This is a genomic window from Solibacillus sp. CAU 1738 (assembly GCF_039888725.1).
In the GTDB taxonomy this organism is placed as follows: Bacteria; Bacillota; Bacilli; order Bacillales_A; family Planococcaceae; genus Metasolibacillus.
This window is the reverse complement of the sequence record NZ_JBDQQN010000004.1, coordinates 1-115,343: the sequence shown is the minus strand read 5'-3', so window position 1 is coordinate 115,343 and position 115,343 is coordinate 1. Positions and strand designations below refer to the sequence as shown.

The following is a 115,343-nucleotide window of genomic DNA, read 5'->3' as shown; positions in this document are numbered from 1 at the left end:
GATTTACTTGGCGTTAAGTAATGAGTGATGGAGGAAATCTATATGATGTTAAAAGATGATGTAGCAATTATTACTGGTGCTGCAAGTGGGATCGGACAGGCAGTAGCAATTCAATTGTCAAAGCAAGGCGCACATGTTGTACTTGTTGATTTAAACTCATGTGAAAAAACGATTGAAAAATTGTCTCACACAAGTTTTTTAGAATGTTTAGGAGATATTCGAGACGAAGATTTTGTGAAAGCAACTGTCAATCGGACAATTGAAAAGTTTGGTGAGGTTCATATATTAGTAAACAATGCAGGGACGTGCAGCCGGAAAAATATCGAGACGATGACAGCTGAAGAGTGGTCGCGTGATTTGGACACGAACTTAAAAGCGGCGTTTTTATTTACGCAAGCCTGTGTATACCCACATATGAAAGATGCCAATTATGGACGCATTATTAATATTAGCTCGGTGTCAGGGCTAAATGGAGGCGTCACTTCTGGAGAAGATGGTACAGGTCGATCAGGTCCAGCATACGCTGCCTCAAAAGGTGGGGTCATTGCTTTAACAAAATGGGTAGCAAAAGAGCTAGGGCCATTTAGCATTACGTGTAATTCAGTTGCTCCTGGTGCAACTTTAACCGGCATTACGTCTGGTGTTCCGTACAGTTTAGATCAACAGGTTATTAAGCGCATCGGTGTTCCAGATGATATTGCGGGAGCTGTCCTATATTTCGCCTCGAGAGAAGCAAGTTATACGACTGCTCAAGTATTGAAAGTAGACGGAGGGATTAGCATTGGATAATCCAAGGTGGCAAGCTGTATACGACCGTTCTACAGAGAGAATTATTGGTAGATTAAAAAAAGGTACTGATTTATTTACGGGTATTAAAGAAATTTGCCGACAATTTGGTGTGACAGCGGGCCAGTTTCAATGCATGGGTTCATTAACATATGCTACTTTTCATCAAGTTGCAAAAGGCGAAGTGGAAGGAACGATTGTTTATTCACCAAAAGTACGTACTAGCACGGAAGTTGAGCTCATATCAGGTCTTGGGTTTATTGGTGTTGACGCAGTAACGAATGACCTAGAAATTCATTTTCATGGCTCATTCGTAGACTGTTTTAAAAAAATAGATGGCGGCCATTTTGTTGAAGGTGAAAATGTCACGGCTATTACGATTGAGTTCATGATTCATGTTATGAAAAATACTGTCGTGAAAAGAAGGATAGATGAAGAATTTAATGTACCATTCTTTCAATTTGAAGAACGGGAGGGAGCTAATTGAGTACAATTGGACAATTAGCAACAAAATCAGCTCGTGCATATCCAAATAAATTAGCGGTTAAATTTCATGAGCGCTCAATCACTTATACGCAATTACTAGAAAGAGCACACGCATTAACGGCTTTTTTCCAAAGTAGAAATTTAGTAAAGGGTGACCGCATTGGCGTGTTAATGTCGAATCGTCTAGAGCATATCGAACTGGATGTAGCAGTCTCTCTTTATGGCTTAATAAAAGTACCATTAAATTATCGTCTACATCCAAGAGAGCTTGAATACCAAATTGAAGATTCAGATATGCGCTTCCTTATAGGTGAACAATTATTAATTTCCTTACTACAAGCCGATTTACCGGTTTTATATAGTGGAGAGGCATATGAGGAAGTTCTCGAGCAATTTACAGGAAAAGCTCACATTAATGAAGTAGATGAAAACGACACGATGGCCATTATGTATACGTCAGGTACTACAGGCAATCCAAAAGGGGTCATGCTGTCACATCGAAATATGGTTAGTGGGGCATTATCGTTAGCTATTGCCTGCGAGGTTGATTTTAATGACATTATAGGTCATGTAGCTCCTTTAACACATGGTGCAAATTTTTTAAGTCATGTTGCATGGCTCTATGGTTTAACGCAAGTTGTATACGATAAGTTTGAACCAGAACAATTTATCAATTTGCTTGAAAAAGATCGTATTTCTATTATTTTCTTAGTACCGACAATGGTGAACTTAATGATTCAGCATGAACATTTTGATCCTGAAAAATTAGCAACGATTAAATCGATTAATATGGCAGGCTCACCTATTGCTGCTGCAAAATTGCAGGAAGCGTTACATAAGGTCGGGACGAAATTTGTTGAAACATATGGTCAAGTCGAAGGGCCAATGTGTATTTCCATCATGCCGCGACAAGACCTTGCAACTCGATTAGATTCTTGCGGGCGAATTGGTCCATTTGTCGATGTCAAAATTGTAGATGATGCAGGAAATGAATGTCCAGTAGGGGAAATCGGAGAAATTACGGCAAAAGGTCCGCTCGTCATGCAAGGCTATTGGAATAATGAACAAGCGACAAAGGAAACTATTCGTAACGGTTGGCTCCATACGGGCGATTTAGGCCGGCTAGATGAAAACGGTTATTTATTTATTGTAGACCGTAAAAAAGAAGTCATCATTTCCGGTGGTGTTAATATTTATCCACGTGAGATTGAAGAAGTATTAAATAAACATGACTATGTAAAAGAAACTTGTGTCATCGGCATCCCAGATGAGAAATGGGGCGAGTCCGTCATTGCTTATGTCGTACCAAATGGGCGCGGAGAAGTCATGCAAGAAGCTTTACTGCAGTTATGTCAAAATCATTTAGCTAGTTTTAAAAAGCCGAAAGAAATTTATATCGTCGAACAATTACCGAAAAGTTCGTACGGCAAAATTTTGAAGCGTGAATTAGTAAAACTGCATGCGGAGGTAACAAAATGAGTGTTTATATTCATAGTGTTGGCATGACGAAATTCGGTAATAGTGAAAATAATTCCTTAAAAGATTTAATGCTAGCAGCTTGTCGAGAAGCACTTGATCAAGCAAATGGATTAAAAATTGATGCCGTTTATGTCGGGAATTTTATGGGTGGAAGCTTAGCGAATCAAGAAATTTTAGGTGCAATAGTCGCAAATGATCTTGGACTCGGATATATTCCGACAGCAAAACTAGAAGGTGCTTGTGCATCAGGCGGGATTGCGTTTCGCCAAGGCGTATTAGGGATACTTAGTGGGGAATATGAAAATGTTTTAGTCGTAGGCGCAGAAAAAATGAAGCATGCATCAACTGCCGAAGTGACACAAGTCATTAATTCTGCAATGGATCAAACGACGAATGAAAAATATGCAGGACTTACTTTCCCAGGCTTTTTCGGTGTGACTGCCAACCGCTATTTTTATGAGACAGGTGCAAGCAAAGCTCATCTAGCAATGATTGCCCTAAAAAATCGTGAAAACGCACTGAATAACCCCCTTGCACAATTTCAAAAACCAACGACAATCGAAGAAATATTAAATGCGCGGATTATTACAGACCCACTCGGATTATTTGACTGTTCACCGATTACAGATGGTGCAGCGGCTGTTGTTTTATCTAGTAAACCATCTGATATAAAAATATTAGCTTCTGCCCAAGCATCTGGACCAACGATGATGCAGGATGCGACTGATCTGCTATCGCTATCAGCTATTCGTCTATCAGGAAGGCAAGCCTATGAAAAAGCAGGTATTGGCCCGCAAGATATTGATGTTGTTGAAATTCATGATTGTTTTTCTATGACAGAAATGATCGCTATTGAAGAGCTAGGTTTTTTCCCGAAGCTGGAAGGCTGGCTAGCGATTGAGCAAGGTAAGACACGTGTGAATGGGGAAAAGCCTGTGAACACAAGTGGTGGATTATTGTCACGGGGTCATCCGATTGGGGCGACAGGTATTGCTCAAATCTATCAATTAGTACACCAATTACGTGGAAATGCGCCAAACCAGTTAGAAAAACTGCCACGTTTAGCACTTGCACAAAATCTAGGTGGTACAGGAGCATATTCCGTTGTCCATATATTAGAAAGGGTGTAATGAATGAAAGTTTATGAATGCTGTGGCGTCGAATCTGTAACGAAAAAAGTGTATTGTAGCAACTGTAGCAAAGAGATAACGAATGAAAGAGAAGTGCCTGACGAAGGAACGGTTTATAGTTTTACCGTTATTCATATTGCACCACCGGAATATGCTCATTTAGCTCCGTATACAGTCGCTTTAGTCCAGCTAAACAACTCCAGTGCAAAGTTAACTGTCCGCATGGATGAAGCTGTTCAAATTGGGGATGCAGTAAAGCTCGACGAAATCGTTGACGGTACGTATATTTATAAAAAAGTTTCATAATAGGAGATGGCTCTATAAGTATGTTGCTTATGGGGTCTTTTTATTAAAACTGAGAGAGGCGATTACTTGGGCAATGCAAAAGTATATTCCATATTAATTTTAGTCATGTTTGTTTGGGGAATGAATGTTACGTGGTTAAAAGTAATCGTGTCAAATGGAGAACCGCTAACGATGCAAACAATGCGTGTATTTTTAGCAGGCATTACAGTGTTCATCATTTTAAAGCTCATGAAGCAAAAATTATATGTACAAGGAATGCCGTGGAAATACATATTAATCGGCTGTTTTTTCGGTGTCATTTGTCATCATGGATTTCTAGCGTACGGGATTGAAAGAACAACCGCTATGAAAACGGCAATTATTAGCGGATTAAGTCCGTTAATTACAGCATTTATTGCAGTCGTTTTTAAAGATACGATTATGACAAAAACTAAAGCTATTGGGTTTGCACTTGGCGGAGTAGGTGTCCTTATAGCAGTAGTTGATGATTTCACAGCGCTTTTCAAACTCCAATTAGGCGACTTTTTTGTGTTCATGTCGTTCTTTTTACAGGCTTTTAGCTTTATTGCGATTCGCCGCGCAACGAGAGTGATCCAACCAATGTTAATGACTGGGTGGATGCTAGTATTAGGATCATCTGTTTTATTAGTATTTACAACGATTATATATCCGACAAGTTTTGGAAGCTTTTTAACATTAAGCCCATTTGTCTGGACTATTTTCTTATTGTCCGCAATTTTAGCGACAGCAATCGGTCATACATTGTATAACTTATGTATTAAGCATATTGGTGCAGCTGAATCCGCAATCTTTACTAACTTTAATACGATGTTTGCCTTATTTGGCGCAGCATTATTTTTAAATGAAATTATTACGTGGCAACAATTAATCGGATGCTTCTTTATTATTGCAGGCGTTGTTATTGGAACGGGCAATGTAGATAGAGGTGTTTTTAAACGGATGATATCGTGGCGATTTAAAGGCAAAAAGAATGAACCTACCAATTTAAATGCGCAAGAGGATATTGTAATAAAAGAGTTATCAAAGGAAGCAGGATCTCCATAAAGAATGAATTGCGTATAGAGAGGCTTGTGGGAATTCCACGCAATATATAGTATTCCCACTTTTCGTTTGTAATAAGGAATTAAATTGCCCGCTTCGTGCATTGCGAGGTGGATCAGTTATACATCACTTAGTAATAGTTTGATCTCTGCTTCTAAAGAGGTGCCGCTATCTCTTTTCGTTATTCCAACGGTATATATTATTAATTGATTTTCCCTTATAAAATCTATAAAGAAATTGCTTCCCTAAACAGGTTTTAGCTGTTTGAGGAAGTAGTTTCTTTTTTTATTTTCAAGAAAATGTATATTTTTTGTAATTGAGGGGTAACACTGGCAAAAAACAACAGATTATTACAAAGGAGGAGTATTATGTTGAAAATTAGGGCGTTTTTTGTTATTGCCTTTATTGTTTTTTCAACGAATTCGGTATCCTATGCAACTACAATTTTTCCTGTCTCCATAAATGATGTATATTCTACTGTTAACGATATGGATGGAAAAATGGACATACATGCGTGGGATGCTTTAGATTCGACAGTCGTTTTAAATGAACAAATTGAAGAAAAGTTTTACACCGTGAGTGAGGGGGATAATTTGTTTCGCATTGCACTAGAGCACAATGTTTCACTTGAATCACTGATGAGCATGAATAATTTGACGAGCCATTTGATCTACCCCGGAGATGAATTAAAGGTAGATGGTGAAGAATCAATAGGAACTACTATTCAAGAAATTGAGTCAGATAAGCAGCAGAAAATAGTCGCATCTACTATTTATAGTCCACCTGCTATAGTTGAATCGACCGAGGAAATTGAGCCAGCCCCATCTGATGAAGAATCTATAGAAATGGTCGTGACAGCAACAGCATATACAGCTTATTGTACAGGATGTTCCGGAACGACCGCTTACGGCATTGATTTGCGAGCCAATCCAAACCAGAAAGTGATCGCAGTTGATCCAAGGGTTATTCCACTCGGCACAAGAGTTTGGGTAGAAGGATATGGAGAAGCGATTGCTGGTGATACAGGTGGAGCTATTAAAGGAAATAAAATCGATGTATTTATTCCATCTCATGATAATGCGATGGCATGGGGAGTAAAAACAGTAAAGATAAAAGTATTAAATTAAAATGAAGCATGTGCATCCATAAATTGCACATACACTTTTTGTTAATATTTATGGAAAGCATTTTGTTCTATAATCGATCATCACCCTGTCGGAAAAAACAGGGTGATTTTTTTGTTATGGAAAACTCTTACGCAAGTGGTCAGAAAGCGAACGCAACGGGAGTCTATCCGCACGCAAGGGACCGAAAAGCGCACAGTCAACGGGAAAGCGAACGCAACGGGAGTCTATCCGCACGCAAGGGATCCGAAAGCGCACGCAATGGCGAGCAAACCGCACGCAAGGGACCGAAAAGCGCACAGTCAACGAGAAAGCGAACGCAACCCAAGTCTATCCGCACGCCCGCAAGTAAACCCACAATCCGAGTTAGTAAATACTCTCTACGGCAGAGAACTACAGCAATTATTTAACCTGTCTCGCAATCTAAGCTATACTAGTAGTTATGATTAATTTATTGGAGCTGAAAAAGATGTTAAACAAGGTGACGGAATTACTAATATTGAAACGGTCTAATCGTACATTATTAAATGTAAAACAGAACATAATGGAATTTGAGGGAACGCTATGTTAAAACAGCAAGTTTCTTCATATTTATATACTTATGCGTGGCAAAATGACGAAGAAGAGCTTTGTAAATTAGAGATGAGGGCATTGTTTAGTTTTGATGTGGCATCGAATATACTACAATCCCCGCGTAAAATTGAGCCTAGTAGAAGTCCGTTTATACGGAGTCGCCTAGATGTGCTGTATGAAGCAAATGAAATTTCCGAAATTGCTCACTTTGCCAGAAGCCTAGATTTAGATGGAGCGACATTTAAAGTGTTTTGCTTAAATAAATTTGCTATAGGGGATATTGAAAAAATTCAACAACATGCACGCCAGCAAGTAGAGCGGGAAATTGGATTAAATATTCAGGCAGAACCAGATTTATATAATCCTGAAATTGCATTTGGCATTGTGTGGCACAAAGAACGCTGGTATTTTGGGTATTATGTAGAGGGCGAGGCAGTTTGGCTAAAGCATCAGCAAAAGCCAGAAATGTATTCGACAGCTCTAAGTACACGAGTAGCACGAGCAATAGCCAATATTGCAATTCCGGATCCAGCGAGTGTAAAGGCAATCGATCCATGTTGCGGAATTGGTACTGTGTTAGTAGAGGCGCTGTCTATGAATATGAATATTGTCGGCCGAGATATTAACCCGCTAGTAGTAAAAGGGGCACGTACAAATATAGCTCACTTTGGCTTGCACGGGGATGTTCAAAAAGGTGATATTACACAAAATACGGACAGCTATGATGTAGCGATTATTGATATGCCCTACAATCTATTTACACATATTTCTACGGATTCGCAGTTTGCTATTATTAAAGCTGCACGTAGAATTGCCACAAAGGTCGTGCTAGTAACGATTGAAACAATGGATGATTTTGTGAATGAAGTGGGCTTTACTATAATTGATCGCTGTGTCGTAAAGAAGGGAACTTTTGAAAGGCAAGTTTTAGTATGTGAGTAGAGCATATGTGAGGTTGCAGAAAGGATTTTTGTTATTGTGTTTACGTGTGAAGTATAGTTTATTTATCTAATTTAGTAAGTTATCTATCTCGAGGCTTTTCAGACGTATAAAATTGGTTTTGATCGAACGATTCGCATGAGATTTACTAAGAAAAGCCTCTTCAAGCTCACTTTCTACAACAAGAAACTCGTAGCGTTTGTGCGCTTAGCGTGATTGCCTAGTACACGAAACGACTAGGATTTATTAAAATAGTATTCTATTAGAAAAACCCTCGATTTTTGTACATCGAGGGTTTTTACAATTCGGGAAATTATTACAGAATACTAAGTGTTACTCTATGACAATATGCTTTTTACAATACGAATAATTCGCTGTACTTCCTTATCTTTTAAAGATGGATAAATTGGCAAGGAAACCGTGTTTTGTGTCCAAGAATAGGCATTTGGATAGTGCTCTTTTGGTCCGAGTAGTTCAATTTCTTGAAGTGGTACGACAGCAGAAATATTATTCTGACTTAATGCAGTGAGTATTTCAAATTGTTTTGTTGTTTGCAAAATAGCTCGAAAACGAACAGGCGACATGTCAGAAGTAGCATCTAGTAGTGGGAAATTTGCTTCTTTGTATTGTTGAAAAATATCGGATCTTCTATTTTGGAATTTTGGGAATTGCTTTAGTTGAGCGCGACCAATAGCAGCTTGTAAGTCAGTCATTTGAAAATTAAAGCGCAATAGATCGTCAAATCTTCGGTCATATAAACGATAGTCCTTTAACTTTTCGATAATTGTAGGATTTTTAGAAACAATCATGCCGCCTTGTCCGCCAGATGTGATTAGCTTCGTCGCATAAAATGAATAGATCCCAATGTCTCCTTGTAATCCAACTGGAACTTGATTGACTGTAGCCCCTAATGATTGTGCGCAGTCTTCAATAATACTAATTTTCCGGTTAAGTGTTGAAAAATCCTGTGGTAGTCCATACATATGTGGAATAATCGCAATATGTGCTGTGCTGTCAATTGCATGAATATTCATGTTCGGTGAATGAATGTGACTATCCGTTAACAATAAATTGCCCCCAGCTAAAGCAGTTGCATTTCGTAAAGCAGTGCATGAATAGACCGGTGAAGCGATATTTTTGTCTTGTGCATCGAGTGCAATGAGAGCTAAATACAATGCTGCAGTTCCACTTGAGACGGCTATAGCTGAACCTTGAGGCAAGCCTAAAAAATCACAAAAGTCATTTTCAAAATGCTCAACTTCTTTACCTTGTGCAAGCCAACTAGACTGAAGTACTTGAATAGCCGCCTTTTTTTCTTCACGTCCTAGAGTGGGGCGATTATGCGGTATATAATTGAAGCCGAGCAAATTATTAATTATCTTGCTATAAATGCAAAATCACCTCCTCTATTTTAGACGTTATAAAACATGGGAGCGTAAAATATAGTACTTCTCTGCATAGGGTAATCCGATTTCGAGGCCTCGCATTTCCGCCCATTTTAAAACGCTTTCTGGAGATATAAGATGGTTAGGTGGGCGCCGCTGAGATTTATGCTGTAAAAATGCTTCCACTTTCTTATGAACTGTATTTGATAAATCTAAATATAGTTCGCCAGTGTTCCAAAACTTTTGATAATACCAGGAAATGAGTGGATATTCATACATTGCAATGAGTTTTATACTTTGAGTTGGCCGTGGTCTAAGTGCGGCAAAACAAGCTTCAAATAGTACGACATGATCTTGGTGATAGCTAGGAAGTGGAATAAACACCATTGTAGGCGAATAATTATTTACAATATTATCGAGTTTCGAAATAATCTCGTTTTTAGGAATAGTATCGAGAAGAGAGTCTTTATCATTGTACATAACTTCAAAATCGTTACAGCCGAGAACTGCTAAAGCATTTTTTAGCTCTTCGATTCGCGTAGCAGCGAGGACTTTTTCAGAACTATGTGGGTGAGTTATATCTCCGACTGCTATAACGACTACTTTAACTTCATTTTTATGTCTACATGCTTTTTCAATTAATCCTCCACACCCAAGTACCTCATCATCTGCATGAGGTGCAATAATTAAAATTCTTTCGACTCCAGATGTAATCATGAACTCACCTCCCTTATTCATTTTTTTAGACTCTGTTAATTTCTACTGTTAATATTGGCGAAAATGGCTTCACTTTTCGCCGGCAAGTCCAAGCCTCGGAGGGGTGTTGAGTGACTTGTTTCCCCGCAAGAGTCTACGCCATTTTCGCTTTATAAAAACTTAATAGCGATTTAGACTCTGTGTTTTCGAATAATATCCATCGTTTCTGGCCCGCAATTAAAAAGCATATCAATAATGGAAAGGTTTGGTTGAAACTGTCCCCAACGTTGCGGATATTCAGGGTGCTGAAAATTTTGATAGACTAGTTGAATATTATTTTTTTGAAAAATAGTTTCATCATTATAAGCACGAGCACCGCTTCCAGATACATAAATATCGCCTTCTAAGTGAATCGTAATATTGGCATTTCGATCATTGCTCCTGCCGAAATCTAAGTGGAATTCTGATTCTATAAATAGTTCAGTTGTGATATGAAGTTGCGTCATTATATGTTTAATAAGTGCAATATTTAATTCTGCAATAGTATCCCATTTGATAGTATATAGCTGTTCAAACCCTTCTCTGTAGGCATTCCAGTATATATTTTTCTTGTAATTCGCTTCTATCGCTTTCCAATGATTTACTTGCCAATTAGAATTATTAGCAATCTGTAATTCGTTAATAGGTATTTCTTTATTTTTTAATGGGACAGTAAGCATCAGGCTACCTTGTGGTGATTTAATTTTTGAGCGATTAATATAACCGCTTTTCGAATGAACTGCTTTATCTAATATGACAAATTTATCGACTTGATCAAGTTTGTCGAAAAAACCAATCCAAGGTAAATAATTCGGCTGATGAATTGCTATTTTCATAAGGATCTACCTTTCATATTTTATGCACGTTATTTCCTGAACGATTTAACTTATTCCAACCTACATGGACTCCTTTTAGAGCCATAAGAACTGCTTTCCATGTTACGTACGCTAATAAGTAACGATATACTTGTCTTTGGATAAATATCCATAGTAGTGGTTTCATGTTTTCTTTCCCTAGTTTGAAGGCTACAAAGGAATTTAAAAAGTCCGTTACATAAAATAATAGGGCAAATAAATAGATAGACTTTGTTCCTTCTATTAATGATGCGATAAAAATAACATCGATAAGTGGCGAAGTTAAAAATAATAGATAAGAAAATAGCATACTAGGAATGGCAAAATATTTAAGTGTTTTATTTGATGAGTGAGCAATATTCCATCTATGCTTCCAGGCTACTTGTAAAATACCGTAAGACCAGCGAACTCGCTGTTTTATGAATGACTTAAATGTTTCAGGACTTTCTTCGTAAGAAATGGCACGGTCCTCATACATTACTTTATAGTCAGCATTTAAAATTCTTATAGTAAGTTCAGCGTCCTCTGCTAATATATCGTAATGGTAATAGCCTATATTTTGCACAACCCTTTTGCGCCAAGCACTATTGGAGCCTGGAACAACCGTTATACATTGAAGTACATCAAAAGCTCTTTTTTCCAAATTGTTAGAAGTTACAAATTCAATATGCTGCCACAGTGTTAGTTGGTTAATAATATTACCGACTTTGCAGTTGCCGGAAACAGCACCTACGTCTGGATCGGAAAAATGGCTAACTAAATGAGTAATCGTTGAACGGTGAAATACGGTATCTGCATCAATCGTAACAATAATTTCTCCGATCGCATTTTTTATCCCTATATTTAATGAGTTGGATTTACCACTATTTTTCTTTGAAATTAATTTAACAAGCTTATTGTTACCATAGTTTTTTTGCACAATATCTGTTGTTGCATCTGTTGAGCCGTCATCAATTACTAATATTTCTGTTATTGGATAATCGCTTTGTAAGATGGCCTCAATTGTTTTGTTAATTACAATAGCCTCGTTGTAAATAGGAACAAGAACTGTTACTGTCGGTTTATATTCAGGATAGTTATTATTAAGATTATGCGTAATTTGGGGCCGCCTGTAATGTTTAATCGCAAAATAGAAAATAATAAGCATGCGCACAAATCCTATGATAATTGTGAAAGTCAAATAGACTACAAAAATTTTTTTCAAGGCTTCAAGGATCTTTATTAGGAAAATATTTATTAATGGAAACTCAATTATTTTGTATAGATTTAGTCCGTATAATATTATGTCTGTCAAGATAAGTAGCAAAACGATTAAAAGAGAGAGTTTTATTAGGAGCCAACGTTTACCCGTTTTATCTTTAAATATCAACTAAATCACACCTCCCGTATTCTATATTTATATGTGTATCAGTATAGGAGGGGATATGCGTTTGACTATAGGATTTAAGTTATTTGTCTGAATAAGAAAATGTATATTATTTAAGATGATTTAGGATTTGTTATTCCAAACGCCTCTTTTAGGCTATACTTACAAAAGAAATTATTTAAAGGAGCGCTTAACATGCTAAAACAACTAATGCAGCCATATATAGAAGAACAGGGGGAGGAATTATCACTTTTTGCTGTAGAACAAGCCTATGCAGAAAAGCATAATCTACTTCCTGAAGGAGTAATTGTGCAACAAAAGAAGTTCAAATTCGAAGTGTTAGAGCGCTGTGATAAGGAAACAGAAGAACTTATAGCAGAAGTAGAAGATTCATTTTTAGCAACACCGATTCGTTATTTTAAAGAGCATCCAAAAGAATTTATCTATGCTGCGACAGAGGAGTTTGACCGTATTCGCACAGATGCTTTTGCGCTTGAGTTTGACGAAGCGTTTGAAAACTATACAGCATTGTTTGCAGTAGCGCTACAAAAGAAATATAAAACCGACATTCAAGCACATTTATTATCTAGTTTAGATTTAGAGCAAGCGAAATGCAGCGTAGCGTTTAACGGGCAAGAGGGTGTCTGGGAAATGAATATAGCAATTGAAGCAATGGATGATTTCAGCGAAGATTTAACGCTTGAACAAGTATTTGAGAAGCTATATACGTTTGTCTTCCGCTTACTTGAAAAAATCGAAGCATTGTAAATTAATAACTGTGCCCTGGGGTTGTTGGTGATATATTCAGTTTAAATGAAAAAAACATTGATTTTTTACTATCCGACAAAAAATAGATTAGCAATAGAAGGATTTTCCTTCCATTTGCCGAAAAAGAAATATTAGTGTTGTAAGCGGGTTGTCATGTGACAATCCGTTTTTCGAATGGGAGGCATACTTGAATGGAGAAGGCATTTGTTATTGGTGATATTCATGGGAATTTCGATTTGCTAACACAGTTACTGGAGAAATGGCGTCCACAAGAGGAGCATCTCATTTTTTTAGGTGATTATATCGATCGAGGACCACAAAGCTTACAAGTGTTAGAAAAAGTAAAGTCGCTTGTAGAAAATGGGGCGACTGCGTTAATAGGTAATCATGAACAACTCTTCTTACACTGGTTAAATTTTCCGAAAACCGATTCTTATATGTTTGTCAATGTCGGAGGGGCGAGCACGATTCAAAGCTTTCAAAAGCCGGAATGGGTACAGAAGTCCATTGAAGAAATTGCGGCTTTAATTCAAGTGGAATACGCATCATTGCTAGAATGGATTAAAACTTTACCGCGCTTTATGCAATGGGGAGAATATTTTTTTGTTCATGCTGGTATTGATCCACATGTAGAACAAGCGACAGAAACAAATCCAGAAGATTTTTTATGGATTCGTGATGAATTTCTTCATTTCCCACATAAAGCAAAAGAAACGGTCGTGTTCGGACATACACAAACACAAAAATTAAATGTGGATGGCAGTGGAGATGTTTGGATATCTCCTTGTCATAAAAAAATAGGAATTGACGGTGGAGTTATACTTGAAGGTGGCCAGTTGAATGGTATTGTGTTAACAAAAGGTAGTAATGAGATGCTTATTCACATTGCAAGTGAAAATGGTGTTTCTACAAGGATACGCAAAATAAAGTAGCTTAGGTTAATATTCCCTGAGTTATTTTTTTGTTCTTAGAATCTCATAACATGAACAGTTTTCATTAAATCGACCACTTCCCACATGGTATAGTATGTATAATTGAACTGCCTACAGAAAGGGATGTAAATAATGCAACATAATTTTACTTTGCATACAAAATGGGATGGAGGGCGCAATGCAGTTGGTGACTTGCGAGCAGACCGATTATCGACAAAAATATCTATTCCACCTGAAATGGACGGACCGGGAATTGGCACTAATCCAGACGAGATGCTACTTGGTGCAGCAGCAACATGCTACATTATTTCGCTAGCGGCGATGCTTGAGCGCACGAACATTGATGCTTCACTTGCACTACAATCAGAAGGAATAGTTGATGTGACAAATGGCGTCTTTACTTATGAACAAATAATCCATAACTTAACGATAGTACTAGAAAATGATACGGATAAAAATAGGGTATTGGCAGAAAAACTTGCGATAAAAGCGGAATCGACATGTATGATTAGCAAGGCGTTAAAGGGGAATGTGGATATTCAATTACAATTAACAATAATTTAGGGGGAATTCGATGAGCTGGATGCATTTTGTAATACAAATCATTGTGTTTTCCATCTTAATCTTTTTTGTAAGTGGGCGATTAATCGGTTCAAATGTAATTTTACTAAGGCGGATTTTGTCAGTCATAATGAGCATATCCCTCACAACGTTTGTCTTTTGGTATACGTATTTACGCGATACAGACTATTTGAATGGCGATGTTGTCGAAAGCGTTATGAACGTAGCAACATTACTTTGGGTAGGCAGTATGTTACTTATTTCTATGCTGTTTTACTTACTGTTTGAATTATTTGATCCGATTGAGCTTGATGAAAATGGTGAGCGAGTAACAGGGAAAAAATCATTGTTCAAGCGAATTATTAATCAATGGCGGAGACAAAAACGCCTGCGCCATGTTTTGCAAGTCGCTGTTTCAAATGGCATTACACGTACGATGAAATATTCACGCAATCGTGATAATGACCGCGAGTTAGCGATTGCACTGCGAGATACTCTCGAGCAATGCGGAGGTATTTTTATTAAATTTGGGCAAGTACTTTCGACACGCAAAGAATTATTTTCACCAATATTTATTGAGGAGCTAGAAAAGCTTCAGCGCAATGTTCGACCATTAACGAATGAGCAAGTAAATGAAGTGCTCAAGAAAAATTTACAGCAACCAGTTGATGAAATATTTTCTTATTTTAGCGAAAAGCCACTGGCAGCTGCGTCTATAGGGCAAGTACATAAAGCAGTGCTGCGAGGTACTAATGAGCAAGTAGCTGTAAAAGTGTTGCGCCCTGATGTAAAAGAAATAATGCGCGATGATCTAAGTATTTTAGTAGAATTTGCGAATTGGGTATCTAATAAATCTGTTTGGGCTGAAAATCTAGGTTTTCGTGATTTAGCAATTGGTTTTGCTTCAGGATTAATTGAAGAAATTGATTTCAATATTGAAGCACGTAATACGATGCAAGTAACGAATGTGTTACGCGGTACTAATAGTAAAGTGAAAATTCCACGAGTATATACAAAGTATAGTAATGCTAATATTCTTGTAACAGAGTTTATTAATGGTAGTTCCGTTACAATTGCAGACGATATATTTGAACAGTTTAATATAGATCGCCATGCATTTGCACAAACGCTGTTGTCATCATTTTTAGAGCAGGCGCTCGTTTCGGGAATATTCCATGCAGATCCACATCCAGGCAATGTATATATCGATAGCCGTACAGGTGCGATGACATTGCTCGATTTTGGAGCAGTTGGTCGATTAGCAACGAAGCAGCAGGAAGGCTTGAAGTTATTTATAATAGGGATTTCCTTAAATGATGCAAGCGTCGTATATGAAGGTATTACTAAGCTTGTAGATAACGCAGCTGAAGTAGAAAGTGATGAAATTGAACAGGCCATTAGCCAAGCGCTTTTGAAAATTTCTTATGTGGAGCGTGTTCAAACAGACGAGCTTGTCTACTCTATTTTCTCTATTGTACGTGAGTTTGGACTACACTTCTATCCGTCTGTTAGCATGGCGCTTCGGGCTATCGTGACACTAGACGGCACACTAAGTATAATCTATCCACAATTTGATATTTTCCAAGAAGCAAGGCAATTTTCAAGTAGCTATGTGAAATCGAGTATGAAGCGACCTCTGAAAGATCCGGGAGCTGTAATGGAACGTTTAGAGGAACAGTTAGCACTCATTTTACCAACGCTCAGCAAAATGCCTCGCCGTATGAATCAATTATTAAAAAAAGTAGAGAGTGGTAAAATTATTTTGCATCATGATATTTTTTCTGATACGCAAAATACAGTGTTTATTACGCAGTTATTTTCAAGATTTATCCTTCTCTTTGTCGGCATTACATTTGGTGTAATTTCGGTTGCATTACTAGCTATTTCACAGATTATGGACAATGTGTATGCTATTTACTTAAATACGGTTGCTTATTTAGGATTGTTTTTATGTGCGATATTGCTCGTGCGCTTATCGATTCAAGCAATACGGGATATGAAGAGGAAATAAAGAAAGGGTGTCCAGAAAGTAAAAACTTTCTGGACACCCTTTTCGCTCCTTCCTTGATAATTATCAAGGAAAGAAATATTGCTCCTGCGGTGGTCGCATCAAAATGCCACCATCCTCGTCGTAAAGGGGACGTCTCAAAATTACTTTTCAGACGCCCCCTTTCATAAATTTCATAACTTTTTATGCACTTAAATAACGTGTGTTTGCATCCTAAAAAAGTCCAATAATTTTATCAAGTATGCCTGTAATATCAAGAAATACGATGATAATAACTAGCGGAATTATATACTTCATAATGAAGAACCAAATATTAAAGGCGGTAGCTCCTAGACGAGAATGCTGTAATAGTTCCTCTCGCAAAGTGCTCTTCTTAATCTTCAGTGGTACGAAAATTGAGATTAAGAAAACACCAAGTGGCATTAAAATATTACTAACTAAATAATCGGCCGAGTCAAAAATATTCTTCGAGAAGATCAAAATATCCGAAAACACACTATACGATAATGCAGAAGGAACACCTACTGCGAAAATTAACACACCAACCATATAGGCATATTTTGTACGCTGTTCTTCTTTTCCTTTTACAAGAGAAGCTACAATAATCTCTAACATCGAAAAAGCAGAAGTTAATGTAGCAAATAAGAATAACGCTAAAAATCCTAATAAGAAAGCTTCACCAAAAATAATTTGATCAAATACAGCAGGCAATACAACAAACAGTAAACCAGGACCTTCATCTGGTTCTAAACCTAATGAAAAGACAGCTGGGAAAATGGCTAATCCTGCTAGTAAAGCAATGAATAAATTCATGGAAACAATCGAAATTGCTGGCTGAATTAAGCTCTCTTTTTTCGAAAGATATGAACTATACGTTACCATTACTGATACACCGATACTTAAAGAGAAGAAAGCTTGTCCCATCGCAAACAAAATACTTTGTGATGTGAGGCTTGAGAAATCAGGTGCTAGGAAGAATTTCACACCTTCCATTGCGTTATCGAGTGTCAGTGAGCGAATAATTAGAACAAAGAATAGGATAAATAATGCAGGCATCAATATTTTACTTGCTTTTTCAATGCCATTTTGAATTCCTTTTGCTACAACTAGAACTGTAAAAGCTAAAAATACAAATTGCGCGCCAATAACCAAGGTCGGATTTCCAATTGTTGCTTCAAAGACCGAGCTATAATCTGCGCCTTCGCTAATGATCCCGCCAAACAAGCCTTTGGAAAAATAAATGACGATCCATCCACCAATTACGCTATAGAAGGATAATAATAGGAAGCAGGTAAATACCCCTAATTTTCCGATCCAATGCCAGTTTGTATTTGGTGCTAAACTACGGTAAGCACTAACTGCTTCCTTTTGAGTACTTCTCCCAATGATAAACTCTGCTAGTAACAGCGGGAAACCAATAAATAATGAGAATAAAATAAATAGCAGGAAGAATGCCCCGCCACCACTGACACCAGTTACATAGGGAAGCTTCCAAATTGCGCCTACGCCTATAGCTGATCCAGCAGCAGATAATATAAAACCAATCTTCGATGACCATTGCTGTGATGTTTGAATGCTAATCAATCCAATCTATTTTTATTACGTCCTAAATTCTGTAAAACAAAGCAAAAGACAAAAAGCCACGTCTCTATCTGTAACGATAGGGACGTGGCTGTTCACGCGGTACCACCCTAATTGGAAACAAACCATGTCTCCCACTTGGTAAAATAACGGTTTAAACCGTTTTTATACAACATGTTCGAATATGCAGTATAAAAAAAGCTCGAAGAATGAAATTCACACAGATCTTTGTATCAGTTTCCACCAACCACTGATTCTCTGCCAACAGGGAGATCTGGCTTAATATGTTCTTGTCATTGCTCATTCGATATTTAGAATAATAATCGAAATTATAGTATGATAACATCTAAAGGTCAAGTCACGTTTCTGAAATTAATATTTTTTACCTTTGTTATCACAATAGCTTCCTACATCCCAATCAAATTTTAACTATTTTTTATAGTAGCAGGCTTTAGTATGTTTTAGTTAAAAAATATACCCTTCATTGTAAAAGTAGAGAACGGCAATTACTGCCAGCACGATCAATACAGCAACAGTTACTTTGATCGCAGAAATGGGAGATTGTCCACCGACTTTACCCGTTTGCCCGTTAACCATAAACTGATATGTTTTTTTCTTGAAGCGGAATGAAGAAAGCCATAACGGTAACATTAAATATTTATACGTAATATTACTATGAACAGTAGAGAAATTAATATTGTTCACGACATCTGCACCGTGACGACGACGTACTTGTAATTCGATACAACTATGAATATAGTTATGAATCTCTCTTTGTGCTTGCTTCCAACCATCTTCTAAACCAATACTATAGCGCTCCGCAATGTAGCCTGTTAAATAATCTTGATTAAATGCGCGCGGATTATTTGTAGAAAACGGTTCTATTGAGCGCAAAATATTATCATCGTAACGGGTCGTTGCTCGTACTAAATGGTCGTCGATAAATTCCTGATAAAACCCACTTGTCCTATACCAATCGGTCACAGTTCTTTCGTTGCCATCTTTATCACGAACAATACGGTGTTTACCATAGCGAGCTGTGTATTGAGAAGCGGTTTTTGTATCAAATGTCCAATATGGTAAGTAAATGCCGGAAAAAGAATCTGCCTTTGCAGAGCGTTTTGCTTCATTCGGTGCAAACCACTTGCCTTTTATCCATTTTTGGAAATTAGCGTCGGCCTCTGTTTTTGTTACTTCAAAAGGGCATACCCCATTTGGAGCAAGTGAATCTTCAGAAGCGCTTTCCATTACGTGATTCGAACCACAGTACGGGCAAACATTTGCCACTTCAAGTGCATCATATATTGATTCAGCTGCACATGCGTTACAAATTACCGTCTTTTTTTCTGAACCCCATTGAAAGCTATTACGTTTTAGTGCATCCTCGAAATTTAATTCATGTGCTACTGCATCGGTATGTAGCTCTGGCTGTGGAATTTGTTCCTCATAGCTACAATAAGGGCACGTTAGCATACCATTTGCAGGATTAAACTTTATCGAAGCCCCGCAAGAAGGACATTTAGCATCGTATTCATCTACTTGTTGTAATACCTTTTCTTCGATATTCATATTGTAAACTCCTTATGCATGGTCGTTTTCATCAAACACATCACCGCATTCAGGACAGAATTTTGGTACTATGCCTTCAGGTTGCCATCCGCATTTATCACATTTAAAACTTGTTTTTTTAGGTGATCCACATTCCATACAAAACTTGCCTTCATTTTGTGTACCACAGCTACAAGTCCAGCCACTTTTTTGCTCAGGATTACCACAATCCGTGCAGAATTTCCCGCTATTTGCTGTGCCGCAAGAGCAAGTCCATCTAGTATGTTGCTCGGGTGAGGCTTGAGGTGCTTGCTGCTGCCCCATTTTGAATAAATCTTGCGCGTTTACGCCACCAGCTTGAGCTGCCATATTCATACCGGCAAAGCCAACGAAAGCACCCGCGTCATTTTGAGCTGCCATTTTCATTGCATCACTTTGAGCGCCGATCATTGTTGCAGCGGCCATATTCGGATTGCGAAGTACGGCAGTTCTTTGTAGTTGTTTAATCATATCTTCGTCTTCCTCAGAAGCTTTTACGGTATTGACACCGAATGATACTATTTGAATGCCACGTGTTTTCGCCCATTTTTCGGATAGCACTTCATTTAACGCTTGCGCAAGCTCTAACGTATGACCTGGCAATGCGCTATACCGAATACCTAACGATGAGATTTTTGCAAAAGCGGGTTGCAAAGCAGTTAATAATTCCGAACGCAGCTGACTCTCGATTTGGTCGCGCTGGAATTCTGCTTGCACATTCCCTGCTACATTTGTGTAGAACAAAATTGGATCGATAATTTTATATGAATACTCCCCGTGACAGCGAATTGAAATATCGATATCTAGCCCGATGTTAGTATCAATGACACGGAACGGGATTGGCATTGGAGTGCCGTATTTATTGCCTGGAATTTCTTTCTTATTGAAATAGTAAATGCGTTGATCTTTTGGAGCTGCCCCACCAAAAGCCACACGTTTTCCGAATGATTCAAAAGATGCTTTAATATTTTCGTTTAAGTCGCCGTAAAAAATACTCGGTTCAGTTGATGTGTCATACACAAACTCGCCGGCCTCTGCACAAAATTCAACAATTTGTCCTTGATCGACAATAATCATCGCTTGCCCTTCATTGATTGCAATAATGGAGCCGTTGCTAATGATGTTATCACTGCCTTTAAAATTAAAGCTTCGTTTCGCCTTTCTCTGTTCCCCTTTTGTCATTAATACATTGGCTGACATTGACTCGCAGTAAAAATATTCACGCCATTGATCTGCTAAAACTCCTTGTGCTGCACCGATTCCTACTTGTAATAGTCCCATAAAATTACCTCCATAAAAAAATCTATTTATCTTTATTATACTTTTTTTAAGCAGTAAAAGTTTCACTATTATGCATTTCTAAGTATAGCCAGTCATATAGAAAACTATAGATTTGAAAATTCATTAAGTTAGGCGTAATGGATTAATATTATAATGCATTCGTAATAGTAAGCATTGACGAACATCTAGTAAACTTGCATACGACATGTTTAGTTACTACTGGCACTATGTACGGTGCATGTAGAGGACGTGACTAAAAATGAAAATAGTTCAGATGATTTCGTATATGGATAATAGATGTGGAGCTGTCCAAGTAAGGGTGAGTGTACATGTTAACGTATAGTGTTGTGACGACTGTTGATGAATTAAATGCTTACAGACGAAGCTGGACAAAAATTTTACAAGACGAACAAAATAATAATCCATTTATTGAGTTTGAATGGATTTATTATTGGTGGCAGCATATAGCAGAAAATGAACAAATACGGATTTATGTTATACAACAAGATGGTAAGCCAATTGCCTTTATTCCACTTGAAAAGAAGAAAATGCTTGGCGTAAATATATTTTCTTATGCGACTTTTCCAGAAGCTAATTATATGGATGTCATTGCAAGAAAAATAGATAAAAAAAATGCCATATTTTATTTGCTTCAGACATTAGAAAAACGCTATCCACATGCTGTATTTCGCTTCAATGGTTTACTCGAAAGTAGCGATACAACTGCACATATTGAAGCGTATTTTATTGAACATTGCACTACGTATCGCCTGTTTCGTACAGTATCCCCAGTTATTCAATTACAAAAGTTAGAGGCAGAAAATTTACTATATAAAAGGCGCAATATGCACGGTGTAAATCGTCGGACAAAGCGATTAACAAAACTAGGGCAATGGCAGTTTGTTGAAGTAGAAAGCTCAGATTTTTATAATATGGTGTCAATTTTTAAAAAGCGTTGGAAGAAAAAACACAGTAAGAATCGTTTTGCTGAATTTAATGTGCAGCAATTATTTCACAGTATCGCGAACAATGAAGCGGCTGTCGATGTTCGAGTACATGCCCTTTTGTTTGAAGGGAAGTGGATTGCTTTTGCATTAGGTGTTAGTTGCCGAGATCGCTATATTGGTTACACGCTCGGTCATGATCCGGCATTTGATATGTTTGGCCCAGGGAGAATTACTGATCAGTTGCTTATTCAAGCCATTAGTAAGGAAGGCTTTTCTTTATTTGATTTAAGTATTGGCTATGAAAGTTATAAATATGATTGGCACACTGTTAATGATTTCGTTCTAAGCTATATTAGCAGTACGAAATCACTAAAGGCAGGAACGGTTGCTTTAGCAATTAGTACACGAAGCTTTTTAGTGAGTTTATTGAACAAGCAACGCTGGTTTGTGCGGTTGAAAAGAAAAGTGTTAGATACATTAAGCTATTCATTACGCTCTGTAAATATAAAAGAGTTATTTTCATTTTGGAAGCAATTATTTACTGTAGAGTGGGTTAACATATATGAAAAACAGTTAGTTCAAGATGATATAACAAGGAAACAAACGTATATCGAACAGAAGCTGAAAGAAGTTCCATGGGATAAAATGAACGTTTCGCTTATGTATAAAGGCTATCGTTTTTTTAAGGAAGAAAGCTTGAATAAAAACACGGTATTTATATATCACGATAAAGTGCTGCGCTATGATGAAATTGCTTTACTAGAGCCAATACCTTCAAAAACGGCGTTTCTTTCGCAATTCGAGGAAACGGAGCTAGCTACAATTTGTCACTATTTTTATGAACAACAATATAAGAAAATCCTCGCTATTAATCCACTCTTGAAAAAGAGGCGTGCAAAAAAGTTGCTAAATGAAAAGTTCTTTTGCATAGAACAAATCTTTTATATGAAGTTTCTTAAATGGGAGTTTCGAAGAGTGAGAGGGGTGGACCAATGCAAATTAGACGAGCAAACACGTTCTTTACAATCGAGCAGCAATTTTTCCAAAAAGCTATAAAACCAACGAGACATAAAGCAACATTGACACGTTATACGCATGCGTTAAAACCAAGCCGCAAGCTAAGTAGACAGCAAACCGTTCATATAAAGCTCAGTGAAGATCTACATGAATCATTGCCCAGTCGCACAAAGAAAATGCTACGGCGTGCTGAAAAAGAGGGCTATGTCGTGACACAGACGACGATGCCAACCATCGATCAATTAAACGGTTTCTATGATTTTTATGGAGCATTTGCCAAAATGAAAAACACTATTGGCATTTCTATATTTAATAAAAAAACATTACAATTACTTCTACAGCAGCAGGCCGTTCTTTTTAGTTCAGTTGCAAATACAGAAGGCGAGATTTTATGTTATAGAATTGATATTATCAATGGACAAAGTGCACTTTCGTATTATGTCGCTACTTGGCCATATACATTGCGTGAGGATATAAAGCAACAAGTAAGGTATGCCAATCGCTATTTATGGTGGCAAAATTTATTGTACTTAAGAGAGAATAATTATGTGTTATATGATACGGGCGGTTTAACAAATGATGTAATGATTGCGCAGTTTAAACAAAGTTTTGGTGGACAAGTAGTCGATGTGTATTCAGGCTATGTTGCACACTCAACGATTGGTCGTATGATGCTGGCGTTAAAGCATTGGAGAGAATAATAAAAAGCGAATACCTAAAGTCATCGCAATACTTATTAGTACAGCCAAACTAGTGAGCTGTATATTAAGAATGTTTTGCACTAAAAAGGATAATTTTTACAAACTACTAAATTGAATTTATTTTTGGAAAATAATTATTCGCAAATGAATTTATTTAGTAATTACACATAACAATCAGTGTTGGGTAAAGATATTTAGAAATGCTCAAAAAGTTCGTAAGAGAACTTTTTGGGCTTTTTTGTTTATGTAAATATTTAATTATATTGATACATTAAATTATTTCGATATAACAAAACACTTCTACACACTACCTAGATAAAGGAATTTATTGAAAAAACGACTAGAAAAATACTATTTTATAGCTAATAATGTAATTAAAGAGATCGGAATTTTTGAAGGGGTGTCTAAAGATGAAAGTTTTTTTAGAGCAAGTGCAAGTAATGCATAGAAAACAGCTTCAAACAACAAAACCGATATGGATTCAAAATGCTGCACAATTGATTACTTTAGCGAGTGATCGAAAAGGGCCGCGAGTAAAGGAGCAGATGTCAGAACTAGCCATTATTGAAGGCGGCAGTATGTGGATTGAAGATGGTGTCATTCAACAAGTTGGCACAATGCAAGAACTTATTAAAACATGTATGCCACGTGCACATGAAGCACAAATCGTTGATGCGACAGGTAAAATTATAACGCCAGGGTTGATTGATCCACATACGCATATTGTATTTGGGGGTAGCCGCGAGTTTGAATTTGAAATGCGAATCGAAGGTAAATCGTATATGGAAATAATGAATGCTGGAGGCGGTATTCATGCAACTATGCGTAAAACGCGGGAAATGTCGGAGGAACAAATATACAACGAAACGGCATATCGCTTAGATTCCTTTTTAAAGCATGGGGTAACGACACTTGAAAGTAAAAGTGGTTATGGTCTTAACGTCGAAACAGAATTAAAACAGTTGCGCATTATGCAACGTTTAAATAATAAGCATCCAATTGAAATCATTCCAACCTTTATGGGTGCTCATGCAGTACCAGAGGAATTTGCTGGTGAGGCGGATGCTTATATTGATTATGTTATTGAGGAGATGCTCCCTACTGTAACAAAAGAAAAGCTAGCTGTTTTTTGCGATGTTTTTTTAGAAAAGGATGTGTTTACGCCAGAGCAGGCAGAGCGCGTACTCATGGCAGGCAAGGAATACGGTCTCATTCCAAAAATTCATGCGGATGAAATTGTCGCATGTCAAGGTGCAGAAATTGCAGCGAAGGTTGGTGCGATTACAGCGGATCATTTACTAAAAACGTCAAATGAAGGTTTTGAAATGTTAGCGAAAAATGGAGTTATTGCATGCTTGCTCCCCGTGACAGCATTGTATTTACGAGAGCAACCAGCGAGAGCGCGCGAAATGATTACTGCAGGTGTACCAGTAGCCATTTCAACTGACTGTAATCCAGGAACAGCACCTACAACATCGATGCTACTCGCAATGAATTTAGCTTGCATCACAATGAACATGACGCCAGCTGAAACACTTTGTGCCGCTACATATAATGCGGCATGTGCAATCGGTATGGAAGAAAAAATCGGGTCACTTGAAGTTGGTAAGCAAGCAGACTTTGTTATTTGGGATGTTTCGAACTATCAAAAAATGCACTACGTATTCGGTGTAAATCATGTCGAACAAGTATGGAAAAAAGGCGCCAAAGTTGTTGGCTAAAGGAGAGATTACAACATGATTCTATTAAATGGCAGCGAGTTAACACTAGAACAAATGAAAGACATTTTATTTAAAAATGAAAAGGTCGCAATTGATGATACGGCAAAAGAGCGCGTAAGAAAAAGTCGGGCTCGCGTAGAAAAAATCGTAAGTGAAGATAAAACAGTATATGGCATTAACACTGGCTTCGGAAAATTTAGTGATGTGAAAATTGCTGAATCGGAAGTGAATAAATTACAAGTAAATTTGATTCGATCACATGCATGTGGTTTTGGTGAATTGTTCCCAGAAGTCGTTGCTCGTGCCATGGTAGTCTTAAGATTAAATGCGTTATTAAAAGGTTTTTCGGGTATTCGATTAGAAGTGCTTGATTGTTTAGTGTTTATGATTAATGAAAAAATCCATCCAGCCATTCCGCAACAAGGCTCGCTCGGGGCATCAGGGGATTTGGCACCACTTTCGCATTTAGTGTTGACGTTAATTGGCGAAGGAGAAGTGTTACGTGACGGGCAATTGATTGCTGCTGCGGATGTTTGGAAGGAATATAGTATGGAGCCAGTCAAACTACGGGCAAAAGAAGGGCTTGCACTAATTAATGGGACGCAAGCAATGACGGCACAAGGAGTTGTCAATTATATCGAAGCAGAAAAGCTTGCATATGCCAGTGAGTGGATTAGTGCAATGACGCTAGAAAGCTTACGCGGAATAAAAGATGCGTTCCATCCTGCTGTTCATGAGGCACGAGGTTTTCAGGAGCAAAGCGAAGTCGCTGGGCGCATGCGTGATTGGTTTGAAGGTAGTTCATTAATAACATCACAAGGCGACATACGAGTGCAAGATCCATACTCGCTGCGCTGCATTCCACAAATTCACGGAGCAAGCTGGCAAGTATTAAACTATGTGAAAGAGAAGCTAGAAATTGAAATGAATGCGGCAACAGATAATCCACTATTATTTGATGAAGATGATTTAGTTATTTCAGGTGGCAACTTCCACGGACAACCGATTGCTTTTGCGATGGATTTCTTAAAGATTGGTGTTGCAGAATTAGCAAATGTTTCAGAGCGCCGAATTGAGCGTTTAGTGAATCCAGCTTTAAGTGAAGGACTACCACCATTTTTATGTGCAGATCCCGGACTAGAATCAGGAGCTATGATTTTACAATACGCGGCAGCTAGTCTTGTTTCAGAAAATAAAACGCTTGCCCACCCTGCCTCAGTAGATTCGATTCCTTCCTCTGCCAATCAGGAGGATCACGTCAGCATGGGGACGACGGGTGCGCGGCATGCGTATAATATTATTGCGAATACGCGTCGTGTCCTCGCGATTGAAGCCTTCTGCGCGTCACAAGGTGTTGAATATCGCGGTGTTGAAAAAATGGCACCGAAATTGTATAAACAGTGGCAACAGATTAGAGAAATTGCTCCTGCTATAACAGAGGATCGCATTTTCAATAAGGATGTAGAAGCAATTGCCGAATACTTGATGCCTTGATTTTAATTTTTATGTGAGGATTCTAGAATTTTATGTGTGGTTACTAGAAAGCTGTGCGGTTATTGGTCGCTTGCGTGCGGATAGATTTGGGTTGAGTGCGCTTTCCGACTGCTTGCGTGCGGATAGACTCGGTTTGAGTGTGCTTTCCGTTAGCCTACATTTGTTACACTCTACATTCGTTCACGTAAACATTGCGCTTATTTCTTAGGAAATATATTACTCAATCGATTATAATGAGGTTTTGCTATAATAGTAGTATAAAACGGAGGTACATTTATGACAAAACCACATTTACTCGTAGTAGACGGAATGGCATTACTATTCCGCTCATTTTTCGCGTCTGCTGCGATGAACCAATTTATTCGTATGGAAGACGGCACGCCGACAAACGGGGTACAAGGCTTTGCGAGGCATGTATTAACGGCACAAAACATGATGAAACCAACACATATGGCCATTTGCTGGGATATGGGCATGCACACATTCCGCAATGATTTATTTGATGGCTATAAAGCGAATCGTCCTGCACCACCAGAAGAGATGCTTCCTCAATTCGATATGGCGAAAGAAGTATCGGAAATGATAGGCTGGCAAAACTTTGGAATTAAAGGTTTAGAAGCGGATGATTTAATTGGCTCGATGATTGAAAAATGGAAGGATGACGCAAATATTACGGTCATTAGTGGCGATAAAGATTTACTACAGCTGCTGAATCCTTCAACGACCATTGCTTTTACCAAAAAAGGCTATACAGAATACGATGTCTACACAGAAAGCCGCTTTGTAGAGGAATACGGTATTTCTCCAAAGCAATTTGCAGAAGTGAAGGCATTTATGGGCGATTCGAGTGACGGCTATCCAGGCGTAAAAGGGATTGGTCCGAAAACAGCGCTCCAGCTCATTCAAGCGCATAGCTCTATTGACGGTGTTCTAGCTGCAATTGATACTTTAAAACCTGCGCAGCGTACAAAAATTAACGATAATGTAGACATGCTCAAACTATCGCATCAGCTCGCAACAATAAATTGCGCAGCACCAATTGACGCGGACTTGGCTTCATTGCAGCTGTCATCTTATGAACAAAATACATTTGCTAAATTAGAAGACAATGGATTCCGATTGATTGCAAAACATGCGCGCTCGTTATATTTTTAGGTAACAGCTCGTAATGTAGTTGAAAATCCAAAATATAAAAAAAACGATTGACTATATTTGGTACTATGAAATAATAGGAATGAAAATTAAATCGCTTCAACACCACTAGGGGAGTCTTTGGAAGGCTGAGACGTATATAGTATACGGACCCTTTGAACCTGATCTAGTTCACACTAGCGTAGGGAAGTGGCGACACTTGTTGTTGTATTGCTTTTTTATAATATACAATTCAAGGCCGCTACCTTCTTTGCTGAGGGGAAGCGGCTTTTTTTTCGATATTATGAAAAGGAGTGATTTGTTTGTCAATTCGTAAGTTAACGATTATGGCACTATTAGTAGCTATAGCTGTAGCGGGTTCCACGTTTGTAGCAATTCCAACAGGTATAGCAAGGGCCTATCCTATTCAACATGCCATTAATGTAGTGAGTGCTATTTTGCTTGGACCTGTGCCTACTGTAGCGATTGCTTTTGTAACAGCTATTATTCGAATCCTTACAGGTACAGGCTCTTTATTAGCTATTCCGGGCAGTGTAATTGGTGCTCTTTTTGCGGCGCTTGCGTACAAGTATAGCAATAAAATGTGGCTAGCGAGTGCGGGGGAAATAGTCGGTACAGGTATTATTGCTTCGTTAGTGGCAGTACCTTATGCAAAGTTATTAATGGGAACATCTGTAGCAGCTCTCTTCTTCATGCCTGCCTTCTTAATGTCGAGTGTGACGGGCGCAGTGTTAGGGATTATAATAGCAAGTAGTTTACGTAAAACAGTATTTGCTAAACAATTTACTAATTGAAATTCAAGCTTTTCTCAAACATTCTAACAAAATACTTCTATATATTTATAAAGCAGAGTATAGAAAAATATGCTCTGCTTTTTTTGATGAAAAAAATTGTAACCTTTTTTAAACCTCAAACGAATAATAAGTGAATATATAACGAGGGGGGAAAAGTTTGATTGACTTGCAAAACTTGGAGTCAAGTATCGTTGTAATCTACAATGACCATTATTTAGACGTTTATAGATTTCTTGTTTGCTTCACAGGAAATCAGAACGATGCGGAGGATTTGACCCAAGAAGTATTCATTCGTGTATTAAAAAATCTTTCTAATTATAATAGTGGACATAAATTGAAAACGTGGATATTTTCGATAGCAAAACATGTAGCTATTGACCATTATAGGAAAAAGAGATTCGCCTCTGTTTTTAAGGATGGATTTTTTAAACAGTTAGCGTCAAACGATAAAAAGCCTAACGAAGCATTCGAAATAACTGAAATGAAACAATTTGTACACGATGCAATAGCCAAATTAAAACCTAGTTATAGATCAGTTGTCATACTTCGTGGCATTAACGAATTTTCCGTTAAAGAGACTTCTGAAATTCTACAATGTAGTGAAGCAAAAGTGAAAGTAGATTACCACAGAGCCCTGAAAGACCTCAAAAGAAAACTAAATATTGATACAGAGGAGGTTTTGATCAATGCAAAATGAAAAAGATTTATTTAATTTGATTAAGGAAATTTATCCTCAAAATCCAAGTAAGGATTTTATTGTATCAACTGAAAATAAACTAAGACAACATGCAAGAAGTATGAATAGAAAATCGAAAGTAAAAAAGGTATTTGCAATATCAAGTGGCATTTTGCTTTTTGCGTTTACTTTTTCTTGGTTATTCTTATTTAGTGGAAAAGATGTAATGACAGCGGTAATAAATGGATTTGGAGAGGAATCTATGTCCGCCACTATTGAGAAAAATGATCCATTAGTGTTTATTTATCACTCACATAATATGGAGTCATTTATTCCTGAGATCAATGGAAAAGCCCCGAATTATCAAGTAATTAGTGAGACTAAAAATGTAACACTAATTGGTAAGGAGTTAAGTAGAGCACTGAAGGATAATAATATAAATTCAATCCACGATGGTACGAATATCGCTGAAGTTTTAAAGGAACGAAATTTATCATTTGCCGATTCGTATATTGTATCAAGAGAACAATTACAAAATGGGTTGGATGCTAACAAGAGCATTAAGATGGTTTTTGATATTCACAGAGATTCTCAAAATAGAAAGGCTACGACAATTAACATTAATGGACAAGATTATGCGAGAATTGTATTTGTTGTATCAACAATAAGTGATAACTATAAGAAAAACAGGGACTTTGCAATGCTTCTTCATGAAAAATTAGAAGAATTATATCCTGGATTATCGAGAGGGGTAGTTGAAAAAGAAGGAAAACCTCGAAATACGTATAATCAAGATGTGCTAGATAATTCATCCCTATTAGAAATTGGTGGAGTTGAAAATACGCTAGAAGAAACATATAGAACTACTGAGGTACTAGCTAAGGTAATAAAAGAAGTAATTGATATGTAAATAAAAATGCTCCCGTCTCTTTATGCAGAGCCGGGAGCTTATTATTATTTATTGTAATCCACAACAAGGAATGGTTGTAGTTGGAATGGTTTCGGTGCGATATTACGGTCGTTCCATTGTGCGAACCAGCGCTCTAATGGATAGAAGTAATAACCATCTTGCCAATGATCTGATGTATCATACGGGTCAGCAAAGATTAATACATCATCACCAATACTAGGTGTGCCGTTATTGTCGTAGCCAATAATTGCTTGCCAATGACCGTCCCAGTCCGTCCATTCAACCATTATTGGTCGATCGTTTTTTAAATGGTTTGTCAGCCATTTTACGAAATAACTATCTTTTGCATCTTCAACCCAAGCTTCTGTATCATCTGTATTTTCAGATGAATATAAGCTGTTCCAAGTGAATGTTGCAGGTAAATTTCCGACATTATTTTCTGTTGCACCGCTGTCTGGTTGGATTAAATCGGCATCAGTATAGTTCTCACGATAGCTAGTTTCTACAATTTCAAAGCCGTCTAAGCTTGCGAAAAAGTCGTGTAGCTGGCTAACATCTGAACCGTATTCATGGAAGTTGTTTGCAGAGCCAGGTAATGCCCCTTCTACATCTAAATCCGTCATCGCTTTCATTTGCACTGCGATATCCATTTCTGTCATTTCATTAAAACCGAAATGATTAGCGACCATTAAAGCTGTCGCAGGACCACATGACCATTCCGTCGTTTGGATGAATGTTTCAAAGTTTTCGATAATAGTAAGTTGATCATCTGATTTTAAATTGTAAAAATCAGGTGCTTTGTAGTAGCGAGATTGTGAGTTGTCGCCAGCATTTGCATACGCATCTGCTCCAGCCATTTCATCGTAATCTTCGCCTTGAATTAATTTTGGTTTAACTGCCACAGTAGTTTCGGCTGACGCTTTTGTGTCTACTTCCGTTGCTGCTACTTTCTGTTCTAATTCTCCCGATGAGCATGCACCGAGGAACATTGCAGATAGTAAAACTGCTGTAAGGGTTCTTTTCATTTATCACTCCGCCTTTAAAAATTATTCGTGCTAGGCACAAGAATTTATTATATACAAAATAATTTCACAAGCAAGAACATTTTTTAAAGTGCCAAAAATAATAAAAAATGCAACAGCTTTGAACGATGCTGTTGCATTACTTTTTAGGTTCAATTTTCACGAAGCTTATTACTTTACGGTTATCATCATAGCGGAAAGAACGAATTTGACTTTCTCGATTGCGCCCACCATTATCATGAATAATTAAATATAATTGGTCGTCTTTAATTTCATAACCAATGAGCGGAACCCAATGGTATTTAAAAAGTGGTTTTATTTTCGGAAACCACTGAAACGTAAAATATTGATCGAACTTCATTGCGACGGGATACCCATGACGCAGTTGTTCAATAGCCTCTGAAATGGTGCAGCTTTCAATACAAAAATCATCGCCTAAAGAAGCTCTCAAATTTTTAATCATGCGCCATTTGAACAAACCAATTTTTGTGCCACCTAAAAGTTTATAAAGTTCATTGACATCTTTTTTGGCGATGGCATGATTTGCACAAACATGATTTAAAATTACATGAGCTGTAGTTGGACCACATGCAGAGTTTTGGTACTCTAAACGAACGTTTTCACTATATTGCGACATACCTATGACATTTAACATTACACCCAAATTGCCACCTCCTCAAGCAATTTCTTCATCCAGCAAACGGTGTGAAAAAAAACAAATACTATCCCCATTTTATTCATATATATATGCACAATGATACAGGCATAGTACTAAAAGCGGGGATTTATTTGCGGAATTATATAAAACAACACGGTTATTACGGTATAAGATTTCTTGGATAAACGTCACAATTCCAAGTTGGATTTGCAAAGGCTAAACATAACGCTTTTCAGACAAAAGAGATTTATATATTTCGCCTATAATTCCTTGCATTTGATGAACACCTAATTCTGAATTCGTCATAATAACGGCACCTTCTTGTAAATAAGGAAACGCGACCATCATACATTGGAAACCTACTCCCCAACCAAGTGATGAAATTTCTAGTTCTTTTTCAGCGCATTCAAGAAACATACCTAGTCCAGTCCAATTTTTACCTCTTTGTGGGTTTATCATTTCTTTTGCTAAATTTTCCGAAATGCCAACCTTGCTTGCCCCTTTTACAGCATTCATGAACTCAAGTACTAATTCAGCTAAATCTAAAGAAGTTGTCCATAGTCCTGAGGCTGCTGGATAAGGATATATAGGAAATTTATCAGCTACTAATTCCCCGTTTTTGTTATGCCCACACGCAAAATTCTCTTTATCCACTTCCGACATTGTAGGATAAAAATAGCTATTTATCATTTCTAGGCGATCAAATATTTGCTCTTTCATAACTTGATGAAACGGTTTTGCAGTAACATCTTCTATCAGTTGTTGAATAATACAAAAACCTGCATCCGAATAGTGGAATTCACTCTCAGGATCACACTGCACTTCAATAGGGATTTTACAATAAGCTGTTTCTCCCTTTAATAATTCAACCATCGAAGGAATTCCTGTTTTTGGATTCAGTACAGAAAAACTATCTTCAGGATCCTTTATACCAGATTGATGACTTAGTAAGTTTCTCAATGTAACTTTTTTATTTTTAGTAAATACATTTTCTGGTACTTTCCGCGATATAAGACTTTCATTTACATCGTCATCTAAATCAAGCAGTCCATCTTCTACTAACTTAATTGCAAGCATTCCTGTTAAAAACTTGCTAATTGAACACGCACTAAAAATAGAATTTTTATCTACTTTTCTATTGCTTTTCACTTCTAATAAGCCGTAATTTTGAGTTCCGATGATTTGACCGTTTCCAAGCAATATGATGCTAATACCTGTAACGTTAAAAAATTGCATTCGTTCTTCAATGTTAATATTCTTTAATTCCATATGAATTCTCCTCATTTAGTAACATTAATAAAATTATAACACGAATGTATGTTCTCTTGGTGTTTATTTATTGAATTGGATATTATTAACTAAGTACTTGTGGCATTCAGTATATCCATTTACTATTTGTTTCTCTCTTAATATCACTGATTGAAATCTTGTTTCTATAATATTTGTTGGGGTGTTCACACAGTTTCGGACAAAAAAAGCACAAGCTCACTCTTTTTTATATACTTGAATTGACTAGAAACAAGAGATAAAAAGGTGAGTTGTGCTATATGAATATTAATATGAATGTCCCAGGATTAAAAAATGTCATCATTGATCAGATAGAAGAACGCAAAGGAGCGTATCGTATTTTCTGGTTCATCACTTTAACTTGGGGTTGATTTCCGTTCCAGTTGAGCGCTTTCCGGGGGGCGTCTGATGAGCCGCTTCCCTCGCAAGCTCAGTCCAGGGTCTCATCTAGGACGCTAATCCCCCAGGAGTCGCCCAACCTCCACTCCAATCAACACTCACATTTTTTTATAAATTTCCATCCCTGATTTTTGTTGATGAAATTTTTATACAAAAAAGAACGTACTTGCCCGGCTTGTGGTCAAAAAACTAGTAAAGTACATGATTATCGGATGCAAAAAATTAAGCACTTAAAATGGTTTAAACGCTTACGATTTTATTTTATAAGCGCCGTCGTTATGCCTGCATATGTGGCAAACGGTTTTCCGAGAACACAATTTTTATAGACCGCTATCAGCGCTTTTCTAAGGAATGGAATTAGGTTGTTCGTATTCGTTCACGGAAGTATGAACATTTCAAAGCAAAGATATTATTGAATTATGTATATAAAAATGTAGGAATGTATCTTGGTTAGAAAGATTACGTTGATTGGAGCTCAGGGCAGCCGACTTCTGCGGGAACAGCACGGGCGGAAAATCAAATTTTTTCGGTCCCATCCGAAACAATTTAGTTGGAGCCGTGCCCGCGAAAAGCGTGCTGCCCTGAGTGGAAATCAACCTCTTTCGCAAGAAAGAGTGCAGTGAAAGTATTCACTACACCCCAACATTTGAATTAGAACCTAAATCTTTATTGTTGTAAAGTTTAAGCTAATATAGCAATAAAAAAGAGACACTCATCCTTATGGAATTGTGTCTCAAATTATAGCTAGATTTACTAATTTCTAATGAGTACTGCTTAATAAAATTTACACTTGTGCATCTAAAAATTCAGTTACTTGTGCTGGTGATTTTGCGTTGGCACTATGTAAGTGAGCCAACTTTTCGCCATTTTTGAAGATTAATAATGATGGGATGCCCATTACTTGATATTTTTCAGCAAGCTCAGGGAAGTCATCACGGTTAATTGAGTGCCAAGTGTATTGGCTGTATTCTTCGATAATTGGATCAATAAACATATCCATACGTGTGCAGTCAGGGCACCAACCAGCGAAGAATTTAATAATAACAGCCTTGTCAGATGATGTAATGTCGTTAAATTGTTCTAATGTAGTAATTTGTTCCATTGTATATCACGCTCCTTATAAACAAGTGTACACATTTTCGGCAAGTAGTGGAAGAATTTTGACTTCGTTTGTAATGATTCAATAACAATAGCATTCTAGTTTAACTGAATTAATTTTTAGAAAATACTGAAAAAAAGATTGCTAAAATTGACAAAATAAACTACACTAAGAGCAGAAATACTGATTGAAGTTTTTTTTTAGTCTCAAAATGAATGACCGTTCATTCAAAAGATTTCACAAGGGGGAATTGCTCGTGGCTTACAACATTAAAAAAGCAGCCGTTTTAGGCTCAGGGGTTATGGGTTCAGGTATTGCAGCACATTTAGCAAACATCGGAATTCCAACATTACTATTAGATATTGCACCGAAAGAGTTAACGGCGGAGGAACAAGCAAAAGGGTTAACGCTTGAACATATAGCGGTGAAGAATCGCTTCGCACAAGGCGCACTGCAAAAGCTGTTAAAGCAAAAGCCCGCACCACTTTCATCAAAGAAAAACCTTGCTTTACTAACACCTGGGAACTTTGATGATGATTTAGAAAAACTAAAAGATGTGGACTGGATTATCGAAGTAGTTGTTGAAAACTTAGACATTAAAAAAAGCTTATACGAAAAGATTGATGCAGTGCGTAAGCCGGGGACAATTATTACATCTAATACGTCAGGTATTAGTATTAATACAATGGCTGAAGGGCGTTCAGAAGATTTCCAAAAGCATTTCTTAGGAACGCATTTCTTCAATCCACCACGTTATTTAAAGCTACTTGAAGTTATACCAGCCGAGACGACTACACCAGAAGTCGTTGGATTTATGAAACACTTCGGTGAAGATGTGCTAGGTAAAGGGGTAGTTATTGCAAAGGATACACCAAACTTTATCGCCAACCGTATCGGCACTTATGGCTTAATTGTTACGATGCAGGAAATGGAGAAGCGTGGATATTCTGTAGGGGAAGTCGATTCTGTTACGGGTCCATTAATTGGCCGTCCTAAATCAGCCACTTTCCGAACACTCGATGTTGTAGGGCTAGACACATTTGCCCATGTAGCAAAAAACGTGTATGACCAAACGATGGGAGCAGAACAGCAAGTATTTGCGGAATCTCCAGTGCTGAAAAAAATGATCGCCAACGGTTGGTTAGGTGCTAAGTCAGGCCAAGGTTTCTTCTTGAAACAGGGCAAGGACATTTTGGAACTGAACTTAGATACATTTGAATATGAGCCAGTCAAAAAGTTAAAGACACCTTCTATTGAAATGGCAAAGCAAACACGTGGCTTAGCAAATAAAGTGAAAGCACTTGTGTACGCAAAAGACCGTACTGGGGAGCTATTGTGGAATATTTTCGCACCAACACTTCTGTACTCAGCGCAGTTGCATGGGGAGATTGCAGACGATATCGTAGCGATTGATAACGCATTGAAATGGGGATTCGGTTGGTCACAAGGACCATTTGAAATATGGGATGCAATCGGCGTAAAAGATTCCGTAGCGAAAATGGAAGCAGAGGGACGCGACATTCCGGTATTTGTTAAAGGTTTACTCGACAAAGGCTTTGACGCTTTCTACAAAGAAATTGACGGCGATTTAGCATTTTATAATGGAACAGACTATGAAAAAGTGCCGGTAAACGAAAAAGTAATTGATTTAAAACGTTATAAGAAAAAGCATGGTGTTATTAAATCAAATACTGGTGCTAGTTTAATAGATTTAGGAGATGGCATTGCACTATTAGAATTCCACTCACAATCAAATGCAATTGGTTTAGATATTATTCAAATGATTAACTTTGCGATTGATGAAGTTGAAGCAAATTATAAAGGACTTGTCATCGGGAACCAAGGCAAAAACTTCTGCGTAGGTGCAAATTTAGGCATGATTTTAATGGAAGCACAGGACGATAATATTTTCGAATTAGATTTCGTCATTCGCTCATTCCAAAATGCGATGCGTCGTATTAAGTACAGCGCAAGGCCAGTTGTCGCGGCACCATTCCAAATGACTCTAGGTGGAGGTGCTGAAGTATGTTTACCTGCAGCACATATTCAAGCATCGGCAGAAACGTATATCGGTTTAGTTGAAGTAGGTGTCGGTTTAATTCCAGGCGGTGGTGGTAATGTCGGTCTTTATGAAAAGTTCATAAAAGGCTTACCGAATGGTGTTGAAATTGACTATCAACATATTGCTAATAAAGTATTTGAAACGGTTGCCCTTGCCAAAGTTTCCACTTCAGGTGAAGAGGCACGTGAAAATAACTTCTTAAATTTCGCAGACGGCATTTCAGTTAACCCAGATCATCTTTTGTACGATGCAAAGCAAGCGGCATTAGCACTTTATGAGGCTGGCTATACACCACCACTGAAGCAAAAGGTAAAAGTAGTAGGAGCTCCAGGTTACGCTACATTATTACTAGGTGCGCAAGGGATGTTCCAATCAGGTTATATTAGCGAGCATGATTTAAAAATAGCGAAAAAGCTAGCGTATGTTATCGCAGGTGGCTTAGTACCATACGGAACAGAAGTAACAGAAGAATATTTATTAAACTTAGAAAAAGAAGCGTTTTTACAATTAGTCGCTGATCCGAAATCACAAATGCGTATGCAGCATATGCTTGTGAAAGGAAAGCCGTTACGTAACTAATAATTTCACTATTACTTGATTGCTAGTTTGGCTAGCTTATAAGGGGGATACATCATTATGCGTGAAGCCGTAATTGTAGCAGGTGCGCGAACGCCGATTGGAAAAGCGAAAAAGGGGTCTCTTGCAACTGTTCGTCCAGATGATTTTGGAGCAGCCGTTGTCAAAGAAACATTAAAACGAGCAGGCTACGAAGGACCAATTGATGATTTAATTATGGGTTGTGCAATGCCAGAAGCAGAGCAAGGAATGAACGTTGCGCGTAATATTGGCGCGCTTGCAGGACTGCCAGATACAACGCCAGCACTAACTGTCAATCGTTTCTGTTCATCAGGTTTACAAACGATTGCCTATGCAGCTGAACGCATTATGCTTGGGCATTCAAAAGTAATACTTGCAGGTGGTGTAGAATCGATGAGTATGATTCCGATGACTGGTAATACAGTTCGTCTCAACCCAAAACTTGCAGAAGAAGCACCGCAATATTATATGAGCATGGGCCATACAGCGGAGGAAGTAGCAAACCGATATAATGTAAGCCGTGAAGACCAAGATAAATTTGCCGTTCGTTCACATGAATTAGCTGAAAAAGCGATTAAAGAAGGCAAATTTAAAGATGAAATCGTACCCGTTGAAATCGTTCAGCATTATGTCGATGCTAATAATAAATTGCAACAAAAGAAATTTATTTTCGATACAGATGAAGGGGTTCGTCCAGATACATCTCAAGAAGGCTTAGCCAAATTGCGCCCAGCATTCAATGTCAAGGGCTCTGTTACTGCAGGGAACTCTTCTCAAACATCAGATGGTGCTGCTGCCGTTTTAGTGATGGATCGTGAAGAAGCAGAAGCACAGGGTATACAGCCACTAGCGAAGTTTTTAGGCTTTGCAGTTGGCGGGGTTGCACCAGATGTTATGGGTATAGGCCCAATTGTTGCTGTACCGAAAGCATTGGCAATTGCAGGTTTATCACAAGATCAGATTGATTTATGGGAGATAAACGAAGCATTTGCCTCGCAATCACTACAAGTAGTGCGCCACTTAGGCATCGACGAAGAAAAGGTAAATGTGAATGGTGGAGCGATTGCACTCGGACATCCACTTGGTGCAACAGGAACTATTTTAACATTGAAGTTAATTCATGAATTAAAACGTCGTGGTAAAAAGTACGGCGTAGTCACAATGTGCATTGGCGGCGGAATGGGTGCTGCAGGTGTGTTTGAAATTCTGTAATAAATTTTTAAAATAATTGTATTAGCTTGCTAGAACAGCGCGGATTACATGTCCTAAATGCCTCCGGATGAGTAGTCCAGCTTTTCTCTCTATATTTTATGAATAATGATTCACATTGAATGGACAATACAATTTACTTCATATTAAGGGGGAATTTTTTATGGAACAAACAACAAACATTATTAAAGGTGGTAGCTTTTTAATAGAAGACGTGGAAATTTCGCGTGTAATTACACCAGAGGATTTCACAGATGAGCAAAAAATGATTGCAAAAACAACTGAAGAGTACGTAACAAACGAAGTATTACCAGTTGTTGAAAACTTAGAGCATCATGAGTTTGAACATTCAGTACGTTTATTAAAAACAGCAGGTGAACTTGGTTTACTTGCAGCGGATGTACCAGAAGAATACGATGGGCTTGGTTTAGATAAAATTTCTTCTGCGCTAATTGCTGAAAAAATGTCAGTAGCAGGTGGCTTCTCAATTACACACGGCGCACACGTAGGGATCGGTTCTTTACCGATCGTATTATTCGGTAACGAGTCACAAAAGAAACAATACTTACCGAAACTAGCGTCAGGTGAGTTAATTGCAGCTTATGCATTAACTGAGCCAGGTTCAGGTTCTGACGCATTAGGTGCAAAAACGACGGCAAAATTAAACGAAGCAGGTACACACTACGTATTAAACGGCGAAAAACAATGGATTACAAACGCTGGCTTTGCTGATGTATTTGTTGTGTACACAAAAATTGATGGCGAAAAATTCACAGCATTTATCGTAGAAAGAGCATTCCCAGGTGTTTCTGTTGGTCCAGAAGAAAAGAAAATGGGAATTAAATCGTCTTCAACTCGTACGTTGATTTTAGAAGATGCTGAGGTACCTGTAGAAAATCTTCTCGGTGAAATTGGTCGCGGTCATATTATCGCCTTCAACATTTTAAACATTGGTCGTTATAAACTAGGTGTTGGAACTGTAGGTGGCTCTAAACGTGCATTTGAGCTTGCTGTTCAATATACAAATCAACGTCAACAATTCAAAACACCAATTTCAAGCTTCAACTTAACAAAAGAAAAATTAGCGACAATGGCATCACATATATACGCATCCGAATCACTAAACTACCGTACTGTAGGCTATTTTGAGGATACTTTAAGCCAACTTTCTGACGAAGAACAAAAAGACGGTAAAGCGATTGCGGCTGCAATTGCAGAATATGCAATCGAGTGCTCAATTGCAAAAATCTTCGGTTCGGAAACATTAGATTATGTAGCAGACGAAGCGGTACAGTTGCATGGTGGCTACGGATTTATGGCTGAATATGAAGTAGAGCGTATTTACCGTGATTCTCGTATTAATCGTATTTTTGAAGGTACAAACGAAATTAACCGTATGATCATTCCTGGCACATTTATGAAAAAAGCATTGAAAGGTGAGCTACCATTACTTCAGGTAGCGCAAAACCTACAATCAGAGCTTCTTATGTTAATTCCAGAGGAAATTGGCGATGAGCCGTTAGCACAAGAATTATACCTAGTAAAAAATGCGAAGAAAATTGGTGTGTTAGCAGCAGGTGCAGCAGCACAGGCATTCGGTGCAAAATTAGAGTCTGAACAAGAAGTGCTAGTAAATATCGCAAACATTGCCAACCAATTATACGCAATGGAATCAGCAGTCATTCGTACGCAAAAAGCAATCGAGCGTGACGGTGTAGAAAAAGCAGCTCAAAAAATTCTTTACACAGAAATTTTCTGTCAAGAAGCATTTGCAGAAATCGAAAAAGAAGCTAAAGACACAATTTTAGCTTCAGTAGAGGGCGATGCAGCGCGAATGACGTTATCTGCATTACGCAAATTAACGCGCAACAACCCGTACAACTTAATTCCTAAAAAACGTTTAGCTGCTGCGAAATTAATTGAGGCAGAAAAGTATATCGTGTAATAAACAAAGCTGGGTGTAAAATATACACCCGGTTTTTTTTGCCTTTCTAGCATACTATCCAGTACAATAGAAACAAAGATGAACTAAAGGAGTACAAGTATGACGATTCAATTAATCCAATATCCAAAATGTTCGACTTGTAAAAAAGCACAAAAATGGCTAGATGAAAACGGCATTGCTTATGAATTAACTCATATCGTAGAACAAACACCGACAAAGGAACAGTTACGCCAGTTTTACGACATAAGCGGCTTGCCATTAAAGAGTTTTTTTAATACATCAGGCATGAAGTATAAAGAACTTGGTTTAAAAGATAAACTCCCTAATATGACCGAAGATGAGCAGTTAGCGCTTTTAGCATCAGACGGCATGTTAATTAAGCGTCCAATAGTGACGGATGGTAAAAAAATAACGCTTGGTTTTAAGGAGTCTGACTTCTTGGAATCATGGAAATAAAATGAATAGTATCTTGTTTTTGCTGTAGAAATATGGCAAACTGAATTTGAATGAACTACATATATGGAGGGGTTTTCATGAGCACACCAAAAGAATTACGTTACTCAAAAGATCACGAGTGGGTAAAAGTTGAAGATGGAAAAGCACGTATTGGTATTACACATTTTGCACAAAACGAATTAGGGGACATCGTTTTCGTTGAACTACCAGAAGTAGGCGACGAGCTACAACTGAACGAAACATTCGGTAACGTAGAATCTGTAAAGACGGTTTCTGAACTTTACGCACCGGTATCAGGTACAGTTGTTGAAGTAAACGAAGAGTTATCTGATAACCCAGAGTTCATTAATGAATCTCCATACGAGCAAGCTTGGATGGTTGTAGTAGAACTTTCAAACCCTTCAGAAGTAGATGAACTATTAACTTCTGAACAATACGCTGAACTAATCGAAGAATAATACATGAACACCAAAACCTATAGCAGGTTTTGGTGTTTTTAATTGGGGTTCTATTATCAGACGCCCCTCAGAAAGCGCACAACAGGAGCGGAAATCAGCCCCAAGTTACGGTGATGTACTAATTTGTAGGATGGTTTGGAGGAAGCTGATATACTTATTTCTACGCTTTCGAAAAAATAATCTACCGGCCAAATTTCATTAACAAATAATATTGTGATGTTAAATTAATGATATAAATCTGCTTTTAAAAGGGGGATTATATGATTTGCATAATTGTAGAAGGCCGTTCTGATAAGCTAAAGCTTGAGCAAGTGCTAGCACAAGAAGCGGTTATTTTATGTACGAACGGTACGATAAGTGAAGACGCATTGCTTGAACTTTTAGAACCCTATGAGTATCTTGATTTTTATACGTTATTTGATGCCGATAAATCGGGAGATAAACTACGAAAACTTATGAAAAGTGTGTATTCAGATGCAGTGCAGCTTGAAATTCCTAAACAATATTTAGAAGTTGCAAATACGCCTAAAGAAGTTTTAGCTGTGCTATTAAATGAATTGAAAATAAAAACGAAGTAGGATGGGAATAATGGAAGAATGGTCGATAAAACAGTGGCAAACATATGCGAGCAGTGCTGATATAACAGCCTTTTATTTATATACGCCGATGTGTGGTACATGCGCTGTCGCTTCAAAAATGATGGACGTTGTAGTAGAGTTGCTACCTAACGTTCCTATAGGCATGGCAAATATAAACTATACAAATAACTTAGCTTTTGATTTGGAAATTGAAAGTGTTCCTTGCCTACTTATAACAAAAGATGGAAAAGTGACAGAAAAGGTTTACGCATTTCAATCTGTAACTAATTTATATGCTATATTAAAAAAATAATTGACGAGTATTTTCTATCGTGATAAAGTAACATTCATAATTAATCAAAATAAATAGCGTTACTCTTATAAAGAGCGGTGGAGGGAAGTGCCCTATGAAGCCCGGCAACCATCACATATGTGAAAAGGTGCCAAGTCACACAAAGTTATACTTTGAAAGATGAGAGAACGGTCTTGCGTATACAATCTTTGCGAAAGCCTTTCTACTAATTCAAAGTGGAGAGGTTTTTTTGATGGATAAAAGGAGCAATGAAATGATTCAACTAAATAATATTACGAAAGTTTATAAAACGAAAAACGGTGAGTTCACGGCTGTCAATGATGTAAACTTATCGATAAATAAAGGGGAGATTTTTGGCATTATTGGTTATAGTGGTGCCGGAAAAAGTACAATGATTCGTTTGCTAAATGGTTTAGAAAAGCCAACGACGGGATCTGTCATCGTGAATGGAGAAGATATAGCAGTAATTTCAGGTAGCAAATTACGTGCCGCACGTCAAAAAATTAGTATGATCTTCCAACATTTTAATTTACTTTGGTCACGTACTGTTGAAGAAAATATTGCATTTCCACTTGAGATTGCGGGTATACCTAAAGGGGAACGAGCAAAACGGGTGGATGAGTTAATTGAGCTTGTTGGATTATCTGGTCGGGGGAAGGCGTATCCTTCGCAGTTATCTGGTGGTCAAAAACAACGTGTCGGTATTGCACGTGCACTAGCGAATAATCCTGAAGTCTTGCTTTGTGACGAAGCAACTTCTGCGCTCGATCCAGAGACGACAGAATCAATTTTAGAGCTATTACTTGATATAAATAAAAGATTAGGTTTAACGATCGTACTCATTACACACGAAATGCATGTTATTCGTAAAATTTGCCACCGTGTTGCAGTAATGGAGGCGGGAAAAGTTGTGGAGCAAGGGGCTGTTTTAAGTGTGTTCCAAAGTCCACAAGCTGAAATTACGAAAAAATTCGTATCGCAAATATCAGATTCTAATGAAACGAAGGAATCGATTGAGCAAATTTTATCGAATTATCCTACAGGGAAAATTGTTCGACTAACATTTATCGGTCAAAAAACGGAGCAACCAATTATGTCGCAGCTTATTAAACAGTTTAACGTAGAAGTAAATATTGTACATGGTACGATTTCACATACGACAAGTGGCCCATACGGAACGCTAATTGTACAAATTGATGGAGAGAAAGAAAATGTTGAGGCAGCTCTTAACATGCTTGCACAGCACGAAATTCAAACGGAGGTGATTGAACATGCTTGAGCAATTATTTCCGAATGTTAACTGGGAAACGATGGTGGAAGCCGCATATCAAACAATTTATATGACATCTATTTCTACTGTCGTTACATTTGTGTTAGGACTAGCTATCGGGATTGTTTTATTTTTAACGAGTCCAAATCAAGTATGGGCAAGTAAAATTGTTAACTTTTTAACAAGCTCAATCGTCAATATATTCCGTTCGATTCCGTTCATCGTATTGATCATATTATTAATACCAGTTACGAAGCTTTTAGTTGGTACAATTCGTGGAACAAATGCCGCTTTACCTGCATTAATTATCGGAGCTGCTCCATTTTATGCACGTATGGTATTGATCTCTCTAAAAGAAATTGACAAAGGAGTCATTGAGGCAGCCCGTTCAATGGGAGCAAAGACATCTACGATTATTTTTAAAGTATTAATCCCAGAATCTCTGCCAGGACTTCTTTCGGGAATCACGGTGACAGCGGTAGCGCTTGTTGGATATACAGCGATGGCAGGTATCATCGGTGCGGGCGGTTTAGGGAACTTGGCCTTTATTGAAGGTTTCCAACGTAGTCGTGATGATGTGACATTAATGGCAACAATCATTATTTTAATTATTGTTTTTATCATTCAGTGGATTGGAGATGCGATTACAGCGCTCGTCGATAAACGATAATTAGTTAAAAATAGCAAGTTTAGTATAGTGAGGGAAAGAGCAGATGAAGAAGTTTTTATCATTATTTCTACTTTTATCCGTAGTCGTATTAGCTTTAGCGGCTTGTGGTAAAGGTGAAACAGTAAAAGAAAACGAAAATGATACATCAAATAACGAATCTACAACTGGAAAGAATACGTTAGTTGTAGGAGCTTCAAACGGTGTTCACGCTCTTATTTTAGAAAAAGCAAAACCAATTTTAGCTGAGCAAGGTGTAAATTTAGAAATCCGCCGATACCAAGATTTCGTTATGCCTAACCAAGATTTAGACTCTGGAGATTTAGATGCAAACTATTTTCAACATATTCCCTATTTAGAAGATGAAATTGCAAGTAAAGGCTATAATTTTGTTAATGCCGGTGGTGTTCATATCGAACCAATCGGTATTTATTCCAAAGAATATAAATCAGTTGAAGACCTTCCTAAAGGAGCTACCATTCTTATTTCAAACTCAGTTACAGACCAAGGTCGTATTTTAACTTTACTTGAAAGTTTAGGGTTAATAAAATTAGCTGATGGTATTGATAAATCAGCCGCTACGATTTCAGACATCGTTAAAAACCCAAAAAAATTAGTAATTGATGCTGACTCACCAGCGGAAATGTTAGTTGCGTATTATGAACAAGATGAAGGAGACGCAGTAGTTATTAACTCCAATTACGCCATCGATGCACAAATTAATCCGCTTAAAGAGTCAATTGCCATTGAAAGTACTGATTCTCCTTATGTAAACGTAGTAGCAGTGCGTAAAGGTGATGAAAACAAAGAGTCCATTAAAAAATTAATGGATGTATTACATTCTAAAGAAGTACAAGACTATATCCAATCCGAATGGAACGGGGCTGTAGTTCCTGTAAATGAATAATAAAACTCAAGAAAACTCCTAGTGACCATTTCACTAGGAGTTTTTTCGTGCGTGAAATAGAAAGTTAACTAAAAATAACGGTTCTATAATATTTGTTGGGGTATACACACAATTTCGTACAAAAAAAGCACAAGCTCACTCTTTTTTATTTACTTGAATTGACGAGAAACAAGTAAAGGAAAGGTGAGTTGTGCTATATGAATATTAACATGAATATCCCAGGATTAAAAAATGTCATCATTGATCAGATAAAAGAACGCAAAGGAGCGTATCGTATTTTCTGGTTCATCACTTTAACTTGGGGTTGATTTCCGTTCCAAATATATTTGCGACGAAAGCCTTGCGACAGGAGCAGTTGAGCGCTTTCCGGGGGGCGTCTGATGAGCCGCTTCCCTCGCAAGCTCAGTCCAGGGTCTCATCTAGGACGCTAATCCCCCAGGAGTCGCCCAACCTCCACTCCAATCAACACTCACATTTTTTTATAAATTGCCATCCCTGATTTTTGTTGAGAAATTTTTATACAAAAAAAACGTACTTGCCCGGCTTCTGGTCAAAAAACAAGTAAAGTACATGATTATCGGATGCAAAAAATTAAGCACTTAAAAAGGGTTGAACGCTTAAAATTTTATTTTATAAGCGCCGTCGCTATGCCTGCATATGTGGCAAACGGTTTTCCGAGAACACAACTTTTAGAGACCGCTATCAGCGCTTTTCTAAGGAATGGAATCAGGTTGTTCGGATTCGTTCAGTGAAGGCGAAATCGTTTAAAGAAGCAGCTAAGGTAATATTTCTAAAGTCATAAAAAGAAACGCCTATGGTTTTCGAAAGTTTGAGCATTTTAAAGCAAAGATATTATTGAATTATGTATATAAAAATGTAGGAATGCATCTTGGTTAGAAAGATTACGTTGATTGGAGCTCAGGGCAGCCGACTTCTGCGGGAACAGCACGTGCGGAAAATCAAATTGTTTCGGTCCCATCCGAAACAATTTAGTTAGAGCCGTGCCCGCGAAAAGCGTGCTGCCCTGAGCGGAAATCAACCTCTTTCGCAAGAAAGAGTGCAGTGAAAGTATTCACTACACCCCAACTCTTGAATTAGAACCAAAATAACGTGTATTTTTGGTTTTTAGCATGTAACTTTACCTTCATTTGAGAAGAAATAAAACAACAGAATATTAGTAAAATTACGACTAATTTAATACGTATTCCTTTTCGTGTTTCACTATGTTAAAGTGCTAGTATTACATCTTAGACATACACATGTGTTTTTAGGGAGGACATTTCAATGAAGTTAAAAATTGGTTTGCTGGCCCGTATATTGATTGCGATTGTACTTGCGGTTGTAGTAGGTAGTTTTGCACCAGAATGGTTTGTACGGATATTTGCAACATTTAACGGTTTATTCGGAGGGTTTTTAAACTTCGTCGTGCCGCTTATTATTATAGGTTTTATTGCACCTGGGATAGCGCAGCTAGGAAAAGGCTCGGGTAAACTTTTAGGACTAGCGACATTTTTCGCATACTCCTCAACAATTATTGCAGGCATACTAGCTTATTTTGCAGCAAGTAATGTATTACCGATGTTTATTTCTCAACAATCTAGTGCGGATATAAGCGATCCGACGAGCTTTTTAGCTACGGCATTTTTTGAAGTAGAAATGGTGCCAATTATGGATGTTATGGCTGCATTATTATTTGCCTTTATTGTAGGCGTAGGGATGACGGTCATTAAAGGTGATGTTTTAAAACGCGGTTTTGAGGAATTAAATACAATAGTGGAAAAATTGATTTCTACTATTATTATTCCGCTATTACCATTTCATATTTTCGGGATTTTCTTAAATATGACGTTCGCGGGACAAGTAGCAAAAATCTTATCTGTATTTGCAGTCGTATTTATACTAATAATTGCACTGCACTGGACTATGTTAATTATCCAGTATACAACTGCTGGTTTACTAAATGGTAAAAATCCTATTAAATTATTAAAGGTGATGTTACCTGCATATTTCACAGCACTCGGTACACAATCATCCGCAGCGACGATTCCAGTAACGCTTCGTCAAGCACAACAAACAGGTGCTACTAAAAAAGTAACAGACTTTACAATTCCACTTTTTGCGACAGTTCATTTATCAGGTTCAACAATTACGTTAGTAACATGCTCCATCGGGGTTATGCTAATGAATGGCGTTGATTTTAACTTCAACTCAATGCTTGGGTTTATTTTAATGCTTGGTGTGACAATGATTGCTGCACCTGGTGTTCCTGGGGGAGCTGTTATGGCTGCACTCGGTTTACTTGGAACGATGCTTGGATTTGATGAAACGATGATCGCTCTTATGATTGCATTGTATATGGCACAAGATAGCTTTGGCACAGCGACTAATGTAACAGGTGATGGTGCACTGGCGATGATCGTCGATAAATTCCATAAAGAATAATAAAAACTGTCTCGCTACAATAGTAGCGGGACAGTTTTCCTGTTTTACAAACAAATTAAAAGCCACTTTAAAAAATAGCTTATATATTATTGAAATTGAGTTAGTCTTGAGAAGAAATCATTCACAAATTTTAAAAAAACTTGTTCAGAAGGTGCGAGCTCACGATTTGTTGGATAAATGACACCGACAGTACGGCGAATTGCTGGCATTGCAATCGGTACTTTAACCGTTAGACGAGGAGAAGAATCATAAAACGAACTCTCCGGAAGTAAAGTCACACCTATACCTGCAGCAACAAGCCCCTTCAATGCATCCATATCCTCTCCTTCCGACGTAACATTCGGTAAGAAGCCGGCAGATTTACACGCATCGACAGCTACTTTATTCAAAATATAGCCTTCTGGAAATAACACGAAATCGTCATTCCGTAAGTCTACCAAGTTTATTTGCTCGTTTTTTGCAAGGGGGTGGGTTGCAGGTAGTAAAGCATGTATATTTTCACTAAATAATACAGTTGCATTAATTTGGCCATCTTTTGGTGGGATAGGACCGAGTAATGCTAAATTCAACTCGCGGTTTTTAACGGCGTCGATCAAAAATTTATAAGAGCCTTGACGCAACTGAAAAGCCACGTTAGGATACTCCTTTTTAAAGGCAGAAATGACTGTAGGTAGAACATAACTTGCTAAACTTGTTGGGAAGCCAACCTTAATTGTCCCTTTTGCAGGGTCTAAAAATTCATCTACTTGTTTAACAGCAAAATCGATTGCTTTCAAAGCAGCAATACTATGCTCTAGAAAAATTTTCCCTATCGGTGTTAGCTTTACATTGCGCCCGATTCGTTCGAAAAGGGGGGTACCTAGTTCTTCTTCTAAGTTAGCGATTTGTCGACTAATTGCGGATTGAGCAACATGCAAATGCTCTGCTGCTTCCGAAATGTGTTCACGTTCTGCTACTTCTACAAAGTAACGTAATTGGCGTAATTCCAAGTTTTGCACCTCGTTTATCTCGCTTTTAGATTAATTTCAACTCAACCTATACTTATTATGTTATTTTGAAAACTTCGAAATGTAAATACTATTAGGAAATTTCAAGTTATTTTTACGTATTTTTCATCTGAATAATAAAGAAAATGTGTTAATAAAAAAAGGCCTCTAATTAAATATCGTCTATTAATACTCACTAGGAATAAATTTGCCTTAGTTTTTAGTGTAAAAAAATCCTTTTTAGGAAATATATGAACTAATACGAGTTGAGGTACGTTAAACTGTCTATTTATGCGGTGACAATAACCGAAAGGAATGAAAAATATTCTCAATAAAGCATTGTCCATTGAAAATAGAAAATTCGTGAATAAGCAAGTAGATTTTGACTGTAGTTTTATATGCTAACGTTTTATGATATATAGTTCTAGTTATTTAATTAAAATAATTCTAAACTATTTGCAACGAAACTTCTTTTCAGTTAAGATTGAACATGACAATAATTCTGCAATGGAAAACCATGCAAAGAACATTATGGAGGTAATTTAATGGCAACTTTAGAAATTAAAAATCTTCACGTTGAAATCGACGGTAAAGAGATTTTAAAAGGTGTAAATCTTACTATCAACACAAACGAAGTACACGCAATTATGGGTCCTAACGGTACTGGTAAATCTACGTTAGCATCTGCAATTATGGGTCATCCTAAATATGAAGTAACACAAGGTGAGGTTCTACTTGACGGTGAGAACGTCCTTGAAATGGAAGTTGACGAACGCGCGAAAGCTGGTCTTTTCCTAGCGATGCAATACCCATCAGAAATTAATGGTGTAACAAACGCAGACTTCTTACGTTCAGCAATCAATGCTCGTCGCGAAGAAGGCGATGAAATCTCACTAATGAAATTCATCCGCGAATTAGACAAAACGATGGACTTTTTAGAAATGCCAGAAGAAATGGGTCAACGTTACTTAAACGAAGGCTTCTCTGGCGGTGAGAAAAAGCGTAACGAAATTTTACAATTAATGATGATTAAGCCTGCATTCGCGATTCTTGATGAAATCGACTCCGGTCTTGATATCGATGCACTGAAAGTTGTATCTAAAGGTATTAACGAAATGCGCGGCGAAGGATTCGGCTGCTTAATGATCACTCACTACCAACGTTTACTGAACTACATCACACCTGATCATGTACACGTAATGATGCAAGGTAAAGTTGTAAAATCTGGTGGCGAAGAGCTTGCACAACGTTTAGAAGCAGAAGGATACGACTGGATCAAAAAAGAGCTAGGTATCGAAGACGAAACTGTAGAAGCAGAAGCATAATTAAGGAGGACGAATGAGATGACGGTTGAAACAAAATTGGCGTTATCAGCACAAGAAGTACGCTCGTTCTCGCAAAGCAACAATGAACCAAAATCGTTTGCTGATTTCCGCGAAGCAGCATTAGCAAAAGCGGCTGAGCTAGCATTGCCAACGCCTGATAAAACAAATATTACGAAATGGAACTTCATAGATTTCCCTATTCACACTGTGGAAAGTGAAGGTTTCGCTTCATTAGATGAACTACCAGAAGAAGTTAGAGCGTTAATTGATATAGAAGGTCAAGAAAACCTTTATATCCAACGCAACAATACACCAGCGTTTATTAAAGTTTCTAAAGAATTGGTAAATAAAGGTGTTATTTTCACGGATATCGAAACAGCTATTCGCGAGCATAGTGAGTTAGTTGAAAAATATTTCATGACTACTGCTGTAAAGGTAGATGAGCATAAGTTAGCTGCTTACCACGCAGCACTTGTTAACGGTGGTGTCTTCGTATACGTACCACGCAATGTAATCGTTGAAGAGCCGCTTCAAGTAGTTTTTGTAAACGATAATGCTGACGCTTCTTTATTCAACCATGTATTAGTAGTTGCTGAAGAATCTGCTGCTGTTACATACGTTGAAACTTACGTATCTACAGTTGAAGAAGGTAAAGGTCAAGCGAATATTATTGCTGAAGTAATTGCGAAAGATAATGCTCAAATTACTTTTGGTGCAGTTGATGTACTTGCAAAAGGCTTTACAACATATGTAAACCGTCGTGCACATATTGCACGTGATGCAAAAATCGACTGGGCATTAGGTTTAATGAACGATTCAGATACTATTTCTGAAAATATTACGCATTTAGTAGGTGACGGTTCTGCAGCTGATACAAAAACAGTTGTTGTCGGACGCGGTACACAAAAACAAAACTTCACTACTGAAGTTCGCCACTGGGGTAAAAACTCTGATGGTCAAATTTTAATACATGGTGTTATGAAAGAAGCAGCACAATCAATTTTCAATGGTATTGGTAAAATCGAACACGGTGCAACGAAAGCAAACGCAGAGCAAGAATCTCGCGTATTAATGCTTTCTGAAAAAGCGCGTGGAGATGCAAATCCAATTTTATTAATTGATGAAGATGATGTAACAGCAGGACACGCAGCATCTGTTGGACGTGTTGACCCGATTCAGCTTTATTATTTAATGAGCCGTGGTATTTCGAAAGCAGAAGCAGAGCGTCTTGTAATTCATGGATTCCTTGCGCCAGTTGTTACTAACCTGCCAATCGAAGGTGTTAAAAAGCAACTGACGGAGGTTATCGAAAGGAAAGTTCGATAATGAATATTAAAGACATTAAAAGTTTTTTCCCTGTGCTAAATCAAGAAGTAAATGGGCATCCTCTCGTTTACCTTGATAGCGCAGCGACGTCGCAAAAGCCTATTCAAGTGTTAGAAGCATTAAAAAATTATTATGAACTAGACAACTCAAACGTCCACCGTGGTGTTCATACATTAGGAAACCGTGCAACAGATTCCTATGAAGGCGCCCGTGAAAAGGTTCGTAAGTTTATTAATGCTAGTTCTACAGAAGAAGTGATTTTTACACGCGGTACAACTACTGCTTTAAATACAGTTGCATCTGGTTACGGTCGCCAAACGATACAAGCAGGTGACGAAATCGTTATTACGTATATGGAGCACCACTCGAATATTATTCCGTGGCAGCAGCTTGCGAAAGAAAAAGACGCTACTCTAAAATATATCGATTTAGAAGCAGATGGTACGATTTCCATTGAAAAAGTACGTGAAACTATTACGCCAAAAACGAAAATTGTTGCAATGGGTATGGCTTCAAACGTTATGGGTACAATCAATCCAATCAAAGAAACTGCAAAAATTGCACACGAAAATGGTGCAATTATGGTAGTAGATGCTGCTCAAGGTGCACCACATTTGAAAATCGATGTACAAGATTTAGATTGTGATTTCTTAGCATTTTCAGGGCATAAAATGTGTGCTCCTACCGGTATTGGTGTACTATATGGTAAAAAAGCGCTTTTAGAAAACATGGAGCCAATTGAATTTGGTGGTGAAATGATTGATTTCGTAGGAACTCACGAATCAACATGGAAAGAGCTACCGTGGAAGTTTGAAGGCGGCACACCAATAATTGCAGGTGCAATCGGTTTAGGTGCAGCAATCGACTTTTTAACAGAAATCGGATTAGAAAATATCGAAGCGCATGAGCATAAGCTTGTTGCGTATGCGATGGACGAGATGGAGAAAATTGATGGATTAACTATTTTCGGCCCTCGAGATCCGATGAAGCGTTGCGGACTTGTGACGTTTAATTTAAACGATGTACATCCTCATGATCTAGCTACAGTACTAGATATGAATGGCATTGCCGTACGTGCAGGACACCACTGTGCTCAACCGCTAATGAAATGGCTGCAAGTGTCTGCAACAGCGCGTGCTAGCTTCTATATGTACAATGACGAAGCTGATATTGACCGCTTAGTTGCAGGACTGCGCGCGGCGAAGGAGTATTTCAACGATGTCTTTTAATAATTTAGATCAGTTATATCGATCCGTAATTATGGATCACTATAAAAACCCTCGTAACAAAGGGTCATTAGAAGAAAACAATATTACAATTGATATGAATAACCCAACTTGTGGCGACCGTATTCATTTAACTTTAAAATTAAATGATGGTATTGTTGAAGACGCAAAATTTGACGGTGAAGGCTGCTCGATTTCGATGTCTTCTGCTTCTATGATGACGCAAATCGTTAAAGGGAAAAAATTAGATGAAGCGCTTGAACTAGCAGAAATTTTTTCGAAAATGATGCTTGGAGAAGACTTCGATACAGATAAATACGATTTAGGTGATGTGGAAGCATTACAAGGTGTTTCACAATTCCCAGCTCGTATAAAATGCGCAACACTCGCTTGGAAGGCGATGGAAAAAGGCGTAAAAAGCGAAGATAAATAATTAGGCTTTTTTATGAAAGAGCTGTCTAGGCTAAAACGCTTCCTGTTAGAGGGCTATAAGTATATAAAGGAATATCGCTGTCCAAAGTGGCATCGTTAAGGTTTACATTATACTCTAACGCTTTTCGCAGGTCAGCCAGCGTTTTAGCACTATTCTTATATGAACGGAGGAGAAAAAATGGCTAAAAAAATGCCAGATATCGGCGATTACAAATATGGCTTCCATGACAAGGACGTATCTATTTTCCGTTCAAAACGTGGATTAACAGAAGAAATCGTTCGTGAAATCTCAAATATGAAACAAGAACCTGAGTGGATGTTAGAATACCGCTTAAAAGCTCTTGAAACTTTCTATACAAAACCAATGCCTCAATGGGGGGGCGACCTTGGCGCTTTAGACTTCGATGAAATTACTTACTACGTAAAACCATCTGAAGCGACGCAAAAGTCTTGGGATGAAGTACCAGAAGAAATTAAAGCAACATTCGATAAATTAGGTATTCCTGAGGCAGAACAAAAATATCTTGCAGGTGTATCTGCTCAGTATGAATCTGAAGTAGTGTACCACAACATGAAAAAAGATCTTGAAGACTTAGGTATTGTGTTCAAAGATACAGACTCTGCTTTACGTGAGAACGAAGACATTTTCAAAAAATATTGGGGTACAGTAATTCCTTACACTGACAACAAATTTGCTGCGCTTAACTCAGCAGTTTGGTCAGGTGGTTCATTTATCTATGTACCACCTGGTGTAAAAGTGGAAACACCATTACAAGCCTACTTCCGTATTAACTCTGAAAACATGGGTCAATTTGAACGTACGCTAATTATCATTGATGAAGGTGCTTCAGTACACTACGTTGAAGGTTGTACAGCTCCTGTTTATACAACAAACTCTCTACACTCAGCTGTAGTAGAAATCATTGTTAAAAAAGATGCATACTGCCGTTATACTACTATCCAAAACTGGGCGAACAATGTGTATAACTTAGTAACGAAACGTACAGTTGTTGAAGAAAACGGTACAATGGAATGGATCGACGGTAACATCGGCTCTAAACTTACTATGAAATACCCTGCTTGTATTCTTAAGGGTGAAGGCGCACGCGGTATGACGTTATCAATCGCTATTGCTGGTAAAGGTCAACATCAACACGCGGGTGCAAAAATGGTTCACTTAGCACCAAATACTTCTTCAACAATTGTATCTAAATCAATTGCGAAACAAGGTGGGAAAGTATCTTACATGGGTCAAGTGAAGTTTGGTCCGAAAGCAAGTGGTGCACGTGCGAATATCGAATGTGATACATTAATTATGGATAATGAATCTACATCAGATACAATTCCATACAACGAAATCTTTAATGATAACGTATCTTTAGAGCACGAAGCAAAAGTTTCAAAAGTATCTGAAGAGCAATTATTCTACTTAATGTCTCGCGGTATTTCTGAACAAGAAGCAACTGAAATGATCGTAATGGGCTTCATTGAGCCATTCACAAAAGAATTACCAATGGAATACGCGGTAGAAATGAACCGCCTAATCAAATTCGAAATGGAAGGCAGTATTGGTTAATATCCAATAAGCCTTGATTTTAAAAGGTTTCCGAGTGTTATTAAATGCTCGGAAACTTTTTTTTACATTTTGCCCACAAAATTCATTGGGTTTCAAGGTGTTTATTATAGAGTCTGAGTGAAATGTGTCGTAAAAAGGTAGAAAAAAACCGGCAAAAAATTTTGCCGGTTGAATGTTAAATTAATCTATTTATTACCGTTTTGGTAACCATTATTTCCAAATATACCTGATGCTTGTTGTTTTTTAGCTTCTGCTTGTTGGATTTTTTGTTTAACCTGATTAACATCAGTCTCACTTCCGAATTCTACATTCATAGTATTCGAATTTGAAGCTTGTTGTTTTTTAGCTTCTGCTTGTTGGATCTGTTGTTTAACCTGGTTAACATCAGTCTCACTTCCAAATTCAGTGTTCATGTTTTGATTGAAATTTTGATTGTTGTTTGGCATGAATCTCACCTCCTGAAATTTAGTCTGTACAGAGGAGGTTCTATTATGCGTAAAAAAATTTAATCTTTTCTGGATAATCTACATGTAATTTTGGAGGAACGCAGGAGTAATAAATCAAAATTGGCTCAAACTTATAGCGAACTTTTATTATCGAAAGTGTTTTAGCTGTTACACCAGTCCCTTACACATATGAGTACCCACTAGCAAAGGCAACTGTTACATCTTACTCGATATGGCCCAACGTTCACTTACTTATGATAAAGAACATTTCAAAAAATATGCTCAATCAGAAATTAACTGGATGAGGTATTTAAATAAAGGACAAAGACCAGGGGTACTCATTTGTAAGCCTGGTCTTTGTCCTTTTTATAATTCACCAAAAAAATAAAACTGATAAATTCAAAAATATGCATCGGTTAAATTGTGCTGTGAGATAAACTAAAATTTTTTATTGTAATTATTTTTCTTTGTTTTTTTCTATATCTGTGAAATCAGCTTCTTTGCCAGCTTCCATGTCATAACTCGGTTTGTTGTTAACTCTTGTATGTGAATTGGAAGCAACATCCTCTTCATCATTTAATGGTTTCATAAGAATCGGTATAGATACCAGTCCAGCAATTCCAACAAGAGCATAAATCCATCTTGATAGCACTGCAGTTTGACCACCAAATAAATAAGCCACTAAATCAAATTTGAAAAATCCAATTAGTCCCCAGTTTATTGCACCAATAATTACTAGAACTAGAGCAATCCTATATAAAGTCCCCACTATGTTATACCTCCTCATTTTTAGATATGGTGCTCTTTATGTTATAAACAAGTAAAAGAACACATTATCCTTACTTCTAATTTCCCCAGCGACCGTAATTTTATACAAAGTTCACTGTTGATGTAAGGAAAAAAGTGGCGAAGGAATAGAAGCATATAAGTATATGATAATTGCATTTATTTAGTTGATCGAAAAAATTCATTTAAAATAAACAATTTAAGGAAATGAACTAGGGTAGTGATTTTGATTGCATTATCTAATCAAAGTAAGTATCTAAATTAATCCTTTTTTTAATTTTAAAGAGATTGGAGAAATACAGGATTTTGAATTTGCTCTAAATAAATTACTAGAATTAAAATAATCCACTTAGATAAAAAGGTTAACGAGTGTTTTTTTTGTAATGGGAGACGATTGAATGGGAAAAAGCGTTGGGGCAAGCCGTGGACGGGCGAGTAAACTATCGAGAAGAGGATAGAAACTATTTAAAGGGTCACTCGCTAGAAAGTGACCCTAAACAAAAAATCAGAAAAGAAGTGTTGAGATATTATTGTTAATTGACTATTATAGCCAGCTACAGATGTCTATGTTAATACATGAAACTTGCTCCGACAATAATTAGAAGCACGAATAAGACAACGATTAGAGCGAATGATGAACTATTGCGTCTACCATAGTTATCTTCGTAGTTATTATTTTCATAGTTTCCCATGAAAACACCTCCTTTCCACAATCTATAGTATGTATAGTTATAGAAAGGAGAAGGGTTAATCATCTAACTTAATAGTTAATTTTTGCAAAATAGTTAAATATCCTCATCAATTGTATTGATAGGGTTACCCATATACGTTAGCGTTGCTAGGGACAGTATAGTTAATATTTAGTTTTTACTTATTCGAGAATAGATTATTCCAAAATGGTTAATTTATTAATCGGAGGTGATAATTATGTCAAAAGAAAAGGGAAATAAGAAAGAAATAGAGAGAGAAGAATTCAGTGCAGATTTAAGTCCAGATGATTTAGATGTGCGTGAAGAAAATGATCTAACGAAAGAACAAATTGAGAACTCAAAACAAGTAAATCAGAATAAATATAGTGCTCAAAATAAAAAATAAATAAAATCCCCAGTATTAACTGGGGAAACCAATTTAAGAAATGTTATTTTTGTGGATAATCTACATGTAGTGGTGGTGGAACAAGCCAACCCTTAGTTTTATTAAGGCGTAATAACCGTGCACCTAATTGTGCTGTATTCATATGAAATTGTCCGTACATTAATCCGATATCTTCCCTAGTAGACATTCCCATTGCTTGACTGCATGCCATTAATCCAGCGGCAAGGTTAGCTGATAAGGCAGCGCTAATTTCTGGATCATTAAATTTTGCACCAGGAGGTATATCTTCAAGTCTTGCTAAAGGTCGTTCAGGAGGAGCAGGCGGTAATCCTACACCATTAACTTTTAAAATCTTTTCTAATTGTTTTACTTCTTCTCGAGCCCCTTGGATGATATCTTCAATAATTTTTCTTAAATCTTCATCACCAGTGTGGTTATAAAATGTTTGATATCCAGCAATCATTCCATAATTTGTTGCCAGATTTGTCCAAACACCAAACACTTCACCATAGTGTAATGGTTCATCTTTTGGGTTTCCGCTTAGTATTCCCATACACGCACTTCCTTTCGTTATAGCATTTACATGCATGGAATAGTATGAGTAAAAAAACTAAATTAATTCATGGAAAACGAAAACTATTTTAAAAAAAGACCTGGCACCACGCACAGGTCAGCAAAATTATAGGTGTTTATTATAGCGCGTATGTTTGTATAAATTTAAAAAATAGAACGGAAAATTTCATAGCAACCTGTTTTCGTAAAATTAAAACCTCGTAACAATAGTTTACTTTTGTAGGTTTATTAATTGGATGATTTCGATTTTTTATTTACTTACTCGATATTGTAAAATAGAAGAAATATCTACATATTTGATATTATAATATCAAAATAAAGTGATGAACTATGGAATTGTTTTAATAAATACTATAAATAGAGGAGAGGCGCAATGATACAAATTGGTTTAACTGGATGGGGAGATCACCCTGACCTATATTCCGAAGTAACGTCTGCAAAAGATAAGCTATTTGATTATAGTGGTCATTTCCCAGTAGTGGAAGTCGATACGTCATTTTATGCTATTCCTAGAAAAGAGCATGTTGAAAAATGGTGCAAGGATACACCAGAAAATTTTTCGTTCGTGTTAAAAGCCTATCAAGGAATGACGGGGCATCTTCGTGAGGATTTGCCATATGAAACTCGCAATGATATGTTCAATTCATTTATTGAATGTGCAAGCACGTTTCGAAATAAATTAGCAATGATACTAGTGCAATTTCCACCGTGGTTTGATTGTACAGCCAAAAATGTTCAGTATATTCGTTACATCAAGCAACAATTACAAGCTTTCCCAATAGCTATCGAATTTCGTAACCAAACGTGGTACGCTAGTAACATGAAAGGGAAAATATTTGATTTTCTTGAAGAAAACGAACTGATTCATACGATATGTGATGAGCCGCAAGCGGGTGTTGGCTCTGTGCCTTTTGTGCCGATTGCGACATCGACGAAAGCACTCATCCGGATGCACGGGCGCAATGTACATGGCTGGCGTAATATTGGGCACGGGGATAATTGGCGCAAAGTACGCTTTTTATATGATTATAATCGTGAAGAATTGCAGCAAATGGCACATCATATTGAAACATTACGCTCACAAGGAAAACAAGTTTTTGTATTACTAAATAATAATTCTGGGGGACATGCAGCGAGCAATGCAAAGTTATTGCAAAGTATGCTACGTCTTCAGTTTAATGGCCTTTCACCAAAGCAACTGAATATATTTGAAGGAGAGTTTTAATGGAATTTGCATTACTATTTATTATTGCACTTAGCGCGGGACTTATCGGGGCACTTGTCGGTCTTGGCGGAGGTGTGATTTTAGTACCAGCAACACTTTTTATCGGAATTAGTTTAGGCTTTATTCCGGATATTACACCGCAGACAGTAGTTGGTTTGTCGGTTATTATGATGATTTTTACAGGATTAGCTTCAACGTTATCTTATATGAAATCGCGTACTGTTGATTATAAAACAGGGTTTATTTTCTTTGCAGGTAGTGTACCGGGTACAATGGTCGGTGCGTGGATTAATAAAGGGTTAGATTTGCCCTCTTTTAATTTATACTTCGGAATATTACTCATTATTTTGGCAACAATTTTACTCATACGTGATAAATTAAAGCCAGTAAAATGGTTTGTAGAGCACGGTATGAAGCGTACATATATCGATAATGAAGGAAAAGAATATGTATACGGTTATCCAATTTGGTTTGCATTCCTATTAACATTTGTAGTCGGTTGTATGTCAGGGTTATTTGGAATTGGCGGCGGCTCGATGATTGTGCCGGCAATGCTTATCTTATTCTTATTCCCGCCACATGTTGCCGTTGCGACATCGATGTTTTTAGTGTTTTTAACATCAATCGTCAACTCTGCTAGTCATATTTATTTAGGGAATGTACCTTGGCTTTATACATTACCTGTTATTCCAGGCGCGTATTTAGGGGCTAAAATAGGTGCGGCTCTTAATAAAAAACTAAAGTCCGAAACACTCGTATTTGCATTACGAATTATTTTACTATTACTAGGAATTCGTTCAATTTTAGATGGATTATTTTAAGCGAGAGAAGGTGCCGAATGTGCGAGAAAAAATTCATTTTTTCCATACGAATGATGTACATAGTCATTTTGAGTTTTGGCCACGTACACAAAGCTATATTCGTACACAGCGCGCACTATTAGCAGAAAAAGGAGAACCTAGCTTTTTACTTGATATCGGGGATCATATAGACCGGTCAAATATTTTCACAGAGGCTACAGTTGGCAAAGGCAATGTCCAAATGTTAAATGAAGCCGCCTATGATGTAGTAACAATCGGAAATAATGAAGGTATTACATTAGCGCATGAAGATTTTTATACATTGTATAATGAAGCGGAATTTGATGTCGTTGTAGCGAATATCCAAGCATTAAATGGTCAAAATCCAACTTGGCTAAAGCCTTACACGATATTAACTACAAAATACGGAACAAAAATTGGAGTAGTTGGTGCAACAGCACAATATGATGCGTTTTATAGAGCCTTAAATTGGGACGTTTCTGAGCCACGTATTGCAATTATTCAAGTCGTAGAGCAATTAAAGGAGCAAGTGGATATCATTATATGCCTCTCACATTTAGGGATAACAGAAGATGAGGCACTAGCAAGTGAATGTCCGGCAATTGATGTTATTTTTGGTGCACATACGCATCATATATTGGAACAAGGAAAATTTGTAGAAGGTGTATTATTAACAGGTGGCGGAAAGTTTGGTCAGTTTACAGGTCATTTAACTTTGGAATTTGATCATGAGACGAAAACTATTACTAAACAAGAGACACTTATTGAAAACGCGCTATTACCAAGTTCGAAAGATGAAGAAAATTATTTACAACGAATGTCAAGAGAAGGCAAAAAACAATTATCTGCTCCTATTTTTACGACGCACCGCCCATACTATAAAGAGTGGTTCCATTATTCGCAGTTATCTGATTTATTTGCAAAATCGATACTTGATTATACGAAAGCAGATTGTGCTATGTTTAATGCAGGTATTTTTTTAGATGATTTAAATAAAGGACATGTTTCTGCTTATGATATTCATGGTATTTTACCGCACCCGATCAATTTATGTGTTATCGAGTTAACTGGGGCCGAGTTAAAAGAAGTATATTTACAGTCCAACAACGAAGAGTGGCCAAATTTGCAATTGAAAGGTTTAGGCTTTAGAGGTATTGTTTTTGGCAAAATGTTAACGTATGATTTTAAAGTCAACGGAAATCGTGAGCTTGTTATTCGTGGTAATGTGGTGGACATACAACGTACGTACAAATTAGTGACTTTAGATATGTTCACATTCGGCTACTTTTTCCCGAATTTTAAATATGCAAAAAAAGAATACTATTTACCGCTATTTTTACGAGATATTTTTAGAGAATACGGAAAAGTGAATTTTGTATGTTAAAACTTTATATATTCTCTGTTAAGGGAATTGCCTTTATAATAACATAATGTAACTGAAGGATTGGGGTAAAAAGTAACATGCGATTAATATCAATTGATGTTTTGAGAGAAGGCATGGTCGTTGGGAGAACGATTTGGAATGAAGCAGGGCACCCTTTATTACAAAAAAATGTAGTTGTTAGTGATCCAATTATTAACCGTTTGCGGCAATTAAATATTCAATATTTGTATATTGAAGATACTATTTCGCAGGGGATACAAATTGAAGAAACAGTACAACCTGCAGTTCGTAATAAAGCAGTACATAGTATTACACAGTCTTTTGAATCCATTAAAAAAGTTAAACATAATCAGGCGTCATATGTGCTTGATCAGCAGTCGAAAGCAATTTGCAATATCGTGGAAGGATTATTAGATGCTATTTTAAATAGTGATGAAATATTAACGATATTAACGGATGCTTATATTTATGATGAGTATTTATATCATCATTCATTTCAAGTGACGATGTACTCCATTGCTATTGCGAAAGAAATGGGCTATTCGTACGATGATTTGCGATTAATCGGTATAGGCGCTATGTTACATGATATTGGCAAGCTATTAATTCCACCTGAGATTTTAAAAAAACCGGACCAATTAACAAATGAAGAGTACGATGAAATGAAGCTGCACACTCGCTACGGTTTTGATTTATTACGTAATCTTCATTCGGTTTCATTACTCGTAGCACACTGTGCATTTCAGCATCATGAACGAATTGATGGAAGTGGTTATCCACGAGGGTTAGTTGATTTTGAAATTCATCCTTTTGCCAAAATTATTGGTGTGGCAGACGTATTTGATGCTGTTACATCGAATCGAGTATACCGTGATAAGCTGTTTCCGTCGCAAGGGATTGCCATTCTAGAAGCAGGTAGTGGTACTCTTTATGATGCACGTGTAGTTGCTGCTTTGAAGAATAGTGTAGTACATTATCCAAACGGTACGGTTTTAGTATTATCAGACAATCGTCGTGCAGTTGTATCCAAACAAAATGATGTCGATCCATCTCGTCCTTTAGTACGTGTTTTTGAGGAAGATGACAATATTATTAATACTACATATGAATTTAGCTTATTTGATTATCCTAATATTACTATAGAAAAAATTGAAACGGATTATGTCATAACAGAATAGTCCAAGCCCCCTTTCTCATAACTTAGAGCAAGGGGGATTTTTGTGTTTTCTCGTCAAAGAAAGGGTATGAAATTTAGGAAAAAAAAGCGTAAAGGGAATTATATAGTTATATTACTTTTTAGCCTGATCGCTGTTACAATCTATTTTTTGTATTTTATTAATTCACGTCTAATGCCGATTTATTTACAATATGCAGAAGTACAAACTCATAAAGTGGCATCATTTGTGATTAGTAAAGCAATTAATTCTCGAACATCGAGTGTATTAGATATAAATGAGATTTTCGATGAAATGCCAGAAGGGTCAAATGGAATGATCTCTGCAAAAATTAATACAGAAATAATTAATCAAGTGCGTGCAGAAACGACAGCGCTTGTAAAGGAATATTTAGAGCAAGCGGAAAGTGGAAACTTAACACACTTACCAAATTTAGATAATGTAGAATATGATGTTGGGGAAATGCAAGCAGGAGATGGAATTGTATTTTTTGTTCCATTAGGGCAAGCAGCTAATTTACCTCTACTTGGAAATTTAGGTCCGAAAATACCGATTCGCTTTCATATTATTGGTAATGTACATAGCGATGTAGAAACAACTTATACGGAGTTTGGTATTAATAATCTTATAGTCGAAGTTAATATACATTTAGAAGTAAATGTACAAATAATAGTCCCATTTGCTAGTAAATCTGCGACAGTAGAGCAGTCTATTCCCGTAGCAATTGGCCTTGTTAGTGGAAAAGTACCTCATATATATACAAATGGAGGAGAAGGGACACAGCCGTCAATAGAAGTACCGGTTCCTATTCCAAATGGTGAGTAAAGTATAGTATAAAATAGTTTTCGAAAGTTAGTTGTTGCAATTGTGGGAATATGTTACATTGACAGAAGTAGTAAAGTTATTGAAATTGATAGGGGCGAAAATTTAATGACATCTTGTAAACCTACTAGTAATACTGAAGAGCATTTACGAAAACCTGACTGGCTAAAAATTAAAATAAATACTAACGATGAATACAAAGGCTTGAAAAAATTAATGCGTGAAAATAACTTGCATACGGTATGTGAGGAAGCGCGTTGTCCAAATATTCACGAATGCTGGGGAGAGCGCCGTACAGCTACTATGATGATTTTAGGCTCGATTTGTACACGTGCTTGTCGCTTTTGTGCAGTTAAAACAGGTTTACCGACTGAGCTGGATTTAGAAGAGCCAGAGCGCGTTGCTGATTCAGTAGCGATTATGAATTTAAAGCATATTGTTATTACAATGGTAGCTCGTGACGATTTAAAGGATGGTGGCGCTGGAGTATTTGCAGAAACAGTTCGTGCCATTCGCCGTAAAAACCCATTTACGTCCATTGAAGTATTACCATCAGATTTAAGCGGTGCTGAAGAAAACTTACGACTGTTAATGGACGCAAAACCAGATATTTTAAATCATAATATCGAAACAGTACGCCGATTAACACCGAGAGTACGTGCACGTGCAAAATATGATCGTTCACTTGAGTTTTTACGTCGTGCGAAGGAAATGCAACCTGATATTCCGACAAAATCATCATTAATGATCGGCCTAGGTGAAACGTGGGATGAAATTTTAGAAGTAATGGATGACCTACGTGCAAACAATGTCGACATTATGACGATTGGTCAGTATTTACAGCCAACAAAGAAACATTTAGCAGTGCAAAAATATTACACACCACTTGAGTTTGGCAAACTGCGTAAAATTGCGATGGAAAAAGGGTTTTCTCACTGTGAGGCTGGTCCATTAGTGCGTAGTAGTTATCATGCTGATGAGCAAGTTAATGCTGCCACAAAAGAACGTCAAGCAAAAGTGGAAGTGTAAGATGTTGATTTCGAGCGTAACATTGCTTAACATGGATGATAGAAGATTGGTGGTGTCTGAATGATTATAGCAGAAGGCTATGCATACGAAATTATAGAAAATGTGCGAGATGGATTTCAAGAAGATGCATTTTTAGCACGTTATTCTGATATATTAGCGAAATACGATTATATTGTAGGGGACTGGGGTTATGGACAGCTCCGATTAAAAGGCTTCTTTGATGATAAAAATCAAAAGTCGACATTTGATACAAAGATTAGTACATTTGAGGATTATTTATTCGAATATTGTAACTTTGGCTGTGCGTACTTTATCGTACAAAAAACAGGACGCGCACCTTATACAGAAGCGGTTGTAGAAACCGTTGAAGAAGCTGTCGAATCAGTAGAATCAGTAGAATAAAGTGCATATGAAAATGGCGCTTGAGAAAATCCGTGGGCACTGAAAAATATAAAAATGAACTTAAGCAATGGTTTAGACGATAAATTGTCTAGGCTATTGCTTTTTCTTCGATGCCGCTGATTTCCGTTTCAGCGGACGCTTTCGTGTACAAGAAAGAAAAATAAACGAAATAGCAAAAGAAAAAGGCACTTTCTGTTCACGATCGAACAAAAAGTGCCGTTTATTTATTTTTGAAGAACATTACTTTTTTTAATTAAAAACGAAGCGCTTGTCGCAGCTAAACGGATGCGAATGCACTTTTTTTAACTTAATAGCTCTGTCAAATATTCACGTAAATCTTCTGTTTCAGCTTCAGAGCGATTATACACTTGCTCTAAATAGCCTGGTTCTTCCACATCATCTGGCCCAATTATCGCAAATCTCCCAAACTGAATATCCAAAACTAGCACTTTACCAAAGAATCGACTACTTTGTAAAATAGCTAAATCGTAGCGCTGTGTTTTACCAGCAAAACTCACAAAACGCGTCTTTGTGTCCTCTACATCATCATATAAGAAAAATCTTTCCATTATCTGTTCAATCTCCTTCCCCATCTCTAGAATATGTTACTATATATAAGAAAACACTATCAACTTTTATCAATTAGGGGGCCTATTTATGTACTTCGTAGATAGAAACAAAATAACTTTAAATTTAAACCATTTAGATGAGCTTTTAACTATTTTTGATCGCGAGGAAAATTGGTTAAAAGATGATATTACAATACTTGCTGTAGAGCGCATTGGACATAATGTAATGGAAGCTATGATGGATGTTGGTAACTTAATGATTGATGGTTTTATAATGCGCGATCCAGGTAGCTATGAAGATATTATCGATATTTTAGTCGATGAAAAAGTAATAACTACAGAAATGGATGCACCATTAAAAGCTGTAGTTGGTTTGCGTAAAATGCTTGTGCGGGAGTTTATCGCAGTAGATCATGCAGAAGTTGTCGAAGTATTAACATCCTCGCTACATGCAATGAAACAATTCTCTAGCAAAGTAAATGCTTACTTAATAAATGAACTTGGCCCTGTATCAGCGTTTTTACCAGAGGATGCAAAATGAAGCAATATAAGGCGTATTGTTTCGATTTAGACGGTACGGTATATCGAGGCAAGTTAGGTATTTCTACTGCTATTTCTTTTATTCATAAGCTTCAAGAAGCAGGTATCGAGCTTTTTTATGTTACGAATAATTCTTCGAAAACGCCGCATCAATTACAAGCAACCCTAGCGGAGATCGGTATTAATGCCCCAGTGGAGCATATTTATTCAAGCGCGCTCGTTACAGCAAAATATATCGCCCAGCATTATCCAAATGCTAAAGTACAAATGATCGGTTCGGATGGTATTCGTACCGCTTTAGAAGAGGAAGGCATTAAGTTTAGTGACGAGGAGCAAGTAGATGCATTTGTAATGGGGATTGACCGTACAATTGATTATGTGAAACTTGCAAAGGCGTGCTTGGCAGTACAAAATGGTGCCCAGTTAATCGGAACAAACGAAGATATAAAATTCCCTTCAGACAATGGCTTTTTACCTGGCAACGGCTCGTTTGTACGCTTAGTTGCGAATGTTGCGGGGGTGGAGCCACTATATATTGGCAAACCGTCACCGGTCATGCTAGAAGTCATTGCTACGCAGTACGGGTATGACAAAAGTGAAATGGTCATGATTGGTGATAATTATGATACAGACATTTTATGTGGCATCAATTTCGGTTGTGATACAATTCATGTCAACACAGGTGTCACGCCAACAGAGCAAGTACAAAAAAAGGAAAAACAACCGACATACTGCATTGAAAATTTAGAAAGCATATAATTATAAAGGTGGCGTCTGAAAATTCATTTTCAGACGCCACTTTTACGACGAGGATGGTGATATCTTGATATGATCACCACAGAGGCTGTTGAAAAAATAACAGATTGTGATTTTTCTTAGTAAATTTCTATTATATAGAGGGTTATCATTTGGCAGGTGGCGGTACGTGCAGTATGAGCCTACAAAATGAGCGTAGTCTCATTCTCCACGTTCATACCGCACGTAAGCCCGCCAAATAAAAAATGTTTCCTTCTAATCACTTTGGTAAATACGACCCCTACAGTATAAGAAACTCTAAAACAGTAGGTTCAGAAGGAAAATCCTTTATCAATCGCGCCTTGCATGAAGCGCAAAAACGAGTCGTATAAGACAGTACAACGCAGCTTTATGTCTCGTGCGCTAGCGCGATTGTCTTGACAAAAAACTCAAAAAAATTTTTATCAATTGACTTAGAACATATAAAATTATTACGTCTTTTTGGGAATAAAGAAATCAAGTTAATACTGTAAATTTTAAAATATTAACCGTTTCAGAATCTATTTTGCATATATAAAAGTAAAATAGTTGTTCTTTTTAGTTTAGTGTAGTCAGTATTAAAGCAATGCCGTTAAAGGAGGCGTGGATAATAATTGCTGGCCAGATCGAACTTGTTTTTTCATATGTCCAAGCACAAATCATACCTGTTATAAAATTAACTGGCAATGTATTGTAAGTTGGAATATGAACAATCATAAATATAGTTGAGCTTACAAATAAACCGACAGTGATGCCCCATTTCCCTCGTAACCATTTATACAAAAAACCTCTATAAAAAATTTCTTCATAAATAGGAGAAATGATAGCAGCTGAAATAAAAGCGATCGTTATATTAAACCACGTCATATCCATTTGCAATGATTGTGTTTTAGAATTTTCCCAACTAATATTAAAAATATCCATTAAAATAAGTATGACAATGCTTAGTGAAATATGGACGAATAACCACCATACAATCCATTTCCAATACCCTTTAGAAAATGAAGATAGTCCAACAGCCTTCATACTTAATCCTTTTGGTTTTAATGCAATCATATAAATGCTCAATGTAAAAATAATCGCCATTATTGCGCCTGTTATAGTGCCTGAGTATAAAGGGTTTTCCAATAATTGAAAAAGCGCTTTTTGAATATATGTTTCAATCGCTACAGGTACAATCACTAGTGTTATGACCAATAGTAAAACAAGTTCTTTCCAACCCCAAAGTTTTTCTGAAATTAACAAAACAAATCCCTACTTTCATATTTCTTATAGTTCATTACGAAAACAAAATACTCTCTAATTCACGGGCTAGTTAAATATTTTCTTATCTTTGTGCATTTGATAGCCGAAAAAAGAGCCTAATGAGCCAACTTAGAGTAGGTAGCTCATCACGTAAAGTAAAGACAAGTAAGACGGCGCATTTTAGCTAGCCTGTAAAAGAAAAGGTCCGATAGTTACATTGATGTACCTTTTTCTGTTATATTTACTTTAATTGGTGACGTAACGTAACGTGCAAGTATTTTTTGAAAGGGGGGCTTTATTTGAATTATTTATCAACAGGCGATACAGCCAAGGCATTGAATATTTCTATACGGACTTTGCGATATTATGACCAAATTGGACTAGTAACACCAGCGTATAAAAATGATAATGGCAATCGATTTTATTCTGACGAGGATATGTTACTTTTACAGAAAATCTGCTTATTAAAGGAAACTTCGATGTCTTTAAAGGAAATCCAACAAGTGATTTACAATATTTCGGTTGAACAAGTATTAAAAATTCACCTGAAAAAGTTGCAGATGGAATTAGCAACAGTAGATACATCATTAAAACGTACGCACACGTTATTGCATATGCTAAAGGTGGAGGAGAAACTTCAATGGGGGCATTTGCTAACGCTGTTTGACAAGACAAAACAACAGCATAGTGAAATGCGAAAAATGGCTATGGAAACATTGTTTAATAAGGACGAGCAAGCTAGTTTATCAACGCATCTACCTAAAATGGAAGATCCGCAAAGTACTATCTTGAAATGGATAAATATATTAAAACGTGTGGAACTTTATATGGCAGAGGGCAAATCACCAACCTCGCAAGCGGCACAACTACTAGCAGATGATATTTATCGTTTATCTATGGATACGTTTGCTGGAGATGAGCAATTGATCGAGAAATTTTGGGCGGTTCGAAAATCAAAAGATTCTTCAGACATGCTAGGTCTATACCCTGTCAAGGAAGAGATTATTAATTATATTGATGCTTGTATGGTTCATTATGAAGAACATCAAAGTATTCAAGGTTAATGTTTTTTTAAAATATCATGCATAGAAGGCTTAAACTAAAAGTTACAAATAGTAATATAAAAAACGCCAACAGATTTTTGTTGGCGTTTTCATTTACCACATCGGGTTTTCTTCAATGTAGTCATAGATTTTTTTTGTTAGTTCACTCGGTGTTTCGGCTTCTACGATGTCGCCGTTTACGAGTGCATAAAATGATTGCGAACACTTCGTACAAAAGCTTAAGCAGCCATATTCAAGAAGATCGATATTAGGGTCCTTTTCGAGTACCTCATACGTTTCTTGTGCGCCATTAGCTAAATTACTAATGCAAAATTCAACCATTGGATTCACAGCGATCACCTCACTCTTAGTCATGCTACGCTGTTTTTTTTGATACGTCAAATATCATTTTTTGTGAAAAGATTCACAAAATTTCAGATAATGTATTGTGAAACATATCACAATGAGATATACTCACTTATGGATACTTTGTGAACATATTTAATGAAGTTCAATATTAGTCATTTGAGCATACTGATTAATAATGAATGAAGGAGACAATTATGAAAAAATTAGTACTACTAGGTGGCGGTTACGGGAATATGCGTGTGTTATTACGCTTATTACCAAATAATTTTCCAGAAGATACAGAAATTATTTTAGTGGATCGTACACCATTCCATAGTTTAAAAACAGAATTTTATGCCTTAGCTTCTGGTACTTCAACGGATAAAGAAATTCGTGTAACTTTTCCAGAGCATCCACGATTAAAAACGGTTTTTGGGGAGATTAGTCGTATAAATCGTGAGGAAAAAGTTGTTTATTTTGAAGATGGCGAAGTTATTGAATACGATGATCTAGTAATTGGGCTAGGCTGCGAGGATAAGTATCACGGAGTCCCAGGTGCGGAGGAATACACATACAGTATTCAAACAATTGGTAAGTCTCGCATTACTTTTGAAAAACTATGCGGATTACCACCAGGCTCAACTGTTGGAATTGTTGGTGCCGGTTTATCTGGTATCGAGCTAGCAAGTGAGCTACGCGAAAGTCGAGCAGATTTAAAAATTAAACTATTTGACCGTTCACCTCGTATTTTGCGTGATTTCCCAGAAAAGTTAAGTAATTACGTAAAATCTTGGTTTACGAAACATAATGTAGAAGTAATTGCAGAATCAAATATTACTAAGGTGGAGGAAACACGCCTTTATAATCATGATCAAGTAATTGAAGTAGATGCAATTGTTTGGACAGCGGGAGTTCAGCCAGTTCAATTAGTACGTGAAATGGAAGCCGAAAAAGACAAATTTGGTCGCCCGATTGTCACACAATACTTCAATTTACCAGATGATGAACATGTATATGTTGTAGGGGACTGTGCATCTTCAGAATTACCACCAAGTGCGCAGCTAGCAGAAGAACAGGCAGAGCGTATCGTAAAAGTACTAAGACACCGCTGGAATAATGAAGCACTACCAGAGAAAATGCCAGAAATTAAATTAAAAGGCTTTATGGGTTCTTTAGGGAAAAAACAAGGTTTCGTTCATTTAGCTGATACAACGGTAACAGGCCGTATAGCTCGCATTATGAAATCCGGTTTGCTATGGATGTATAAGCGCCAAAATGATAATTAATTATTAGATGAGTTCATAAGTGAAGCAATTTGTTTGTATACGCAAATAATTTATTTAAAAGCCTATAAAGATAGAAATATATAAATTAAAAAAAGTGTCCTAAAATACGAAATTGTATTTTTAGGACACTTTTTTTACATTTCTGGAGTATAACCTAAATTTTCAAGCGCGGAGAAAACAGGCTTTAATTGTACATAGCCTTCACCAACAACTTCATCATTTATTAAAACTAGTGGATAGAAAAACTCATCCTCATTTATGCGATTTGCATAATCTTTATCGCGGTCATTTTCTAATGGTGACTCAATATCAATATATCGAATGCTATATGTTTGATTAGGATATTTGCGATCAATAGCTGCCTGTAGCCACTCATATGTATCTTTTGAAGAAGGTGCGTTTACACAACTTGCACAAATAATATTTGCGCCGTAAATTTCAATTATAGCTTTTGTTGATTCCATTATAATTCCAACCTTTCGTCATTCAATATTGGCTTTTTTAGTTTGTTCACATTATAATAATTTTAGTGAAAGGAGTCGAGAGAAATGACAGATACAGAACAACATGAACAAGTACAAGAAGTTTTAGATAAATTACGTCCATTTTTATTACGCGATGGTGGAGACTGCGAATTAGTTGATATTGAAGATGGTATCGTAAAATTACGCTTACTAGGTGCATGCGGAAGCTGCCCAAGTTCTACAATTACATTAAAAGCAGGTATCGAGCGTGCACTTTTAGAAGAAGTACCAGGTATCATTGAAGTTGAACAAGTATTTTAATAAATGGAAAGAGCGGCCTCGAAGTTTTGAGACTGCTCTTATTTTTTGTTTTATACTTTACTACGTTCTGAGCGAATGATTTCCCATTGTTCTTTTGCCATGTCCACTAGCTTTGCCTCGCCACCGACACGTTGATTTTCTATAACTTTTGAAAAGAAGCGAGTGGCAGTTTCAAAATCACCAATTCTACGAGATAATTCACCAATCATATACATAATACGAACACCAGACATTTGTGTGCTAGCATAATCTTCAGTTGAATACGACTCAGTATATAAATCGCGAGCTATTTGCAAAAAACGTTTTTCTTGACCGGCATTATTTAAAGAACGGTAAAGCCATCCTATACGCAGTGTTAAGCCTGCAAGTGCAACGAATTTTTCTTTTTTTATTGTACCGCATAGCCAAGCTAATTTATATGCTTGCAGCGCTTGGAATACAGTACGCTCGCCTTTGAAATCATGATGAACCCATTTCTTTGTAATTTGTTCATCAATCACTTCACTCACACCAGGTGCAAAATATTTAGAGAAATCTTCAGTGAAAGAAAATCCGCAATGCTCACAAACAAATACGTTGTAATACAGTGCATTGACATTTTCATCTGTATAAACGGGATGAAAGTCGCTTTCTGTATCTTTTACTTTTATGAATTTGGAACGAACTTTTAGAGTAGGAAAGCTTTTTTTGCAGTGCAAACAGTCTATCTTTTTTTCATAAAACGGTGATAACTCCATAAAATCATTCCTCGCTATTATTTATGTATAGGATAATTATAACATCTCTATGGAAAAATCAATCACAAAATAAGCAACATTTGAAGGCAGTTTTGTTGTCAACTATTAAACACTATTGATATGATGAATAATAAGAAAGAAGGTGACTGTGATGAATGCGAAACGAGTAATCGAATTAACAGAAGCAGCAGCATTTCAAGTAAAAGAGATGATGACACATAACGAAGAAGAGGGCTCCTATTTACGCGTCGCAGTTAAAGGCGGCGGTTGTAGCGGACTTTCATACGGTATGGCTTTTGATACAGAAAAACACGATGATGATTTTATAGACGAGCAGCATGGCTTACAAATTGTTGTAGCAAGTCTTGATGCGCCAATTTTAATGGGTACAAAAATTGATTACAAACAATCCCTCATGGGCGGCGGCTTCACAATCGATAATCCAAATGCAATTGCTTCATGTGGGTGTGGAACAAGCTTTAAAGCAGCAAAACGTGAAGGTACACCTGAAGTTTGTGATTGATAGTAGTTCATCTAAAGGTGCATAGAGGATCTTGAATTAAAGCATAAATAGAAATGAACAAATAGGTATACTTTTTCTATACTACGTAGAAAGAAGCCGAGAATGTTTCTTAATAGAAATATTCTTGGCTTCTTTATGTACAGAGAAAGAAATTTTTAGCTGATTTGTGTTAATACATGGTCATAAATTTCCTCAGAAGATTTATTAAGTGCAATGGAGAATTCTGAAAATATGAGTTCTTGTAAAGAATGAAGTAATTTTTCTTCTTGAATTGGAAATTTTTTTTCGAGAGCTACATAATCGATCTTTTTGCGTAATAGTGTGTTTAGGAGGTGGGCTTGCTTTTGTCTATCACCAGTTTTGATAATTTCTACGTGAAGTCTCATACGATGTGTGCTTTGTTCGATCCATTCGATGCCTGGGGAAGTAAATGAATGTAATATTTTGATTGCTTCTTCTTTTTTCATAATATCTCTTAGCTGCTTTTTAGCATTGTCAGTAGGGGTACGAATTGTTAAGTTTGGATCATTGAGTGGTTGCAAGACGTAGTAAGTTTTTGTAATATCGCTAAAGGTTTGTTCACAAATATCTTTTATAGAACAAAGTCCGTGTGATGAATAAATGACTACATCGCCAACATTGTACATGTATTTTCCCTCCATAAACAATATTGTCAACTTAGTTGACTAAATCAATTGTAAGCAATTAAATGTTTTTTGTCAACTTAGTTGACGATGGGTGGTTTTTTTTGTATATTAATTACGAAAAAATATGGAATGAAGGTGAACTAGTTGAAGTACGAAATGCAGAACCTTGATGTAATTGATTTGTTGAGCGAACGTCACGAAATACTTCGACGACTTGCTGAAGATAAGTGGAATAATAATAATAATATATATATTTCCAATTCAGAATGGTGTATTTTGGGCAGAATTTATAAAAAACAACCTACAATTTCAGATGTAGCAAAAGGTGTTGATTTTTCTCGCCAAGCTACTCATAAATTTATTAAGAGTTTAGAGGCAAAAGGGTTGGTAGAGGTTAGCAATGTCCAGCATAGTAAAAAACATAAAGCGATTCGTCTGACAGAATTTGGAGAAATTTGCTATGAAAAAAATGCACTTTATAAAGCAGAGATTGAACAACAACTAGTTAATACACTCGGTGAAGTACAAGTATCAAATTTAAAAAATATATTAAATCTTAATTGGAATATCGAAGATTTGAAGGTTTAAGATCAGGCTCTATTATCCTGAAGATTCTATTGGCGATGCATTATGCTTCAAGTATTTGAATTAAACAACTCGAAAAATTCATTGCGAAATATTACTTTGTCATTGAACTGAATAATGAAATAAAACATGCGAAATGACCCGCATGTTTTTTTTACGTAAAACTCCTATTCACCCAATTATATAGCTTGTGAATTGTCGTAACACTTTGAATAAAAAAAAAGATGCATTATGATAAAGGTAGCAATACGCGAGGAGGTTATGTAGTGGATGTTTTAAAAGTATTGGATAATTTAGACCAAATGAAAGTTTTTTTTGAACCGATTTATAGTGCTGATGAGCATAGTATTGCCGCGTATGAAGTAATCGGAACTATTGAAGGAGAGCAATTCGATTTAAACACCTTTTCGTATAGCGAGGAAGTACCCGAAGATATTCGAGTAGAAATCGAACAATTAGTTATTCGTCAAGCGTTACAAACTGCCGTACAAGGACTTGCGGAAGTAGATATATATATACCTTGCAATCCAAATTTACTTATGCTGGATTTTGGAGAAAGTTATTTTTCAATATTAAAGGAAATGGTGCAGGATGAGTTACTATCACATATAACACTTGTCATTGCTGAGCATAAATTCGAAGGAAATATAAAACAGCTCCATCACGTAATAAAATACATGAAAACGTATGGTATTAAGATTGCGCTTGATGATATTGGACCACATAGTAATTTAGATCATATGATATTACTAGAACCGTATGTCTTAAAAATAAACGTAGAACAGTTGAATTACAATCAGTGGGGTCCACAAAATCATGTGTTTACAACATTGCGTTCACTGGCGTTAAAAATAGGGGCGTCACTAATGGTTAGTGGTGTTAATACAGTATATCAATTACAGCATGGCTGGAAAAGCGGCGCGCGCTATTATAAAGGGCCTTATTTAGAGCGACCTGCGAAAGATTTTATTTTACGTGATACATTAAAGTCACGTTTTCAAGATGAATGTAAGCAGTTCATTGCAACAGAGAAAAAATTGGTTCAACAAAAATATGAAGCTATGAAAACGTTAGAGAAAAAAATAACAACAGCAGTAGAACAAATCGATCCGACTAGTAAAAATACAAATACACTATTAACACTCGCTGAAAGGCTACGTCCATATATTTTCCGTCTATATATTTGTGATGGAGAAGGGTTCCAAACGACGCCTAATATTATGCTTAAAGAAGGGCGTTGGGAAGTGCAGCAAGAAGCGTTCCGTAAAAATTGGAGTTGGCGTCCGTATTTTTTATTAAATTTAATTAAAATGCGACATGATCAACAAGGAGAATTTTCTTCTACGTACAGTGACATAGAAACAGAAGAATTAACGAGAACATATTCGATGGCATTGCCAAAAAACGAATACTTGTTCGTGGATATTTCGTATGAATATTTATACGAACACAATATTGTGAATTAATAAAAATTTGCGAATTCACCTACTATTTACAGAGTGAGTTCGCACGTTTTTTGCTTTTAAACGCATAAATATATTACCTTATGCACAAAATAACTTAAATTAGAATGTTTCTAACTCGTTAATAACTATTTATTTTTTTGATTTGAAAGTCACAAATTATAAGGTGTTGAAATTGTGGTGTAAAAGGGCTAATATAGTAATAAGGAATTTTTGTCGAAAATATGTCGACCTAGCGTAACAAACGGCAGAAGTATGCAATGTACTTCTTTTTTGTTTGTCTTGCGCTAGTACAATAAAATTAAAGGGGTTTTGATTTAAGTGAAAAGACCAACAATTTTAGTATTAGGCGCAGGATATGGCGGTTTAACAACTGTAGTAAACCTACAAAAAATGGTAGGTGGCGATCAAGCGGAAATCGTATTAGTGAATAAAAATGATTATCACTACGAAACAACTTGGTTACACGAAGTTAGTGCTGGTACAATTTCTCCAGATAAAGCACGTTACCCAATCTCAAGCGTTATTAACAACAATGTAAAATTTGTACAAGCTACTGTAGAAAACGTAGATGTTAATGCACGTAAAGTAGTTACTTCTGCTGGAGAAATGACTTATGATTATTTAGTATTTGGTCTAGGATTCGAAGGTGAGACTTTCGGTATTCCAGGTTTAGACAAATACGCTTTATCTTTAGCTAATCTAAATGCTGCTCGCCAAATTCGTGAGCACATCGAATATCAATTTGCTTCATGGTCATTAGATGATGAAAAAGATGACAGCAAACTAACTATCGTTGTTGGTGGTGCTGGATTCACAGGTATCGAGCTTTTAGGTGAACTTGGAAACCGTGTTCCTGAACTTTGCAAAGAGTTTGATATTCCACAAGAAAAAGTAAGAGTATTATGTGTTGAAGCAGCGCCAATGGTATTACCAGGCTTCGATCCAAAATTAGTAGAATATGCAAAAACTCAATTATCTAAAAAAGGTATCGAATTCTCAATCGGCACACCTGTTGTTGAAGCAACTCCAGAAGGCGTTAAAATCAAAAAAGGTGAAGATGAGTTTGAATTCATTAAAGCGGGCACAGTAATTTGGGCTGCTGGTGTACGTGGTAACAAACTAGTAGAAAGCTCTGGTATCGAATCGAACCGTGCTCGTATCGCAGTTCGCAAAGATATGCGTGCTCCAGGATTTGATGATGTATTCGTAGTTGGTGACTGTGCCTTCCTTCTAAATGAAGAGGCTGGACGTCCTTATCCACCAACAGCTCAAATCGCAATGCAACAAGCGGTAAATATCGCGAAAAACATTAAGCACCTTATGAACGGTGAAGAGACAGAAACATTTGTATACGATGACAAAGGTGCTGTATGTTCATTAGGTCACGACGATGCAATTGGCGATGCTTTAGGACGCAAATACTCAGGTAAAACTGCATCTGCATTGAAAAAAATCGTTGATAACCGCGCACTATTCTTAGTAGGTGGCGTTGGCTTAACGGTGAAAAAAGGTAAATTCAAATTAATTTAATTTAGAAAAATATTACCCTAGTACACCACTCTTTTATAAGAGTGGTGTTTTTCTTTGAATTGATAAAGTTATATAATGGAATTAATATAAGGGAAAAGGGTGATCGATATGGCACGAGACCGAGGCAAAGTGTGGTTAGGGGTAGCGGCAATTGTAGAAAATAATGCCGGTGAGTGGCTCGTTGTACAGAAAGCATATAGTGGTTTAAAGGGGCGGTGGTCACTGCCAGCTGGTTTTGTACAACAAGGAGAAACTGTAGATATGGCAGCGATTCGTGAAGTAAAAGAAGAAACTGGCATTGATTGTACACTTGAAGGGTTGGTAGGTTTTCGTTCAGGTGTTATACAGGAAGATATTAGCGACAATATGGCAATTTTTTATTGTAAAGCAGAGGAGCAACCGCTACATATACAAGAGAAAGAGATTGTAGAAGCAAGGTGGATGTCACCAGAGGAATTAGCGATTGACGAAAAATCATCCGTGATGATAGTTGAAATGGCGACACGACACGTCGAACGCTTTCAACTGCATTTAATAGATGGTGTTGACCCAGGTAATGTATTTGGATATACGAAGTACCATTTATTTTTCAAAAACGAAGAAGAGACCGAATAGACAAAAAGCACATTTGCTTCTGTTTGGCTGTGAATGAATAAACATCACTAAATTCTTTCCTTTCTTATTCCTTGAAAAAGCTGTGTCAAATTACGTTCGTATTTTGCGCAGCTATTCTATTAGAATAGTGCTAAGCATTGAAAGCCTTTCCAATATCATGTAAACTAGTTAGAGGAAAACGGAGGGTTTACATAATGGATGGTCCAGTTACTGTAGTTCAATTAATTATTTCGGTCGTTTTATTCTTCGTTATGTTTTTTGGCATTGGCTTTTTATTAAACATGCTACTGCGTATGACATGGTTAATGGCTGTCATTTATCCAATTGTCGTTGTATTTATAGTAGATGAAGTAAGCTTCCTTGATTATATTTTTAAACCAGGTACAGCTTTCCCGGCATTAATGGATAAGCTTCAAGCGCTTCAAGTTGTCGATATAGTCATTTTATCTGGTGGCTTCGCTGGGGCAATCGTTGCAGGCATTGTGATGATTTTATTACGTAAAAACGGTTACCGAATGTTCTAATGTGAAAACGCATGTATCATAACGATGCATGCGTTTTTTATAGTATAAATTGATAGATAATAATACTTAGTACAACTCCGCTTAAAGCTCCAATTAACACTTCACTTTTTTTATGACCGAGCAATGTTTTTAATTCTTTGATTTTTTGTTCTTCATTTAAATTAGGCCAACGCTTCACTTCACGAAAGAAATTTTGTAAGTCTTGGCGAATTTCATTGAGCACGGCAGCATGTTGCCCTGCTTCGAAGCGTACATGACTTGCATCGTACATAACAATTCCAGCAAGCATCGTAGCAACTGCAAAAATGGGTGAATCAAATCCTGTTTCAAAGCCAACTGCAGTAGCAAGACTTGTAACAGCGGCAGAATGTGAGCTCGGCATACCTCCTGTTGAAGTAAGAAGGCCCCAGTTGATTTTTTTTGTTGCTAGAAAATAAATCGGCACTTTTAAAAATTGTGCAAAGAGAATAGCAAAAATGCCAATCCATAGCGGTGTGTTATTTAATATTCCCATCTCTATTTTTGCCTCCCTTATTTTGATTAGAGTATAGCATAAGGGAGGGGAATAAAAAAACAGTCATTTCGCTATCCGAATTATTCGGAATATGTATATAATAGAGTATAGAATTATTGGGAGGCCTTTATTTATGAATATTGTAAAAGAAGCAAAAACATTTGAAACTATTTCAACTGAAGTATTAGTAGTCGGTGTTCAAAAGCACCGTGAGCAAATGAAAAATTGGTCATTGTTCCCAGCCGCTTTCGGTGAAGAAATCGACGTATGGCTACAAGCGGGAGATATTTCATCGGATGAGAAAAAGATTACGAAGTTACCTGTTGTAGGTAAAACTGTAAAACGTATTGTATTTGTCGGAATCGGTGAAGGTAAAAATGTAACAGAAGAAGTATTACGCGGTGCATTCGGTTTAGTTGGGAAAGAACTAAAAGCATTAAAAACAGGCGAATATACTATTTGGCTTGAATCTTTCGTGACGGAAAATATATCAGCAGAGGACGTTGCGTTTTTAGCTGGTGAAGGTACAGGTCTTGGTTTCTATTCAATTCCAAATTATAAAACGACGTCAAATGTAGTAGATACGTATTTAGATACTGTGCATTTTGTAACAGAGGCAAATATGGATGAAGTAACTTCTAGCTATGAAGTAGGTCTTATTTATGCGAGTGCCGTAAACGAAGCACGTAACCTAGTTAACTTACCACCAAATATGTTAACAGCGACAGATTTAGCTAATTACGCAGTAGAGCTTGGTAATCAATATGATTTCGAAGTAGAAATTTTAAATAAAGCTCAAATGGAAGAGCTAGGTATGGGCGGTATTTTAAGTGTGAACCAAGGCTCTTCGGAAGAACCTCGTCTCATTACAGTAAAATACCAAGCGAAAGATAAATGGGAAGATGTAGTCGGGTTAGTCGGTAAAGGGGTAACATATGATACAGGCGGCTATTCATTAAAACCACGTGAAGGTATGGTCGGTATGAAAGGCGATATGGGTGGTGCTGCAGCTGTCCTTGGCGCAATGAAAATTATCGGAGAAACACGTCCGAACAAAAACGTTGTTGCTGTTATCGGCTCAACTGATAATATGGTTTCTGGCACAGCATTCAAACCAGATGATGTCATTACAACGTATAGCGGCAAAACTGTAGAAGTATTAAATACAGATGCTGAAGGTCGTTTAGTGTTAGCCGATGCAGTTACGTATGCTAAACAACAAGGGGCAAATTATTTAATTGATGTTGCGACATTAACAGGTGGTGTAATTGTTGCACTAGGTAATGATAAAACAGGTGCATTAACGAACGATGAGGCATTTTTTGAAGCATTTATGGAAGCAACTATAGAAACAGGTGAATTCGTATGGCGCTTACCACTTACAGAAAGCGATAAAAAGCGTATTCGCAAATCAGATATGGCGGACTTAAATAATTCACCAGGTCGCGACGGTCACATGATTTTCGGTGGTGGCTTCGTAGGTGAATTCGCTGAGGAAACACCGTGGATCCATTTAGATATCGCGGGTACTTCAGACGCAGCGGCACCTCATGACCTTGGTCCAAAAGGTGGTACAGGTGCAATGGTGCGCACTCTAGCTTGCTTTATTGAACAACTAGCAGAAGCTTAATACAAAGTGTATGTGAGCTAAACAACATAAAAATATTGGGGACAGTTCTAAGCGAGAGGCTAATGGACTGTCCCTTATTTGTATTCGATACTATGTCTATACTTTGAGACATTAACTTTTTGTGTCATTGATATTATCAATATAGACATCCATGATAGCTCCTATTTGATGGGCAAATGTAATTATTTCTGGATGTAAACGTACACCTGGCGTTTGAGCCCAGTAGAATATATAATGTGCGAAAAAAATGGGTGTAAGGTGATACTTTTCTTTATATTCATTAATTAATTGAATATGTGGTCGTAAAGGATTAATTACTGATTCGAAAAATTCTTTTTCTTCATTTTCGGTATAACTAATCTTCATAATACCTGATTCCAGCTCCCAAACAGTTTCAAAACGCTTTCTTTCTCTTGTTCCACGAATATACTTATCTCCAATTTTATAAGCTTCTGTTGGCACAATACCAATTTCTTCTGTAAATTTATCAATTGGCCATTCGTCTGCAACAAGACTAAAACGTATAGATACAATGTCTTTCTCCATTTTGCTATACCCCCATTTACTAAATTACCTGTTTTTCTTCTTATTAATAATTATACAATATATGGAATTCAATTGTCTGCAAAATATAATTTATTGGTTTATATCTAAAAGTCGGATGTGCTATAAATACATAGCAACACTCCGAGCGGACGCGCATCCAGGGTACGCATGGCTTCCGTCTCCTCATCGCTCGTACCTCATTTCTTCTGTGCCTTCAGCTTGTGTACCTCACATTATCCCGGGAGTTGCCGTTGTACGTCAGTTCTGTTATCTGATAATTTATGGATAAATAATTCTTTACAAAAGATTTTGCCAAAAGGAGGGCGATATTATTAAAATGTATGTCATTTTTGTAAATTGATTGGAGTGGGGACTGGGTGACTCCTTGGGGATGTAGTGAAAAAAGGAACGAAGGCTAAAACGTCACGTCCTGTGACAACGCCTTCGTGACCAACATCATGTTGGCCCGAGACCCTGGAGGGAGCTATAAAGGAACGAAGGCTAAGACCGTCACTTCCTGTGACAACGCCTTCGTGACCAACGTCATGTTGGCCTGAAGCGGCTCATCGGTCGCCCCACAGGAAAGCACCCAGTCGGAACGGAAATCCTCTAGTTATGGTAGAGGATAGAATAATTCCCCTATATCACTAAATTTTGTTATTATAACTAAGAATAGATTGAACACAAATAAGGAGTGAATAAATGTATGACCTATTTATTCACATCAATTGCCAGCTAGGGGACGAGTGCCAAAGTCAGTGATTATGAGAGAACACCTACTAGTGGAAGGTGGAGATGTCCGTCTTACAGTGGTTGATACAAATAAACAACATCAATCGAGGTCCGGATTAAAGGATGAAATAAGTCTTTATGAAGCAGGAACTAGAAGTAATCGTTTTGCAAAAACAAGACGATAAATCGGTCCATTCCTTATAAAAGCCTGAAACTACATATGTAGAAAAATGAACGGAACCCTTTCTCCAAAGATGAAAAAAAACATCTTGGAGGAATGGCAATTGAGTCGAACAAATGAAAATACTGAATTTAAATGTGAAAATTGTGGTGTGGTAGTAAAGCCACTAACTAATGGAAGTTTCCGAAATCATTGTCCTAACTGTTTGTATTCCAAACATATGGATAATGTACCTGGTGATCGCACAAGTAATTGTAAAGGGCTAATGAAGCCAATTGGACTAGATTATTCAGGGAAAAAGGGTTATCAAATTGTCCACCAATGTACGAAATGCCAAAAGCTTGGCCGAAATAAAGTCGCACTTGATACGATTCAAGAAGATAATCTCATTCAATTTATGCTTGGGACTGTTTAATTAAAAAGTGTTTTTCTATTCAGAGCATATTGGATTATCTCCAGTATGCTTTTTTAGTTACATTGAAAAAATATAAACCGTTTACAATAACGAGCATTAGAGTGGGCTGACTCTGAAGAGCGAGTAAATCGTGAAAAACAGCGAGTAAATCGTGAGGAAAAGCGAGTATTTCGTGTAGCAGAGCGAGTACTCCATGAAAGAGCGAGTAATTCGTGGAAAACAGCGAGTAAAACGTGAAGAAAAGCGAGTACTCCATGAAAGAGCAAGTAAATCGTGAAAAACATCGAGTAAATCGTGAGGAAGAGCTAGTATTTGATGTAGCAGAGCGAGTAAATCATGAAGAAGAGCTAGTATTTGATGCAGAAAAGCGAGTATTTGAGCAGCAGAGCGAGTACTCCATGAAAGAGCGAGTATTTCATGCAAAAGATCGAGTAAACGTGTAGAACAGCGAGTATCCATGAAAGAGCGAGTATTTCATGCAAAACAGCGAGTAAATCGCGAAGAAGAGCGAGTATCTCATGGAAAAAAGCGAGTATTTCCTTCGAGCGATGAATATGGTGAATTGTGATGAGGAGATGTATCCTCTGAAAATTGGGTCAGTCCATATATTGAGACGCCTACTTCTCATTTGCATAAATTAATTCAGGCGTGGTCGTACAAAACACAAGAAGTCCAGTAAATGCCCGAACATATTTGGTAAAGCAAATTTGCGTCACCTGACATATAGTAATACAAAGGAGGAGTTTGATGTCTCGTAATCATTTTGCACAAATGCCATTCTTTCCGATTGGAGCTCCGTTTTTAGGAGGGTTTCTCGGTAGTTTTTTAGGAAGTCGATTTTATCCATATCAGCAATATCCATATTACCCGTATTACCCATATTATCCACCGTATCCATACTATCCGCCATATCGCCCACCATATAGACATCCACATAGACATTATTAATGAAAAAGAGGCTACTCAAAGGGAGCAGCCTCTTTTTTCATTTAATATTCTGTTCCTTTTTCATGCGGTCGATTTCTTCTTGTAAATCATCGCGCACTGTACCTGCCCATGGTTTAACACCTGCAATATAAGAAGAGCGGCTCATAATATGTCCGCCAACAGGGCCTGTTATAAATAAAAACAGGATGCCGAGTAAAATACGCGGGTTAAATTGGCCTTCGATTAACCAAAAATGAAAGAATACACCGATTAGTAAACACATTATACCGAGTGTGGCGCTTTTAGAAGCCGCATGTGCACGCGTATATAAATCAGGAAGTCGGAATATGCCTATAGCCGCTACGACGATAAATAGCACTCCAACGGCAATAAAGAAGACGATTAAAATATTAGCGAGAATTGTCACGTTCGATAATATCTCCTTTCTCTATAAATTTAGAGAAGGCAACCGTTCCGATAAACGATAATATCGCCAATAGTAAAATAATATCTAAATAAAAGCTCGTTTCCACCATAATGGAAAACAAACCGATTAAAGCAATGAGAGAAGTGCCAATTGCATCAAGTGCGACTACGCGATCAGATGCATTAGGGCCTTTCACAAGGCGGTAAATAACTGCAATCATTGATAGCGAAATGATGACAATCGAGCCCCAAATAAAGTACATCATGCGCGGCTCACCTCCATAATTGCTTTTTCAAACGAATTTCGAATCGAGTCGATTGTTTGTTCGACATCCCCAACATCTATCGCATGGATGTATAAGCTTTTTGCGTCATCGGATACGTGTACGACAACTGTACCCGGAGTAAGTGTAATTAAGCTAGATAACAACGTAATTTCCCAATCTTTTGTAAGTTTAGTATCGTATTTGAAAAAGGCAGGTTCCATCGTCAGTTGCGGTTTTAATACTACTTTTAATACCGCGATATTCGCAAGGACTAGCTCTTTTAAAAACAGTATAGTTAACTTAATGGATGCCCACATACGGCCGATATAAAGTCGTCCATTAAAGAAGCGGCGCATCGTAATGATTGCAATTAGCCCTAGTAAAAAGCCGGTTACAAAAACGCTTGCCGTGAACTTATTACTGAGGAACATCCATACAAATGCGAGGAAGATATTTAATAATAGTTGAAATGCCATTATTATTGTCCTCCTTTCATAACAGCATTTACGTAAATAGACGGATCACTTAAGACGCGCGCTGCTGTATCCATAAATGGTGTTATCCATTCTGCGCCAATTCCATATGCAATGGATACAACTATTAACAACGCTGTTGGGAAGAATAAGCGATTGTATACCTTTTTATCAACAGCTACAACTTGTCCACCCTCACCCCAAAACGCATAAATGAAAATACGTATGACAGATAATAATACGATTAAACTAGAAGCTAATATAAAAATGCTACTCCATAAATTACCAGCAGCAAATCCACCTTGTACAATTAATAATTTACCGACGAAGCCGCTTAGTGGCGGAATACCGGCTAAGCCAAATGCAGCGATTAAATAAAACCATCCAAGTGCAGGATACTTTTTCATCAAACCGCCCATTTTGCGTAAGTCACTTGTGCCTGTGACATAAACAATTATGCCGACTAACATAAATAGCGCTGCTTTAATGATCATGTCATGGATTAAATAAAACATCGCGCCTTCAAGTCCCGTGAAGTTCATTTGCGCAACTCCGAATAAAATGACGCCAACTGCTATAACAATATTATAAATAATAATTTGCTTCACATCGAAATGTGCAAGCGCCCCAATACAGCCTGCTGCAATTGTTAATACCGCAAGAATCAATAAGAGCTCGTGGGTATATGAAAGATCATGGACGAAAAATAGTGTATATGTACGCATAATCGCATAAACACCGACCTTCGTTAGCAATGCACCGAATAATGCTAGTACTGGAATGGGTGGTGCAGCATAAGAGCTAGGTAGCCAGAAGTACAGCGGGAAAATGGCTGCCTTTAAGCCGAATACCATTAAAAATAGTACTGCTATTGTTGTAATAATACCTGGTTGATTAATTTCAGCGATTTTCACAGAAATGTCTGCCATGTTCAGAGTACCAATAACCGAATATAAATAGGCAACTGCAATGACGAATAATGCAGATGATATTACATTGACTAAAATATATTTTATCGATTCACGTAGCTGACCTTTTTCTCCACCGAGTACTATTAGTAAATAAGAAGACATTAAAAGTACTTCAAAAAATACGAATAAGTTAAAAATATCACCTGTGGTAAACGCTCCATTTACCCCGGTTAAAATAAACATGACCCCAGGATAATAGAAAAAGCGTTCGCGTTCTTCACCAATTGAGGCAAAACCGTACCATACAATAAAGAAAGCTAAAACAAGTGAAGTCAAAACGAGTAAAGTAGATACGCCATCTGCGACCATAGTAATTCCAAATGGTACTGGCCAATCACCGAATGTGACGGATTGTATGCCATCTTGATGTACTTTCAACATAACGAGAAAGGCACAAACAGAAGCGGCAAAAAGGGCCACTAAAGATATTGTACGCTGTAGGCGAATATTTTTTTGTAAAAACATTAACACCATACCCGTAAAAAATGTAATGAGTATCGGGAAAAGAAGGAAGTTAATCATCTTGCTCACTTCCTTTCATTAATGTTGTATCATCTGTTCCAAGCTCCTGATATGCACGGTATGCTAGAACGAGGAAAAATGCTGTTACCCCAAAAGAAATGACAATCGCTGTTAAAATGAGTGCTTGTGGTATTGGATCTGCAAAATCTGACACGCCATCAGCTAGCACTGGAGGGGCAGTTCCACCAAGTCCACCCATTGTTAAAATAAGTAAATGAGCTCCGTGACTAAGAAGCCCTGTACCGATAATAATACGCAATAAACTTCGTGATAAAATTAAATAAATGGCAGCCATGAATAAAAAGCCGCATACAAATGCCATTACTATCTCCATTATTCATCCTCTCCTATCGTTTGAATAATGGTCATCGTAACGCCTACAACAACCAAAAATACACCTAAATCGAATAGTGCCGCTGTATGAAGCGATTGTTCCCCTAACAGCGGTAAATCAAAATAATCAAAGAAATGTGTGAAAAATGGTTTGCCGATAAACATCGGAAATGCTGCTGTTCCAAGTGCTAATATAAGCCCGCTCGCTGTAATATACATATAGTTAATAGGCAAAATATTGCGCACAGTTTTCAAATCATACGCTAGGACAAGCAGTACAATCGCACTCGAAGTGAGAAGGCCACCGACAAATCCTCCCCCTGGTGTATAATGCCCCGCAAAGAAAATATGAACGGAGAAGAAGAAAATAATGAAAAAGACAATTTTCGTCGTAAATTGCAAAATAACATTATTTGTTTTCATTTGTCTTCTCCTTTCTACTTAAACGAAGCTTAATCATCGCATAAATGCCCATCCCTGCAATACCGAGTACTGTTATCTCAAATAACGTATCGAAACCACGGTAGTCAACTAATATTACGTTGACGATATTGCCGCCGCCTGCCTCAGAGTAAACGGTTTCTTTATAATACTCATTAATCGACTCTATTAATTTTTGTGAGTGAGCAGAAAGTGCCAATAATGTTACCATTGCACCAACACCGATTGAAATAATCGCCCGTCCAAATTGGAAGCGTACACGTTCTTCCACTTTACCTAACTTCGGTAAATGGTAGAACGCTAATAAAAAGAGGGCGACAGAAATTGTTTCAATGACTAGCTGCGTTAAAGCTAAATCGGGTGCATTGAACATAACGAAAAATAGCGCTACTGTATAGCCGACAGCCCCTAAACCAACAATTGCTGTAATACGTGTTTTCGCTAACAAAGTTGTTAATGTTCCGATGATTAGTACAATGATCAAAATGATTTCATAAATATCAATTTTTGCTGCGCTATTAAAGGAAATTTTCAAAGCGTCTTTAATCAATAATGTGCCGATTACGATTACAACAATCGAACTAAACATATACGTTAAATATTGACGAATTGAACCTGTCATATAAAGTTTAGAAAAACGGTACATTCCACGGTTTAATACATTGTCCATCATAAAGTCATATAGCGAATTCAGTGATAGGCGTGCTGGTTGAATAGCATATAGCTTTTGCCATTTTGCTAAAGACATAAATAAAAGTAAACCAAGCACAACTATACCAATTGTCATCCATAGCTCGGGTGTAATATGCCCGTGCCAAGCCGAAATTGTAATATCGATAATAGATGGCATAGATGCAACATAAGGGTCTTGATATAAAAATGGTTGAATAACAAATACAGCTGGTTTAATAAAGACTTCCGAAACTAAATTTGGAATGAAGAAAATTGTCACAACGAATATAGCTAAAATGATAGGCGAAATTAACATGCCAAGCGGTGCTTCATGTGGTTTTTTCGGTAGTTCTTTAGACATTTTCCCTGTAAATGTTTTAAACACAAAATAAAAGCTATAAACAAATGTAAAGACGCTCGCGATAAAGGCGATAACAGGGAATATAATACCCCACGTACTAAATTCGAATAATTGGAAATCTTTAATTGCTAGCATCGCTGTAAGGAACATCTCTTTACTTAAAAATCCGTTAAATGGTGGTAAGCCCGCCATGGACAAACTACCGATTAAAGCAACGGTAAAGCTAAGAGGCATTACACTCATCAGCCCTCCAAGCTTGCGAATATCACGTGTACCTGTTTCGTGATCAACGATTCCCGCGATCATAAACAAACTTCCTTTAAATGTCGCATGGTTTATTAAATGGAAAATCGCTGCAAATGCCGCATACTTGAATACAGTATTAGCTGCATCATCTACATGGAAGGCGATCGCTCCTGCGCCAAGTAATGACATGATTAAACCGAGTTGACTCACAGTCGAGAATGCCAAAATTCCTTTTAAGTCGGTTTGTTTCACCGCAAAGAATGAACCCCAGAATAACGTAAGTAAGCCGATGCCCGTAACGAGCCATACCCATACTTCTGAAGCCGCAAAAATCGGCGTAAAGCGTGCTACTAAATAAATACCCGCTTTTACCATTGTCGCTGAATGCAGATAAGCACTAACAGGTGTTGGGGCTTCCATTGCATCAGGTAACCAAATATAAAATGGGAACTGTGCAGATTTTGTAAATGCACCGAGTAAGATTAAGACAAGCGCCCATACAAAGTAATCCTGTCCAACAAGAAGAGGTGCTTGTGCGACTAATTCACGAATCGAATACGTGCCGCCCATAAGAGCAAGTAAAACGAAGCCCCCAAGCATCATTAACCCGCCTGCTACAGTAATCATCATTGATTTTAATGCACCAAAGCGTGATTTATCGCGATTAAACCAATAGCCGATTAATAAAAATGAGGAGATTGATGTAAGCTCCCAAAATAAATACAGTGTAATCATATGATCTGATTGCACAACGCCGAGCATAGCCGACATAAACATTAATAAATACACATAAAAATTGTGTAATTGTTCTTTCGTCTTATCTAAATAGAAAATCGAATACAACACGACGAGTGCACCAATTCCAGATATTAAAATGGAAAAAAGTAAGCTCAGTCCGTCTAAATAGGAGACGAAGGAAATACCAAGTGATGGTATCCAATCAAATGAGGCGATTGCCGCTTGTCCATCCATAGTGAGTGGAATAAACGTTACGTAATACGCTGCTAATATAATTGGCACAATTAGTACAAACCAACCCGTATGTATAGCTCGAATTTTTTTAAATAGAAAAGGAATAAATATTGCAACGAGTAACGGGATAAAAATAGCGAGTACTTGCATCATGAAAATCCTCCTTTCGAAACGTTTGAACGCAGTGAATGTTAATAATTATAACTTATTTCATATACGAATGCATGTGAAGCAATGATTTCTACTCTTGCTAGTTAGTATTTGTATTCGGTATTATAAATATGTAGAAATAGAATAGATAAAGGGAAAATGTTCATGAAAAATCCATATTTGTACGGCTATTTACCGCTGTTTACAATCTTGTTATTTAGTTTAACGTTCGGCATTTTTGCAGTAACGGAATCGATCGAGTTGTTCAATGCAATTGGTGTATACGCAGGGATGCGCGAATTTTTATCTGATTTAGAGTTACGCGTTTTTTTACTAATTGTATTCGCATTAATATTTTTCATGGTATTTTCAGCTTTAAAGCTAATCGGAGAGACAATTCACGAGCTTGGGATGTTGTTCTTTTCTAGTGATAAGGCAGGGGAAACGATGAATGTAGCGCGCGGAGGATATGTTATTTTCTTCTTTGGTGCACTGTTATCAGCATTTGGTATTCAATCGATTATAGTGCTTGTAGCTATTTTTGCGATCACTATTTTTATTTATTTTATTTATACGGTATATAAAATGAGCCATTTTATGTCTATATCTGGCATGATTGGACTTATCTTTTTTGAAATATTATTTTGGTCAATATTTGTTATTTCCATTGTATATGTCGTAATGAAATTGTATAACGGTGTGTTAGCGAGTTTACCATTCGCAAATTAAAAAAGTTGTGTGGCATGATTTTCGCCACACAACTTTTTAAATAATAAGAAAGTACAAGTCTGGAGTGATGCCTAGGAACTTACTCTAGCTGCTCGAGGTCACTTCGAAAGTCTCTTCACGAGGCAAGTAGGGGCCGCTGAAAAACTAACTAATTGTCATTTTTCTTTGTAAATTTCTGTTAAATAGATTGTTATCATTCGGCGGGTGGCGGTACGTGCAGTATGAGCCTACAAAATGCGCGTAGTCTCATTCTTCACGTTCATACCGCACGTAAAGCCCGCCAAATAAAAATAAACTTCATTCTAATCACCTATGGAGAATACGACTCCTACTTTAATAGACACTCTATAACAATAGGTTCAGAAGGAAAGTACTTTCGTAAGTCGCGACTTGCATAAAGCCCAAAAACAAGTCGTATAAGACAGTACAACACAGCTTGTGCGTCTCGAACGCTAACGCGATTGCCGTGACAAATAAATCAATAAAATTATTAATCATTGTTTAGTTAGAAAGCAGATTTATCATAGAATTTTGATCTTTTCTTAGTTCGTAATTGCATTGAATATTGAAAAATGCATTTGATTGCGTTCAAGTGCTTCCATTGAGCGCGGGGTGTCGTAACCAATCCACACAGCTGCTGTTTCGGTATCCGTTAACCCGGCTAGCCAAAAATCTTTAAATTCATTCGTAGTACCTGTTTTAGCCCCAATATACCCTGTATTTGTGTATAGACCTACACCGGTACCACTACTTACTACATCGGACAGTATAGAGCGCATGTATTTCACTGTTTTGGTAGACCAAATAAGATCTCTCTCAGTTGGCCAACTGTAAATCTTATTACCTTGTAAATCAGTTACTTTACGAATTGCATGTGCTTGTATATAAGAACCGTCTATAAAACTCGTATATGCATCTGCCATTTCCAGCGCTGTCACACCGTATGTTAAACCTCCGAGTGCAGAGGCATAAGTATGGTCTTTTTCGGTAATTGATTGGAAATTAAAACGGTCAATATAAGAAAATGCAGTATCAATGCCAACAGTATTCAATAAACGTACTGCACTTGTGTTATAGCTGTATTTGAAGGCAGTAGAAATCGCAACATTACCATATACACCACCACCATAATTTTTCGGACAGAAATTGCCGATACAGTATGCGCCACCGCTTACAATTGAAGTAGGTGAATAGGTTGTCGTTTCAAAATAAGGTGCATAGACCATAAGTGGTTTAAACGCTGAACCTGGCTGACGTGGTGCTTGGAATGCACGATGTAAATCAAACTTTTCATAATTTTTCCCACCGTACATACTTTTAATTTCACGTGTAGCATTATCGATAACAACGGCGCTCGCTTGTAAATCGGGCTTTGTAAGGATCGAATTAATAGCTTGCTCGTCATGAGTTTGTTTATTTGGATCGAGGGCAGTATGGATGACAATGCCTGATTGCAATAATTCCTGTAGTTTTGCTTGTATTTTTGTCTGTATAGCTGCCTTTGCTTCTTCCGATTCAGCTTGTTCTAATGCCACATCTAAGCCTTCATTGTGCGCGACTAGCCATTTTAATTCTTGAAGCACATATGTACTGTAAGCCGGATATAGTTGTACCTTTTCTTTCACATCAAGTATGACAGGGGTCTGTTTTTGTATAGTAGCCTCAGCGGCAGTAATGATCCCCTTTTCCGCAAGTGTATCGAGTAAACGCTCTTGTCTTGCTTTCGTATTGTCGAAGTTTTTAAGCGGATCATAAAGTGATGGATTATTCGGAATAGCTGAAATAAAAGCCATTTCTGCTAGTGTAAGCTCAGCTAAGGGCTTATTAAAATAATATGTAGCAGCACCGCCAATACCGTATACTTGATTGCTAAAATAAATTTCGTTTAAATACATTTCTAAAATTGTTTCTTTATCATAAAGCTTTTCAAGTTCATATGAATAAAAAAGCTCCATTAGTTTGCGCTCATACGTTTTTTCTTCAGATAAATAACGCATTCGCACAAGCTGCTGTGTAATTGTACTGCCGCCTTGTTGGACCGATTGCTCACTCGTATTGACGACGAATGCACGGGCGATCGCACTTAAATCAAAACCGATATGATTGAAAAATTCCTCATCTTCACTATAGAGGAATAAATTTTTTGCCATCTCAGGAATATTAGATAAAGGAGTTGGTTGTCGCCATTCTACATATTCTTCACTATAAATTTTTCCGTTTTCGTCCTTTAAAGTTATTGGTAGTTGTACCTTTATTTCTGGTAATACAATTGCTTGTTCGATTTGCTGTTCATGAGCTTGTGCTGTAGCAATCTCATTACAAATTTCTTTACTAATAAGATAAAGAAGGGGTATGCAGCAAATAATGAGCATATAGCCTACGATTTGTTTCATGGAAAATCCTCCGATAATGACTTATCTAAAAATCTAGCATAGCATAAAGAGCATGCTTTACGCATGCTCTTTCAATATATCATCCATATATTGTATAGGAAGTTTTCGTATGTAGTAAACGATTAAGAAAGCTGCAAAGAAGAGCGCGCCTGTAACATAAAATACCGACGAAATGCCAACGAAGCCACTTACAATTCCTCCAAGAACTGGACCTATAATATTACCTAAAAAACGGAAGCTTTGGTTATAGCCCATAATTTCGCCTTGAATTGCAACCGGTGCTTCTCGGCGGATTAACGCTGTAGTAATTGGAATGAGCCCACCTGCAACGATTCCGAAACAAAGACGTAATGCGATGAGTTGCCAAAGTTCTGTAACAAAAGCTTGTGGAATAATGAAAACAACACAGCTAATAAGTAAGTACGTTAGCACTCGCTCATAGCCAATTTGATCACTTAATCTACCCCAAAATCGAGCAAATAAAATATTGCCGACACCCGCAGCACTAAACGTAATACCTGCAAGCATAGCTACCTCGGCGGCTGGTGTTAAATGTGAGACATAAAGTGATAATAGTGGTTGAATACTAAAGTTACCAATTTGGATTATGCTCGTAACGATCATGACATTTAGCATTAAACGGTGATGGAAAATTGCCCACAAAACATTTTTCCGTGAATAAACAGAGCTTTTTTTCTTTTGAATAACCTCGGGCTCGTGAATGCCGACAATAATAATGATTGCTGCAATTGTGATTGCCACTGCCGTAAAAATAAATGTATAGCTAAACCCAACTGCATCGGCTAGTGCACCGCCAATAACAGGACCGAATAAAGACCCGCCAACACTACCCATTTGCAGTGTCCCAAGTGTTTTTCCGGCGGTTTCTTTAGGCGTATGGCGGCTAATAAATGCCATAGAAGTTGGGATAAAGCCGGTAACAACACCCATAAATAAACGTAATACGAAAAATTGCTCTACATTTTGCACATAGCCCATAAGGAAAATACTAATCGCAATACCAAAGCAATTAATAATCATAATTGGTTTATAGCCATACTTATCCGCAATACGTCCCCAAATAGGAGACATTGAAAGGGCGGTAATAAATGTCGCAGCAAAAATTAGTCCAGCCCATTTTTGCACGTAATTTTCCGAAAAATTACCGAACGTATTAATATAAAGTGATAAAAACGGCATAATCATTGTTGAAGAAGCAGCAACGATAAAGTTTGCTATTAATATTATAATGAAGTTGTGCCTCTTATTTTGCATAAAATCACATTCTTCCGCTAGTATTGAAAAGTCTATTAATTAGTATAACTTATTTCGCCTCACGAAGGAAGTGGACTAGTGTAAAGAGCAGAAAAAATGCATTATCTATGGTAAACTGAAACATGGTAGAGTAAGGTTTATGTTTATATACCTTAAATTTCATTTTTAAAGGAGAGACAATGATGTTTCCACAATTAACGAAAGAACTAAATGCTGGTGAAGTATTAGTAGAAATGAACACAACAATGGGTTCAATTAAAATTAAATTATTCCCAGAGCATGCGCCGAAAACGGTTGAAAACTTTTTAGGACACGCAAAATCAGGCTATTATAACGGTATTATTTTCCACCGTGTTATCCCTAAATTCATGATTCAAGGCGGAGATCCAACAGGTACTGGTATGGGCGGAGAATCAATTTGGGGCGGTACATTTGAAGATGAGTGTCACCCAGAGTTATTAAACATTCGCGGCGCATTATCAATGGCTAACGCAGGTCCAGGTACAAACGGTTCTCAATTCTTCATTGTACAAGCACCACAAGTAGAAGTTTCAATGTTAAAACAAATGGAAGTTCGTGGCTGGTCAAAAGAAGAAGTAGAAGTATATAAAAAGAACGGCGGTACGCCTTGGTTAGACGGTAAACATACTGTATTCGGTCAAGTAATTGAAGGTATGGATATTGTTGACAAAATTTCGAACGTTGACCGAAATATGCACGATAAACCAAAAGAAGATGTTAAAATTGAATCGATCACTGTTTTTGAACAATAATTTGAAAGAAGTGTGAAAAAATGATTCAACTTATTCTAAACTTCGGTTTTTTATATGTCCCTGAAGATAAGTCTGCATATTTCCCTGCTGCCATTCAATTTGGCATTATGATAATCCTATGTGTACTTACTTTCAGATGGATTCGTCGTATGGCGAATAAACAAGCGGATGCGGCAAAAATACTTGAAGCACGCGCATTAGCTGAACGTGATGCAAAAATGAATAAAGAAGCGAGTCATTAAAAAAGATGGAATGCGTTAGTCGCATTCCATCTTCTTTTATTATCCCTATTTCTTCATAAGTTCGGGTAGCCATAACGACATTTGTGGGAAAATGACTACCGCTACTAAGAATATAATCATAATAACGATAAAAGGGATGACCCCTTTAACAACTTCACCAAGCTTTTCTTTTGCGATACCACTTACAACGAATAGGTTTAAACCTACTGGAGGTGTGATCATACCTAATTCCATGTTAATCGTCATAATGATTGCAAAGTGAATTAAGTTTATATCAAAATGCACTAAAATCGGTATTAAAATAGGTAGAGTAATTAAAATAATTGAAACCGCTTCTAAGAACATACCCATCACGAAGAACAAGATGTTAATAATTAACATGAACACCCATTTATTTAGATCGCTCTCTGCAATCCATTGGCCAACTAAATGAGGAATTTGTGCGTTCGTTAAATATAAACCGAATAATGATGCAGCTCCGATAATAAGGAAAATCATCGCTGTAATATTTATCGATTCCACAACGATTGGTCGAACATCGCTCCATTTGAGCTCGCGGTAAATAAATACGGATACGATGAGTCCGTAAACTAATGCTACTACAGCTGATTCAGTAGGTGTTACTGCCCCAGAATAAATACTTCCTAAAATAAGAATTGGTAAAAATGCACCCCAAATTGCTTTTAATGATTTTTGACCACGTTCAGCCATCGTATCAGGCTTATCTCCTTTAAAGCCGTTAAGTTTTGCATAAATAATAGCACTTACAATAAGTAATGCTGTTAAACCTAAACCAGGAATAACTCCAGCCATAAATAATTTACCGATAGATTGTTCTGATGTAATACCGTAAATAATTAAAGGAACGCTCGGCGGAATTAAAATACCTAATGTACCACCAGCAGCTACTAGTCCCATTGAGTAACGTTTATTATAGCCAGCAGCAAGCATCGCAGGAATCATGATTGAGCCAATCGCAGCAGCTGTTGCTGGAGAAGAACCAGAAATTGCAGCGAAAATTGCACAAGCTAAAATTGTAACAACTGCTAATCCACCAGGTAAGTGACCTACCCAAGAACGTAATGCTTCAATTAAATATTTAGAAATACCACCACGTGCCATTAAAACTCCAGCAAATACGAAACCAGGAATAGCCATCATTGGGAAGGAATCTAGTGCTGTAAATATACGTTGAGGCATCATATTCATATTAAAATCTGCTTGGAATAAGACGAATACTGTTGACATTGCTAAGCTTATAGCAACTGGTACACGTAAAAATACTAATATAAAGAAACTAATTAAGAGGGTTAGCATATTCTTCATCCTTTCCTCGTAGAATATTGACTAATCTCTCTACGAAACGTAACAAGAATAATATCCCAGAAATAGGTAATATCAAATACACAATCCACATAGGAATCCCAACATCCAAAGATACCATGCCTGAACTGTAACGATTTTCCACTAATACATAGCCGTAATAAGTATAAATAAGACAGAATGTAATACTAATTGTCGTTGCTAAAATATCTAATCCTTTTTGTAAAGGCTTGCTTAAACGATCATATAAAATGTCTACTTGAATATGTTGATTATGTTTTAAAGCTAATCCGAATCCGAGGAATGTGCCCCAAATGATCGAGTAACGAGCAACTTCCTCTACCCATGCTAAAGGGGAATTAAATATGTAACGCATCACAACACCGTAGAAAATGAGACCTATACCAGAAACGAAAAAGATACCAGCAGCTATCTCTTCTACATATGTCCATAATTTTTGTAGGGCCTTCATAATTGATCACTCCTAACTCTATTTTTTGGAATAACGAGCCGTTTTTCTGTTTTTTCTATCATGTAATTAATAAAAATCCGCTAGTGCATCCTGGGCAAGTGAGTTAAGTCTCTTCGGCATTGGAATGCCTGCTGAGTCTTGCATTTCTTGCTAATCCCCAGGAGCTTCGCGGATTCCCTGAATAGTGATAGCTCAAAAACGTAATAGTCTCTGACTTAATGAAAGTCCTAAAGTTTTGAAACTAATTATTTAAGAGCGTTAATACCGTCAATTAATTCAGCAGTAATTACATCACCAAATTCATCGTAAACAGGTTGTAAAGCTGCTTTTAAAGTGTCACGCTCTTCTTGAGACATTTCGTAAACTTCTACAGTACCAGCGTTTTTAATGTTTTCGAATGATTTAGCATTTTCTTCAGATGCTAGTTTGTTTGCTAAATCCGTTGCTTCAACTAATGCTTCTTCAATTGGTGCTAACAGATCAGCAGGGATTTTATCCCAAAATGATTTATTTACAAAGATAGCGTAGTCTAAACGACCGTGAGCTGTTGTAGAAAGATATTTTTGTACTTCTTGATATTTTTGTGTATCGAAGTTATTGAACGTATTTTCTTGTCCATCTACAGTACCTTGTTGTAGTGCTGCATATGTTTCACCAAATGCAATTGTTGCAGAACCAGCATTTAATGCATGGAATTGCGCCTCTAGAACTTTACCTGCTTGTGCGCGGAATTTTAGACCTTTATAATCATCTACAGAAATAAGTGGGTGCTTGCTATTCGAGAAATGCTTAAATCCATTACCCCAGAACGCCATACCTTTAATGTCATTAGAAGCTAATTGATCAGAGTTTAAAATTGTTTGAGCGATATCAGACTTGAAGAATTTTTGAACATGCTCGTCATTTTCAAATAAGAAAGGCATATCAACGTATTGCCAACGTGGGTCTAGCTTTACCATTTTAGTTACAGATGGCGCAATCATATGTACGTTTCCAGACATCAAAGCATCTAGCTCATCATTGTCTCCGTATAATTGTGATGAAGGATAAACTTCAACTTTTACTTTACCATCAGTTTTTTCAGAAACTAATTTTGCAAATTGATCTGCTGCTTTCCCTTTTACAGATTCAATTGATGTAACGTGAGAAAATTTGATAACTAATGGCTTCTCAGCAGTATAGCTATCGCTTGATTTTTCTCCTTTACTTTCTTTGTCGCCACCACATGCTGCTAGTGCGAGCGCAAATACACTAATAATCGTAAGTAATAACCATTTTTTCATTATGTGTTTCCTCCTAGATCTATTTTGTTAAAAGATAGAAGACTATCTCGTTAACCGAATTTAGTGTGAAAATTTAGGTAGCGCATCAACGTTTTTTGAGCCGTATTGTTTTTTATAGTACGTATATACGGGTTCAAAAGCTTCCTCCCACAGTGCTATATCTTTATCGGATAAATAGTGAATTTCAATACATTCACAGTTTTCGATTTCAGAAAGCTTTTCCTCATTCATCTGTTTTGCTAGCTCCCATTCCCAAAGCTGTACTTCCTCAAGCGTCTCTGTTAATAGAATTTGGACATCTTCATCCAGGATTTCCCAAAATTCTGAATTAAAAAGTAAGAAATAACCTAAGTAGCCGTGATTACTAATCGTTAAATAATTTTGCAAGGAAGTAAGGTTTTTACTCGTAATATTAGAGAGGGTATTTTCCTGGCCATCGATATTCCCTTTTTGCAACTGATTAAATACCGTATTAAAATCAATGCGTTTTGGAGAAGCGCCGAATGTTGAAAATTGTTCTGCTAAAATATCGCTAGGCATAATTCGTATTCGTAAACCATCAAGTGCCGAAAAATGGGTGATCGGGCGGATATTATTACTTAATTGTTTAAATCCGCTATGCCATAATCCTGCTACACGTAAATTATGGTTTTTTAACTTATCGAACAATGCCTTACCGATATCGCTAAAGATGTAATCAGAAATTTCATCGTAATTACGGAAGGCATACGGTAAATCCATAATCGATATTTCTGGTACAAGATTTGTCAGTTTCGATGTAGCGGGGGCAATCATTTGAATATCGCCACGCAGTAAAGCATTCAATTCTTCTCCGTCTTTATAAAGTGTACCGTTAGAAAAAACTTGTACTTCGATTTGGCCATCACTGCGTTCTTTGACAAGTTCGGCAAACTTTCGGGCTGCCATCCCTTTTGGCGTATCTTCACCAACGACGTGAGAAAAACGAATAACAATACGCTCATCTTCTCCTAACTGTTCATAATCGATAGGATATTCCGAAGTAGATTGGCATGCTGCGAGAATTATAGGAATAAAAATAAGGAGAGTTAATAGAACTATTCCAAATAAACGTTTCATGCAATCTACTCCTCATATCGATTTGCGAATATTTTTATTTTAGTTAATAGATTAAATTTAACAATATTATGGTGTTATTGGACATTTTGGTTTTTATGGTATATAACAGTTGCGGTGACTTTTGAACTGTTATAAAGCAAGGTAGGGGGAGTGATAGCAGATAAAATAAATAACTTAAGGAATTGCATAAATAAACAACGCTTACTACATATTAGCGGGAGCGCTATTACTTTTCGTTTTATACAAAGCAACTAAAAGTCAATCATTTTTGCGCTGAGTAACTACAGAAGCTTATATTAAGTTATGTAAAAATTTAGAGATACATATTAGTAGAAATACAAAAAAGTGAGATGCCCCCCACAATCCTACAAGACAATATATTAATTGCGGTGAGTGATCGTAGGTGCAGGTGAAAAGGGGTGGGCAGCCAAAAGTTGCTGAATAACTAGCAATGGGGGGGCGGTGGGAGGATCGAGGTAAATATTCCGAAAAAATCCACTAACGAATAACATATCGCTTTGTATTATATTAAGGCATAATTCGTTTGATGGATTTTTTCTACTTTTACTTTAAAGAATAATATTTTGTTGGGCGACCGACTGTTCCATATTTTAAATCAATATGCACTTTCCCTTTACTAGCTAAAAAGTCTAAGTATTTTCTGACCGTTACACGAGCCATACCGACATTTTGTGCGAGATGCTCAGAAGTAATAGGTGCATTATTCTCGATTAACTCGTCAGTAATTTGCTTCATTGTAATTTCATTAAGCCCTTTAGGTAATTGAATACCGTCCTCTTGTCTGCCTAGCCATAAATCTACATCCTCTTGTTTTAGGGTGGCGTTTTTTGGCGAGTTTTTCGTGCTGCGATAGTATTCTTGTAGCGCTTTTTGGAAGCGTTCGAAACGGAAGGGCTTAATAAGATAATCGACAGCACCCATTCGTATTGTCTCTTGAACAGTTGAAACATCCCGAGCAGCGGTAATCATAATAATATCTGAAGGGATACGCTCATTACGAAGCTTTAAAAATAGTTCTATACCTGTCATATCTGGTAAAAACATATCTAACAATATTAAATTAGGCTGCAAATCAACTATTTTTTTATATGCTTCTGTCCCTGTAGTAGCTTCACCAATCAGTTTAAAACCAGTTAATTTATCTAAAAATCCTTTATTTACTTCAAGTACCATAGGATCATCTTCTACGATTAATACGGAAATATTCGTCATATGTCTATCACCCCTGCTTTAATTGTAATTGTCGTCCCGAGGCTAAGGTCAGATTTCACATGTATTGTCCCTTTGTTTGATTCAACAATTTTTTTAACTAGTACTAGACCAATTCCGCGTCCTTCGTTTTGCTTTGTACTATACCCATAATTAAAAATACGTTGCGGAAATTCAATGCCGTATCCGCTATCTTGTACTTCAATAAAGACAAAATGTTTTTTACCTTGAATGAGTAGGCTTACATCGCGTGTCTCCATTAACGTACAAGCTTCCATCGCATTGTCGAGTAAATTTCCAATAATCGTCACCATATCTCCACTAGAAAAACCAGTCATGCATTCAATGAAATAAGAGTCTTCATCAATAATAAGAGTAGTACCTAATTCTTTTGCACGTGCATATTTTCCGAGTAGTAACCCTTGAATTGAGTAATCATGAATTTTATCACGCAAACTTTGCATAATTTCTTCTTCATCTGTTATCTCATCGATAATTAAGCTTAATGCATCTTCATTTCGATTTAATTGAATTAAACCAGCTATACTATGTAAACGGTTCATATACTCATGATTTTGTGCACGTAATGAATCAACAAGTGTTTTCACTCCTGTTAATTCTTCTGCAAGCATATGTGCTTCTTTTCTGTCCGTCATAATAATAAGAAAACCAGCATTTTTTTCATTAATACGAATCGGAAAAGTACGCACTAAGTACATTTGATTATTTACAAGTAAAGGTCTTGAGTATTCGATGCTTTCTAGTGGGTCATTAGTAAGCCATGTATCAGCAAATAAAAAGTGTAAGTTAGTTTGTTGTCCGAAAAAGTGCGTGTATTGTCTTGCAAGCCTATTAATAAACGTAATATTTCCATTCGCATCTGTTGCTAAAATCCCTATGTCCATAGCTTGCATCATACTTGCTCGCTCCTGTGCAATACGTGCAATTTCATATGGCTCCAAGTTGAGAGTTTGGCGTTTTAAATGATTAGCTACTAAAAGTGAACCAATAAAACCAATCAAAACACCCCAAAGTAAAGAGAAGAAAATGTCCGAACGATATTCCGCCACAAGCTGTATCCACTTCGGAGATAAAATGCCGACGATTATTACTCCAACTTGTTTTGTTCCATTTACATTCATAATAGGAACAAAAGCGCGAATGGCGAAACCTTGCACACCATATGCTTTTGCAATATACTCGTTCTGTGAAAGTGCCTCGCTTTGGTCAGCCCCTTCAAAAAAAGTACCGACTTTACTTTCGGAAGGATGTGAATAACGTATCCCTTCTGTATCAAAAATAACTATATAATCTACATCAGTAGCGAGTCGTATGCGCTCAGCGATTGGTTGGATGACTTCAAATCCTTTCGCTGTGCCAACTGTTTGTTGAATATCGGAAAACTGTGCAACTGTTCTAGCAATCGCGATCGCTCGTGCGCCAAATTCTTTTTCAAAAGCTCCGGAAATATTATGTATCATAAGTATGCCGCTAGTTAAAATAGAAAACACTACAAGTACAAATGAGAAGATAAACATTTTTGAGCGTAACGATATATTTTTCATATAAAGAACTACTTCGTGGAAGAGTAGAACTAAACACCTCTTTTATGGCATTGTGTAAAGAGAAATGTCGAAATTATCTTACAATATCCATATATTATCATAATAAGAAAACGACAGAAATCTTTTATTTAGAAATCTGTCGTTTTTTATATTTATTGTAAGGCTGTTTTAAAACGAGCTACGCCGTCTTCTACTGTTGCGAGTGGACAGGCAATATTCATACGTAAGAAGCCACGGCCAGCTTCACCGTATTTTGTACCCGGTTCAAGTGCTAATTTACCAATTGATAGAAGGCGGTCCATTATTTCCTCTTCTGACAAACCGGTTCCGCGGTAGTCTACCCACATTAAGTATGTTCCTTGTGGTTTTGCTACGGAAATACCGTTTATTGCATTTAACTCTTTTACGACATAATCCATATTTGTTGAAAGATATTGTAGTAATTCGTTCAACCATTCTTCCCCGTGTGTGTAAGCCGCTTGTACAGCAGCAGAGGCGAATGCGTTTAAATCCATTTTGCCATGAGCTAGAGCATTTTGTTCCAGCTGTGCACGTAAATGGTCATCAGGTACAACCATCATCGCAGCTTGAATGCCAGCTAAGTTAAATGTTTTAGTCGGTGCGATACAAGAAATGATTTTTGCTTGGTCAGCGCCAGCTACAGTAAGGGCTGGTGTAAAAATATTCCCTTCATTCATTAAATCTGCATGAATTTCATCAGCTAATAAATAGACGTCATATTTAATACATAATGCTACTAATTGTTCTAATTGTGCGCGGCTCCATACTACTCCAGCTGGATTGTGAGGATTACAAAGTATGTATAGCTTAACACCTTGTTTAAATGTTTCTTCTAGCGCTGCAAAATCATACGTATATGAGCCGTCAATTTCAACTAGATCACAAGTAATAATTTCACGATTTTGATTTGTTGGCACGTTAAAGAACGGTGGATAGACTGGTGTAGAAATTGCTATTTTATCATTCGTATTCGTAAATGTTTCTATAATACTAGCAATTGCTGGGACAACACCGTGGTGGAATAAAATTGTATCTGGATTAATAGTCCACTGATGACGGCGAATATACCAATCGACAATCGCTTCTTTACAGCCATTACAAACATATGAATAACCGAAAACAGGGTGTTTTAAGCGTTCTTCAATTGCTTCCACTACCTCTTTTGGAGCAGCAAAATCCATATCGGCTATCCACATAGGTAAAATCTCTGAAGCATCATCTAAGTTGTAAGTTTGTTCCATCATATCCCATTTAAAAGAACGAGAATTACGACGATCGACTGAAATATTGAAAATAGACATATAAAATCACTCTTTTCTTTTTGATGTATTCTATAATATGTTATCATACGAATTATTAAAAAGAGTAATTAGGTGATTATAAAATTGGAAAATATACAAATGAATCAACGAGCAGTTCTGACATTAGCATATTGGGATCCTTTTAAGATAGGTTCAGATGGCTATGATACAGAAACGGCTGATGTTGTGGCAGCGCTGCAAGGAATAGACGACCCGAGTGATTTAGCTAAAGTTATTCAAAGAGTTTACGAGCATTCATTTGAACGTTGGATTCCATTTGAGCAATGTGTTGAAATGGCTTACAAGTTAATAGCTATAAAATTCGAAGCAAAATGTATTATTTAAGATTAATATAGGGACATCTGAAAATTTCCAGATGTCCCTTTTTAATAAGTTTAATAAAATGAGATGGAGGGATATTGTATGGAAACAAAGCTAATTAAAAAAGTGGGGCAAATTGCGGTTCCGGTTCAAGATTTAGATCGAGCTATACATTTTTATAAAGATATTTTAGGGATTTCTTTATTATTTAATGTTGATGGCTTGGCATTTTTTGAATGTGATGGGTTACGTCTTTTATTAAGCCTGCCAGAAAAAGAGGAGTTTGCTAGTGCCTCCTCGGTTATATACTTCCAAGTTGAAAATATTCATAATAGTTATGAGGATTTAGCGAGAAAAGCGGTTGCTTTTATCGATGAGCCACATATCGTAGCAAAAATAGGACAAGTCGAAACTTGGATGGTATTTTTCAACGACACAGAAGGTAATACTCATGCGCTAATGAGTGAGGTACAAGTATAAAAAATAGATTCTCCGTCAAATATTGGGGTGTACTAATTTTAAAGAATTAAAATTTATTGCACTCTTTTTGAATGGGGGCGTTGATTTCCATTCTGGTTCGGACGCTTTCCTGGGGCACTGCTCCAACTAAATTGTTTCGGATGTGACCTAAACAATTGGATTTTCCGCACGCGCTTATCCCCAAGGAGTCGCCGCCCCTCCATTCCAATCAACACGTCCTTAACCAAGATGAACGCCTATTTCTTTATATTCATGATTGAGTAAAACCTTTGCCTGGCATATTCACGGAACAATTCGTAGAGCACAAATCACCTTTCTCTTACTTGCTTCTCGACAATTCAAGTATATAAAAGTGTAATCTTGTGCTTTAAGGACAAAATTATGATACCCCAACAAATATTATTGAACTAAAAAATGAGAGACCATATGAAATTAGCGGTCTCTCTTTTTATTTGTTTTATTAAGTTAACACACCACGTATTAAAATAATGATAATCGCAAGCGGTGCATATAACGAACGATACTATACCATGTTTTAAATAATATCATTTATGTTTGTAATTCTTGCTGTGCTATTTTCGTGAATAATGATAACCTGCAAATAATGAAATAAGTAATGCATATAGCACCAAGTCAGATAGCGCTACCAGCTGCGGCAAAAATTAAACCTATCTTAGATGCAAATTGCTCCCTTGAAACCAAAATAATGCCTCCATAAAACAAAGCTTTATTTTACTAAACTTTTAGAAAAAATCATAATTAAATTAATTCATGTAACAATATCGAAAAAACTTTCGTACCATTAGTGAAGAATGTGAAAAGGAGGGCAAAGTCGGTGGAAGAAATAATACTTAAACGAGCCGCACAAGGGGATAAAGAAGCGTATGCAGAGCTTGTACGGATTCATTATAAAACAGTTGAAAAATTTGCCTTTCAGTGCGGAGTAAATTATAGCGATATACAAGATGTTACGCAGGAAGTATTTATTAAGCTTTATCGTTTTTTACATCAGTTCCACGAAGCAAAATTTACGACGTGGCTTTATAAGGTGACATTAAATACAGCACGTGATTATTACCGAAAAGAACAGCGTGAAAAATTAAAAGAAGCAAAATTGCTACAGCAAGATTGGGCGACAGATGTACATATAGATGAGGAAGATACGGCATTACACGAGGCGATTCTTGCACTCGGTGAAAAATATCGAATACCGATTGTACTGTACTATTTTCATGGTTTGAAATACGAAGAAATTGCAGAAATATTATCTATTTCGTTATCTACAGTGAAAGTTCGTATACTTCGAGCAAAAGAGCAATTAAAACAAGTACTACAGCAGGGAGGGCTAAGCTATGGACGATAAACAGTTTGAAGCGCGGATGAAAAAATTGAATAATCGTTACGATGAAATACCTTCAACGTTGGATTTGGATGAAGTCATGGAAAAACTGCAACAACGGAAAAAGCGTAGCTGCCAAAAACCCCTTGTTTGGCTCATTTCTGCTGCGAGTATTTTCATTATTGGGGTACTAAGTGCACCGTATTTAAACAAAAAAGATGAACATACTGCTCAACCAATTACTGAGCAGCTAGAGCAAAATGAGTATGAGTCGGAGCTCGAGAAAATCAATAATGATCCAATGATTGTTCAATTTAAAAAGGACTACCCTAAACTATTCGAAAACTTGAAAGTGCAGCTAAAGGAAGAACTTCAATTACCTGAAGAAATATTTCTAGCTCTTAATAGTGTGCGATCTGCACAAGCACTAGTAAACTTTACAGTAGATCGTGAATTTCATTCTTATATTTCAAAGGATTTTATACAATCAGAAGAACAGTATTTGCGTCAATTATTTACTACACCTGCGGATATGTTGAATGAACCGAAAGAAGTTGAAGATTGGGAATGGATTGCAAGTTATAGTAAGAAAATAAATGAATTAAAAGTAGCTTATAATGATGTAGTTAAAATAGATTCGAGTATTGTTCAAGCTGCAGAACGCCAAAATATGTATTTTGATGCTAATGAACAAAAATTTTATTATGATTATGAACCAATTAAAGAGCAGTTACTTAGTATAGTATCTCCTAATGCATTTGGTTTTTTTGAATTATTTAAAATCGAATCATATATGTACGGAGGAGAATTAGCGGATACCCCAGAAAACATTGTGCACTCAATGCTCATATTAGAACAAACGTTAAAATCGACTTCCTATGAACAAATGATTGATTATAGCGTGATGAAAAACTATTATGAGTTGATTATGATGAAACTGTTTACAGGAAGTGAGGAGTATGTTGTTAAAAATAGTGATGGTACGTATAATGAACGCTTTATAAAAATAATGAATCAATTAATAGAATCTGAAAGTGTAACGGCGGATCTTGCAACGGCTATTTTACACGAAATAGAAACAATGGGACAATCACCTACACTTGATAAAATAAGCTATAGCGATTTTTGGAATTCTGTATTATTACAAAAATATCCACTATAAACGAATCAAACCTACAATATGAGCATCTCTACATTAAGCGATTAGGGAGTTTCTTTGTTCCGTGTGTAGCGATATGTTATAATTTAACATGACATTTTCGTATATAAGACACAGAAGGTAGGAGCAAAGATGGTGAAACAATACAAAGTAGGTGACGTGCTAACTGGAAAAGTAACTGGAATTCAACCATACGGAGCGTTTGTAGCACTTGATGAATATACGCAAGGACTTGTGCATATTTCTGAAATTACGTACGGCTTTGTAAAGGATGTTGGCGAGTTATTAAAAGTTGGCGATGAAATTACTGTAAAGGTGCTAGAAATCGAGCAAGAATCCAAAAAAATTAGCTTATCCATTCGTGCCTTACAAGAAGAACCGCCTTATAAGAAAAAAGAAATGCCGCGTAAATCACTTCAAGACCGCGTAGATGAAAATGATGCAGCCGGCTTCCAACCATTAAGAGATAAACTACAAGACTGGATAGATCAATCTGGTCAAAATTAAAAAGACAGACGAGAGAAATCTCTCGTCTGTCTTTTTTACTGGCGACTAGGCTTGCATGATGCAAGTGATGTGATACTCTTAGGAAGCTTTTTCTGTTTTTACCGGCGAAAAACGAGAAATACCGGCGATTTTCTGTGATTTACCAGCAAAAATCAAAACGCCTCCCTTAATCCGCTTTCCACTTCCGTAAACGGTATTGTAAGTTTTGTCTGCTCATGCCAAGTGCGGCTGCAGTTTTTGTCACATTCCCATCAAACATTTTCAACACATTTTGCACGTAATATATTTCGGCCTCACGTAAATATTCATCCAATGGCAGTAACTCGTTATTCGGGATAAAGCTAGTAGAAGTGTCAGTTTGCTGCACTTTAAAACGAAAATGGAGTGGGAGCATTTCATAGGTCACTATTTCTTCATTCGTCATCATGGACGCAATTTCATCTAGTAATAATTCAAGCTCCTTTAAATTACCTGGCCAGTCATAACTCATAAAGATGTCCATTACTTCAGGTGATAACCCTTGAACTGTCGATGCAAAACGAGCGCGGTGACGACTAAAATAATCAGCAACAAATGGTGCTATATCTTCTTTACGCTCACAAAGTGCCGGAATAATAATCATTAAATTAGCGAAAAAGTAATAAATATCTTTTAACAGTTGCCCGCTGCTTATCAAATCAATGGGATCACTTCCGATGCTACCAATAACCATGTGCTTTGTTAAGGAAAGTTCCTTTAACAAATCGAGTAATTCTTCCTGCATATCAATCGACAAAAATTCGATGCGTTCAAAGAAAAAGGTATAACACTTATCCGATTGCAGATGAGCTTGCACGTTTTCTAATATGGACTTATTTCTACGGCTAAACAATGTAATGAAATTGTCGTTTGCTGGTGATAAAGCATGGTGGATTCCTTCGGCGATTAAATCCTTTCCTGTTCCAGAGTCACCGATTAATAATACTGGAATACGGGCATGGGCAGCTTTTTTGGCATTAGCTATTACTTGCTGCATTTCATTGGAAACTGCTGTAATGACATCAAATGTTAATGGTTCGCCGTATCGTCTAAGTGGCTGGTAGATGAGTTTTTCTAAGGAGGTTATATCACGCGCAAATTCGATCGCACCAATCAATTTATCTTCCTCAAAAATAGGGAATGTATCATTAATCGTAGTAATTTCATGCCCGCTTTTATTCCAATATGTTTGTTTTACATTGACTTCCTTGCGTCCTGTTTGTAGCACACGTAATAACGTACTGTCTTTACGAAAGGCAAATAATTCTACTAGTGACTGATTTGTCATATCATCAAATGCATTGCCTTCTATTTCTTTCATTTTTGCATTATAAAGCAGTGTTTTGCCGTCTGCATCAATAGCATGAATGCCAACTGAAATATGCTCTACTGCATGCGCATAAAACGGTAAGAGCTGCTTTTGCTGTTCCATTTATTAAACCACCTCGAATAAAATGGGATATTTGTTATTTATTACTTGAAAAATGCAATAATCTTTTGCATTATTATATATAGAAAGTTCAATATAGTGCAAATATTCTTTGCATTAAAATGTAATATGACCTAATAAGGAGGATTTTTCACATGATTCCATACAAGCACGAACCATTTACTGATTTTTCGAAAGAAGGAAACCGCAATGCTTATTTAGAAGGTTTAAAAACAGTTGATAGCTATTTAGGTAACGACTACCCGCTTATTATTGGGGGAGAACGTATTACAACAGAAGACAAAATTATATCTTATAATCCAGCGAACAAAACAGAGGTCATTGGCTCTGTCTCAAAAGCGTCAAAGGAGCTTGCAGAAAAAGCAATGCAAGTAGCTGATGCGACGTTTAATACATGGAAAAAAGTAAAGCCAGAAGTGCGTGCTGATGTACTATTTAAGGCAGCGGCGATAATTCGTCGTCGCAAATTTGAATTTTCTGCCCTACTGACGAAAGAAGCGGGGAAACCTTGGAATGAGGCAGATGCGGATACTGCAGAGGCAATCGACTTTTTAGAATATTACGGTCGACAAATGCTGCGTCTTAAAGACGGACAACATGTTGAAAGTCGTCCGGGCGAGTATAACCGTTATGACTATATTCCTCTTGGAGTAGGCATCGTTATTTCACCTTGGAACTTCCCATTTGCAATTATGGCAGGTACTACTGTAGCGGCTGTTGTAACGGGGAATACAGTATTATTAAAACCAGCTTCAACTACTCCAGTTGTTGCATATAAATTTGTTGAAGTTTTAGAGGAAGCAGGTCTACCAGCTGGTGTAGTAAACTATGTACCTGGAAATGGTGCAGAAGTAGGCGACTATTTAGTAGATCATCCGCGTACTCGCTTTATTAGCTTTACTGGCTCACGCGATGTAGGTTTACGAATTAATGAACGTGCTTCTAAATTAAATGACGGGCAAATTTGGATTAAACGTGTTATCGCTGAAATGGGCGGTAAAGATACAATCGTTGTGGATAAAGAAGCGGACCTTGAATTAGCAGCACAGTCTATCGTGAAATCTGCATTCGGTTTTTCAGGTCAAAAATGCTCAGCTTGCTCACGTGCAGTAATTGTTGAGGATGTGTATGATACTGTAGTCGAGCGCGTAGCAGAGCTAACGAACGCGCTAACAGTAGGAGATCCTGCAAATGTAGAAAACTTTATGGCTACGGTTATTGATGCAGCAGCGTTCAATAAAGTAACCGACTATATTGAAATTGGTAAAGGTGAAGGCCGTTTAGTAGCAGGTGGTACAGCAGATGATTCAGTTGGATATTTCGTTCATCCAACAGTGTTTGTAGACGTAGCTCCATCAGCTCGCATTATGAAAGAAGAAATTTTCGGACCGGTTGTAGCCATTGCTAAAGCAAAAGACTTTGACGAAGCAATCGCTATTGCGAATGATACTGAATACGGCTTAACAGGTGCTGTCATAACAACTAATCGTATGAACTTAGAAAAAGCACGTGAGGATTTCCATGTTGGGAATTTATACTTTAACCGTGGTTGCACAGGTGCAATTGTTGGTTACCAGCCATTCGGTGGATTCAATATGTCTGGCACTGATTCAAAAGCAGGCGGTCCAGATTATTTACAATTACACATGCAAGCAAAAACAACTTCAGAAATGCTATAAAATGAGTAGCCGGCGTTTTAAAAAGCGCCGGTTATTTTTCTGAGGGGATCAATTTCGGAAAAATGACACTTTTCACTCGTTTGAATTGTTATTTTTGTCTGATTTTTGTTGAATTCGTATGATTTGCTTGCGAATATGTAAACTTTTACAAAAAAGTGTTAGAAATGTGACAAAATTATAAACAATTGCGTATAGAAGTGTGTTACAATGTTGGCGATATTAAAAACACTATTAAATTTTAAAGAGGCGAATTTATAATGGCTGAAAATTTAAATCTGTTCACATCTACACAAGATGTCATTCAAGATGCTTTGCAAAAACTTGGTTATGATGAGGCAATGTACGAATTACTAAAAGAACCACTTCGTATGTTACAAGTGCGTATTCCTGTAAAAATGGATGATGGTACAACAACAGTATTTACTGGTTACCGTGCACAACATAATGATGCAGTAGGACCGACAAAAGGTGGGGTTCGCTTCCATCCAGCTGTAACTGAGGAAGAAGTTAAAGCGCTTTCAATGTGGATGACATTAAAATGTGGTATCGTGGATCTTCCGTATGGCGGTGGTAAAGGTGGCGTTATTTGTGACCCGCGTCAAATGTCAATGGGTGAAATTGAACGATTAAGCCGCGGTTATGTACGCGCGGTAAGCCAAATAGTAGGGCCTACGAAAGATATTCCTGCACCAGACGTATTTACAAACGCACAAATTATGGCATGGATGATGGATGAATACAGCCGTATGGACGAATTTAACTCACCTGGTTTTATTACAGGTAAACCAATAGTACTTGGTGGTTCACAAGGGCGCGACCGTGCAACTGCTGAAGGCGTAACAATCGTTATTCAAGAAGCTGCAAAAAAACGCGATATTGATATTAAAGGCGCGCGCGTGGTTATCCAAGGTTTCGGTAACGCTGGTAGTTTCTTAGCGAAATTCATGAGTGATTTAGGTGCTAAAGTAATCGGTATTTCTGACGCTTATGGAGCACTGCACGATCCGAATGGTTTAGATGTTGATTATTTATTAGATCGTCGTGATTCTTTCGGTACTGTTACAACATTATTTGAAAATACAATTTCAAATAAAGAGTTACTAGAGTTAGAATGTGATATTTTAGTGCCGGCAGCAATTGAAAACCAAATTACTGCAGACAATGCTCATAATATTAAAGCAACAATCGTTGTGGAAGCTGCAAATGGTCCAACAACTGCAGAAGCAACAAAAATCTTAACAGAACGTGACATTCTTTTAGTGCCAGACGTTTTAGCATCAGCTGGCGGTGTAACTGTATCATATTTTGAATGGGTACAAAACAACCAAGGCTACTACTGGACAGAAGAAGAAGTGCGCGAAAAACTATATCGTAAAATGGTAGATGCATTCGACAACGTCTACTCAACAGCAATGAACCGTAACATCAATATGCGCTTAGCTGCATACATGGTCGGTGTTCGCCGCACAGCTGAAGCATCTCGCTTCCGTGGTTGGGTTTAATCAATTCGAAACTCCTGATTCAAGTTTTTACTTGATTCGGGAGTTTTTTAATTGGTGTAGGAGGTAATAGAGAAATGTAGTTTTGTATTTTTGTCAATAAATGCTCTTGTACATTAGCGATTTTAAACTGAGTATGCATCGATGAGGATATAAATTGTAAGCTACACAAATAAAGACTTAAACGGATTGCATATACTCTAGCTTAAACTTTTGCTATTTAAGGTAGAAACATGAGAAAATTAATGAAGAAGGGGTGGTTAATATGAATCCATTTACATTTTATAATCCAGTCAAAATCCACTTTGGAGACAATGCAATTGATAAACTACCGAAGGAACTAGATGAATACGGTAAGAATGTTCTTATTGTATATGGCGGTGGTAGTATCAAAAAAAACGGTGTTTATAATGATGTTATTAGTGTATTAGAGCTAGCAGGAAAAAAAGTGTTCGAAGTTGATGGAGTTGAGCCAAATCCTCGTGTGGAAACAGCTCGCCGTGGGGCTGAGATTTGTAAAAAAGAAAATATTGATTTTGTTCTTGCTGTCGGTGGTGGCTCTGTTATTGACTGTGCAAAATTAATTGTTGCGGCAGCAAAATATGATGGTGATGCATGGGATATAGTAACGAAAAAAGTAATAGCTACAAATGCTTTACCACTCGGTACGGTATTAACGTTAGCGGCGACAGGCTCAGAAATGAATTCAGGGTCAGTTATTACAAATGCTGAAACACTAGAAAAATTTAGCTGGGGTAGTCCTGCTGTTTTCCCTAAGTTCTCTATTTTGAATCCTGCTTACACATTAAGTGTACCGAGAAATCATACGGTTTACGGGATTGTCGATATGATGTCGCATATATTCGAGCAATATTTCCATAACGCAACGAATACACCGGTAACAGATGAAATGTGTGAAGGAGTATTACGGGCAGTAATGGCTGCAGCAACAAAGCTTGTGGAAAATTTAGATGATATTGCGTTACGGGAAACGGTTTTGATAGCAGGGACAATTGGTTTAAATGGCTTCTTATCAATCGGTTCTCGTGGTGATTGGGCAACGCATAATATTGAACATGCAGTCTCCGCTGTTTATGATATTCCACATGCAGGTGGTTTAGCAATATTACAGCCACATTGGATGCGTTTAGCTGTACAGGTAAATCCAGAGCGTTTCGCAGGATTAGCGACTCGCGTTTTCGCAGTTGATTCGTTAGGGAAAACAGTTGAACAAGTTGCTTATGAAGGAATTGACCGTTTAAGTGCTTTTTGGAGTTCTTTAGGTGCACCTACCCGTTTAGCTGATTATGATATTGACGATTCTAAATTCAATCAAATTGTTGAACATGCAATGGCAAATGGACCATTTGGTAATTTTAAAAAGCTAGAACAACAAGATGTTCGAACAATTTTAGAAAATGCTTTATAAAAAATTCTAGAAGAATGAACTAAGTGGATGATAAACCAAGGATGTTGCTGAATTTATATTCTTGATTCCAAAGTGTAGACAAAGTCGGAATTGGCTTTGTCTACAAGTGTTTAAGTAGCGAATATTAAAAGGTGAGAGTTAATAAACAGTGTTATTTTTTGAAGATGGTCCTCTTCAACACAACGACGATTGCTAGTTCGTACCTGTGCGGTGAACAACCTGGTTTACACGGGTGACCGAGATATATTAAGTAATACAACTTTATTAAATCGTCTATTATTATAGAATGGCAATGATTAATACAGCGCCTAAACAGACTAAATTATAGACACTTTCGTAACCAGTTGGAAATTGAGGTGTTTCCTATTTAATAATGACGAACCGAATAAATTCAAAAATTGGTTTGCTGCCTCTATCATGAGTCCGTTAAATACAAGCAAACGTAGTTACTTTGTCGATAAAGAACAACCGATGTCTTGTATAGGTGCGAATAAAGAAGGTGTATTACATTTTTAATAGCGCATATATTTCCTTCATACGCTTTCCTCCAAATTTAAGCTAATAATTCTATCTCGATTTTTTCGATATAGTGTTGGCCACGTAAATCATTATAGAGCGATAATGTGTTATTCCCGTATAAAGTAGAAAATCGAATATCTACATCGTGCCATACTTTTTCATTGGCTAATGGGATATCGCGTATACAAATATTCTCGACAACCATTTCACGTTCCTTCATATAATGCAGCAATTTTTCAATATGTTTATGTTCATTGATACGAACTTTCAGTGAAACTTCACGCATGCGCAAACGTTTAGGACCAATTTTCATTAAAAAAGGCGCGATTAATTCAATTCCTATGACAACAACTATTACGGTAATAAGGGCCTGAATGTAAAAACCAGCACCAACTGCAATGCCAATGCCAGCAGCTCCCCAAATCATTGCGGCTGTAGTGAGACCAGTAATGCTATCATTGCCTTTGCGCAAAATTACACCGGCACCTAAAAAACCAATGCCACTTACAACTTGTGCGGCTAGTCGTAGTGGGTCCATCGTGATATTAATATCATCACGTGCAGGAACTGTATATGCAGTATCAATTGAAATGACTGTTAACAAACAGCTGAATGTTGCAATAACTAGGCTCGTTTTTAGTCCAACTGGCTTCTTCTTTAATTCCCTCTCAATGCCGATTATTAAGCTTAATCCACCGGCGATAATTAATTTAATGACAATTTCCCATGAAAAAGTGTTAGTTAAAAGAAAATCCAATGAAACACGCCTCCTTATTTATCTATATAAAAGGAAAAAAAGATTTAGACTTCCATAATGGATGAAAGCGTTCAATGAGCAATAACTATTTGCAATTGCGCCGATGTCTACAGTAATTTTTGTTGGGAAAGAAATTCTGAAATGCCATTATTCATAAAGTTAATGGGATGTTGCAGAGAAAAGAAAGGATCAAAATGTTTTCTGCGCCGAGTAATAAGTGATTGTGGAGGGAGTATCTACTAGCTCGAGCACCTTTGAAACCGGAAATGGAGGCTTACACATTATAAATAGTGAATTTCCCCCAGCGTTTTCAAATACTAAATAACAAATTTTTATGATTTTCATATTGCGAATGCTTTTTATTAATGTAAAATGAGTAAATGTAAAAAAAATTGTTTTTTGGAGGTGGTAGAGTGAATAAACCAGTAATAAATCCTTTCATTCCTATATTTATTGGTGTCATTTCCGTATCTTTATCTGCGATACTAGTGAAATTAGCGAATGCGGATTCAGGGGTTATCGCATTTTACCGGATGTTGTTTTCTGTATTATTAATGAGCCCGATTTTTTTATTAAAATATACTCAAGAAATAAAGCTCTTAACTAAACGTGATTGGGTATTTTCCGGGATAGCGGGTGTTTTTCTAGCCTTTCATTTTATTTTATGGTTTGAATCATTACATTACACATCAGTCGCAAGTTCTACTGTACTAGTTACGATGCAGCCGCTATTTGCTTTTATTGGAACGTATTTTTTCTTTGGAGAAAAGATTTCTATTAAAACGATTATTGCGGCAGCAGTTGCAATTGCTGGTAGTGTATTGATTAGTTGGGGAGATTTTCGAGTTAGTGGGACGGCACTTTACGGAGATATTTTAGCATTGATTGCGTGTGCGCTTATTACCGGTTATTTATTATTTGGACAAGATGTCCGTCAAAGATTATCCTTGATCACATATACAATGGTTGTGTATACAAGTAGCACGATTTGTTTATTCTTTTATGTATTATTTAAGGGAGAGTCGTTTGGTCCGTATCCAGCTATTGATTGGATGTGGTTTGTGTTATTAGCTATTGTGCCAAATTTACTTGGACACACTTTATTTAATTGGTCACTGAAATTCGTCAGTACAAATGTTATATCTATAGCAATATTGTTTGAACCAATAGGAGCTGCTATTTTAGCATTCTTTGTTTTTTCTGAGCATATAATTCTTTCCCAAGTAATTGGTGGTAGTGTTATAATCGTTGGTATTATGCTGTTTGTAGTGGATTTAGATAAAATTAAAAACTTTTTTAGAAAAAATGCTTGATTTATATTTTAATTAGATGTATATTATTACTTGTCCTTAACGACAGAAACTTACTACGAAAAAATATTTTGAAATAGTATTGACAGTGAGTTGAGGATGAGTTATATTAATTAAGTCGCCGCTAAACGAAGCGGGTGACACAATGAACCTTGAAAACTGAACAAGCAAAACGTTAATCAATAAAGTTTCATTTAATTATGAAACAAAAATTTTGGACATCAAAATTGATGCCAGCAAATGTTTTTATGTATCGAAAGCGGAAGCGACAGATACAAAAATTTGAGCTAATCAAATTTTCTCTTTTATGGAGAGTTTGATCCTGGCTCAGGACGAACGCTGGCGGCGTGCCTAATACATGCAAGTCGAGCGGACGTTTTGTTGGTGCTTGCACCGACAAAACGTTAGCGGCGGACGGGTGAGTAACACGTGGGCAACCTACCCTGTAGATTGGGATAACTCCGGGAAACCGGGGCTAATACCGAATAATACATTTCAACTCATGTTGGGATGTTGAAAGATGGTTCTGCTATCACTACAGGATGGGCCCGCGGCGCATTAGCTAGTTGGTGAGGTAACGGCTCACCAAGGCGACGATGCGTAGCCGACCTGAGAGGGTGATCGGCCACACTGGGACTGAGACACGGCCCAGACTCCTACGGGAGGCAGCAGTAGGGAATCTTCCACAATGGGCGAAAGCCTGATGGAGCAACGCCGCGTGAGTGAAGAAGGATTTCGGTTCGTAAAACTCTGTTGTAAGGGAAGAACAAGTGCCGTAGTAACTGGCGGCACCTTGACGGTACCTTATTAGAAAGCCACGGCT

The 115,343-nt window shown here is 37.1% G+C and carries 115 protein-coding genes, 1 rRNA gene, 2 pseudogenes, 2 riboswitches and 1 other annotated feature (1 of these 121 running past the window's edge); of the genes and pseudogenes, 76 read left to right on the top strand and 42 right to left on the bottom strand.

Annotation, left to right across the window (positions count from 1 at the left end):
- From AAFN87_RS13325 to AAFN87_RS13285, 9 genes are all read left to right on the top strand, one after another.
- Window positions 1-21: the end of a TRAP transporter large permease gene (locus AAFN87_RS13325; protein WP_347791572.1), read on the top strand. The gene continues 1,305 nt to the left of window position 1, outside the view; the window shows 21 of its 1,326 coding nt (coding positions 1,306-1,326); the start codon falls outside the window, past its left edge; the stop codon is at window positions 19-21.
- 21 nt (window positions 22-42) lie between these two features.
- Window positions 43-789 (top strand): SDR family NAD(P)-dependent oxidoreductase, encoded by a 747-nt coding sequence (locus AAFN87_RS13320; protein WP_347791571.1) that lies wholly within the window; start codon window positions 43-45, stop codon window positions 787-789.
- Window positions 782-1,273, top strand: a complete 492-nt coding sequence (locus AAFN87_RS13315) for a PCC domain-containing protein (protein ID WP_347791570.1) — start codon at window positions 782-784, stop codon at window positions 1,271-1,273. The genes AAFN87_RS13320 and AAFN87_RS13315 overlap by 8 nt, the downstream gene beginning before the upstream one ends.
- Window positions 1,270-2,751 carry a class I adenylate-forming enzyme family protein gene (locus AAFN87_RS13310; RefSeq protein ID WP_347791569.1) on the top strand — a complete coding sequence of 494 codons (1,482 nt, stop codon included), beginning with the start codon at window positions 1,270-1,272 and terminating at the stop codon, window positions 2,749-2,751. The genes AAFN87_RS13315 and AAFN87_RS13310 overlap by 4 nt, the downstream gene beginning before the upstream one ends.
- Window positions 2,748-3,881 carry a thiolase C-terminal domain-containing protein gene (locus tag AAFN87_RS13305; RefSeq protein WP_347791568.1) on the top strand — a complete coding sequence of 378 codons (1,134 nt, stop codon included), beginning with the start codon at window positions 2,748-2,750 and terminating at the stop codon, window positions 3,879-3,881. The genes AAFN87_RS13310 and AAFN87_RS13305 overlap by 4 nt, the downstream gene beginning before the upstream one ends.
- Before the next feature lie 3 nt (window positions 3,882-3,884).
- Window positions 3,885-4,187 carry a Zn-ribbon domain-containing OB-fold protein gene (locus AAFN87_RS13300; protein ID WP_347791567.1) on the top strand — a complete coding sequence of 101 codons (303 nt, stop codon included), beginning with the start codon at window positions 3,885-3,887 and terminating at the stop codon, window positions 4,185-4,187.
- 66 nt (window positions 4,188-4,253) lie between these two features.
- Window positions 4,254-5,252, top strand: a complete 999-nt coding sequence (locus AAFN87_RS13295; RefSeq protein ID WP_347791566.1) for a DMT family transporter — start codon at window positions 4,254-4,256, stop codon at window positions 5,250-5,252.
- Between the two features lie 365 nt (window positions 5,253-5,617).
- Window positions 5,618-6,376 (top strand): 3D domain-containing protein, encoded by a 759-nt coding sequence (locus tag AAFN87_RS13290; RefSeq protein ID WP_347791565.1) that lies wholly within the window; start codon window positions 5,618-5,620, stop codon window positions 6,374-6,376.
- 561 nt (window positions 6,377-6,937) lie between these two features.
- Window positions 6,938-7,888 carry a TRM11 family SAM-dependent methyltransferase gene (locus AAFN87_RS13285; RefSeq protein WP_347791564.1) on the top strand — a complete coding sequence of 317 codons (951 nt, stop codon included), beginning with the start codon at window positions 6,938-6,940 and terminating at the stop codon, window positions 7,886-7,888.
- Between the two features lie 335 nt (window positions 7,889-8,223).
- Here the strand turns inward: AAFN87_RS13285 and AAFN87_RS13280 are convergent, their stop codons facing one another.
- The 4 genes from AAFN87_RS13280 to AAFN87_RS13265 form a co-directional block, all read right to left on the bottom strand.
- On the bottom strand, window positions 8,224-9,252 hold the full coding sequence (locus AAFN87_RS13280) for a DegT/DnrJ/EryC1/StrS family aminotransferase (RefSeq protein WP_347791563.1): 1,029 nt from the start codon (window positions 9,250-9,252) through the stop codon (window positions 8,224-8,226).
- Window positions 9,253-9,303: 51 nt separating this feature from the next.
- Window positions 9,304-9,987, bottom strand: coding sequence for a PIG-L deacetylase family protein (locus tag AAFN87_RS13275; protein ID WP_347791562.1), 684 nt, complete (start codon window positions 9,985-9,987; stop codon window positions 9,304-9,306).
- A 170-nt stretch (window positions 9,988-10,157) separates the two neighbouring features.
- Window positions 10,158-10,841, bottom strand: a complete 684-nt coding sequence (locus tag AAFN87_RS13270; protein ID WP_347791561.1) for a WbqC family protein — start codon at window positions 10,839-10,841, stop codon at window positions 10,158-10,160.
- A 13-nt stretch (window positions 10,842-10,854) separates the two neighbouring features.
- Complete coding sequence (locus AAFN87_RS13265; protein ID WP_347791560.1) at window positions 10,855-12,006, bottom strand: glycosyltransferase family 2 protein; 1,152 nt, start codon at window positions 12,004-12,006, stop codon at window positions 10,855-10,857.
- Between the two features lie 414 nt (window positions 12,007-12,420).
- Between AAFN87_RS13265 and AAFN87_RS13260 the strand changes: the two genes are divergently transcribed.
- The 4 genes from AAFN87_RS13260 to AAFN87_RS13245 all read left to right on the top strand — a co-directional run bounded on the left by AAFN87_RS13260 (window position 12,421) and on the right by AAFN87_RS13245 (window position 16,497).
- On the top strand, window positions 12,421-12,993 hold the full coding sequence (locus tag AAFN87_RS13260) for a protoporphyrinogen oxidase (RefSeq protein ID WP_347791559.1): 573 nt from the start codon (window positions 12,421-12,423) through the stop codon (window positions 12,991-12,993).
- Window positions 12,994-13,184: 191 nt separating this feature from the next.
- Window positions 13,185-13,925: a metallophosphoesterase family protein gene (locus tag AAFN87_RS13255; RefSeq protein ID WP_347791558.1), complete on the top strand. Its 741-nt coding sequence runs from the start codon at window positions 13,185-13,187 to the stop codon at window positions 13,923-13,925.
- 129 nt (window positions 13,926-14,054) lie between these two features.
- The gene (locus tag AAFN87_RS13250; protein ID WP_347791767.1) at window positions 14,055-14,489 is read left to right on the top strand and encodes an OsmC family protein; all 435 of its coding nucleotides are present in this window, start codon (window positions 14,055-14,057) and stop codon (window positions 14,487-14,489) included.
- Between the two features lie 10 nt (window positions 14,490-14,499).
- On the top strand, window positions 14,500-16,497 hold the full coding sequence (locus AAFN87_RS13245) for an ABC1 kinase family protein (RefSeq protein WP_347791557.1): 1,998 nt from the start codon (window positions 14,500-14,502) through the stop codon (window positions 16,495-16,497).
- 210 nt (window positions 16,498-16,707) lie between these two features.
- Here AAFN87_RS13245 and AAFN87_RS13240 read toward each other — a convergent pair whose 3' ends face one another.
- From AAFN87_RS13240 to AAFN87_RS13230, 3 genes are all read right to left on the bottom strand, one after another.
- Complete coding sequence (locus tag AAFN87_RS13240) at window positions 16,708-18,069, bottom strand: sodium-dependent transporter (RefSeq protein WP_347791766.1); 1,362 nt, start codon at window positions 18,067-18,069, stop codon at window positions 16,708-16,710.
- An 84-nt stretch (window positions 18,070-18,153) separates the two neighbouring features.
- Window positions 18,154-18,381, bottom strand: a binding site (T-box leader).
- Window positions 18,382-18,540: 159 nt separating this feature from the next.
- Window positions 18,541-19,644: a TFIIB-type zinc ribbon-containing protein gene (locus AAFN87_RS13235; protein WP_347791556.1), complete on the bottom strand. Its 1,104-nt coding sequence runs from the start codon at window positions 19,642-19,644 to the stop codon at window positions 18,541-18,543.
- 12 nt (window positions 19,645-19,656) lie between these two features.
- Entirely contained in the window at window positions 19,657-20,943 is a 1,287-nt protein-coding gene (locus AAFN87_RS13230) for an SPFH domain-containing protein (RefSeq protein ID WP_347791555.1), read from the bottom strand.
- A 329-nt stretch (window positions 20,944-21,272) separates the two neighbouring features.
- Between AAFN87_RS13230 and AAFN87_RS13225 the strand changes: the two genes are divergently transcribed.
- The 8 genes from AAFN87_RS13225 (at window position 21,273) to spoIIP (ending at window position 30,355) form a co-directional block, all read left to right on the top strand.
- Window positions 21,273-22,946, top strand: coding sequence for a GNAT family N-acetyltransferase (locus AAFN87_RS13225; protein ID WP_347791554.1), 1,674 nt, complete (start codon window positions 21,273-21,275; stop codon window positions 22,944-22,946).
- Window positions 22,883-23,608, top strand: a complete 726-nt coding sequence (locus AAFN87_RS13220; protein WP_347791553.1) for a hypothetical protein — start codon at window positions 22,883-22,885, stop codon at window positions 23,606-23,608. Before AAFN87_RS13225 ends, AAFN87_RS13220 begins: the two co-directional genes overlap by 64 nt.
- 410 nt (window positions 23,609-24,018) lie before the next feature.
- Window positions 24,019-25,329 carry an imidazolonepropionase gene (gene hutI, locus AAFN87_RS13215; protein ID WP_347791552.1) on the top strand — a complete coding sequence of 437 codons (1,311 nt, stop codon included), beginning with the start codon at window positions 24,019-24,021 and terminating at the stop codon, window positions 25,327-25,329.
- 15 nt (window positions 25,330-25,344) lie between these two features.
- Entirely contained in the window at window positions 25,345-26,823 is a 1,479-nt protein-coding gene (hutH, locus tag AAFN87_RS13210; RefSeq protein ID WP_347791551.1) for a histidine ammonia-lyase, read from the top strand.
- A gap of 276 nt (window positions 26,824-27,099) precedes the next feature.
- Window positions 27,100-27,978 (top strand): 5'-3' exonuclease, encoded by an 879-nt coding sequence (locus tag AAFN87_RS13205; protein WP_347791550.1) that lies wholly within the window; start codon window positions 27,100-27,102, stop codon window positions 27,976-27,978.
- A gap of 97 nt (window positions 27,979-28,075) precedes the next feature.
- Window positions 28,076-28,180: riboswitch (TPP riboswitch) on the top strand.
- Between the two features lie 97 nt (window positions 28,181-28,277).
- Window positions 28,278-28,769 (top strand): energy coupling factor transporter S component ThiW, encoded by a 492-nt coding sequence (gene thiW / locus AAFN87_RS13200; protein WP_347791549.1) that lies wholly within the window; start codon window positions 28,278-28,280, stop codon window positions 28,767-28,769.
- Window positions 28,770-28,926: 157 nt separating this feature from the next.
- Window positions 28,927-29,466 carry an RNA polymerase sigma factor gene (locus AAFN87_RS13195; protein WP_347791548.1) on the top strand — a complete coding sequence of 180 codons (540 nt, stop codon included), beginning with the start codon at window positions 28,927-28,929 and terminating at the stop codon, window positions 29,464-29,466.
- Window positions 29,456-30,355 (top strand): stage II sporulation protein P, encoded by a 900-nt coding sequence (spoIIP, locus tag AAFN87_RS13190; protein ID WP_347791547.1) that lies wholly within the window; start codon window positions 29,456-29,458, stop codon window positions 30,353-30,355. Before AAFN87_RS13195 ends, spoIIP begins: the two co-directional genes overlap by 11 nt.
- Before the next feature lie 44 nt (window positions 30,356-30,399).
- On the opposite strand, the gene AAFN87_RS13185 is transcribed toward spoIIP, so the two are convergent.
- The 3 genes from AAFN87_RS13185 to AAFN87_RS13175 form a co-directional block, all read right to left on the bottom strand.
- A complete protein-coding gene (locus AAFN87_RS13185) occupies window positions 30,400-31,380 on the bottom strand; it encodes a papain-like cysteine protease family protein (protein ID WP_347791546.1) in 981 nt (326 codons plus the stop codon).
- 136 nt (window positions 31,381-31,516) lie between these two features.
- Window positions 31,517-32,032, bottom strand: coding sequence for a C39 family peptidase (locus AAFN87_RS13180; RefSeq protein ID WP_347791765.1), 516 nt, complete (start codon window positions 32,030-32,032; stop codon window positions 31,517-31,519).
- Between the two features lie 219 nt (window positions 32,033-32,251).
- Entirely contained in the window at window positions 32,252-33,304 is a 1,053-nt protein-coding gene (locus tag AAFN87_RS13175; RefSeq protein ID WP_347791545.1) for a serine hydrolase domain-containing protein, read from the bottom strand.
- Between the two features lie 569 nt (window positions 33,305-33,873).
- Here AAFN87_RS13175 and AAFN87_RS13170 point away from each other — a divergent pair.
- Window positions 33,874-34,079: pseudogene (locus tag AAFN87_RS13170) on the top strand (transposase family protein); the annotation flags it as partial.
- 426 nt (window positions 34,080-34,505) lie between these two features.
- Here AAFN87_RS13170 and AAFN87_RS13165 read toward each other — a convergent pair.
- A complete protein-coding gene (locus AAFN87_RS13165; protein ID WP_347791544.1) occupies window positions 34,506-34,823 on the bottom strand; it encodes a thioredoxin family protein in 318 nt (105 codons plus the stop codon).
- 253 nt (window positions 34,824-35,076) lie between these two features.
- Here AAFN87_RS13165 and AAFN87_RS13160 point away from each other — a divergent pair, with 253 nt between their 5' ends.
- The 12 genes and pseudogenes from AAFN87_RS13160 (at window position 35,077) to AAFN87_RS13105 (ending at window position 47,724) form a co-directional block, all read left to right on the top strand.
- A complete protein-coding gene (locus tag AAFN87_RS13160; RefSeq protein ID WP_347791543.1) occupies window positions 35,077-37,461 on the top strand; it encodes a 3-hydroxyacyl-CoA dehydrogenase/enoyl-CoA hydratase family protein in 2,385 nt (794 codons plus the stop codon).
- Between the two features lie 57 nt (window positions 37,462-37,518).
- Window positions 37,519-38,691: an acetyl-CoA C-acetyltransferase gene (locus tag AAFN87_RS13155; RefSeq protein ID WP_347791542.1), complete on the top strand. Its 1,173-nt coding sequence runs from the start codon at window positions 37,519-37,521 to the stop codon at window positions 38,689-38,691.
- A 160-nt stretch (window positions 38,692-38,851) separates the two neighbouring features.
- Window positions 38,852-40,633 carry an acyl-CoA dehydrogenase family protein gene (locus AAFN87_RS13150; RefSeq protein ID WP_347791541.1) on the top strand — a complete coding sequence of 594 codons (1,782 nt, stop codon included), beginning with the start codon at window positions 38,852-38,854 and terminating at the stop codon, window positions 40,631-40,633.
- Window positions 40,634-40,732: 99 nt separating this feature from the next.
- The gene (locus tag AAFN87_RS13145; protein ID WP_347791540.1) at window positions 40,733-41,089 is read left to right on the top strand and encodes an arsenate reductase family protein; all 357 of its coding nucleotides are present in this window, start codon (window positions 40,733-40,735) and stop codon (window positions 41,087-41,089) included.
- A gap of 77 nt (window positions 41,090-41,166) precedes the next feature.
- Window positions 41,167-41,547, top strand: coding sequence for a glycine cleavage system protein GcvH (gcvH, locus tag AAFN87_RS13140; protein ID WP_347791539.1), 381 nt, complete (start codon window positions 41,167-41,169; stop codon window positions 41,545-41,547).
- A 260-nt stretch (window positions 41,548-41,807) separates the two neighbouring features.
- Window positions 41,808-42,125 (top strand): toprim domain-containing protein, encoded by a 318-nt coding sequence (locus tag AAFN87_RS13135; protein WP_347791538.1) that lies wholly within the window; start codon window positions 41,808-41,810, stop codon window positions 42,123-42,125.
- A 10-nt stretch (window positions 42,126-42,135) separates the two neighbouring features.
- Window positions 42,136-42,438, top strand: a complete 303-nt coding sequence (locus AAFN87_RS13130) for a thioredoxin family protein (protein ID WP_347791537.1) — start codon at window positions 42,136-42,138, stop codon at window positions 42,436-42,438.
- A gap of 62 nt (window positions 42,439-42,500) precedes the next feature.
- Window positions 42,501-42,604, top strand: a riboswitch (SAM riboswitch).
- A gap of 87 nt (window positions 42,605-42,691) precedes the next feature.
- Window positions 42,692-43,717, top strand: a complete 1,026-nt coding sequence (locus tag AAFN87_RS13125) for a methionine ABC transporter ATP-binding protein (protein ID WP_347791536.1) — start codon at window positions 42,692-42,694, stop codon at window positions 43,715-43,717.
- Window positions 43,710-44,378: a methionine ABC transporter permease gene (locus tag AAFN87_RS13120; protein WP_347791535.1), complete on the top strand. Its 669-nt coding sequence runs from the start codon at window positions 43,710-43,712 to the stop codon at window positions 44,376-44,378. Before AAFN87_RS13125 ends, AAFN87_RS13120 begins: the two co-directional genes overlap by 8 nt.
- Before the next feature lie 43 nt (window positions 44,379-44,421).
- Window positions 44,422-45,282: a MetQ/NlpA family ABC transporter substrate-binding protein gene (locus tag AAFN87_RS13115; RefSeq protein WP_347791534.1), complete on the top strand. Its 861-nt coding sequence runs from the start codon at window positions 44,422-44,424 to the stop codon at window positions 45,280-45,282.
- A gap of 521 nt (window positions 45,283-45,803) precedes the next feature.
- A pseudogene (locus tag AAFN87_RS13110) lies at window positions 45,804-46,063 on the top strand (transposase family protein); the annotation flags it as partial.
- A 503-nt stretch (window positions 46,064-46,566) separates the two neighbouring features.
- A complete protein-coding gene (locus tag AAFN87_RS13105; protein WP_347791533.1) occupies window positions 46,567-47,724 on the top strand; it encodes a dicarboxylate/amino acid:cation symporter in 1,158 nt (385 codons plus the stop codon).
- An 86-nt stretch (window positions 47,725-47,810) separates the two neighbouring features.
- On the opposite strand, the gene gltC is transcribed toward AAFN87_RS13105, so the two are convergent.
- A complete protein-coding gene (gltC, locus tag AAFN87_RS13100; protein WP_347791532.1) occupies window positions 47,811-48,713 on the bottom strand; it encodes a glutamate biosynthesis transcriptional regulator GltC in 903 nt (300 codons plus the stop codon).
- A gap of 542 nt (window positions 48,714-49,255) precedes the next feature.
- Between gltC and sufC the strand changes: the two genes are divergently transcribed.
- From sufC to sufB, 5 genes are all read left to right on the top strand, one after another.
- Complete coding sequence (gene sufC, locus AAFN87_RS13095) at window positions 49,256-50,035, top strand: Fe-S cluster assembly ATPase SufC (RefSeq protein WP_347791531.1); 780 nt, start codon at window positions 49,256-49,258, stop codon at window positions 50,033-50,035.
- 18 nt (window positions 50,036-50,053) lie between these two features.
- On the top strand, window positions 50,054-51,361 hold the full coding sequence (gene sufD / locus AAFN87_RS13090; protein WP_347791530.1) for a Fe-S cluster assembly protein SufD: 1,308 nt from the start codon (window positions 50,054-50,056) through the stop codon (window positions 51,359-51,361).
- Window positions 51,361-52,590, top strand: a complete 1,230-nt coding sequence (locus AAFN87_RS13085; protein ID WP_347791529.1) for a cysteine desulfurase — start codon at window positions 51,361-51,363, stop codon at window positions 52,588-52,590. The genes sufD and AAFN87_RS13085 overlap by 1 nt, the downstream gene beginning before the upstream one ends.
- Window positions 52,580-53,020 carry a Fe-S cluster assembly sulfur transfer protein SufU gene (sufU, locus tag AAFN87_RS13080; protein ID WP_347791528.1) on the top strand — a complete coding sequence of 147 codons (441 nt, stop codon included), beginning with the start codon at window positions 52,580-52,582 and terminating at the stop codon, window positions 53,018-53,020. The genes AAFN87_RS13085 and sufU overlap by 11 nt, the downstream gene beginning before the upstream one ends.
- Before the next feature lie 177 nt (window positions 53,021-53,197).
- Entirely contained in the window at window positions 53,198-54,595 is a 1,398-nt protein-coding gene (sufB, locus tag AAFN87_RS13075; protein ID WP_347791527.1) for a Fe-S cluster assembly protein SufB, read from the top strand.
- A gap of 185 nt (window positions 54,596-54,780) precedes the next feature.
- On the opposite strand, the gene AAFN87_RS13070 is transcribed toward sufB, so the two are convergent.
- The 3 genes from AAFN87_RS13070 to AAFN87_RS13060 form a co-directional block, all read right to left on the bottom strand.
- Window positions 54,781-55,116: a gamma-type small acid-soluble spore protein gene (locus AAFN87_RS13070; RefSeq protein WP_347791764.1), complete on the bottom strand. Its 336-nt coding sequence runs from the start codon at window positions 55,114-55,116 to the stop codon at window positions 54,781-54,783.
- A gap of 382 nt (window positions 55,117-55,498) precedes the next feature.
- Window positions 55,499-55,810 (bottom strand): DUF378 domain-containing protein, encoded by a 312-nt coding sequence (locus AAFN87_RS13065; protein WP_347791526.1) that lies wholly within the window; start codon window positions 55,808-55,810, stop codon window positions 55,499-55,501.
- Between the two features lie 586 nt (window positions 55,811-56,396).
- Complete coding sequence (locus AAFN87_RS13060; RefSeq protein ID WP_347791525.1) at window positions 56,397-56,519, bottom strand: YjcZ family sporulation protein; 123 nt, start codon at window positions 56,517-56,519, stop codon at window positions 56,397-56,399.
- 235 nt (window positions 56,520-56,754) lie between these two features.
- Here AAFN87_RS13060 and AAFN87_RS13055 point away from each other — a divergent pair, with 235 nt between their 5' ends.
- On the top strand, window positions 56,755-56,922 hold the full coding sequence (locus AAFN87_RS13055) for a hypothetical protein (protein WP_347791524.1): 168 nt from the start codon (window positions 56,755-56,757) through the stop codon (window positions 56,920-56,922).
- Between the two features lie 43 nt (window positions 56,923-56,965).
- On the opposite strand, the gene AAFN87_RS13050 is transcribed toward AAFN87_RS13055, so the two are convergent.
- A complete protein-coding gene (locus AAFN87_RS13050) occupies window positions 56,966-57,475 on the bottom strand; it encodes a DUF3231 family protein (RefSeq protein WP_347791523.1) in 510 nt (169 codons plus the stop codon).
- Between the two features lie 393 nt (window positions 57,476-57,868).
- On the opposite strand from AAFN87_RS13050, the gene AAFN87_RS13045 reads away from it, so the two are divergent.
- The 7 genes from AAFN87_RS13045 to AAFN87_RS13015 all read left to right on the top strand — a co-directional run bounded on the left by AAFN87_RS13045 (window position 57,869) and on the right by AAFN87_RS13015 (window position 64,353).
- Window positions 57,869-58,720 carry a DUF72 domain-containing protein gene (locus AAFN87_RS13045; RefSeq protein WP_347791522.1) on the top strand — a complete coding sequence of 284 codons (852 nt, stop codon included), beginning with the start codon at window positions 57,869-57,871 and terminating at the stop codon, window positions 58,718-58,720.
- Window positions 58,720-59,541, top strand: coding sequence for a sulfite exporter TauE/SafE family protein (locus AAFN87_RS13040; protein ID WP_347791521.1), 822 nt, complete (start codon window positions 58,720-58,722; stop codon window positions 59,539-59,541). Before AAFN87_RS13045 ends, AAFN87_RS13040 begins: the two co-directional genes overlap by 1 nt.
- A 19-nt stretch (window positions 59,542-59,560) precedes the next feature.
- Complete coding sequence (locus AAFN87_RS13035) at window positions 59,561-60,925, top strand: bifunctional metallophosphatase/5'-nucleotidase (RefSeq protein ID WP_347791520.1); 1,365 nt, start codon at window positions 59,561-59,563, stop codon at window positions 60,923-60,925.
- A gap of 77 nt (window positions 60,926-61,002) precedes the next feature.
- A complete protein-coding gene (locus tag AAFN87_RS13030; protein WP_347791519.1) occupies window positions 61,003-62,103 on the top strand; it encodes an HD-GYP domain-containing protein in 1,101 nt (366 codons plus the stop codon).
- Window positions 62,104-62,169: 66 nt separating this feature from the next.
- Window positions 62,170-62,925: a sporulation protein YunB gene (gene yunB / locus AAFN87_RS13025; protein WP_347791763.1), complete on the top strand. Its 756-nt coding sequence runs from the start codon at window positions 62,170-62,172 to the stop codon at window positions 62,923-62,925.
- 105 nt (window positions 62,926-63,030) lie between these two features.
- Window positions 63,031-63,951, top strand: coding sequence for a lipoyl synthase (gene lipA, locus AAFN87_RS13020; protein WP_347791518.1), 921 nt, complete (start codon window positions 63,031-63,033; stop codon window positions 63,949-63,951).
- A 60-nt stretch (window positions 63,952-64,011) separates the two neighbouring features.
- A complete protein-coding gene (locus AAFN87_RS13015; protein ID WP_347791517.1) occupies window positions 64,012-64,353 on the top strand; it encodes a YutD family protein in 342 nt (113 codons plus the stop codon).
- A 302-nt stretch (window positions 64,354-64,655) separates the two neighbouring features.
- Here AAFN87_RS13015 and AAFN87_RS13010 read toward each other — a convergent pair whose 3' ends face one another.
- On the bottom strand, window positions 64,656-64,922 hold the full coding sequence (locus AAFN87_RS13010) for a DUF3055 domain-containing protein (protein ID WP_347791516.1): 267 nt from the start codon (window positions 64,920-64,922) through the stop codon (window positions 64,656-64,658).
- Window positions 64,923-65,010: 88 nt separating this feature from the next.
- Here AAFN87_RS13010 and AAFN87_RS13005 point away from each other — a divergent pair, with 88 nt between their 5' ends.
- Both AAFN87_RS13005 and AAFN87_RS13000 read left to right on the top strand, forming a co-directional pair.
- Complete coding sequence (locus AAFN87_RS13005) at window positions 65,011-65,463, top strand: DUF86 domain-containing protein (protein WP_347791515.1); 453 nt, start codon at window positions 65,011-65,013, stop codon at window positions 65,461-65,463.
- Window positions 65,460-66,221, top strand: a complete 762-nt coding sequence (locus AAFN87_RS13000) for a TIGR01457 family HAD-type hydrolase (protein WP_347791514.1) — start codon at window positions 65,460-65,462, stop codon at window positions 66,219-66,221. Before AAFN87_RS13005 ends, AAFN87_RS13000 begins: the two co-directional genes overlap by 4 nt.
- A gap of 573 nt (window positions 66,222-66,794) precedes the next feature.
- Here the strand turns inward: AAFN87_RS13000 and AAFN87_RS12995 are convergent.
- A complete protein-coding gene (locus tag AAFN87_RS12995) occupies window positions 66,795-67,481 on the bottom strand; it encodes a CPBP family intramembrane glutamic endopeptidase (protein ID WP_347791513.1) in 687 nt (228 codons plus the stop codon).
- Between the two features lie 299 nt (window positions 67,482-67,780).
- Here AAFN87_RS12995 and AAFN87_RS12990 point away from each other — a divergent pair, with 299 nt between their 5' ends.
- A complete protein-coding gene (locus AAFN87_RS12990) occupies window positions 67,781-68,545 on the top strand; it encodes a MerR family transcriptional regulator (protein ID WP_347791512.1) in 765 nt (254 codons plus the stop codon).
- Between the two features lie 93 nt (window positions 68,546-68,638).
- On the opposite strand, the gene AAFN87_RS12985 is transcribed toward AAFN87_RS12990, so the two are convergent.
- Window positions 68,639-68,875: a YuzB family protein gene (locus AAFN87_RS12985; RefSeq protein ID WP_347791511.1), complete on the bottom strand. Its 237-nt coding sequence runs from the start codon at window positions 68,873-68,875 to the stop codon at window positions 68,639-68,641.
- Window positions 68,876-69,087: 212 nt separating this feature from the next.
- Between AAFN87_RS12985 and AAFN87_RS12980 the strand changes: the two genes are divergently transcribed.
- Window positions 69,088-70,158, top strand: a complete 1,071-nt coding sequence (locus AAFN87_RS12980; protein ID WP_347791510.1) for an NAD(P)/FAD-dependent oxidoreductase — start codon at window positions 69,088-69,090, stop codon at window positions 70,156-70,158.
- 134 nt (window positions 70,159-70,292) lie between these two features.
- Here the strand turns inward: AAFN87_RS12980 and AAFN87_RS12975 are convergent, their stop codons facing one another.
- Entirely contained in the window at window positions 70,293-70,622 is a 330-nt protein-coding gene (locus AAFN87_RS12975; protein ID WP_347791509.1) for a YuzD family protein, read from the bottom strand.
- Window positions 70,623-70,706: 84 nt separating this feature from the next.
- Between AAFN87_RS12975 and AAFN87_RS12970 the strand changes: the two genes are divergently transcribed.
- Window positions 70,707-70,943 (top strand): NifU family protein, encoded by a 237-nt coding sequence (locus AAFN87_RS12970; protein WP_347791508.1) that lies wholly within the window; start codon window positions 70,707-70,709, stop codon window positions 70,941-70,943.
- 50 nt (window positions 70,944-70,993) lie between these two features.
- Here the strand turns inward: AAFN87_RS12970 and AAFN87_RS12965 are convergent, their stop codons facing one another.
- Complete coding sequence (locus AAFN87_RS12965; RefSeq protein ID WP_347791507.1) at window positions 70,994-71,680, bottom strand: DUF2225 domain-containing protein; 687 nt, start codon at window positions 71,678-71,680, stop codon at window positions 70,994-70,996.
- A gap of 151 nt (window positions 71,681-71,831) precedes the next feature.
- Between AAFN87_RS12965 and AAFN87_RS12960 the strand changes: the two genes are divergently transcribed.
- Complete coding sequence (locus tag AAFN87_RS12960) at window positions 71,832-72,203, top strand: HesB/IscA family protein (protein WP_347791506.1); 372 nt, start codon at window positions 71,832-71,834, stop codon at window positions 72,201-72,203.
- A 155-nt stretch (window positions 72,204-72,358) separates the two neighbouring features.
- On the opposite strand, the gene AAFN87_RS12955 is transcribed toward AAFN87_RS12960, so the two are convergent.
- Window positions 72,359-72,850 (bottom strand): CarD family transcriptional regulator, encoded by a 492-nt coding sequence (locus AAFN87_RS12955; RefSeq protein ID WP_347791505.1) that lies wholly within the window; start codon window positions 72,848-72,850, stop codon window positions 72,359-72,361.
- A gap of 144 nt (window positions 72,851-72,994) precedes the next feature.
- Between AAFN87_RS12955 and AAFN87_RS12950 the strand changes: the two genes are divergently transcribed.
- The 5 genes from AAFN87_RS12950 (at window position 72,995) to AAFN87_RS12930 (ending at window position 77,570) form a co-directional block, all read left to right on the top strand.
- Window positions 72,995-73,438 (top strand): MarR family winged helix-turn-helix transcriptional regulator, encoded by a 444-nt coding sequence (locus tag AAFN87_RS12950; protein ID WP_347791504.1) that lies wholly within the window; start codon window positions 72,995-72,997, stop codon window positions 73,436-73,438.
- A gap of 263 nt (window positions 73,439-73,701) precedes the next feature.
- A complete protein-coding gene (locus AAFN87_RS12945; RefSeq protein WP_347791503.1) occupies window positions 73,702-74,901 on the top strand; it encodes an EAL-associated domain-containing protein in 1,200 nt (399 codons plus the stop codon).
- Window positions 74,902-75,219: 318 nt separating this feature from the next.
- Window positions 75,220-76,431 carry an NAD(P)/FAD-dependent oxidoreductase gene (locus AAFN87_RS12940; protein ID WP_347791502.1) on the top strand — a complete coding sequence of 404 codons (1,212 nt, stop codon included), beginning with the start codon at window positions 75,220-75,222 and terminating at the stop codon, window positions 76,429-76,431.
- A gap of 108 nt (window positions 76,432-76,539) precedes the next feature.
- A complete protein-coding gene (locus tag AAFN87_RS12935) occupies window positions 76,540-77,046 on the top strand; it encodes an NUDIX domain-containing protein (RefSeq protein ID WP_347791501.1) in 507 nt (168 codons plus the stop codon).
- A 194-nt stretch (window positions 77,047-77,240) separates the two neighbouring features.
- Complete coding sequence (locus AAFN87_RS12930; protein ID WP_347791500.1) at window positions 77,241-77,570, top strand: YuiB family protein; 330 nt, start codon at window positions 77,241-77,243, stop codon at window positions 77,568-77,570.
- 37 nt (window positions 77,571-77,607) lie between these two features.
- Here the strand turns inward: AAFN87_RS12930 and AAFN87_RS12925 are convergent, their stop codons facing one another.
- Entirely contained in the window at window positions 77,608-78,084 is a 477-nt protein-coding gene (locus AAFN87_RS12925; protein ID WP_347791499.1) for a divergent PAP2 family protein, read from the bottom strand.
- Between the two features lie 133 nt (window positions 78,085-78,217).
- Between AAFN87_RS12925 and AAFN87_RS12920 the strand changes: the two genes are divergently transcribed.
- Entirely contained in the window at window positions 78,218-79,714 is a 1,497-nt protein-coding gene (locus AAFN87_RS12920) for a leucyl aminopeptidase (RefSeq protein WP_347791498.1), read from the top strand.
- Window positions 79,715-79,825: 111 nt separating this feature from the next.
- On the opposite strand, the gene AAFN87_RS12915 is transcribed toward AAFN87_RS12920, so the two are convergent.
- Window positions 79,826-80,260 (bottom strand): DUF4279 domain-containing protein, encoded by a 435-nt coding sequence (locus tag AAFN87_RS12915; RefSeq protein WP_347791497.1) that lies wholly within the window; start codon window positions 80,258-80,260, stop codon window positions 79,826-79,828.
- Window positions 80,261-81,006: 746 nt separating this feature from the next.
- Here AAFN87_RS12915 and AAFN87_RS12910 point away from each other — a divergent pair.
- The 4 genes from AAFN87_RS12910 to AAFN87_RS12895 all read left to right on the top strand — a co-directional run bounded on the left by AAFN87_RS12910 (window position 81,007) and on the right by AAFN87_RS12895 (window position 82,536).
- The gene (locus AAFN87_RS12910; protein WP_347791496.1) at window positions 81,007-81,177 is read left to right on the top strand and encodes a hypothetical protein; all 171 of its coding nucleotides are present in this window, start codon (window positions 81,007-81,009) and stop codon (window positions 81,175-81,177) included.
- A 99-nt stretch (window positions 81,178-81,276) separates the two neighbouring features.
- Window positions 81,277-81,588: an RNHCP domain-containing protein gene (locus tag AAFN87_RS12905; RefSeq protein ID WP_347791495.1), complete on the top strand. Its 312-nt coding sequence runs from the start codon at window positions 81,277-81,279 to the stop codon at window positions 81,586-81,588.
- Between the two features lie 254 nt (window positions 81,589-81,842).
- Window positions 81,843-82,031 carry a hypothetical protein gene (locus AAFN87_RS12900; protein WP_347791494.1) on the top strand — a complete coding sequence of 63 codons (189 nt, stop codon included), beginning with the start codon at window positions 81,843-81,845 and terminating at the stop codon, window positions 82,029-82,031.
- 304 nt (window positions 82,032-82,335) lie between these two features.
- Window positions 82,336-82,536, top strand: coding sequence for a uroporphyrin-III methyltransferase (locus AAFN87_RS12895; RefSeq protein WP_347791493.1), 201 nt, complete (start codon window positions 82,336-82,338; stop codon window positions 82,534-82,536).
- Between the two features lie 37 nt (window positions 82,537-82,573).
- Here the strand turns inward: AAFN87_RS12895 and mnhG are convergent, their stop codons facing one another.
- From mnhG to AAFN87_RS12860, 7 genes are read right to left on the bottom strand one after another with little or no spacing between them, the layout of a single operon-like run.
- Entirely contained in the window at window positions 82,574-82,942 is a 369-nt protein-coding gene (gene mnhG / locus AAFN87_RS12890) for a monovalent cation/H(+) antiporter subunit G (protein WP_347791492.1), read from the bottom strand.
- Entirely contained in the window at window positions 82,926-83,207 is a 282-nt protein-coding gene (locus AAFN87_RS12885) for a Na(+)/H(+) antiporter subunit F1 (RefSeq protein WP_347791491.1), read from the bottom strand. Before AAFN87_RS12885 ends, mnhG begins: the two co-directional genes overlap by 17 nt.
- The gene (locus tag AAFN87_RS12880) at window positions 83,204-83,683 is read right to left on the bottom strand and encodes a Na+/H+ antiporter subunit E (protein ID WP_347791490.1); all 480 of its coding nucleotides are present in this window, start codon (window positions 83,681-83,683) and stop codon (window positions 83,204-83,206) included. Before AAFN87_RS12880 ends, AAFN87_RS12885 begins: the two co-directional genes overlap by 4 nt.
- Window positions 83,684-83,685: 2 nt before the next feature.
- The gene (locus AAFN87_RS12875) at window positions 83,686-85,173 is read right to left on the bottom strand and encodes a Na+/H+ antiporter subunit D (RefSeq protein WP_347791489.1); all 1,488 of its coding nucleotides are present in this window, start codon (window positions 85,171-85,173) and stop codon (window positions 83,686-83,688) included.
- Entirely contained in the window at window positions 85,166-85,507 is a 342-nt protein-coding gene (locus AAFN87_RS12870; protein WP_347791488.1) for a Na(+)/H(+) antiporter subunit C, read from the bottom strand. The genes AAFN87_RS12875 and AAFN87_RS12870 overlap by 8 nt, the downstream gene beginning before the upstream one ends.
- Window positions 85,507-85,929 (bottom strand): Na(+)/H(+) antiporter subunit B, encoded by a 423-nt coding sequence (locus AAFN87_RS12865; protein ID WP_347791487.1) that lies wholly within the window; start codon window positions 85,927-85,929, stop codon window positions 85,507-85,509. The genes AAFN87_RS12870 and AAFN87_RS12865 overlap by 1 nt, the downstream gene beginning before the upstream one ends.
- Window positions 85,916-88,351 carry a Na+/H+ antiporter subunit A gene (locus tag AAFN87_RS12860; protein ID WP_347791486.1) on the bottom strand — a complete coding sequence of 812 codons (2,436 nt, stop codon included), beginning with the start codon at window positions 88,349-88,351 and terminating at the stop codon, window positions 85,916-85,918. Before AAFN87_RS12860 ends, AAFN87_RS12865 begins: the two co-directional genes overlap by 14 nt.
- A 162-nt stretch (window positions 88,352-88,513) precedes the next feature.
- Between AAFN87_RS12860 and AAFN87_RS12855 the strand changes: the two genes are divergently transcribed.
- Window positions 88,514-89,077 (top strand): YufK family protein, encoded by a 564-nt coding sequence (locus AAFN87_RS12855; protein ID WP_347791485.1) that lies wholly within the window; start codon window positions 88,514-88,516, stop codon window positions 89,075-89,077.
- Window positions 89,078-89,619: 542 nt separating this feature from the next.
- On the opposite strand, the gene AAFN87_RS12850 is transcribed toward AAFN87_RS12855, so the two are convergent.
- Together AAFN87_RS12850 and AAFN87_RS12845 are read right to left on the bottom strand one after the other, a co-directional pair.
- Complete coding sequence (locus AAFN87_RS12850) at window positions 89,620-91,470, bottom strand: transglycosylase domain-containing protein (protein WP_347791484.1); 1,851 nt, start codon at window positions 91,468-91,470, stop codon at window positions 89,620-89,622.
- A 57-nt stretch (window positions 91,471-91,527) separates the two neighbouring features.
- Window positions 91,528-92,745, bottom strand: coding sequence for an MFS transporter (locus AAFN87_RS12845; RefSeq protein ID WP_347791483.1), 1,218 nt, complete (start codon window positions 92,743-92,745; stop codon window positions 91,528-91,530).
- Between the two features lie 182 nt (window positions 92,746-92,927).
- On the opposite strand from AAFN87_RS12845, the gene AAFN87_RS12840 reads away from it, so the two are divergent.
- On the top strand, window positions 92,928-93,518 hold the full coding sequence (locus AAFN87_RS12840; protein WP_347791762.1) for a peptidylprolyl isomerase: 591 nt from the start codon (window positions 92,928-92,930) through the stop codon (window positions 93,516-93,518).
- 20 nt (window positions 93,519-93,538) lie between these two features.
- A complete protein-coding gene (locus AAFN87_RS12835) occupies window positions 93,539-93,760 on the top strand; it encodes a hypothetical protein (protein ID WP_347791482.1) in 222 nt (73 codons plus the stop codon).
- A 45-nt stretch (window positions 93,761-93,805) separates the two neighbouring features.
- On the opposite strand, the gene AAFN87_RS12830 is transcribed toward AAFN87_RS12835, so the two are convergent.
- From AAFN87_RS12830 to AAFN87_RS12800, 7 genes are all read right to left on the bottom strand, one after another.
- A complete protein-coding gene (locus tag AAFN87_RS12830) occupies window positions 93,806-95,077 on the bottom strand; it encodes a TRAP transporter large permease (RefSeq protein ID WP_347791761.1) in 1,272 nt (423 codons plus the stop codon).
- Window positions 95,058-95,555 (bottom strand): TRAP transporter small permease, encoded by a 498-nt coding sequence (locus AAFN87_RS12825; RefSeq protein WP_347791481.1) that lies wholly within the window; start codon window positions 95,553-95,555, stop codon window positions 95,058-95,060. Before AAFN87_RS12825 ends, AAFN87_RS12830 begins: the two co-directional genes overlap by 20 nt.
- A 245-nt stretch (window positions 95,556-95,800) precedes the next feature.
- On the bottom strand, window positions 95,801-96,838 hold the full coding sequence (locus AAFN87_RS12820; RefSeq protein ID WP_347791480.1) for a DctP family TRAP transporter solute-binding subunit: 1,038 nt from the start codon (window positions 96,836-96,838) through the stop codon (window positions 95,801-95,803).
- A 60-nt stretch (window positions 96,839-96,898) separates the two neighbouring features.
- Window positions 96,899-97,936, bottom strand: a complete 1,038-nt coding sequence (locus tag AAFN87_RS12815; RefSeq protein ID WP_347791479.1) for a DctP family TRAP transporter solute-binding subunit — start codon at window positions 97,934-97,936, stop codon at window positions 96,899-96,901.
- Between the two features lie 564 nt (window positions 97,937-98,500).
- Entirely contained in the window at window positions 98,501-99,169 is a 669-nt protein-coding gene (locus AAFN87_RS12810) for a response regulator (protein ID WP_347791478.1), read from the bottom strand.
- Window positions 99,166-100,731, bottom strand: coding sequence for an ATP-binding protein (locus AAFN87_RS12805; protein WP_347791477.1), 1,566 nt, complete (start codon window positions 100,729-100,731; stop codon window positions 99,166-99,168). The genes AAFN87_RS12810 and AAFN87_RS12805 overlap by 4 nt, the downstream gene beginning before the upstream one ends.
- 152 nt (window positions 100,732-100,883) lie before the next feature.
- Entirely contained in the window at window positions 100,884-102,053 is a 1,170-nt protein-coding gene (locus AAFN87_RS12800) for a MalY/PatB family protein (protein WP_347791476.1), read from the bottom strand.
- A gap of 84 nt (window positions 102,054-102,137) precedes the next feature.
- Between AAFN87_RS12800 and AAFN87_RS12795 the strand changes: the two genes are divergently transcribed.
- The 5 genes from AAFN87_RS12795 (at window position 102,138) to yugI (ending at window position 105,859) form a co-directional block, all read left to right on the top strand.
- Window positions 102,138-102,398: a DUF1871 family protein gene (locus AAFN87_RS12795; protein WP_347791760.1), complete on the top strand. Its 261-nt coding sequence runs from the start codon at window positions 102,138-102,140 to the stop codon at window positions 102,396-102,398.
- Window positions 102,399-102,476: 78 nt separating this feature from the next.
- On the top strand, window positions 102,477-102,854 hold the full coding sequence (locus AAFN87_RS12790) for a VOC family protein (RefSeq protein ID WP_347791475.1): 378 nt from the start codon (window positions 102,477-102,479) through the stop codon (window positions 102,852-102,854).
- Window positions 102,855-103,689: 835 nt separating this feature from the next.
- Entirely contained in the window at window positions 103,690-104,217 is a 528-nt protein-coding gene (locus AAFN87_RS12785) for an RNA polymerase sigma factor (protein WP_347791474.1), read from the top strand.
- Entirely contained in the window at window positions 104,207-105,355 is a 1,149-nt protein-coding gene (locus AAFN87_RS12780) for a hypothetical protein (RefSeq protein ID WP_347791473.1), read from the top strand. The genes AAFN87_RS12785 and AAFN87_RS12780 overlap by 11 nt, the downstream gene beginning before the upstream one ends.
- A 129-nt stretch (window positions 105,356-105,484) precedes the next feature.
- Window positions 105,485-105,859, top strand: a complete 375-nt coding sequence (gene yugI, locus AAFN87_RS12775; RefSeq protein ID WP_347791472.1) for a S1 domain-containing post-transcriptional regulator GSP13 — start codon at window positions 105,485-105,487, stop codon at window positions 105,857-105,859.
- Window positions 105,860-106,025: 166 nt separating this feature from the next.
- Here the strand turns inward: yugI and AAFN87_RS12770 are convergent, their stop codons facing one another.
- Complete coding sequence (locus tag AAFN87_RS12770; RefSeq protein ID WP_347791471.1) at window positions 106,026-107,309, bottom strand: AAA-type ATPase lid domain-containing protein; 1,284 nt, start codon at window positions 107,307-107,309, stop codon at window positions 106,026-106,028.
- 152 nt (window positions 107,310-107,461) lie between these two features.
- Between AAFN87_RS12770 and pruA the strand changes: the two genes are divergently transcribed.
- From pruA to AAFN87_RS12755, 3 genes are all read left to right on the top strand, one after another.
- Entirely contained in the window at window positions 107,462-109,006 is a 1,545-nt protein-coding gene (gene pruA, locus AAFN87_RS12765) for an L-glutamate gamma-semialdehyde dehydrogenase (RefSeq protein WP_347791470.1), read from the top strand.
- A gap of 257 nt (window positions 109,007-109,263) precedes the next feature.
- A complete protein-coding gene (locus AAFN87_RS12760) occupies window positions 109,264-110,508 on the top strand; it encodes a Glu/Leu/Phe/Val family dehydrogenase (RefSeq protein ID WP_347791469.1) in 1,245 nt (414 codons plus the stop codon).
- 262 nt (window positions 110,509-110,770) lie between these two features.
- Entirely contained in the window at window positions 110,771-111,934 is a 1,164-nt protein-coding gene (locus tag AAFN87_RS12755) for an iron-containing alcohol dehydrogenase (protein WP_347791468.1), read from the top strand.
- Window positions 111,935-112,487: 553 nt separating this feature from the next.
- Here the strand turns inward: AAFN87_RS12755 and AAFN87_RS12750 are convergent.
- The gene (locus AAFN87_RS12750) at window positions 112,488-113,210 is read right to left on the bottom strand and encodes an MgtC/SapB family protein (RefSeq protein ID WP_347791467.1); all 723 of its coding nucleotides are present in this window, start codon (window positions 113,208-113,210) and stop codon (window positions 112,488-112,490) included.
- Between the two features lie 413 nt (window positions 113,211-113,623).
- On the opposite strand from AAFN87_RS12750, the gene AAFN87_RS12745 reads away from it, so the two are divergent.
- Together AAFN87_RS12745 and AAFN87_RS12740 are read left to right on the top strand one after the other, a co-directional pair.
- Window positions 113,624-114,523: a DMT family transporter gene (locus AAFN87_RS12745; RefSeq protein ID WP_347791466.1), complete on the top strand. Its 900-nt coding sequence runs from the start codon at window positions 113,624-113,626 to the stop codon at window positions 114,521-114,523.
- A gap of 301 nt (window positions 114,524-114,824) precedes the next feature.
- Window positions 114,825-115,343, top strand: a 16S ribosomal RNA gene (locus AAFN87_RS12740); the annotation flags it as partial.

Excerpts from the sequence above, each read along its gene's own strand:
- AAFN87_RS13320 (WP_347791571.1), top strand. The coding sequence starts at position 43 with ATGATGTTAAAAGATGATGTAGCAATTATTACTGGTGCTGCAAGTGGG.
- AAFN87_RS13305 (WP_347791568.1), top strand. The coding sequence starts at position 2,748 with ATGAGTGTTTATATTCATAGTGTTGGCATGACGAAATTCGGTAATAGT.
- AAFN87_RS13300 (WP_347791567.1), top strand. The coding sequence starts at position 3,885 with ATGAAAGTTTATGAATGCTGTGGCGTCGAATCTGTAACGAAAAAAGTG.
- AAFN87_RS13290 (WP_347791565.1), top strand. The coding sequence starts at position 5,618 with ATGTTGAAAATTAGGGCGTTTTTTGTTATTGCCTTTATTGTTTTTTCA.
- AAFN87_RS13285 (WP_347791564.1), top strand. The coding sequence starts at position 6,938 with ATGTTAAAACAGCAAGTTTCTTCATATTTATATACTTATGCGTGGCAA.
- AAFN87_RS13275 (WP_347791562.1), bottom strand. The coding sequence starts at position 9,987 with ATGATTACATCTGGAGTCGAAAGAATTTTAATTATTGCACCTCATGCA.
- AAFN87_RS13270 (WP_347791561.1), bottom strand. The coding sequence starts at position 10,841 with ATGAAAATAGCAATTCATCAGCCGAATTATTTACCTTGGATTGGTTTT.
- AAFN87_RS13265 (WP_347791560.1), bottom strand. The coding sequence starts at position 12,006 with ATGCTTATTATTTTCTATTTTGCGATTAAACATTACAGGCGGCCCCAA.
- AAFN87_RS13260 (WP_347791559.1), top strand. The coding sequence starts at position 12,421 with ATGCTAAAACAACTAATGCAGCCATATATAGAAGAACAGGGGGAGGAA.
- AAFN87_RS13255 (WP_347791558.1), top strand. The coding sequence starts at position 13,185 with ATGGAGAAGGCATTTGTTATTGGTGATATTCATGGGAATTTCGATTTG.
- AAFN87_RS13245 (WP_347791557.1), top strand. The coding sequence starts at position 14,500 with ATGAGCTGGATGCATTTTGTAATACAAATCATTGTGTTTTCCATCTTA.
- AAFN87_RS13235 (WP_347791556.1), bottom strand. The coding sequence starts at position 19,644 with ATGAATATCGAAGAAAAGGTATTACAACAAGTAGATGAATACGATGCT.
- AAFN87_RS13230 (WP_347791555.1), bottom strand. The coding sequence starts at position 20,943 with ATGGGACTATTACAAGTAGGAATCGGTGCAGCACAAGGAGTTTTAGCA.
- AAFN87_RS13225 (WP_347791554.1), top strand. The coding sequence starts at position 21,273 with ATGTTAACGTATAGTGTTGTGACGACTGTTGATGAATTAAATGCTTAC.
- AAFN87_RS13220 (WP_347791553.1), top strand. The coding sequence starts at position 22,883 with ATGCAAATTAGACGAGCAAACACGTTCTTTACAATCGAGCAGCAATTT.
- hutI (WP_347791552.1), top strand. The coding sequence starts at position 24,019 with ATGAAAGTTTTTTTAGAGCAAGTGCAAGTAATGCATAGAAAACAGCTT.
- hutH (WP_347791551.1), top strand. The coding sequence starts at position 25,345 with ATGATTCTATTAAATGGCAGCGAGTTAACACTAGAACAAATGAAAGAC.
- AAFN87_RS13205 (WP_347791550.1), top strand. The coding sequence starts at position 27,100 with ATGACAAAACCACATTTACTCGTAGTAGACGGAATGGCATTACTATTC.
- spoIIP (WP_347791547.1), top strand. The coding sequence starts at position 29,456 with ATGCAAAATGAAAAAGATTTATTTAATTTGATTAAGGAAATTTATCCT.
- AAFN87_RS13185 (WP_347791546.1), bottom strand. The coding sequence starts at position 31,380 with ATGAAAAGAACCCTTACAGCAGTTTTACTATCTGCAATGTTCCTCGGT.
- AAFN87_RS13180 (WP_347791765.1), bottom strand. The coding sequence starts at position 32,032 with ATGTTAAATGTCATAGGTATGTCGCAATATAGTGAAAACGTTCGTTTA.
- AAFN87_RS13175 (WP_347791545.1), bottom strand. The coding sequence starts at position 33,304 with ATGGAATTAAAGAATATTAACATTGAAGAACGAATGCAATTTTTTAAC.
- AAFN87_RS13165 (WP_347791544.1), bottom strand. The coding sequence starts at position 34,823 with ATGGAACAAATTACTACATTAGAACAATTTAACGACATTACATCATCT.
- AAFN87_RS13155 (WP_347791542.1), top strand. The coding sequence starts at position 37,519 with ATGCGTGAAGCCGTAATTGTAGCAGGTGCGCGAACGCCGATTGGAAAA.
- AAFN87_RS13150 (WP_347791541.1), top strand. The coding sequence starts at position 38,852 with ATGGAACAAACAACAAACATTATTAAAGGTGGTAGCTTTTTAATAGAA.
- AAFN87_RS13145 (WP_347791540.1), top strand. The coding sequence starts at position 40,733 with ATGACGATTCAATTAATCCAATATCCAAAATGTTCGACTTGTAAAAAA.
- gcvH (WP_347791539.1), top strand. The coding sequence starts at position 41,167 with ATGAGCACACCAAAAGAATTACGTTACTCAAAAGATCACGAGTGGGTA.
- AAFN87_RS13135 (WP_347791538.1), top strand. The coding sequence starts at position 41,808 with ATGATTTGCATAATTGTAGAAGGCCGTTCTGATAAGCTAAAGCTTGAG.
- AAFN87_RS13130 (WP_347791537.1), top strand. The coding sequence starts at position 42,136 with ATGGAAGAATGGTCGATAAAACAGTGGCAAACATATGCGAGCAGTGCT.
- AAFN87_RS13125 (WP_347791536.1), top strand. The coding sequence starts at position 42,692 with ATGATTCAACTAAATAATATTACGAAAGTTTATAAAACGAAAAACGGT.
- AAFN87_RS13120 (WP_347791535.1), top strand. The coding sequence starts at position 43,710 with ATGCTTGAGCAATTATTTCCGAATGTTAACTGGGAAACGATGGTGGAA.
- AAFN87_RS13115 (WP_347791534.1), top strand. The coding sequence starts at position 44,422 with ATGAAGAAGTTTTTATCATTATTTCTACTTTTATCCGTAGTCGTATTA.
- AAFN87_RS13105 (WP_347791533.1), top strand. The coding sequence starts at position 46,567 with ATGAAGTTAAAAATTGGTTTGCTGGCCCGTATATTGATTGCGATTGTA.
- sufC (WP_347791531.1), top strand. The coding sequence starts at position 49,256 with ATGGCAACTTTAGAAATTAAAAATCTTCACGTTGAAATCGACGGTAAA.
- sufD (WP_347791530.1), top strand. The coding sequence starts at position 50,054 with ATGACGGTTGAAACAAAATTGGCGTTATCAGCACAAGAAGTACGCTCG.
- AAFN87_RS13085 (WP_347791529.1), top strand. The coding sequence starts at position 51,361 with ATGAATATTAAAGACATTAAAAGTTTTTTCCCTGTGCTAAATCAAGAA.
- sufU (WP_347791528.1), top strand. The coding sequence starts at position 52,580 with ATGTCTTTTAATAATTTAGATCAGTTATATCGATCCGTAATTATGGAT.
- sufB (WP_347791527.1), top strand. The coding sequence starts at position 53,198 with ATGGCTAAAAAAATGCCAGATATCGGCGATTACAAATATGGCTTCCAT.
- AAFN87_RS13060 (WP_347791525.1), bottom strand. The coding sequence starts at position 56,519 with ATGGGAAACTATGAAAATAATAACTACGAAGATAACTATGGTAGACGC.
- AAFN87_RS13055 (WP_347791524.1), top strand. The coding sequence starts at position 56,755 with ATGTCAAAAGAAAAGGGAAATAAGAAAGAAATAGAGAGAGAAGAATTC.
- AAFN87_RS13050 (WP_347791523.1), bottom strand. The coding sequence starts at position 57,475 with ATGGGAATACTAAGCGGAAACCCAAAAGATGAACCATTACACTATGGT.
- AAFN87_RS13045 (WP_347791522.1), top strand. The coding sequence starts at position 57,869 with ATGATACAAATTGGTTTAACTGGATGGGGAGATCACCCTGACCTATAT.
- AAFN87_RS13040 (WP_347791521.1), top strand. The coding sequence starts at position 58,720 with ATGGAATTTGCATTACTATTTATTATTGCACTTAGCGCGGGACTTATC.
- AAFN87_RS13030 (WP_347791519.1), top strand. The coding sequence starts at position 61,003 with ATGCGATTAATATCAATTGATGTTTTGAGAGAAGGCATGGTCGTTGGG.
- yunB (WP_347791763.1), top strand. The coding sequence starts at position 62,170 with ATGAAATTTAGGAAAAAAAAGCGTAAAGGGAATTATATAGTTATATTA.
- lipA (WP_347791518.1), top strand. The coding sequence starts at position 63,031 with ATGACATCTTGTAAACCTACTAGTAATACTGAAGAGCATTTACGAAAA.
- AAFN87_RS13015 (WP_347791517.1), top strand. The coding sequence starts at position 64,012 with ATGATTATAGCAGAAGGCTATGCATACGAAATTATAGAAAATGTGCGA.
- AAFN87_RS13010 (WP_347791516.1), bottom strand. The coding sequence starts at position 64,922 with ATGGAAAGATTTTTCTTATATGATGATGTAGAGGACACAAAGACGCGT.
- AAFN87_RS13005 (WP_347791515.1), top strand. The coding sequence starts at position 65,011 with ATGTACTTCGTAGATAGAAACAAAATAACTTTAAATTTAAACCATTTA.
- AAFN87_RS13000 (WP_347791514.1), top strand. The coding sequence starts at position 65,460 with ATGAAGCAATATAAGGCGTATTGTTTCGATTTAGACGGTACGGTATAT.
- AAFN87_RS12980 (WP_347791510.1), top strand. The coding sequence starts at position 69,088 with ATGAAAAAATTAGTACTACTAGGTGGCGGTTACGGGAATATGCGTGTG.
- AAFN87_RS12975 (WP_347791509.1), bottom strand. The coding sequence starts at position 70,622 with ATGGAATCAACAAAAGCTATAATTGAAATTTACGGCGCAAATATTATT.
- AAFN87_RS12970 (WP_347791508.1), top strand. The coding sequence starts at position 70,707 with ATGACAGATACAGAACAACATGAACAAGTACAAGAAGTTTTAGATAAA.
- AAFN87_RS12965 (WP_347791507.1), bottom strand. The coding sequence starts at position 71,680 with ATGGAGTTATCACCGTTTTATGAAAAAAAGATAGACTGTTTGCACTGC.
- AAFN87_RS12960 (WP_347791506.1), top strand. The coding sequence starts at position 71,832 with ATGAATGCGAAACGAGTAATCGAATTAACAGAAGCAGCAGCATTTCAA.
- AAFN87_RS12955 (WP_347791505.1), bottom strand. The coding sequence starts at position 72,850 with ATGTACAATGTTGGCGATGTAGTCATTTATTCATCACACGGACTTTGT.
- AAFN87_RS12935 (WP_347791501.1), top strand. The coding sequence starts at position 76,540 with ATGGCACGAGACCGAGGCAAAGTGTGGTTAGGGGTAGCGGCAATTGTA.
- AAFN87_RS12930 (WP_347791500.1), top strand. The coding sequence starts at position 77,241 with ATGGATGGTCCAGTTACTGTAGTTCAATTAATTATTTCGGTCGTTTTA.
- AAFN87_RS12925 (WP_347791499.1), bottom strand. The coding sequence starts at position 78,084 with ATGGGAATATTAAATAACACACCGCTATGGATTGGCATTTTTGCTATT.
- AAFN87_RS12920 (WP_347791498.1), top strand. The coding sequence starts at position 78,218 with ATGAATATTGTAAAAGAAGCAAAAACATTTGAAACTATTTCAACTGAA.
- AAFN87_RS12915 (WP_347791497.1), bottom strand. The coding sequence starts at position 80,260 with ATGGAGAAAGACATTGTATCTATACGTTTTAGTCTTGTTGCAGACGAA.
- AAFN87_RS12900 (WP_347791494.1), top strand. The coding sequence starts at position 81,843 with ATGAAAGAGCAAGTAAATCGTGAAAAACATCGAGTAAATCGTGAGGAA.
- AAFN87_RS12895 (WP_347791493.1), top strand. The coding sequence starts at position 82,336 with ATGTCTCGTAATCATTTTGCACAAATGCCATTCTTTCCGATTGGAGCT.
- AAFN87_RS12885 (WP_347791491.1), bottom strand. The coding sequence starts at position 83,207 with ATGATGTACTTTATTTGGGGCTCGATTGTCATCATTTCGCTATCAATG.
- AAFN87_RS12880 (WP_347791490.1), bottom strand. The coding sequence starts at position 83,683 with ATGGCATTTCAACTATTATTAAATATCTTCCTCGCATTTGTATGGATG.
- AAFN87_RS12875 (WP_347791489.1), bottom strand. The coding sequence starts at position 85,173 with ATGATTAACTTCCTTCTTTTCCCGATACTCATTACATTTTTTACGGGT.
- AAFN87_RS12870 (WP_347791488.1), bottom strand. The coding sequence starts at position 85,507 with ATGGAGATAGTAATGGCATTTGTATGCGGCTTTTTATTCATGGCTGCC.
- AAFN87_RS12865 (WP_347791487.1), bottom strand. The coding sequence starts at position 85,929 with ATGAAAACAAATAATGTTATTTTGCAATTTACGACGAAAATTGTCTTT.
- AAFN87_RS12860 (WP_347791486.1), bottom strand. The coding sequence starts at position 88,351 with ATGATGCAAGTACTCGCTATTTTTATCCCGTTACTCGTTGCAATATTT.
- AAFN87_RS12855 (WP_347791485.1), top strand. The coding sequence starts at position 88,514 with ATGAAAAATCCATATTTGTACGGCTATTTACCGCTGTTTACAATCTTG.
- AAFN87_RS12850 (WP_347791484.1), bottom strand. The coding sequence starts at position 91,470 with ATGAAACAAATCGTAGGCTATATGCTCATTATTTGCTGCATACCCCTT.
- AAFN87_RS12845 (WP_347791483.1), bottom strand. The coding sequence starts at position 92,745 with ATGCAAAATAAGAGGCACAACTTCATTATAATATTAATAGCAAACTTT.
- AAFN87_RS12840 (WP_347791762.1), top strand. The coding sequence starts at position 92,928 with ATGTTTCCACAATTAACGAAAGAACTAAATGCTGGTGAAGTATTAGTA.
- AAFN87_RS12835 (WP_347791482.1), top strand. The coding sequence starts at position 93,539 with ATGATTCAACTTATTCTAAACTTCGGTTTTTTATATGTCCCTGAAGAT.
- AAFN87_RS12830 (WP_347791761.1), bottom strand. The coding sequence starts at position 95,077 with ATGCTAACCCTCTTAATTAGTTTCTTTATATTAGTATTTTTACGTGTA.
- AAFN87_RS12825 (WP_347791481.1), bottom strand. The coding sequence starts at position 95,555 with ATGAAGGCCCTACAAAAATTATGGACATATGTAGAAGAGATAGCTGCT.
- AAFN87_RS12820 (WP_347791480.1), bottom strand. The coding sequence starts at position 96,838 with ATGAAAAAATGGTTATTACTTACGATTATTAGTGTATTTGCGCTCGCA.
- AAFN87_RS12815 (WP_347791479.1), bottom strand. The coding sequence starts at position 97,936 with ATGAAACGTTTATTTGGAATAGTTCTATTAACTCTCCTTATTTTTATT.
- AAFN87_RS12810 (WP_347791478.1), bottom strand. The coding sequence starts at position 99,169 with ATGACGAATATTTCCGTATTAATCGTAGAAGATGATCCTATGGTACTT.
- AAFN87_RS12805 (WP_347791477.1), bottom strand. The coding sequence starts at position 100,731 with ATGAAAAATATATCGTTACGCTCAAAAATGTTTATCTTCTCATTTGTA.
- AAFN87_RS12800 (WP_347791476.1), bottom strand. The coding sequence starts at position 102,053 with ATGTCTATTTTCAATATTTCAGTCGATCGTCGTAATTCTCGTTCTTTT.
- AAFN87_RS12790 (WP_347791475.1), top strand. The coding sequence starts at position 102,477 with ATGGAAACAAAGCTAATTAAAAAAGTGGGGCAAATTGCGGTTCCGGTT.
- AAFN87_RS12780 (WP_347791473.1), top strand. The coding sequence starts at position 104,207 with ATGGACGATAAACAGTTTGAAGCGCGGATGAAAAAATTGAATAATCGT.
- yugI (WP_347791472.1), top strand. The coding sequence starts at position 105,485 with ATGGTGAAACAATACAAAGTAGGTGACGTGCTAACTGGAAAAGTAACT.
- AAFN87_RS12770 (WP_347791471.1), bottom strand. The coding sequence starts at position 107,309 with ATGGAACAGCAAAAGCAGCTCTTACCGTTTTATGCGCATGCAGTAGAG.
- pruA (WP_347791470.1), top strand. The coding sequence starts at position 107,462 with ATGATTCCATACAAGCACGAACCATTTACTGATTTTTCGAAAGAAGGA.
- AAFN87_RS12760 (WP_347791469.1), top strand. The coding sequence starts at position 109,264 with ATGGCTGAAAATTTAAATCTGTTCACATCTACACAAGATGTCATTCAA.
- AAFN87_RS12755 (WP_347791468.1), top strand. The coding sequence starts at position 110,771 with ATGAATCCATTTACATTTTATAATCCAGTCAAAATCCACTTTGGAGAC.